The sequence below is a fragment of the Streptomyces sp. NPDC093261 genome, assembly GCF_044753645.1.
GTDB lineage: Bacteria > Actinomycetota > Actinomycetes > Streptomycetales > Streptomycetaceae > Streptomyces.
This window is the reverse complement of sequence record NZ_JBIVNO010000001.1, coordinates 1-111,296: the sequence shown is the minus strand read 5'-3', so window position 1 is coordinate 111,296 and position 111,296 is coordinate 1. Positions and strand designations below refer to the sequence as shown.

The following is a 111,296-nucleotide window of genomic DNA, read 5'->3' as shown; positions in this document are numbered from 1 at the left end:
GACGGAGCGCACGGCGAGCGAGACGGCATCGGCGAAGATCCGGCGGGTGCTGCCCAAGCGCATCGCCCGTCGCCTCGACACACTCCTGGAAGCTCTCGCCTTCACGGATCCGCTCGATGATTTCGACACCCCGGACGCCGAGGTCCTGCTCACCATCGCCGATGCTGTGCGCCACCGCCGACCGGTCTCGATCCGCTACACCGACCGCGACGGACGGCGCAGCGAACGCACGCTGCACGCGTACGGGATCGTCGCCCATGCGGGCCGGTGGTACGTCACGGGCAAGGACGCCCGGATCGGCGCGGACCGAATCCTCCGGCTCGATCGCATCGCAGACGCGCGGACCCTGCCCGGCTCATTCGAAGCGCCTGTGGATTCCGATCCGGCACATCGCCTGCTGTCAGCCTTCGCCACGGCCGAGTACCGGCACGAGGTGACCTTGCGGATCCACGGGACGGTCGAGCAGATCCGCGCCCGCCTTCCCGCCAGCGTGGCGAACCTGGAGGAGTACGCGCCCGTGGCAGGCGAGGACCGGGCGACCGAGCGCTGGCTGCGCGTCGAGCTGCGGGCGGAGCGGCTCGATTGGTTGCCTCCGGTACTCGCCTCACTCGACCGGCCGTTCGTCATCGAGCGTCCTGATGAACTGCGCGACCTCGTCATCGCGCTCGCCGATCGCCTCGCGTCCCACGCCCGCCAAGCCTGACCGCGAGCAACCAATGTCATGAGATGGCACTAGGACACCGACGCCCCCAGGCCACCGGCCGCCGTACCCGCGGGTCCCGCCGAGGGCCCGCGGGTGGCGCACGAGCGTCTACAGGGCCAGCGCCGCCGGCTTCACCATGTTCCGCACCGTGCGCGCCTTGACGAAGTCGCCCATGGCGGTCATGTCCCACTCCCCGGAGAACTGGCGGATCAGCTTGGCCATCAACACGCCCGTCTCCGGCTCGGCGTTCGTGAGGTCGAAGCGGACCAGTTCCTCGTCGGTCGCGGCGTCCACGAGACGGCAGTAGGCCTTGGCGACCTCCGTGAACCTCTGCCCGGAGAAGGAGTTCACGGTGAAGACCAGGCCCGTCACCTCCTGGGGAAGACGCCCGAGGTCGACCGTGATGACCTCGTCGTCGCCTCCGCCCTCTCCGGTGAGGTTGTCGCCGGAGTGCTGGACCGCGCCGTTCAGAATCGTCAGCTTGCCGAAGTAGCAGCTGTCGATGTGGTCGCGCTGCGGACCGTACGCGATGACCGACGCGTCCAGGTCGATGTTCTTGCCCCGGAACGCGGGCTCCCAGCCGAGGCCCATCCTGACCCGGGACAGCAGTGGACGGCCGCCCTTGACCAGGGACACGGTCTGGTTCTTCTGCAGGCTGACCCGGCCCTTGTCGAGGTTGATCTTGCCGGCGCCGGGAGCCGGGGCGGGCGGAGCCGGGGCGGGGGCGGGCGCCGGGGGCGCGGCGACGGCCGGGGCCGGCGGGGCGGCCGGGGGCTGTGTCGCGGGCACGGGCGGGGCCACGGGCTGCGGGGGCGCGGCCGGCTCCTCCACCGTGACGCCGAAGTCGGTGGCGATGCCCGCCAGCCCGTTCGCATACCCCTGCCCGACGGCGCGGGCCTTCCACGTGCCGCCCCTCGCATAGACCTCCACGACCACCAGGGCCGTCTCGGTGCCGAGTTGGGGCGGTGTGAACGTGGCCAGGACGGTGTGGTCGTCCGCGTTGCGGATCGTGGCCGTCGGCTCGATGCCCTGGAAGGTCTGGCCGGTGGCGTCGGGGCTCGCCGTGACGACGATCTTCTCGATGCCCGCGGGGAGGGTGGCCGTGTCGACCGTGATCGAGTCGGGGCTCGTGCCCCCGCCGGCGCGGTAGGTGACGCCCGGGCCCGAGGGCTGGTTGTAGAAGATGAAGTCGTCGTCGGAGCGCACCTTGCCGTCGGCGGTGAGCAGCAGGGCCGAGACATCGAGCCGCACCGGGGCGGCGACGTCGACCGTCACGCGGGTGGCTCCGAGCGGGATGTTCGAGCCGGGGGTCATAGCTGTCATACCCCGTGAACGAACGAGGGCGCTTTACCGTTCCCTTACCGACGACCGTATGGCTGACACGGCCGACCCCCGGCCCGCGGCGCTACGGCACGACCACGATCTTGCGCCCCACGCCCGCCGCGAACTGCCCCAGCGCCTCCGGGTAGCGCTCCAGCGGGATGCGGTCGCTGATGAACACGTCGGGGTCGAGCACTCCGCCCGCGAACAGCTCGGCCGCCCGCTCGAAGCTGTGCAGCACCGCCATCGACCCGGTGATGGTGATCTCCTGGTTGTAGATGCGGTACGGGTCGATCGTGACCCGGGTCGCGTAGTCCGCCACGCCGAACTGGAGGAACGTGCCGGCCTTCGCCACCCGTCCGAGGCCGTCCTGGATCGCCGCCGCGTTGCCGGTGGCGTCCACCACCAGGTCCCAGCCCTGCGGGCGGTCCAACTCGTCGGCGCTCGCCGCGGCCGCCGTGACACCTAGCCGGCGCGCGGTCTCCAGGCGCGCCGGGTTGACGTCCAGCACGTCCACGCTCGCCGCGCCGGTGCGCTTGGCCAGCTCCAGCATCATCAGGCCCATCGTCCCGGAGCCGTAGATCAGCACATGCGCGCCCAGCTGCGACTTCAGGACGTCATAGCCGCGCACCGCGCAGGACAGCGGTTCGATGAGCGCGGCGTCCTCGGTGCGGACGTGCTCCGGAAGCTTCACACAGTTGGCCACGGGCGCGAGCGCGTACTGTGCCGCCCCTCCGCCCGTCGTCACCCCGATCGCCGCCCAGCGCTCACAGAGGTTGTTGTGTCCCGTACGGCAGTACCGGCACTCGTGGCAGTACAGGGACGGGTCCACGGCGACCCGGTCGCCGACCGACACCTCGGTGACCTGCGTGCCCACGCCGACCACCACGCCCGCGAACTCGTGCCCGGGCACGATCGGCAGCTTGGGCGCGAACTCGCCCTGGAGGATGTGCAGATCGGTGCCGCACAGCCCGCAGGCCGCGACCTCGACGACGACCTCGCGGGGGCCGGGCGTCGGGTCCGGAACCTCGGTGACGACGGCACGGCCCACGGACTCGATGACGGCGGCCTTCATTTCACGGCTCCCAACGACAGGCCCTGGACCAGCTTGTCCTGGGCGGCGAACCCCGCGGCGAGCACCGGCAGGGAGACGACGAGCGACGCGGCGCACACCTTCGCCAGGAACAGCCCCTGGCTGGTGATGAAGCCGGTCAGAAAGACGGGGGCGGTCTCGGCGACCACACCCGTGAGCACCCGGGCGAAGAGCAGTTCGTTCCAGCTGAAGATGAAGCAGATCAGGGCGGTCGCGGCGATGCCGGGCAGGGCGATGGGGGCCACCACGCGCGCGAGGACCGTGGGCAGCCGGGCGCCGTCGATCTGCGCCGCCTCGATCACCGCCACCGGAACCTCGGCGAGGAACGACTGCATCATCCACACCGCGATCGGCAGGTTCATGGAGGTGTAGAGGATGACCAGGAGCCAGATGTTGTCGAGCATGCCGGTGTTCTTCGCGAACAGATAGATGGGCAGCAGTCCCGCCACCACCGGCAGCATCTTGGTGGAGAGGAAGAAGAACAGGACGTCCGTCCACTTCCTCACCCGGCGGATGGACAACGCGTACGCCGCCGGGAGGGCCAGCAGCAGGACGCACAGCGTCGACACCACCGACGCCGTCGCCGAGTTGATCAGCGCGGGCCAGGGGCTCGCGCCGCCGCCCACGCCGAAGAAGTCGCGGTAACCGTCCAGGGTCAGGGCGGCCCCGAAGGACGGGGGGTTGGTCGCGGCGTCGGCCTCCGAGTGGAACGACGTCAGGGCCATCCAGGCGAGGGGCAGGAAGAACAGCACTCCGACCAGCCAGGCCACCAGGCCGAGCCCCGCTCCCCGGCGGCTGCGGACGCGCACGGGGGCGGTGCGTGTGGTGGCCGTTCGTTCGGCGACGGCGCTCATGCGCGGGACACCTCCTCACGGAACAGGGACGACACCACGCGCAGGGCGAAGGTCGCGATGACGATGGAGCCGATGACGACCAGGACGCCGGCGGCCGAGGCCAGACCGTTCTCATGGGCCTGGTAGAAGCTCTGGTAGACGGTGTAGGGGAGGTTCGCGGTGCCCAGCCCGCCGGAGGTGATCGTGAACACCGCGTCGAAGTTCTGGACGATGTAGATCGAACCCAGCAGGGCGCCGAGTTCGAGGTAGCGGCGCAGATGCGGAAGGGTGAGATAGCGGAAGATCTGCCAGTCGCTCGCGCCGTCCACCCGCGCGGCCTCGATCTGCTGGGAGTCCCGGCTCTGCAGGCCGGCCAGCAGGATCAGCATCATGAACGGCGTCCACTGCCAGATCAGCGAGGCCTCCACCGCGAGCAGCGGGGTGTTCGAGATCCAGTCGGGCTGGGGGCCGCCCACATAGTGCAACAACCCATTGAGCAGACCATATTCGGGGTTGTAGAGCACATGCTTCCACAGCAGGGCCGCGGCGATCGGGACCACCAGGAAGGGGGCGATCAGCATCGTGCGGACCACGCCGCGGCCCCGGAACCGCCGGTTGAGCAGCAGCGCCGTTCCGAGCCCCAGCACCAGGCTGACCAGCACCACCGCGACCGTCAGCAGGACCGTCGTCCACACGGACTGGCGTAGGTCCGGGTCGGTGAGGACCTGGCGGTAGTTGTCGACACCGGCGAAGTGACGGTCCTTCGGGTAGAGGGCGTTCCAGTCGAAGAACGAGATCACCAGGGTCGCCACGAACGGCAGCTGGGTCACCACGATCATGAAGACCAGCGCGGGCAGCAGAGGGGCTCGGGTGGCCCATGCGCGCATGCGGTTCGGCGGCCGGGTCGCCGGCCGCACGGTGGCGGCGGCGACCCGGGCGGAGGTGGTGACGGTCATGATCCCTCGTACTTCTTGGCGACGGCCTCGGCGAGCGCCTGCGACTTCTTCAGCGCGCTGTCCACGGACTCCCGGCCGGCGATGGCGGAGCTGATCTCCTGGGAGACCTTGGTGCCCAGGTCGGTGAACTCGGGGATGCCGACGAACTGGATGCCGGGGGCGGGGCGGGGCTGCACCCCCGGGTCGTCCGGCCTGGCATTGGCGATGGCGTTCCGGGTGACAGCGCCGAAGGCGGATGCCTCCTTGCGGTACTCCGGTATGTCATAGGTCGACGAGCGCTTGCCGGCCGGCACATTGGACCAGCCCGCCGTCTTGCCCACGAGGTTCTCGTAGCCCTTGCCGGACGCCCAGGAGATGAACTTCCAGGCGTCGTCGGGGTGCTGGGACGCCTTCTGGATGCCCCAGGCCCAGGTGTAGAGCCAGCCGGAGCTGTCCGTCTTCTCGACGGGGGCCGGGACGTAGCCGATCCTGCCCTTGACCGGGGAGCCGGCGGCCTCCAGCGAACCCGCGCCCGACGTGGCGTCGTACCACATCGCCGTCTTGCCCTGCGTCATGTCGTTCAGGCACTCGGCGAAGCCGGACTGCGCGGCCCCGGACTCCCCGTGCTTCCGGACCAGATCGACATAGAACTGCGTGGCCTTCCTGAACTCCGGGGAGTCCACCTGTGCCTTCCAGCCCTTGTCGAACCAGGTGCCGCCGAAGGTGTTGACGACCGTGGTCAGCGGCGCCATGACCTCGCCCCAGCCGGGCAGTCCGCGCAGGCAGATGCCCTTCATCCCGGCCTCGGCGCCGTCCGCCTTGGCGGCCAGGTCGGCGACCTGCTGCCAGGTGGGCTTGGCCGGCATGGTCAGGCCCTTCTTCCTGAAGACGTCCTTGCGGTACATCAGGAAGGAGGACTCGCCGTAGAAGGGCTCACCGTAGAGCTTGCCGTCCGCGGCGGTGAGGGCCTGCCGCATCGGGGCGAGGATGTCCTGCTGGTCGAAGGCGGTGTCGCTCTTGACGTACGAGTCGATCGGGCGGAGCCAGCCGTTCTTGGCGTAGATCGGGATCTCGTAGTTGCTGAGCGTGGCGACGTCGTACTGGCCCGCCTGGTTGGCGAAGTCCTGGCTGATCTTGTCCCTGACGTCGTTCTCCGGGAGGACGGTGAAGTTCACCTTGATCCCGGTGTCCTTGGTGAAGTGGTCGGCGGTGAGTTTCTGCAGCTCCACCATCTGCGGGTTGTTCACCATCAGGACGTTCACGGCATGGGCGGAGGAGCCTCCGCCGGCGCCGCCGGCGCCCGAGCAGGCGGTGAGCAGAGGAGTGATCAGCGTCCCTACGGCGGCCACGGCACACAGGGTTCGGGGCGTTCGTCGGCTCTGGGTTCGCATGGGGTGCTCCTGGACATATCGGGAAATAAGGGGTGACGCGGGCGCGGGTGTGCCCTCCGGGGGACGGTGTCGGGTCGTTCGCCGGGGTGTCTCAGACGCGGATGACCTGCGGGCCCTGCAGCGAGTAACGGTGGGCCTCGGATGCCGGCAGCAGGGTGCTCGTGACGATCGCCTCCAGGGCGCCGACCTCCGCGAACCGGCAGAAGCTCACCGCCCCGAACTTGGTGTGCACGCCCGCGAAGACCGTGCGGCGCGAGGCACGGATCGCCTGGGCCTTCACCTCGCTGACCGCCGGGTCGGGCGTGGTGAGCCCGTGTTCGCGGGAGATGCCGTTGGCGCCGATGTACGCCAGGTCGATGACGAATCCGGCCAGCATCTTGGTCGTCCAGTGGTCGACGGTGGCGAGTGTGCCGGGCCGTACCCGGCCGCCCAGCAGCAGGACCGTGGTGTTCTCGGCCTCCGCGAGCGCGCCCGCGGTGGACAGGGACGCGGTGACCACCGTCAGCGGACGGTCCCGGGGCAGTGCCTCGGCGATCAGCTGCGGGGTGAACCCCTCGTCCACGAAGACGGTCTCGGCGTCCCCGAGCAACCCGGCCGCGGCGGACGCGATCCTGCGCTTCTCGGGCACATGGCTGGTGGCGCGGAAGGCGAGGGTCGTCTCGAAGCCGGCGCTCTCCACGGGATACGCGCCGCCGTGTGTGCGGCGGACCAGCCCGTGGTCCTCCAGGGCGCGCAGGTCGCGTCGTACGGTCTCCTTGGCGACGCCCAGCTCGGCGGCGAGCGCGGTGACATCGACCGAGCCCGCGCGGCGGGCGGCCTGGACGATCTCGCGCTGGCGTTCTTCCGCACTCCTCGCCGTCATCGCCGACACCCTCCTGCTGCGTCCTGCGCCTTGTGCTCGGGCACCTTCGCGGCGCCCGAAGCGGTGGTGCCCGTTCGGGCCCGTTCGGGCCCGGTGGGGCCCATGGGGGAAGTTCTACAGCGGTCGTGCGGCGCTGACCAGGCCTGTTGCTTGCCCGAGTGTGCCCGATGCGGCCCGTATGGCTGAATGTGTGCCCGTCTCAGACCTGCGGCGGAGCGGGGAGGCCGGTGAGACCGGGCACATCGCGTGCCCGAATGCGAGGCGGGCGGGCCCGTTCGGTGCCCGCCCGCCCCGATGTGTCCCGTCAGTACGGCCAGATCGGCGGGTCCGTGACGAAGTGGCCGCCGAGGCGCGCATGGGCCGGGTTGTCCACGTCGAGCTCGCCCTGCTCGGCGATGAGCTTCGCGGCGTAGGGCTCGGAGTCGTCCTGCGGGGTGTAGCCGAGCGCCCGGGCGGTGGCCAGGTCCCACCACAGGCGGGTGTTGGCGGAGGAGCCGTAGACGACGGTGTGTCCGACGTTCTCGGCGGTCAGGGCGGCATGGAAGAGACGGGCGCCGTCCTCGGGGCTCATCCAGATGGAGAGCATGCGCACGCTGGTCGGCTCGGGGAAGCAGGAGCCGATGCGCACGGACACCGTCTCCAGGCCGTGCCTGTCCCAGTAGAGCTGGGCGAGGTCCTCGCCGAAGGACTTCGACAGCCCGTAGAAGGTGTCGGGGCGGCGCGGGGTGTCGACCGGGATCAGCGGGTCGTCGCCCTGGGGGCGCGGGGTGTAGCCGACCGCGTGGTTGGAGGAGGCGAACACAATCCGGCGCACGCCCTCCTCTCGCGCCGCCTCGTACAGGTGGTACGTGCCCTCGATGTTCGCCTTCAGGACCTTCTCGAACGTGGACTCCACGGAGATGCCCGCGAGATGGAGGATCGCGTCGACGCCCCGCACGGCCTCCCGCAGGGCCTCCCGGTCCGCGAGGTCCGCGGTGATCGCGTCCGGCTCTTCCTCGATGGGCCGGAGGTCCAGGAGCCGCAGCCGGTAGCCGTACCCGGGCAGCAGCTCCCGCATCAGGGTGCCGAGGCCGCCGGCGGCGCCGGTGAGCAGAACGGTGCGGGGAGCGGGCATCCTCGGGTCTCCTCTTTTTCCGGCTTGTTCGCCTTCGGGGCGCTGAGAGCCGGCGTGCCTATGGCTCACTCGCACGGCTCACTCGCGAGACGGCCGGCTGCGTACATGTATGACATTCACATTCGTGGACACGCTAGGGATCCCTGGTCCGACCCGTCAAGTGTCGCGCGCCCACGCATTATCCGCCTGCGGGTTGCCGGTTTGCGCGCTTGACCTGCCCCGAGGTGGCACCTTAGCGTGAGTGCGTTCATGAATATGGACGTGGATCAGAAACATGCACTGGTGCGGGACTGGTCCGCGTGTCAGCGCCTGTTCAAGGGAGAGCCCGTGACGTCAGCCCCTCTCGCCGCTCGACTCAGCATCCCCAGCGGGCCGCTGTTCTTCCCCGTGACCGCGTACGGGCCTGACGGCTCCCTCGCCCTCGACGCCTACCGCGCGCATGTGCGCAAGGGGGTGGAGGCGGGCGCCGCCGCCGTGTTCGCCTGCTGCGGCACCGGCGAGTTCCACGCGCTCACCCCCGAGGAGTTCGAGGACTGCGTACGGGCGGCCGTCGAGGCGGCCGACGGGCGGGTGCCGGTCGTCGCGGGCGCCGGATACGGGACCGCGCTCGCCGTGCGCTACGCGCGCCTCGCCGAGCGGGCCGGGGCCGACGGACTGCTCGCCATGCCGCCCTATCTGGTGGTCGCCGGCCAGGAGGGCCTGCTGCGGCACTACCGGGAGCTGGCCGCGGCGACCTCGCTGCCGGTCGTCGTCTACCAGCGCGACAACGCGGTCTTCACCCCGCAGACCGTGGTCGAACTGGCCCGCACGGACGGCGTCATCGGCTTCAAGGACGGACTCGGCGACCTGGACCTGATGCAGCGCATCGTCAGCGCCGTACGGACCGAGGTCCCCGGTGACTTCCTCTACTTCAACGGCCTGCCGACCGCCGAGCAGACCCAGCTCGCCTATCGCGGTATCGGCATCACGCTGTACTCGTCCGCCGTGTTCTGCTTCGTCCCGGAGATCGCCCTCGCCTTCCACAAGGCGCTGAACGCCGGCGACGACGCCACCGTCCACCGCCTCCTCGACGGCTTCTACCGCCCGTTCGTCGACCTGCGCGCCCAGGGCCGTGGCTACGCCGTCTCGCTCGTCAAGGCGGGTGTCCGGCTGGGCGGCCTCGACGTCGGCGAGGTACGGCCGCCGCTGCACGAGCCGGCCGCGGAACACGTCGAACGGCTCGCGCGCCTCATCGACCGCGGCCACGCCCTGCTGCGGGAGGGCATGTGAGGGCCTCGGCGTTCCTCTATCCCTGGGACGTCGAAGGGGACCCGGAGGCGGCCGGCCGCGTCGCCGTGCTCGGCGTACGCCAGGCGACCCTCGCGTCCGCGTACCACTCCACACGCGCGCTCACGCCCCGCCATCCGCGCCACCGGGTCGTGACGGCCCGCCACGCCTCCGTGCTCTACCCGTTGGACGGTCGCTGGAACGGCCGTGACCTGCGGCCGTATCCGGCCGGGGACTGGGCTCCGGGTGATGCGTTCGGCGAGGCGGCGAGGGCGCTCACCGACGCCGGCCTGGAGGTGCACTCCTGGGTGGTCCTCGCCCACAACTCCCGCCTCGGCGAGGAGCATCCGGACACCTCGGTCGTCAACGCCTACGGCGATCGCTACCCCTGGGCACCCTGTATCGCGCAGCCCGCCACGCGCGCGTACCTCGTGGACCTCGCCGCCGAGGCGGCCGTGCGGCCGAACGCCCACGGCACCGAGCTGGAGTCCCTCGGCTGGTACGGCCTCGCGCATCTGCACGCCCACGACAAGATCGGCGGGGTGGGGCTCGGGGACGCCGGGCAGTACCTGATGTCGCTGTGCTTCTGCGCCGTGTGCCGCGAGGGCTACGGAGCGCGGGGCCTGGACGCCGACGAGCTGGCGGCGGCGGTACGGGCCGCACTGGAGCCCCGGTGGCGCGGCGCGGCCGCCGGTGGTGAGGGCGGGGCCGGGGGAGCCTGGGCGGAGATCGAGAGGCTCCTGGGCGAGGACCGGGCGTCCGCCACGCGCGCGTGGCGTGACGACACCGCCCGCACCCTCCAGGAGGCGGCGGTGACCGCGGTCCGCGCGGCCGCACCGGAGGGCTTCCAGGTGCTGCTGCACGCGGACCCGGTGTCGTACCACTGCGGGGCGAACGCCGGCGTCGACCCCGCGCACATCCTGTCCGTCGCGGACGGGGTGGTGGTGCCCTGCACCGGTGGCACGGGCCCGCTGACGCCGTTCGCGGAGCAGCGGGCGGACGCCGTCCTCGCGGCCAACTTCACCGTGGTCTCCGGCATGGGCGGCAGTCCGGCGACCCTGGAGCGGGACGCGCGGGCGGCGGCGGAGCGGGGAGCCACGCACCTGCGGCTCTATCACGCAGGCCTGGCGTCCGACGGTGACCTGGAGGCCGTACGCAAGGCGCTCGCCGCACTCTGATCCGGTCGGCGGGCCGTCACCGGAACCGTCGGGGCCTCCCGTCCGCCGGACGGGAACCCGTTGGAACCTGTCAGTAATGCCCCTGGGGCGTGCGGGCGCCCCGGTCCTACCGTGGGCCCGTCCCCGCGCGAGCCGGCCGCGCAGCCCGTACGACTCCAGGAAGAGGCACCCCCATGCAGTACGTCATGCCGGTCGTCATCGGCGTTCTCTACGCGTTCCTGAACTCCCTGATCCGCGCACCGCACCGCAGGCGTGTCAACGCTCTGATGATCGCCGGGGCGGGCGCCGTCTACATCAGCGGCGGTGGGCTCGGGGGCTGGGAGTTCGCGTTCGCCGCACTCCTCACCTACGTCGCCTACCGGGGCCTTGAGTCATGGACCTTCATCGGCATCGGCTGGCTGCTCCACACCGCGTGGGACATCGTGCACCACTTCAAGGGCAGCCCCATCATCCCCTTCGCCCACGGCTCGTCACTGGGCTGCGCGATCTGCGACCCGGTGATCGCCCTGTGGTGCCTGCGCGGCGGGCCCTCGGTGCGCGACCTCGTGCGCGGGAGGCGGCCCACCGCCGTCCCGGACCGGACGGCGGCCGCCTGAGCGGCTTTCTCCCGCCGGGGGCATTGACGAGGCATCAGCACGCGCCTACCGTCGTCGCGTCGTATGTCATACGTCATATATGAGACGCGCTACGCGACCTCCGGGAGGCGCGCATGACCTCTGTGCCCCCACCGATCCCCTCCCGCACCCAGTTCGTGCTGGAGGGGATCAAGCGCCGCATCCTGACCGGCGAGCTGACACCGGGTCAGGCGCTGGTGGAGACCGAACTCGCCGCCCACTACGGCGTGTCCAAGACCCCCGTGCGCGAGGCCCTCAAGACCCTGGCCGGGACCGGGCTCGTCGTGATGAGCCAGTACAGGGGCGTCACGGTGCGCACGGTGGACGCCGACATGGCCCGCGAGGTCTACGACGTCCGGCTGCTTCTGGAGCCGGAGGCGCTGCGCCGCTCGGTCGTCCGGGGCGCCCCGCTGGACGCCGCCCGGGACGCGCTGCAGCGGGCGGACGCGGCCACCGACACCGCCGAACGCTCCCTGGCGAACCGGGAGTTCCACCGCGCCCTGTATCTGCCGTGCGGCAATCCGCTGCTCGGCCGGATGCTCGACGAGGTCCGCGACCAGGCCGCCCTCGTGTCCGCCGTGGCCTGGGCCACCGACCCCTCCTGGGAGCGGGAGGCCGCCGAGCACCGGCAGATCCTGCGGCTGGCCCTGGAGGGCGACGCCGAGGGCGCGGCCACCGCCCTGCACGCCCATGTCGCGTCGTTCGTCCGCCGGGCCTTCCCCGAGGCCGGGCCCCAGGGAGAGGACGGTCAGGGATGACGGCGACGTCTCAGACCCAGCGCGCGGCCCTGGCGGGCGTGGTGGCGATCCCGGTGACCCCGTTCGCCGAGGACGGCTCCGTCGACCGGGATGCCCATCGGACGCTGCTGCGCCGGCTGCTCGACGGCGGGATCACCACCGTGACGCCGGGCGGCAACACCGGCGAGTTCTACGCCCTCACCCCCGAGGAGCGGCGCCTTGTCACGGATCTGACCGTGGCGGAGGCGGGGGAGCGGGCCGCGGTCCTCGTCGGGGTGGGGCACGACGTGCCCACCGCGGTCGCCTCGGCCAGGCACGCCCGCGAGTTGGGCGCCCCGATGGTGATGGTCCACCAGCCCGTCCATCCCTACCTCTCGGCCGGCGGCTGGGTCGACTACCACCGGGCTGTCGCCGAGGCTGTGCCCGAACTGGGCGTGGTCCCCTACATCCGCACCGCGTGGCTGCCCGGCGCCCGGCTCGCGGAGCTGGCCGACCACTGCCCGAACGTCATCGGTGTGAAGTACGCCGTCCCCGACGCCGCCCGCTTCGCCGCCTTCGCCCGGGACGCCGGGCTGGAGCGCTTCACCTGGGTGGCGGGCCTCGCCGAGCCGTACGCCCCCTCGTACTTCTCGGCCGGTGCCACCGGGTTCACCTCCGGACTCGTGAACGTCGCCCCGGCCCTCTCCCTCGCCATGCTCGAAGCACTGCGGTCCGGGGACTACCCGGGGGCCATGAAGGTCTGGGAGCGGATCCGCCGCTTCGAGGAACTGCGCGCCGCGAACGGCTCCGCCGACAACGTCACCGTCGTCAAGGAGGCCCTCGCCTCGCTCGGCCTGTGCCGCCGGGAGGTGCGCCCGCCGAGCACGCCGCTGCACGACGAGGAGCGCGCCGAGGTCGCCGCCATCGTCGCCGGGTGGTCGACATGACCCTCCCGAGGAGGCGTCCGGAGGACCTCAGAAGCCACCAGTGGTACGGCACCGACGGGCTGCGCTCCTTCAGCCACCGGGCCCGCACCCGGCAGCTGGGCTATCTGCCCGAGGAGCACCTGGGCAAGCCCGTCATCGCGATCCTCAACACCTGGTCGGACATCAACCCCTGTCACGTGCACCTCCGCGACCGCGCCCAGGCCGTGAAGCGGGGTGTGTGGCAGGCCGGCGGCTTCCCGCTGGAGTTCCCGGTGGCCACCCTCAGCGAGACCTTCCAGAAGCCGACCCCGATGCTGTACCGCAATCTGCTCGCGTTGGAGACCGAGGAGTTGCTGCGGTCCTACCCGGTCGACGGGGCCGTGCTGATGGGCGGCTGCGACAAGTCCACGCCCGCGCTCCTGATGGGCGCCGCCTCCGCCGACCTGCCCACCGTCTTCGTGCCGGCCGGTCCCATGCTGCCCGGCCACTGGCGGGGCGAGGTCCTCGGCTCCGGCACCGACATGTGGAAGTACTGGGACGACAGGCGCGCCGGGCTGCTCGGCGACTGCGAGATGGGAGAGCTGGAGAGCGGACTCGCGCGGTCGCCGGGGCACTGCATGACCATGGGGACGGCCTCGACGCTGACGGCCGCCGCCGAGGCGCTCGGCGTCACCGTGCCCGGCGCCTCCAGCATCCCGGCCGTCGACTCCGGCCACGACCGGATGGCCGCCAGGGCCGGGATGACGAGCGTGGAACTGGTCCACGGGGACCGGAGGCTGAGCGGCATCCTCACCCGCGAGGCCTTCGAGGACGCGGTCACCACCGTCCTGGGACTGGGCGGGTCCACCAACGCCGTGATCCATCTGATCGCCATGGCGGGCCGCGCCGGGGTCCGGCTCACCCTCGACGACTTCGACCGCATCGCCCGCACGGTCCCGGTGCTCGCCAACGTCCGCCCGGGCGGCCGGACCCACCTGATGGAGGACTTCCACTTCGCCGGCGGACTGCCCGGGTTCCTGTCCCGCATCCCGGACCTGCTGCACCTGGACCGCCCGACCGTCTCGCATGACACCCTGCGCGAGCAGATCGCCGGTGCACGGGTGCACGACGACGACGTCATCCGGCCCCGGGACAACCCGGTGGCGAGCGAGGGCGGGGTGGCCGTGCTGCGCGGCAACCTCTGCCCGGACGGGGCCGTCATCAAGCACATCGCCGCCGAGCCGCGTCTGCTCAGGCACACCGGTCCCGCGGTCGTCTTCGACGACTACCGGACCATGCAGCGGACCATCGACGACCCGTCCCTCGGCATCACCGCCGACAGCGTGCTGGTGCTGCGCAACGCCGGCCCCAAGGGCGGCCCCGGGATGCCCGAGTACGGCATGCTGCCCATCCCCCGCCATCTGCTCAGGCAGGGGGTACGGGACATGGTGCGGATCTCGGATGCCCGTATGAGCGGCACCAGTTACGGGGCGTGCGTGCTGCACGTGGCGCCCGAGTCGTATGTCGGGGGACCCCTGGCGCTGGTGCGCACGGGTGACTCGATCACTCTGGACGTGCAGGCGCGGAGCCTGCGGCTGGACGTGGAGGACACGGAGCTGGAGCGCCGCCGGGCGCGATGGACACCGCCGCCCGTGCGGTACGAGCGGGGCTACGGCGCCCTCTACGCCGACCAGATCACCCAGGCGGACACCGGCTGCGACTTCGCGTTCCTGGCGCGGCCCGGCGAGGTGCCGGACCCCTATGCGGGGTGATCGTCCGTCACCGAAGGTCTCGATCACGCAACGGGCCTCGCGCTCGGAGGGGTGACGCGCGTAGAAAACTTGTCATGCATAAGCCACTTCGCATCGCGGCCCTCGTCGCCGCCTGTGCCGTCGCCGGCGGGGCCCTCTACGGCGCCGGCGCGGCCACCGCCGGTCAGTCGACGGCGAACTCCACCCACGAGCCCTACAACATCGGGCTCCTGGTCAAGGACATCGACACCTACTACGGGGCCACGCTCGACAGCAACGGCGTCTACCAGGCGTCCCCTGACAGCCCTTACGCCAGGGACCTGGCGCACATCGAGTCGGCCGCCGAGCGTTACATCGACAAGGCGGCCCGCAAGGCGCACCGCCACGGCGAGAAGCCCGCGGTCGTCTTCGACATCGACGACACGCTGCTGCTGAGCCTCGACTACGAGAAGAAGACCAACTACACGTACAACTCGGCCACGTGGGCCGACTACGTGGCCAAGGCCGACCGCCCGGCCGTCCCCGGCACCCCGGCGCTGGTCCGGTACGCCGAGTCCAAGGGCGTCGAGGTCTTCTACAACTCGGGCCTGACGGAGGCCCAGCGCTCCGCCGCGGTCGCGAACCTGAAGAAGGTCGGCGCCGACATCGACCTCGACGCCGGCCACATGTTCCTCAAGGACGCGGCCAACCCGCCGTCCTACCTGAAGGACTGCGCCGCCCCGGGCAGCTGGAAGTGCACGACCGTCCAGTACAAGTCCGGCACCCGTCGGCACATCGAGGACCTCGGGTACGACATCCTCGCCGACTTCGGCGACCAGTACTCGGACCTCGACGGCGGCTACGCCGATCGGACGTACAAGCTGCCGAACCCGACGTACTTCGTCGGTTAGTCCTCCGGCCCGCCCGGGCGAACGCCCCCGCCGGTGACCACCGGCGGGGGCGTCCGTTGTCCGGTCGAGGGGATTGGGGCCGGCAGCTCCGTGCGGTGGGACGGCGACGGCGCGGCCGGGGTCGCCCGCGCGTCCCGCGTCGATTCCGTAACACGGAGAAAACCTGAAACCGAGGCGCCGAGGGAACAATCCAGCCAGCATCCCGCACCGGTTCACCAGGCAACGAGGAGTGTCGCCATGCCCGACAGACAGCAGGTGGCCGACCAGTCGAACACCGCGCCCCCCGAGGCGAACGGTGTCGACCGGTTCTTCAGAATCTCAGAACGGGGCTCCACCTTCGGCCGAGAGATACGCGGCGGCTTCGCCACGTTCTTCACCATGGCCTACATCCTTGTCCTGAACCCGATCATCCTGGGCAGCGGCAAGGACAAGTTCGGCCACCACCTGGACGCGGGCCAACTGGTCACCGCGACCGCCCTGGTCGCCTGTGTGATGACCGTCGTCATGGGCGTCGGCGGCAATCTGCCGCTCGCCATCGCCGCGGGCCTCGGTCTCAACGCCGTCGTCGCCTTCCAGCTCGCTCCGCTGATGAGCTGGGCCGACGCCATGGGCCTGGTGGTCATCGAGGGTGTGCTGATCTGTGTGCTGGTCGTCACCGGACTCCGGGAAGCGATCATGAACGCGATCCCCCAGCAGCTCAAACAGGCCATCGGCGTCGGCATCGGCCTCTTCATCGCCTTCATCGGTTTCGTCGACGCCGGGTTCGTCAGCCGCATCCCGGACGCCGCCGGCACCACGGTGCCGGTGCAGCTCGGGGCCGTCGGACGGCTCACCGGCTGGCCCGTGCTGGTGTTCTGCCTCGGCGTGCTGCTGACCATCGCCCTGCTCGCGCGCAAGGTCAAGGGCGCGATCCTGATCAGCATCGTGACCATGACGATCGTCGCCATCGTCGTCAACTCCGTGGCCGACATCAAGAGCTGGGGCCTGACCACCCCGAAGGTGCCCGACACGGTCGTGGCCACCCCCGACTTCGGACTCCTCGGTCACTTCAGCCTGTTCGGCGCCTTCGGCAAGACCGGCGCGCTCACCGTCGTCCTGCTGGTCTTCACGCTGATCCTGTCGGACTTCTTCGACGCGATGGGCACCATCGTCGGCATCAGCGCGGAGGCGGGGCTGCTCGACGAAAGAGGCCAGGTGCCGGGCATCGGCCGGGTCCTGTTCATCGACGGCGCCGCCGCGGTGGCCGGCGGTGTCGCCTCCGGCTCGTCCAACACCGCCTACATCGAGTCCGCGGCCGGTGTCGGCGAGGGCGCCCGCACCGGCTTCGCCAACCTGATCACCGGCGGCCTCTTCGGCCTCGCGCTCTTCCTCACCCCGCTGCTGACGATCGTGCCGCTCCAGGCGGCGGCCCCCGCCCTGATCGCCGTCGGCTTCCTGATGATGACGCACGTCAAGCACATCGACTGGGACCGCTATGAGATCGCCATCCCGGCCTTTGTGACCATCGCCGCCATGCCGTTCACGTACTCCATCACCGACGGCATCGGTGCCGGGTTCCTGTCGTACGTCGTCATCAAGGCGGTCCTCGGCAAGGCCAGGGAGGTCAACTGGCTGCTGTGGGGGGTGTCGGCGCTGTTCCTCGTGTACTTCGCGATCGATCCGGTGGAGCAGATGCTCGGCGTCAGGTGAGGCGGGGGGACGGCCCCGGACCGGGCCGTCCCCACCGGAGCGCCGGCCCTACTTCTTCAGCGCCGCCTGCATCATGGCCCTGGCGACCGGGGCAGCCAGCCCGTTGCCGCTGACCTCCGAGCGAGCCGCGTCCGACTGCTCGACCATCACCGCGACGGCGACCTCCTTGCCGCTCGTGCCGGACTTCGCATACGACGTGAACCAGGCGTACGGCGTCTTGCTGTTGTTCTCGCCGTGCTGGGCCGTACCCGTCTTGCCGCCCACCGTCGCGCCCGGGATCCGGGCGTTGGTGCCGGTGCCCTCCTCGACGACCGTCCGCATGGCGGACCGGAGCTGCTCGGCGGTCGACGGACTGATGATCCGCCGGCTGCTCGGGCTGTCGTCGTAGTTCTTCAGCACGTCGCCGCCGCTGTCGGTGATCTGCGCGACCATGTGCGGCGAGAGAAGCTTTCCGTCGTTGGCTATCGCCGCCGACACCATGGCCATCTGCAACGGGGTCGCCGTCACGTCGAACTGCCCGATGCCCGACAGGGCCGTCTGCGCCTGGTCCATGCCCTTCGGATACACGCTCGCGTACGCGCGCACCGGCACGTCCTGCCGGTCGTCGTCGAAGCCGAACCTGTCGGCCATCGCCCTGACCTTGTCCTGGCCGAGGTCGACGGCCATCTTGCCGAAGACGTTGTTGCACGAGTAGCGCAGGGCCACCCGGATCGGGGCGTCGGCGCAGGGGGCACCCGGGTCCTCGTTCGCCAGGGGGTGGGTCGAGCCCGGCAGCCGGTAGGGGTTCGGGCTGTCCGTCTTCTGGTCCACCGAGGAGTACAGCCCGTCCTCCAGCGCTGCCGCCGCGACGACCAGTTTGAACGTCGAGCCCGGCGGCAGCGGCTGGCGCAGCGCACGGTTGACGAGCGGCTTGCCCGGGTCGCTGCCCAGCCTCTTCCAGGCCGCCCCGGCGGTGTCGGCGTCGGTCAGCGACGACGGGTCGTAGGACGGGGTCGCGACGACCGCGAGGATCCGGCCTGTGGCGGGGTCGATCGCGACGGCCGCGCCCTTCTTGTCGCCCAGGGCCCGGTAGGCCGCCTTCTGGACGTCCGGGTCGATGGTCGTCACCACGTTGCCCGGGTCCGCCCGCTTGTTGGTGATCGTGTCCATGGCGGTCTTCAGATGGGAGTCCGTGCCGTTGAGGACGTCCTGGTAGATGCCCTCCAGTTGGGTCGGCGCGTAGCTCTGCGAGGCATAGCCCGTCACCGCCGCGTACAGCTTGCCGTCCGTGTACGTGCGTTTGTACGCGAGGTCACTGCCGCCGGTTCGTGCCGAGCCGGTGATCGACCGGCCGCCCACGATGATGTTTCCGAGCGGCGCCCCGTACGTGTCGATCGCGTTCCGCCGGTTGTCCTTGTCGTCTGCAAGCGCCTTGCCGTCGTAGAACTGCACCCAGGTCGCCCTGACCAGCAGAGAGACCACGAGGAGCAGCGCGAAGACCGATGCGCGTCTGATCGTCTTGTTCATCCCGCCCGGAAGACGAACGGGATCGCCTGGAACGTTCCCTTCCGCCCCGTTTTCTCATCGGGACTTCATGAAGGGGCCGGTGGACGGACCGGCCCGTGCTCCCGATCAAGCCCCCTGTCCTCAGGCCTTCAGGATGAGGACGATCTCCTCGATCTCCTCGCCGCGGGCGTGGGCGTACCCCCTGGCCCGGGCCGTCTCCTCGAAGCCGCACTTGCCGAGGACCCGGCCGGAGGCCACGTTGTCGGCGGCGGTCCGGGCGTACAGCGGGCGCTCCGGGACCTCCTCCAGCAGCATCCGCAGGGCGGCCGTCGCGATGCCCCGCCCCCAGTGGGCACGGTCGATCCAGTACGTCACCTCGCGTTCGCCCGGCTCGCCGTACACCCCCGCGGTGCCCACCACGTCACCGTCCGCCAGGACCGTGCGCACATCGACGTCACGGGAGTCCCGCAGCCGGCCCCAGTGGGCGTCGAAGCCGGCCCGGTCGGCCGGGTCCTCGGGAGTGAACGCGGCCATCCGGAGCGCCACGGGGTCGTTCATCTGCCGGTAGAGGACCGGCAGGTCGCTGTCCTGGACCTCACGCAGCACGACCTCCATGTCACAGCCTTTGCGCATGTCACAGCCTCCGCGTCGCCAGCGTCAGCCGGTCCCGGGCGTCGAACAGCGCATCCTTGATCATCTGCTCATGGGCGGGGGTCAGCCGGGCCACCGGGACCGAGCAGCTGATCGCGTCGCGGGCCGGGGTGCGGTAGGGGATGGCGACCCCGAAGCAGCGCAGTCCGAGTGTGTTCTCCTCGCGGTCGACGGCGTAGCCCTGCTCGCGGACCTGGTGCAGCTCCTCGATCAGCTTCTCCCGGTCCGTGATGGTGTGCTCGGTCAGCGCCGGGAGCGTCTCGGGGAGCATCTTGCGCACCTGCTCGTCCGGGTAGGTGCTCAGCAGCGCCTTGCCCAGCGAGGTCGAGTGGGCGGGCAGCCGGCGGCCGACCCGGGTGAACGGGCGCAGATAGTGCTGGGACTGGCGGGTCGCGAGGTACACCACGTTCATGCCGTCCAGCCGCGCCAGGTGGATCGTCTCCGTGGTGTCGTCCGACAGCCGGTCCAGGGTGGGGCGGGCCGCCGCCACCACCTCGTCGCCGTCTATGTAGGACGTGCCCACCAGCAGTGCCCGCACGCCGATGCCGTAGCGCGTGCCGGTCGCGTCCGTCTCCACCCAGCCCAGCTCCACGAGCGTGCGCAGCAGCATGTACAGGCTGGACTTCGGATAGCCCACCGCCTCCTGCACCGCGGCCAGGGAGTGCATGCCGGGGCGGCCGGCGAAGTACTCGAGCAACTCCACTGTCCGCACCGCGGACTTGACCTGTGCCCCGCCGCCTGTCTCGCCTGCCGACATCGCCCTTGACCCCTTCGTTCGACGGGAAGCTGAAGATATAGTCTCCGAGCAGCATATTCATCATCAGAGACGGCGTTCAGTATATCGAACGCAGCTGATGGCTGACGGACGAACTGCGGCATGACATCTGGAGGGACCCGCGGTGGCAGCAGCACCAGTCTGGAGTGTCGACCCCCGAACCGGGAAGCAGCGGGGAGAGGTTGCCGTCGAGGCCACGGCCGAGGCGGTGGACGCCGCCGTCCGCGCGGCCCACGCCGGGCGGGGAGCGCTCGCCGACCGCACGGTCCGCGCCGCCTTCCTGCGTACCGCGGCCGACCGGCTCCAGGCCGCGGCGGACCGGCTCGTCGAGACCGCCGACGCCGAGACCGCGCTGGGCCCGGCCCGCCTCACCGGCGAACTCGCGCGGACCTGCTACCAGTTGCGGGCGTTCGCGGACATCGTCGACGAGGGCGCCTTCCTCGACGTGATCATCAACCACCCCGACGACACGGCGACCCCGCCGATCCCGGACCTGCGGCGCTACAAGGTCCCCCTCGGCGTCGTCGCCGTCTACTCCGCCTCCAACTTCCCCTTCGCCTTCTCGGTCGCCGGCGGGGACACCGCGAGCGCGCTGGCCGCCGGCTGCCCGGTGGTCGTCAAGGCACACCCGGACCACCCCGCCCTGTCCGGGCAGGTCGCGGCCACCCTGCGCGAGGCCGCCGCCGAGCACGGGATCCCGGAGGGCGCCATCGGGCTCGTCCACGGCTTCGAGGCGGGCGTCGAGCTGGTCCGGCACCCGCTGGTGGCGGCGGCCGGGTTCACCGGGTCCGTGCGCGGCGGCCGTGCGCTCTTCGACGCGGCGGCGGCGCGCCCCGTGCCGATCCCGTTCCACGGCGAACTGGGCTCGCTCAACCCGGTCCTGGTCACCGAGGCCGCGGCCGCCGAGCGCGCCGAGGCGATCGGGGCGGGGCTCGCGGGCTCCATGACGCTGGGCGTCGGCCAGTTCTGTGTGAAGCCCGGACTGGTCCTCGCCCCCATGGGCGCGTCGGGCGACCGGCTTGTGAAGTCCCTGACGGAGGCCGTCGGCGCAGCCGGGGAGGGGGTCCTGCTGGACCACCGCATGCGGGACACCTTCCTCGCCGGGGTCGCCGAGCGCGCCGGACTCCCGGACGTGGAGTCCCCGGTCACGCCGGGCGCGGGCGGCGAGCACACGGTGAACCCGGGTTTCCTCACCGTCCCGGCCGAGAAGCTGACCGGCGAGGGTGCCTACGACCTGCTCCTGGAGGAGTGCTTCGGCCCCGTCACCGTGGTGGCCCGGTACGAGGACGAGGCCCAGGCACGCACCGTACTGTCCCGCCTTCCCGGCAACCTCACGGCGACCGTGCACCTGTCCGCGCAGGAGGCCGCCGGCGAGGGCCGCGGCCCGGAGATCCTCGCGGAGCTGACCCCGCTCGCGGGCCGTGTCCTGGTGAACGGCTGGCCCACCGGGGTCGCGGTGGCCCCCGCCCAGCACCACGGCGGTCCCTACCCGGCGACGACCTCCACGTCCACCTCGGTGGGCGGCACGGCGATCGAGCGGTGGATGCGGCCCGTGGTGTACCAGGGCGCCCCCGAGGCGCTGCTTCCTCCGGAGCTGCGGGACGACAACCCACTGGGGCTGCCGCGGCGGTTCAACGGGCGGCTGGAGCGCTGACGGGCCCGGGAGGGGCCGGGCGTGCGGGGTGGGCGCGGTCCTCCGCGCGCCCCGTTCCCGAAGGCGCGAGTCCCCACGTCAGGACCTGGGACACTCTGCCCATGGACCTCGAACTTCCCGAACTCCCCTTTCTGCTGCGCACCTACGGACCCGACGGCAACTGGTCCTACGAGGACGGGGTCCTCACCGGCTGGGCGGGGGCCCGGCAGGATCTTTTCGTTCCGCCCACCGGTGAGGGGCTGGACCCGGCCTCGGACGCGCCCCGGCTGCTCGGCGCGCCCGAGGGCGACTTCCAGCTCATCGCCCGGGTCACCGTCGGCTTCAACGCGTCCTTCGACGCGGGCGTCCTGTACGTGCACGTGGGGGAGCGGGCGTGGGCCAAGCTGTGCCTGGAGTACTCACCGGACGTGCCCACGGTCTGCACGGTGGTCACGCGCGGGCACTCCGACGACGCGAACTCCTTCACCGTGGAGGGAAGTTCGGTGTGGCTCCGGGTCAGCCGCACGGGCCGGGCGTTCGCCTTCCACGCCTCCCGGGACGGGAAGCGGTGGACGTTCGTCCGGCTGTTCACCCTGGCGGGCGAGGAGGAGACGGGTGCGGCTCTGGTGGGCTTCATGACACAGTCCCCGGTGGGGGAGGGGTGCGTGGTCACCTTCGACCACATGGAGTACCGGGACTGCTGGCCGGAGAGCCTGCGGGACGGCTCCTGACGCGCCGCCCGTCCCGCCGGCCGGCCCGCCGGGAACCGTCCCCGCCGTGGTCACGTCCTCCGTTGCATGATCGAAGACCGTGTGACCGGACGCCGGGTGATCCGTACCGCGGTGCCCGCCGACACACAGGCGGTCGCCGCCCTGCACGCACGGGCCCGGGCGACCTACTACCCGGACGGGCTGCCGCAGGACGGCATCGACTGGCCCGCCGCCTGGCTGAGCGCCATCCAGCGGACGGACGGCCGGGTGCTGGTGGCCGTCGAACAGGGCCGTATGGTCGCCATCGCCTCCTTCCGCGTCCCGGAGGGCTCCCCCGCCGACACCGTCAAGCTCTTCCAGTTCCATGTCGACCCCGGCCACTGGCGCCGGGGCATCGGCAGTGAGCTGCACGCGGGCTGCCTCGAGGAGTGGCGGGCCGACGGCAGGCGTACGGCCGTCCTCGACGTGCATGTGGACAACCGGCGCGCCCAGGCCTTCTACGCCCGCCACGGCTGGCTCCCCGACCCGGAGCACCCGGCCGGCGAGGGCGACCACCACCTCTTCCTCCGGTACGCCGTGCCGGGGGAATGAAAACGGGCGCTTGAACGTTCACCTACCCCCGCGGGGGAGGTCTCCGCGGCCGTACGACCCGGAGAGAAGCCGAAGACATGCGCGTGGAGATCTGGTCCGACATCGCTTGCCCCTGGTGTTATGTCGGAAAAGCCCGCTTCGAAAAGGCGCTCGAGGCCTTCCCGCACCGGGACGAGGTCGAGGTGGTGCACCGCTCCTTCGAACTGGACCCGCACCGCGCCAAGGGCGACGTCCAGCCGGTTCTCACGATGCTGTGCGGGAAGTACGGGATGAGCGAGGCGCAGGCGCAGGCCGGCGAGGACAACCTGGGCGCGCAGGCCTCCGCCGAGGGCCTGGAGTACCGCACCACCGGTCGTGACCACGGCAACACCTTCGACATGCACCGGCTGCTGCACCTCGCCAAGGAGCAGGGCCGGCAGGACGAGCTGATCCGGATCCTGTACCGGGCGAACTTCGCCGAGGAGCGCTCCGTCTTCTCCGAGGGCGACGAGCGGCTGGTGGAGCTGGCAGTGGAGGCCGGGCTCGACGCCGAGGACGCCCGCCGGGTGCTCACCGACCCCACCGCGTACGCGGACGCCGTGCGCGCCGACGAGCGCGAGGCCGCCGAGCTGGGCGCGAACGGGGTGCCGTTCTTCGTCCTGGACCGCCGCTACGGCGTCTCCGGTGCCCAGCCCGCCGAGGTCTTCACCCAGGCGCTGACCCGGGCATGGGGCGAGCGCTCCCCGCTGCGGCTGATCGAGGACGGCGGAGCGCAGGCCTGCGGTCCGGACGGCTGCGCGGTTCCGCAGAGCTGAGCGAACCCCAGGTCACGGCGGTCGTATAAGCGTTCCTTCGCGGAACCCCGCAGGAATTCGCGATGGACTGTGGGTTCCCGGGGCCGCAGAGTGGTCCCATGGAGACCTTCGAGACCCTCGTCCGCACCGAGTTCGCCCCGAAGAACACCTATCTGAACACCGCGAGCACCGGGCTGCTGCCCGCCCGCACGGTGGAGGCCCTGCGGATCGCCGTCGAGTCGGCGGCCGCCGGGCAGCCGACCGACATGTTCGCGGACGTCGAGGCCGCCCGCGCCTCCTTCGCCCGGCTGGCCGGGGTCCCCGTCCACAGGGTGGCGGCCGGGGCCTCGGTCGCCGTCTACACCGGGCTGATCGCCGCCTCGCTGCCCGAGGGGGCCGAGGTGCTCACCGCCGAGGGCGACTTCAGCTCCGTGGTGAACCCCTTCCACGTCCGGCGCGGTCTGAAGGTGCGCAGTGTGCCCCTGGAGCAGATCGCCGAGGCGGTGCGGCCCGGCACCGCCCTGATCGCCGTGAGCGCCGCGCAGTCGGCGGACGGCCGGATCGCCGACCTGTCCGCGATCCGCGCCGCGGCCCGGGCGCACGGGGCGCGTACCTATGTCGACGCGTCCCAGGCCGCCGGCTGGCTCGACCTCGACACGGGCGCGTACGACTACGTCGCCGCCGTCGCCTTCAAATGGCTGCTGTGCCCGCGGGGCGTGGCCTTCCTGGTGGTCCCGGAGGACCTCGGCGGCCTCAGCCCGCTGTTCGCCGGCTGGGTCGCGGGGGAGCGGCCCTGGGACAGCTGCTACGGCCCGGTCGACGAACTCGCCCACTCCGCCCGGCGCTTCGACGAGAGCCCGGCGCTCTTCTCCTACGCCGGCGCCCGCCGCTCCCTCGAACTCCTCGAGGAACTCGGCGTGGACACCGTACGGGCCCATGACCTCGCCCTCGCCGGGCGCTTCCGCACCGGACTGCGCTCGCTCGGCCACGAGCCGCTCCCCGCGCCGGACTCCCCGATCGTCTCCGTGCCCGGACTCGGCCACCGGCAGGGCGAGTTGAGCGGGAGGGGCATCGAGGTCTCCGACCGCGCGGGCAATCTGCGTGCCGCCTTCCATCTGTACAACACGCCCGAGGACGTCGACAGGCTGCTGGCGGCGCTGGGGGGGTGAGAACCGGGCCGGGGCCTCCCGTCCCACACGAGGAGGCCCCGGCCCGGCGGTCAGTGCGGGGCGGACACCGGATCAGCGCACCGGAGTGAAGTCCCGCGCGCCGATGAACTCGGGGCGGCGCACCGGTGCCGCGAACGGCTCCACCGCCGCGTTCTCCACACTGTTGAACACGATGAAGACGTTGCTGCGCGGGAACGGGGTGATGTTGTCCCCCGAGCCGTGCATACAGTTGCAGTCGAACCAGGTCGCCGAACCCGGCTTCCCGGTGAACAGCCTGATGCCGTACCGGCTCGCCATGTCGGTGAGCGCCTCATCGGACGGCGTGCCCGCGTCCTGCATCTGGAGCGACTTCTTGTAGTTGTCCTTCGGCGTGGCCCCGGCGCACCCCAGGAACGTCCTGTGCGAGCCGGGCATGATCATGAGTCCGCCGTTGGTGTCGTGGTTCTCGGTCAGCGCGATCGAGACGGACACCGTCCGCATGTTCGGCAGACCGTCCTCGGCGTGCCAGGTCTCGAAGTCGGAGTGCCAGTAGAAGCCGCTGGCCCCGAAGCCCGGCTTGACGTTGATCCGCGACTGGTGGACATACACGTCCGAGCCGAGGATCTGCCGCGCCCGCCCGACCACGCGCTCGTCGCGGACCAGCCCCGCGAACACCTCGCTGATTCTGTGGACCTCGAAGACGGACCGGATCTCCTTCGACTTCGGCTCCACGATCGACCGTTCGTCGGTGCGGATCCCCGGGTCGGTGACGAGCCGGTCCAGCTCACGGCGGTAGACCTCGACCTCGTCCGGGGTGATGAGCTGGTCGACGGCGAGGAAGCCGTCACGCTCGTACGCCTGGAGGTCGGCGGTCGACACCGGGCCGGGCGTGTCGGGGGAGCCCCAGACGACCGGGTCCTGACGGGGGACGGACACCTCGGTGGTGCCGCGGCTGGGGTACAGGTCGGTGGTGGTCACGGTCACTTCACACCTCCTCGGTCAGCAGCGGATAGACGCCGTTCTCGTCGTGGTCCTCCCGTCCGGTCACGGGCGGGTTGAACACGCAGATGCAGCGGAAGTCCTCCTTGACGCGCAGCGTGTGGCGCTCGTGCCCGTCGAGGAGGTACAGGGTGCCGGGGGTGATCGAGTACGTCTTCCCGGTCTCGTGGTCGGTGAGTTCGGCCTCGCCCTCGACGCAGACCACGGCCTCGATGTGGTTGGCGTACCACATCGACGTCTCCGTGCCCGCGTACAGGACCGTCTCGTGGAGGGAGAAGCCGACCCGCTCCCTGGCGAGGACGATGCGCTTGCTCTCCCAGGTCCCGGATGCCGCCTTCACATGCCGGTCGGTGCCTTCGATGTCCTTGAACGAGCGGACGATCACGGTGCTCTTCTTCCTCCTTGCTAGACGGTTTCCCGGACGGCGCGGGCGAGAGTGCTCAGGCCCTCGTCCAGCTCGTCCGGGGTGATGGTGAGGGCGGGCAGCAGCTTGACGACCTCGCTCTCGGGGCCCGAGGTCTCCACGAGCAGCCCGAGTTCGAAGGCCCGGCTCGCGACCCGCCCGGCGCGCTGCTTGTCGTGGAACTCCAGGCCCCACACCAGCCCGCGCCCGCGGTACTCCCTGACATCGGCGAGGTTCTCCTCGGTGATCGAGATCAGCCACTGCTCGATCTGCTCGCCGCGTGCCCGGGTCTGCTTCTCCATGGCGGACCCGTCGGCCCAGTACGTCTCCAGCGCGGCGGTGGCCGTGACGAACGCGGGGTTGTTCCCGCGGAAGGTGCCGTTGTGCTCGCCCGGTTCCCAGACGTCCAGTTCGGGCTTGAACAGGCACAGCGACATGGGCAATCCGTAGCCGCTGATGGACTTGGACACGGTGACGATGTCCGGCGTGATCCCGGCCTCCTCGAAGGAGAAGAAGGCACCGGTACGGCCGCAGCCCATCTGGATGTCGTCGACGATCAGCAGCATGTCACGGCGTGCGCACAGATCGGCGAGCCCTCGCAGCCACTCGGGCCGGGCCACGTTGATGCCGCCCTCGCCCTGCACGGTCTCGACGATCACTGCGGCGGGGCGGTTGAGACCCGAACCCTGGTCCTCCAGCAGCCGCTCGAACCACAGGAAGTCGGGGACCCTGCCGTCCAGGTAGTGGTCGAAGGGCATGGGCGTCCCGTGCACGAGCGGTATCCCGGCCCCGGCGCGCTTGAAGGCGTTGCCGGTGACGGCGAGGGAGCCCAGGGACATCCCGTGGAAGGCGTTGGTGAAGGACACGATGGCCTCGCGCCCCTTCACCTTGCGGGCCAGCTTGAGGGCGGACTCGACCGCGTTGGTGCCCGTGGGCCCCGGGAACATGACCTTGTACGGCAGGTCGCGGGGGCGCAGCACGAGGTCCTGGAAGGTCTGGAGGAACGACCGCTTGGCGACGGTGGACATGTCCAGGCCGTGGGTGACGCCGTCCCGTTCCAGATAGTCGATCAACGCCCGTTTGAGTACGGGGTTGTTGTGGCCGTAGTTGAGGGAGCCCGCGCCGGCGAAGAAGTCCAGGTACTCGTGGCCGTCCTCGTCGTACATACGGCTGCCCTGCGCGCGGTCGAAGACGGTGGGCCAGCCGCGGCAGTAGCTGCGCACCTCCGACTCGAGGGTCTGGAAGACGCTGAGGTCCGGCTGGGTGATGGTCACGGCGAAATCGCTCCTCGTGCGTGGGGGGAGGGAGTGTGTCCGGGGAGTGCGGGGTCCGAAGTCCCGGGGTGCGGGTGGGCGGACCGGGATCGTGGGGGGAGTGGGAGTCAGACGGGATCGCGAGGGGAGTGGGAGTCAGACGGAGAGGGGACCGATGCGGTAGAGCACCTCGGGGTCGTGGGGCCCGTCGGGGAACTGGCCCGTCTCGAAGAGGACCTCCCTCTCGAGGGCCGCGCCGTGGCGCTCGGCGTACGAGGTGAACAGGCGCTCGGAGGCCGTGTTGCCCGGGGTGATCGTCGTCTCGATCTCGGTGACCCCGTGCTCGGCCGCGACCCGTGCCGTCAGCTCGTCCAGAAGCCGCGCCGCGAGTCCCCGCCCGCGCTGGTCGGCGTCCACAGCCACCTGCCACACCAGGAGCGTGTGCGGGCGGTCGGGCCGGAGGTAGGCGGTGACGAAGCCGACGGGCCGGCCGTCGGGGCCGCTGCGCGCCACGGCCGAGGTGCCGGCGAAATCACGGCACCACAGCAGATAGCTGTAGGAGGAGTTCAGGTCGAGTTGTCCGGAGTCCCTGGCGATGCGCCAGAGCGTGGCACCGTCCGCCACCTCCGGACGGTCGATCCGGAGCTCCTCCGGCATTTCCAGGAATTCCGCGTGCAGGTCTGCTTGTGCGGCGGTCATGCCGTTGGAACTTACCCAGCTGAATGGAAAATTGCATCGCCGAATGAGGTTACGGACGGGCGAGGCGTGTGTTATCGCGCGGGCGCGTACGGGTGGGCGAGATCAAGGTGATTACGCCGGATATGTCCCCAGAATAACGGGGCAAATGGGATGGACTGTGGAGTCGGTCACACGCATGTAATCATCACGGGATCTACTCGAAATGCGCCGCTCTGCGTTCGCAGAATCTTTGCGTTTAGGTTCCGGGAGAGCGGGCAGAAGAATATGGGTTCCTATCCGCGTGCGAATTCGATAATTGCGCGTAAAGGTCCCGGGCGCAATGCCTATTCGGTTCGCGGGCCCGGGAAGGCGGCATACTCGGGGAAGCGTGTCCCGGTTTCCGCCCCCCGGCTCGGGGAGGGGGCGGAAACCGGGGTGGACGCGGGGGCGGTGCCGCCCGCCGTCAGTCCCGCGGCCGGGCGCCCCGCCGCCTGCCGGGCCGCCGCCGGGTCCACCGTGATCCCGGACGCGCGCGGCGCGGCCCCCGGTGCGGCCAGGCTCGCCCGCACGGCCTCCCGCGTCGCGTCGGCCCCGTAGTGGTTGACCCGGATCATCTTCCGGTCCCGCAGCCAGTTGCCGAGGGTCTGGCCGCAGGGGCCGGTGATCACGTTCAGTGCCGTCGTGCCGGGACCGGCGCACCCGCGGGTCTCGCCCTCCAGTGGCAGCAGTGCCTCGCCCTGCGTGATCACGACGTTCCGCTCGGTGGACGGGAGCCGTGCCGCACGGTCCTCGATCGAGGCGAAGCGGGCGGCGCTCAGCGGCGGGAGGTCCGGGAAGGGGTACGTCGCGGCGCTGCCCTCTTCGGTCACGGGTGGGTCGCGGGGCGGATCGCAAGGCGGATCCCGGGGTAGATCGCGAAGTGGACGGAGTCGAGCGTAATCGGCGGGTGTTTCACCCTTTCGGCTGGTCGGTTCTTAGGTCGCAGGGCCCTGGAACCATCGGAATGGTTTGAGAGACCCAAACTTCTCCTTATAATCGGAACCCGCACATCACCGCACACCCCCACAGAGAGGTCCCCCGTGAAGACGCTCCTCGGGCGCCGGGCCCGCATCCTGGCCGCCATCACCGCGACGGCCGGCGCCGTGCTCGTGGCCGGCTGCACCTCGAGCGGCAGCGGCGGCAGCGCAGGCAAGTCGGCCGCCGGCGGGGTCGACCTCGTCAAGGCGGGTCAGCTCACCACCTGCACGCACCTGCCCTACCCGCCCTTCCAGTCGGAGATCAACGGCAAGGTGCAGGGCTTCGACGTCTCGCTGATCGACCTGGTCGCCAAGGACCTCGGGGTGAAGCAGCAGATCCTCGACACGCCCTTCGAGAACTTCAAGACCGGCGCGTTCCTCAATTCCGGCGAGTGCGACCTGGCCGCGGCCGGCATGACCATCACCCCCGAGCGCAAGAAGAACGTCGACTTCTCCGACCCGTACTTCGACGCCACCCAGGCCGTCCTGGTCGACGGGAAGAGCGGTGTCACCTCGCTCGCCGACCTGAAGGCCAAGGGTAAGAAGCTCGGCGCCCAGGCCCAGACCACCGGTGAGGACTACGCCAGGAAGCAGGGCTTCGACCCCATCTCCTTCGAGTCCTCCGACGCCGTCCTCAACGGCCTGCGCACCGGCCAGGTGCAGGCCGTCATCATCGACTACCCGGTCGTCCAGGGCTGGCTCAAGGACAAGGCCAACGCGAGCGCCTTCAAGGTGGTCGGCAACCTCAACACCGGCGAGCAGTACGGCTTCACGGTGAAGAAGGGCAACAAGAAGCTCCTCGCCGCCGTGAACAAGGCGATCGCCGGCGCCAAGGCCGACGGCACGTACAAGAAGCTGTACGAGCAGTGGATCGGCCCGTACAACGCCTCCGTCGCCTCCCCCTCGGCCTCATGAGCAACCCCACGGACACGGCCGTCCCCCCTGTCGCGCCGCGTAGGAAGGGGCTGACCCGGCGCCGGAGGCGCAGGCTCTCGCGCGGCCTTCAGTACACCGTCTTCGTCGCCGCCGTGATCGCTCTGGCGGTCTCGGCGGACTGGGGGCGGCTGCAGAACCAGTTCGCACAGGCGGACATCGCGAAGCAGATGTTCCCCGACGTCATCACGCTGGCGTTGAAGAACACCGTGCTCTACACCCTGTCCGGTTTTGTCGTCGGCCTGGTGCTCGGCATGGTCATCGCCCTGATGCGGCTGTCGTCCGTGGGTCCCTACCGGTGGGTCGCCGGTGTCTACATCGAGATCTTCCGCGGTCTGCCCGCGCTGTTGATCTTCATCTTCGTCGGGGTCGCCGTGCCGCTGGCCTTCCCCGGGATGGAGATCATCGGCGGCACCTACGGCAAGGTGGCCCTCGCGCTCGGTCTGGTGTCCGCCGCCTACATGGCGGAGACCATCCGCGCGGGCATCCAGGCCGTACCCAAAGGGCAGCTGGAGGCGGCCCGATCGCTCGGCTTCTCGCCCGCCCGGGCCATGGTCTCGATCGTCATCCCGCAGGCGTTCCGGATCATCCTCCCGCCGCTGACCAACGAACTGGTCCTGCTCTTCAAGGACTCCTCGCTGGTGCTGTTCCTCGGCGTCACCCTGGAGGAGCGCGAACTGTCCAAGTTCGGCCGCGACCTGGCCAGCCAGACCGCCAACTCCACCCCGATCCTGGTGGCCGGCCTGTGCTACCTGCTGGTCACGATCCCGCTCGGCTTCGTCGTACGCCGTATGGAGGCCAAGGCCCAGGAGGCCGTCAAGTGAGCCGTACCCCAGAGATCCGTATCCAGGATCTGCACAAGTCCTTCGGCGAGAACGAGGTGCTGCGCGGCATCGACCTGGAGATCGGCCAGGGCGAGGTGGTCTGCGTCATCGGCCCGTCCGGCTCCGGCAAGTCCACCCTGCTGCGCTGTGTGAACCTCCTGGAGGAGCCCACCCGGGGGCAGGTCTTCGTCGGCGGCACCGAGCTGACCGACCCCGACGTGGACATCGACGCCGCACGCCGCCGCATCGGCATGGTGTTCCAGCAGTTCAACCTGTTCCCGCACCTCACAGTGACCGAGAACCTCACCCTGCCGCAGCGCCGCGTCCTCAAGCGGGACAAGGCGCAGGCCGCGCGGATCGCCGCCGAGAACCTGGGCCGCGTGGGCCTCGCCGAGAAGGCGGACGCCTACCCCTCCTCCCTCTCCGGCGGCCAGCAGCAGCGGGTGGCGATCGCCCGCGCGCTCGCCATGGGCCCCGAGGTGATGCTCTTCGACGAGCCGACCTCCGCGCTCGACCCCGAGCTGGTGGGCGATGTCCTCGCCGTGATGCGAATGCTCGCCGACGAGGGCATGACGATGATGGTCGTCACCCACGAGATGTCCTTCGCCCGGGAGGTCGCCGACCGGGTCGTCTTCATGGACGGCGGGGTGGTCGTCGAGGACGGCACCCCCGACGAGGTCATCGGCGCCCCCCGGCACGAGCGCACCCGCCACTTCCTCGCCCGGCTGCTCGACCCCGCGATGGTCGAGGTGCAGGAGGGGACCTCCGCCCGGGCGGGTGGGAAGGCCTAGCGGGCGGACCAGGGAGCGGGACTAGGGTGCGGTACATGAGCGATCACGCGGTACTGCACGTGAAGGGGCGGGTGCTCGTCGGACCGGAGGAGGCCCGGGACGAGCTGTGGGTGGTCGACGGCCGGATCTCCTACGACCGGCCGTCCGGGGCCCGGGACGTCCGTACCGTCGAGGGCTGGGCGCTGCCCGGTCTCGTCGACGCGCACTGCCATGTCGGCCTCGACACCCATGGACCGGTCTCCGAGGACGTCGCCGAGAAGCAGGCGCTGACCGACCGGGACGCCGGCACCCTGCTGATCCGTGACGCGGGCTCCCCGTCGGACACCCGCTGGATCGACGACCGTGACGACCTGCCGAAGATCATCCGGGCCGGCCGGCACATCGCGCGCACCCGCCGCTACATCCGCAACTACGCCTGGGAGATCGAACCCGAGGACCTGGTCGCCTATGTCGCCCAGGAGGCCCGGCGCGGCGACGGCTGGGTCAAGCTCGTCGGCGACTGGATCGACCGGGACGCCGGGGACCTGACCGCCTGCTGGCCGCGCGAGGCGGTCCAGGCGGCGATCGAGGAGGCGCACCGGCTGGGGGCGCGGGTCACCGCGCACTGTTTCGCGGAGGATTCGCTGCGCGATCTGGTGGAGGCGGGCATCGACTGCATCGAGCACGCCACGGGCCTCACGGAGGAGACGATCCCGCTGTTCGCGGAGCGGGGCGTCGCCATCGTCCCGACCCTGGTGAACATCGCGACCTTCCCGCGGCTCGCCCGGGGCGGGGAGACGAAGTTCCCGCGCTGGTCGGCCCATATGCGGCGGCTGCACGAGCGGCGCTACGACACCGTGCGCGCCGCGTACGACGCCGGGATCCCGGTGTACGTCGGCACCGACGCGGGCGGTTCGCTGGCGCATGGTCTGGTGGCCGGCGAGGTGGCCGAGCTGGTGACCGCGGGCATCCCGCCGGTGGCGGCCCTGTCCGCTACCACCTGGGGCGCCCGGAGCTGGCTGGGCCGGCCCGGCCTTCAGGAGGGGGCGGCGGCGGACCTCGTGGTGTACGAGGCGGATCCCCGCGCCGATGTCCGGGTGCTGGCGTCGCCGCGGCGTGTGGTGCTGAACGGGCGCATCGTCGGCTAGGCGCCTCGGCGCAGCGAGGACGCGCGCCTCCCTCGCGCCCCCGGTGTGGGGGATGTCCGGGGGGCGCGGGGGAACAGGCGTGCCGCCAGTTTCGAAAGAATGAGCGAAACGTCCCCGATGGGGTGAAGTGGTGCCGTATCGCTGACGGTGTGCTCCCGAGGCCGCGATTCTTTCCGGGTCCCAAGCCTGACTCTCCTGGGGGTCCCACCCGTGAACGGCACCACTTCCCGCCGGCCCGGCCGCCGACTGGCCACCGTCGCACTGGCCACCGCCCTGGCCGCCGGTCCCACCGTGCTCGCCGGCGCCGGTTCCGCCGGCGCCACCGAGAACCATGGGCGGGCGAGCGCCGCCGTCCTGCGCACCGGCCTCGAGGTGTCCCTGCTCAAGAAGACCGTGCACGTGCCGCTCACCGTCTCCCTCAACGCCGTCGAGGCGCCGGCCGGCGCGCACCGGACCGCGCTGTCGGCCCGTCTCGACGGCGTCGACGGCGGACGGCCGTTCCAGGTGCTCACCGCCGATGTCGCCACGGCGAGCGCCTCGGTGTCCGCGACCAAGGCGGAGGGCTCCGCCCGCCTGGCCCACGCACGGGTCCATGTGCCCGGGCTGCCCCTGCTGTCCCTGATCGAGGTCGACGGCGTCACCTCCAAGGCCGTGTGCGAGGCCGGGAGGAAGCCGGTCGCCTCGGCGAACCTGCTCGGCGCGGTGACCGTGCTCGGCCGGAAGGTGAGGGTGACCGCGGGCGGCCCCTCGGACGTCAAGGTGCCGGGCGTCGGCGAGGTACGGCTGGAGGTGTCGCCGACCGGCACGACCGCGCGCACGGCGGCCGCCGCCGCGCTGCGGCTGACGGTGACCGTGAACCCGCTGAAGCTCAACGTGGCTCAGGTACAGGGGACGCTGACGCTGGCAGGCGCCTCCTGCGCGGCGCCGGGGGCCCCTGCCACGGCGGGCGGCGCACCCACACCCGCGGCACCCACCGAGGACGGCGGCGCACCGGCGGCCCCCACCGCCACCGGCACCCATCCCGCCGAGGATCTGAGGCCGCAGGCGGCGCCCGTGAAGAAGTCCGGGCTCGCGGAGACCGGGGCGAGCGCGGTGACCCCGTACGTCCTGGGCGGGGCGGTCGTACTGCTTGTGGCGGGCGGGGGAGCGGTGGGACTGGCGCGCCGCCGCCGCGGCTGAGCTCAGGCCGGCGCCGGCCCGTCCGGCGCCGGCCTCACCGCCCCGCCAGCGTCACCGCACGGTCCAGGGCCTGCACGAAGCGGTTCACCGTCGCCCGGTCCCGTACCGCGAGCCGCAGCCACTCCTCGTTCAGGCCCGGGAACGTGTCCCCGCGCCGCACCGCGAAGCCGAGGTCCCGCAGATGGCGGCGCACCGTCGCCGCCCGCGCCAGACGGACCAGCACGAACGGGCCCTCGGCCGGCTCGACCACCTGCAGTCCGTCGGGCCCGAACTCCCGCAGCCCCGCGACCAGATGGGCCCGGTCCGCCGCCACCCGGTGCGCCGCGTGAGCCGCCTCCGCCAGCGCCCGGGGCGACACACAGGCCTCGGCCGCCACGAGCGCGGGCGTGGACACCGGCCACAGCGGCTGCGCCCGTTCCAGTTCGGCGATCGTCTCCGGCTCGGCCAGGACATAGCCGACGCGCAGTCCCGCCAGGCCCCAGGTCTTGGTCAGGCTGCGCAGGACCACCAGACCGGGCACGTCCGTGCGGCCCGCCAGCGCCTCCCGCTCGCCGGGCACCGCGTCCATGAACGCCTCGTCGACCACCAACGTGCGCCCCGGGCGGGCCAGTTCGATGATCGAGGCCGCCGGGTGCAGCACCGACGTCGGGTTCGTCGGATTGCCGATCAGCACCAGGTCCGCGTCCTCCGGCACCAGCGACACATCCAGCCGGAAGCCGTCCAGCTGCCGCAGCAGGACCCGGCCCACCGCATACCCCGCGTCCCGCAGGGCCGCCTCCGGCTCGGTGAACTGCGGGTGCACCACCACCGGTTGACGCACCTTCAGAGCCCGTGCGAGCAGGACGAACGCCTCGGCCGCGCCCGCCGTGAGCAGCACCCGCCCGGTGGGCAGGCCGTGCCGCGCCGCGACCGCCGCGCGGGCGGCCCGGCCGTCGGGGTACGCCGCGAGCCCGTCCAGCGACCCGGCGATCACCTCGCGCAGCCATCCCGGGGGCGTGTCCGCGCGCACGTTCACCGCGAGGTCGGTCAGCGCCGCCCCGTCGTCACGCACCTCGGCATCCCCGTGGTGCCGCAGATCGTGCGGGCCGCCGTCGTGGTCAGTGTGCATGGGAGTGGGTGTGCCCACCGTGGTGGTGGTGATGCCCATGACCATGGTGGTCGCCGTCGTCGTCGGGGTGGAAGTGCGGCTGCTGTGGCAGCCCCACCTTGTCCTCGAAGCCCGGCAGCGCGATCCGGTACACACACGAGTCGCAGTTCATGCGCAGATCCCCCCGCACCGCCTCCTGGTACCGCTCCATCACCAGGTCGAGCAGCTCCGGCTCCGGCCCTATGACATCCGCCGAGCGCACCTCGACGTCCGGATGCGCCGCCGCCCAGCCCTCGGCCTGCTGCCGCACCCGGTCCGGCAGGATGCCCGTGAACAGGAAGTACGGCAGGACGACGATCCGCCTGGCGCCCAGCCTCGCGCACCGGTCGAGGCCGCTCGGCACATCCGGCGCCGCCAGTGACACGAACGCCGTCTCCACGCCCGCGTAACCCCGCCCCTCCCACAGCAGCCGCGCCGCCTTGTACACCTCGGCGTTGGCGTCGGGGTCGGTGGAGCCGCGGCCCACCAGCAGCACGGTCACCTCGGCCCGGTCCTCGGGCGCGCGGGCGGAGCCGCCCAGGGCCTCGTCGAGCCGCCGCTCCAGGACCGACAGCAGCGCGGGGTGCGGGCCGAGCGGGCGGCCGTAGGTGTACGAGATCCCCGGGTGCCGCTCCCTCTCGCGGGCCAGTGCCGCCGGGATGTCACCCTTGGCGTGCCCGGCGGACACCAGCATCAGCGGTACGGCGGCGAACCGGCGCACCCCCCGCTCCACCAGCTCGGCCACCGCCTCGCCCAGCGGCGGCGGCGACAGCTCGATGAAGCCGCCCGCGACGGGCAGTTCGGGGTGGCGGCGCCCCAGCTCCCGCACGAAGGCGCGGAACGCCTCGGCTCCGGCCTCGTCCCGGGTGCCATGGCCGGCGATGAGCAGGGCGGGCGGCGGGATGGTCACAGGGTCTCCTTCGACGTGGGGTGGTACAGCAGGGCGTTGAGCGCGGCGGCGGCGACCGCCGAACCGCCCTTCTCGGACACGTTGCTCACGGCGGGCAGCCCGCTCTCGCGCAGCGCGGCCTTTGACTCGGCCGCGCCGACGAAGCCGACGGGCAGACCGATGACGAGCGCGGGGGAGGCGTCCAGGGTCAGCAGCTCCTCCAGGGCGGTCGGCGCACAGCCGATCACCCAGAGCGCTCCGGGACCCACCTCCTCGTAGGCCAGCCGGACCGCATGCGCCGAACGCGTCATCCCGGGGCCGGACCTGGCGTCCTTCAGCCGGCAGACGGTCTCGCGCCGGGTGATCCCGGCGGCCACCATCTCCACGTCCACGACCACCGGCGCCCCGTCGTGCAGTGCGGCGTGCGCCCTGACCAGCTCGGCCTCGTCCATCACGAGATCGCTCGCGTACTCCGGATCGGCGGCCGAGTGGATGACCCGCTCCACCACCGCCCGCGTCAGCGGAGGAAAGTGCGAGGTGTCCAGGCGGGCGCGCAGCCGCCGGAACGACTCCTGCTCGATCGGGTGGACCACACGGTTCACCGGGACTCCTCCTGCCAGCGGTAGCCGCGCGGCGTCACCATGCGCCCCGCGATCTCACGGGTCGCCGTGTTGCCCACGGTCACGACCGTCATCATGTCGACCGTCGCCGGGTCGAGACCGGCCAGGGTCGTCACCAGGCTCGACTCGTCCGGGCGGGACGCGTTCCGTACGACACCGACCGGCGTCGTCGGCGCCCTGTGCACGGCGAGGAGCGCGAGCGCCTTGGGCAGCTGCCAGTCCCGGCCCCGGCTGCGCGGGTTGTAGAAGGTCACGACGAGATCCGCCTCGGCCGCGGCCCGCACTCGCCGCTCGATGACCTCCCAGGGGGTGTGCAGATCGGAGAGGCTGATCGACACATGGTCGTGGCCCAGGGGCGCGCCGAGGATCGCCCCGGCCGCGAGCGCCGCCGTGACCCCGGGCACCCCGATCACGTCGATGTCGTCGGACGCCTCGGCCAGCGCGGGCGACGCCATCGCGTACACCCCGGCGTCACCGCTGCCGATCAGCGCCACCGCGTGGCCCTTGCGGGCCTGAGCGACCGCCGTGCGCGCCCGCTCCTCCTCGGCGCCGAGCCCCGACTCCAGGACCCGGGTCCCGGGACGCAGCAGATCGCGGATCTGGTCGACGTACTGGTCGAGTCCGACCAGTACCGACGCGCGCCGCAACTCCGCCTTCGCGCGCGGCGTCAGCAGGTCCCGGGCACCGGGGCCGAGGCCCACGACGGCGAGCCGCCCGCGTCCCGGCCTGCGGACGACGGCACAGGTCGCCCTCGCCGGACTCCCGGCCGACCGGCGCTTGGGGACCAGGAGTTCACCGCCCTGCGCCAGTGCGGCGGCCTCCGCGACGGACGGCGTGCCGACCGCGGCGAGCGGGGCGTCGGAGGGGTTGGGCACCTCGACCTTCGCCAACTCCTCGGCGGGATACGTCACCACGGGCACGCCGAGCCGCTCGGCCGCCGCCAGGATGCCGGGCTCGCCGGCCTTGGCGTCGACGGTGACGAGCGCGGCGAGTGACGCGGCGCTCAGCCCGGCCTCCCGCAGCGTGCCCTCGACGAGTTCCAGGACCTCGTCGGCGGGAGCGCCCCGGGAGGCGCCGACGCCGGCGACCAGGGACGGCGGCCGCAGCACCACCTCACGCTCGGCGGGCGCGACGGCCCGGTCCGTGACCCGGATCGTGTACGACCCCTCCGAGGCCAGGGGCAGCGGTGGCAGCGGCCAGCTCACGTCCGCAGCCAGGGCCACCGGTTCCCCGTCGAGCAGCGCCCGCGAGACCCCGGCGACATCGCCCTCGGCCGGCCACCCGAGCGTGTCGAGGCCGGGCACTCCCACCGCGTCCGTCGCGGTCGTCACCACGGGCCCGGCCCCCAGCACCTCGCCCACGGCACAGGCGAGTTCATTGGCCCCGCCCGCGTGCCCACCGACCAGGGAGACCGCGAACCGCCCGCCCTCGTCGACGCACACCACTCCCGGGTCGGACACCTTGTCCCCCAGCAGCGGGGCGATCAGCCGGACCACCGCCCCGGTCGCCAGGAAGCACACAAGCTGCTCGCACTCCGCGAACGCGGCTCGTACGGCATCCCCGACCGGGCCGTCGTACACCCGCGTCCGGCCGGGCCAGGCAGCCGCCAGGCGGTCCCGCGCAGCCGCCCCCGCCGCGGTGGCGGAAATGAGGCCGATCACTGAGCAACTCCTTCGGTACGCGCCGGAGGCCGCGTGCCCCACAGCAGAAAAACAGGGTTGGTCGCCGAGAGCCGGGTCACGTCCCCCGGCAGCGGTGCGAGCCGTGACGACTGCAACAGCACGCCGTCGCAGCCGAACCCGGCCGCGACGAGCGCCTCGCGCGCCGCCGGGACGCGGTCGAGTGCGGCCATGGCGATCACCACCGCCCGCCGGGCCCGCCGCGCGCACGCGGTCACGATGGCGGGCAGCTCGCGTCCGCCGCCCCCGATGAACACGGCGTCGGGCTCGTCCAGACCGGCCAGCGCGTCCGGCGCGGCGCCGTGCACCACCTGGACGTCGACGCCGTGCGCCTCGGCGTTGGCGCGGATCCGGGCGACCCCGTCCGCCGTCTTCTCGACCGCGGTGACGGCCGCACCGAGCCGTGCGCACTCCACGGCCACCGACCCGGAGCCCGCGCCGACGTCCCAGACCAGATCGCCGAGGCGCGGCCCCAGCCGGGCCAGCGCCAGCGCACGGACCTCGAACTTGGTGATCATCGAGTCGCGGTGGGCGAACGCGCGCTCCTCCAGGGCCCAGGCGACCGGGCCGGGTGGCGGCCCCGCCAGCGTGCGGACCGGCCCGAGTGCCGCCGCCGGATCCAGGCAGAGCACCACGCTGACCGCCGCGCCCCAGTCACGCCCCGCGGCCTCGGCGGGCGTCACCCGCTCCACGCGCTCGTGCTCCGGATCGCCGAGCGCGCTCGCCACGACGAGGACCCGCTCGGCGGGTCCGCCGGCGAGCGCCGTCCCCAGCTCGGCGGGACCGGCCCCCGGACCGGTCAGCACGGCGACCTTCGGCCGCGCCCGGCACACCTGCACCGCCGTCCGCAGCGCGCGGCCGTGCGCGCTCACCACCACCGCGTCGTCCCACGGCAGCCCGAGCCGCGCGAAGGCGGCGGCCACGGAGGAGACACCCGGCCGCACCTCCAGCCGCTCGGGCCCGAACCGTTCGGCCAGCGCGCGGACGATCCCGAAGAAGGCGGGGTCCCCGGAGGCGAGCACCGCGACCCGCCGCCCCTTGTCGAGACAGCGCTCGATCGCGTCGAGGGCGGGCCCCAGCGGCCCGAGGACGATCCGCTCCGCCTCCTTCGGCAGCCGGGCGGCCGCCAGATGCCGCCGGGCGCCCACCACCAGGTCCGCCCCGGCGACCGCCTCGGCGGGGAGGGGCGCTCCCGTGCCCGTACCGACGACCGTGATCATGTGCTCGCACCCTGGGAGCGCAGCGCCTTGCGGGCCTCGGGGTCGGCCTTGCGGTAGCCGTGGAAGTGACCGGGGTGGTACAGATGCGAGCGGGTGCCGTGCGCGTCGAGCGCCGGGCCGACCAGGAACAGCGTGTGCTTCCACAGCTTGTGCTCCTTGACGGTCTCCTCCAGCGTGCCGAGGGTGCACTTCACCATCAGCTCCTCCGGCCAGGTCGCCTGGTACGCGACCACGACCGGGGTGCTCGTCGGATAGCCGCCCTCCAGCAGCTCCCGCACCAGCTGGCCGCTGCGGGCCGCCGACAGGAAGATCGCCATCGTGGTGCCGTGCCGGGCGAACTCGCGCACCTCCTCCCCGGGCGGCATCGGCGTCTTGCCGCCGCCGAGCCGGGTCAGCACCACGGACTGGGCGACCTCGGGGATCGTCAGCTCCCGCCGCGCGAGCGCGGCGACGGCGGAGAAGGCGGAGACACCCGGGACGACCTCGGTCTCGATGCCGATCCCGGCACACCGGTCGAGCTGCTCCTGCGTGCCGCCCCACAGGGCCGGATCGCCGGAGTGGATGCGGGCCACCCGCAGGCCCCGCGCGTGGGCCCGCTCGTACACGGCGACGACGCCCTCCAGGGACATGGCCGCCGAGTCCAGGATCTCGGCGCCCTCGCGCGCGTGCTCGAGGACCTCCGCCTGCACCAGGCTGGCCGCCCAGATCACGATGTCGGCCTCGGCGATGGCGCGCGCGGCACGGAACGTCAGCAGATCGGCGGCGCCGGGGCCGGCGCCGACGAAGGTCACCTTGCCGGTGGGGACATCGGCCATGGGAATCGGTCCTCTCCTACGGAAACTCGGGCGGTGTGGAACACGGGTGCGCACGCGGCCGCTCCTCCGGCGCGCACCGGGGGCGACCGGACGGCGAAGGATCCGGGCTGTGCCCCGCGGTCAACGACCCCGCTGCCGCCGTGCACGGTCGCGGGCGGGGCGGCCGGCCCGCGGCCGGTGTACCGTCCGGGCCGGTCCGCCGCCGATCAAAGCTTCCCGCCGCGGGTGCCGTCGCGCGGGGCCGGCGAGATGAGGGTGGACAGATAGGGCAGCGGACCCTGCTCGAGGTCCGTGGCCGGCCGGACGGTCTCCTCCGGCAGCCCCAGCGACGCCCCCCACACGGCGTCGTCGATGCGCCCGGTCTCACGCAGCGCCTCGGCCACCTCGTGCGCCTGCCGCCCGAACTTGTAGGCCACGACCGTCCCCGGACCGCCGAGGGCGTCCTTGAGCAGCGCGGAACCCGCCGTGACGGGCACGAGCGTGAGCGGCTCGGTGCCCTCGGTCAGCACCGCCCCCGACCGCGCGGCGAGGTCCTGCATGGCGGTGATGCCGGGCACGGTGTCGATGCGGGTGCCCGGCAGCGACTCCTGCACGGTGTGCGCGAGGTAGGTGAACGTGGAGTACACGTTGGGGTCGCCGATGGTGGCGAAGGCGACGGCGGAATGCCGCCGGAGCAGCCCGGCCACGCGCTCCCCGGCCGCGTCCCAGGCCGCCTCGCGCCGCGCCCGGTCACTGCGCTCGTTGAGCGCGAACACCACGCGGACGACCTTCTCCTCGGGCACGTAGTGCAGCACGGTCGCCTCGGCGCGCCCGCGCTCCCCGCCGTCCTTCCCGTCGGCGTCGCCCATCACGGGTACGACGACGACGTCGGCCTCCCGCAGCGCGTTGACGCCCTTGACGGTCACCAGCTCGGGGTCGCCGGGGCCCACCCCGACTCCGATCAGCCTGCTGCTCATGACGTCCGGCACCTCTCCACGAACCGACGGGCCGCCCCGGGCGCGGCGGCCCAGTGCGTGTGCAGATAACTGGCGTGCACACCCTGCTGTACGAAACCTTCGACGCGCCGCCCGGGAGCGCGTACGCCCCAGGCGGGAGCCGCCCCCGCCGCGGGGTCCACCACGGTCCGGTGGAACTCATGGCCCCGCATCCGTGTCCCGGCCGCGGCGAGGACACTGTCGCTCACGGCCACCGCGTCCCGGTAGCCGAGGGTCAGCCGTTCGCTCATCCGGGCGCTCGCGTCGAGCACCCCGCACATGGGCCGGCCGTCCAACTCCCGGCACAGGTACAGCAGTCCGGCGCACTCGGCCGCGACCGGACCGCCGCCGAGGGCCAGCTCGGCGACCGCCTTGCGCAGGGGCTCGTTCGCGGACAGCTCGGCGGCGTACACCTCCGGGAAGCCGCCGCCGACGACCAGCCCCGCCGTGCCGTCCGGCAGCCGCTCGTCCCGCAGGGGGTCGAAGACGACGACGTCGGCCCCCGCGGCGGTGAGCAGTTCGGTGTGCTCGGCGTAGGAGAACGTGAAGGCGGGGCCGCCGGCCACGGCGACCACCCGCCGCGCGCCGGTGGCGCACACCGGCGGTTCCCAGGGTTCATCCGGCAGCGCACCGGCGCTCCGCGCCAGCGCCCACAGCGCGTCCAGGTCACAGCCCCGGCGCACCTGCGCGGCCATGGCGGCGACCGCCTCGGCCGCCTCCGCCCGCCGCTCGGCCACCGGTATCAGCCCCAGGTGCCGCGACGGCGTGTCCACCCGGGCAACCCTGCGCAGCACCCCCAGCACGGGCACCCCGGACGCGTCCAGGGCGTCCCGCAGCAGTTCCTCGTGCCGGTCGGAGGCGACCTTGTTCAGGATCACGCCCCCGATCCGCACCCGCGGGTCCCAGGACGCGAACCCGTGCACCAGCGCCGCCACCGACCGCGACTGCGAGGACGCGTCGACGACCAGGACCACCGGGGCCCTCAGTGCCTGCGCCACCTGCGCCGTCGACGCCAGCTCCCCTTCTCCGGCGGCCCCGTCGTACAGCCCCATCACACCCTCGACCACGGCCAGGTCGCAGCCGCGCGCGCCGTGCAGGAACAACGGAGCGATCAACTCCGGCCCGCACAGATACGCGTCGAGGTTCCGTCCCGCGCGCCCGGCCGCGAGCGCGTGATAGCCGGGGTCGATGTAGTCGGGCCCCACCTTGTGCGGGGACACGGCGAGCCCCCGCTCGGCGAACGCCGCCATCAGGCCTGTGGCCACGGTGGTCTTGCCGCTGCCCGAGGAGGGCGCGGCGACGACCAGCCGGGGGACGGAGGGGGAGGACATCACCACTCGATGCCCTTCTGGCCCTTCTGGCCCACGTCCATCGGGTGCTTCACCTTGGACATGTCGGTCACCAGGTCGGCGAACTCCACCAGCTTCTCGGGCGCGTTCCGCCCGGTGATCACCACATGCTGGGTGCCGGGGCGGTTCCGCAGCACCTCGACGACCTCGTCGGTGTCGACCCAGCCCCAGTGCATCGGGTACGCGAACTCGTCCAGCACATACAGCCGGTACGTCTCGGCCGCCAGGTCACGCTTGACCTGCTCCCAGCCCTCCCGGGCCTTCTCCTCGTTGTCCATCTGATCGTCGCGCTGCACCCACGACCAGCCCTCGCCCATCTTGTGCCAGTCGACGGTCCCGCCCTGCCCGGACGCCCCCAGCACCCGCAGCGCGTTCTCCTCGCCGACCTTCCACTTGGCCGACTTGACGAACTGGAACACCCCGATCGGCCAGCCCTGGTTCCAGGCGCGCAGCGCGAGCCCGAAGGCGGCGGTCGACTTCCCCTTGCCGACGCCCGTGTGCACGACGACGAGCGGGCGGTTGCGGCGCTGACGGGTCGTCAGTCCGTCGTCCGGTACGACACTCGGCTGCCCCTGCGGCATTACGCGGCCCTCCTTACGGTCCCCTGCGTCCCCTGCACATTCCGTACGAGCCCGGCGATGCTGTCCGCGCGCAGCTCGTCCAGCGTCACCGCCGTACCACCCAGCTCCTCGGCGAGCCGCCCGGCGAGACCCAGCCGCACCGGCCCCGACTCGCAGTCGACGACCACGGACGCGATGCCCTCGGCGGACAGCAAGGAGGCCGCCCGCCCCGCGAGCGCCACCGGTTCGGCGCCCCCGGTGGCCCGCCCGTCGGTCACCACCACGACCAGGGCGCGCCGCGCGGGATCCCGCAGCCGCTCGACCCGCAGCACGTCATGGGCCTTGAGCAGCCCGGCGGCCAGCGGCGTCCGGCCGCCCGTCGGCAGCGACTGAAGCCGCGCCGCCGCCGCGTCCACCGACGACGTCGGCGGCAGCGCCACCTCGGCCGCCGTGCCCCGGAAGGTCACGAGCCCCACCTTGTCCCGCCGCTGGTAGGCGTCGAGCAGCAGCGACAGCACGGCGCCCTTGACGGCGCCCATCCGCTGCCGGGCCGCCATCGACCCGGAGGCGTCGACCACGAACAGCACGAGATTGCCCTCCCGCCCCTCCCGCGCCGCCTGCCGCAGATCGTCCCGGCGCACCACGAGCCCGGGCCCCGAGCGCCCCCGCGCCCGCTGGTGCGGCGCCGCGGCCCGCACGGTGGCCGCGAGGTGCAGCCTGGTCAGCGCGCCCTGAGGCCGCCGGGCCCCGGTGGTGCGCCCGTGCTCGGTGCGCGCCCGCGAGCGCCGTCCCGCGGCGCCGTCGCCGAGCCCCGGCACGGTCAGCACCTTGGCGCGGAAGGGCTCACCCGCCCGCACGGCCTGCTGTTCCCCGGCCCCCGAGGACTGCGGCTGTCCGCTCTCCCCGGCCTCGGGACGCGCGGCGGTGTCACCGCCGCCCTGGGGACCGTCGTCCGGAGCGGGCTGCCCTCCCCCGCCGCCGGGGCCGTCCGGACCCGGGTCGTCGTCCTCGTTCCCGCCCCCGAACTGCTCCAGCGTCTCGTCGAGCTTGTCCTCGTCGAGCCCCGGCGCGTCGAAGGGGTTGCGGCGCCTGCGATGCGGCAGCGCCAGCAGGGCGGCCTGCCGCACGTCCTCCGCGAGCACTTCGGTCCGCCCGGCCCACGCGGCCAGCGCGGTGGCCGTGCGCGCCATCACGATGTCGGCCCGCATGCCGTCCACCTCGAACGCGGCGCAGGTCGCCGCGATCTGCCGCAGCGCCCCGTCCCCGAGCCGCACGGACGGCAGCAGCTCCCTGGCCGCCACGATCCGCGCCCGTACGGCGGCCTCCTCCTCGGCCCAGCGCGCCGCGAAACCCTGGGGGTCGTCGTCGTAGGCGAGCCGCCGCCGTACGACCTCCACGCGCTGGTCGGGCTCCCGCGAGGCGGACACCTCGACCGTCAGCCCGAACCGGTCGAGCAACTGCGGCCGCAGCTCGCCCTCCTCCGGGTTCATGGTGCCGACGAGCAGGAAACGGGCGGCGTGCCGTACGGAGACGCCCTCGCGCTCGACGTACGAGGCGCCCATGGCGGCCGCGTCGAGCAGCAGGTCGACCAGGTGGTCGTGGAGGAGGTTGACCTCGTCGACGTAGAGGATCCCGCGGTGCGCCCGCGCCAGGAGCCCCGGCTCGAAACTCTTCACGCCCTCGGCCAGCGCGCGTTCGATGTCGAGGGCTCCGACGAGCCGGTCCTCGGAGGCGCCGACGGGGAGTTCGACCATGCGGGAGGGCCGGCGGGCGCCTGGCGCCGCCTCGTGCGGCCCGTCGGGACAGGCCGGGTCGGGTGCGGCGGGGTCACAGGAGAACCGGCATCCGACGACGACGTCCACCTGCGGCAGCAGCGCCGACAGCGCCCTGACCGCCGTGGACTTGGCGGTGCCCTTCTCGCCGCGTACCAGCACTCCGCCGACCGCCGGCGACACGGCGTTCAGCAGCAGCGCGAGCCGCAGATCGTCCTGGCCGACGACGGCCGTGAACGGAAACGGGGTACTCACTTCTCGTCGCCCTCCAAGTCGCCCTCCAGCTCCAGATAGGTCGCGCGCAGCCGCTCCAGCGTGTCCGCGTCCGGCTCGGCCCACAGGCCGCGGTCGGCGGCCTCCAGCAGGCGCTCGGTGATGCCGCGCAGCGCCCACGGGTTGGACTTCTTCATGAAGTCGCGGTTCTCGGCGTCGAAGACGTACTCCGCGCTGAGCTTCTCGTACATCCAGTCGTCGACGACTCCGGCCGTGGCGTCGTAGCCGAACAGGTAGTCGACGGTCGCCGCCATCTCGAAGGCGCCCTTGTAGCCGTGGCGCCGCATGGCCGCCATCCAGCGCGGGTTGACCACGCGGGCGCGGAAGACGCGATGGGTCTCCTCGCCCAGGGTGCGGGTCTTCACCTGGTCGGGCACGGCCGAGTCTCCGACGTACGCCTCGGGGGACGCACCGGTCAGATGCCTCACCATCGCGACCATGCCGCCGTGGTACTGGAAGTAGTCGTCCGCGTCGACGAGGTCGTGCTCACGGGTGTCCACGTTCTTCGCCGCCACGGCGATCCGCCGGAACGCGGTCTCCATGTCCCCGCGCGCCGCCCGCCCGTCGAGCCCGCGCCCGTAGGCGTAGCCGCCCCACACCGCGTACACCTCGGCGAGGTCGGCGTCGGAGCGCCAGTTGCGGGCGTCGATCAGCGGCAGCAGACCGGCGCCGTACGCGCCCGGCTTGGAGCCGAAGACACGGGCCGTCGCGCGCCGCCGGTCGCCGTGCTCGGCGGTGTCCTCGTCGGCGTGGGCGCGGACGAAGTTCTGCTCGACGGGCTCGTCCAGCTCGGCGACGGCGCGTACGGCGTCGTCGATGAGGCCGACCACATGGGGGAAGGCGTCCCGGAAGAAGCCGGAGATGCGCACCGTGACATCGATCCGGGGACGGCCCAGCTCCGCCAGGGGCATCACCTGGAAACCGGTCACCCGGCGCGAGGCGTCGTCCCAGACCGGGCGGCAGCCGAGCAGTGCGAGGATCTCGGCGATGTCGTCGCCCTGGGTGCGCATGGCCGACGTGCCCCAGACGGTGAGACCGACGGACCGGGGGTACTCGCCGGTGTCCTGGAGGTACCGCGCGACCAGCGAGTCGGCCAGCGACTGCCCGACCTCCCAGCTCAGCCTCGACGGAATGGCCTTGGGGTCGACGGAGTAGAAGTTCCGGCCGGTCGGCAGCACGTTGACGAGACCGCGGGTCGGGGAGCCGGAGGGACCGGCCGGGACGTAACCGCCGTCGAGCGCCTTGAGGATGTGGCCGATCTCGTCGGTGGTGCGGGCGAGCCGGGGCACGACCTCGGTGCAGGCGAACTCCAGGACGGCCACGGCGTCCGGCAGTTCGGTGCCCAGGACCTCACGCACCAGCGCGGGCGCGGCGGGCGCGTCCCAGGCACGCTCCTCCATGCCCTCCGCGATCCGCCGGCACAGCTGCTCCAGCAGGTCGATGGCGTCGGCGGCACTCCGGGAGGGACCGTCCACCAGATCCGTCAGCTCCGCCGGCACCTTCACCGGCGCGCCCGGCTCGGCGAGCAGCTCCTTCTCCACCAGCCCGAAGTGCTCGGCGAGCGAGGCCCGCAGCCCCGGCAGGGCGTTCGCCTGCCCGCCCCACACCTGCGAGGCGCGCAGCACGGCGAGCACGAGGTTCACCCGCGGCTCGCCGACCGGACCGCCGCCCAGGATGTGCAGGCCGTCGCGGATCTGCACATCCTTGATCTCGCACAGATAGCCGTCGATGTGCATGACGAACTCGTCGAAGTCGTCGCCCTCCGGCTGCTCGTCCACATGCAGGTCGTGGTGCAGCTCCGCGGCCTTCACCAGGGTCCAGATCTGAGCCCGTACGGCGGGCGCCTTGGCCGGGTCCAGATCGGAGACGAGCGCGTACTCGTCGAGGAGCTGCTCCAGCTTGGCCAGGTCGCCGTAGGTGTCGGCGCGCGCCATCGGCGGCACGAGGTGGTCGACGACCGTGGCGTGCCCGCGCCGCTTGGCCTGGGTGCCCTCGCCGGGGTCGTTGACGATGAACGGGTAGATCAGGGGCAGCTCGCCGAGGACGGCGTCCGGGGCGCACCCGCGCGACAGCCCGAGGCCCTTGCCCGGCAGCCACTCCATGGTGCCGTGCTTGCCCATGTGCACGATCGCGTCGGCGCCGAACGAGTTCTCCAGCCACCTGTACGCCGCCATGTAGTGGTGCGACGGCGGCATGTCGGGGGCGTGGTAGATCGCGATCGGGTTCTCGCCGAAGCCGCGCGGCGGCTGGATCATCACGACGACGTTCCCGAACCGCAAAGAGGCGAGGACGATGTCGTCGCCGTCGACGTACAGCGAGCCCGGCGGCTCGCCCCACGCCCGAACCATCGCGTCCCGCAGCTCGGGGTCGAGCGTGTCGAACCACGCCCGGTAGTCGGCCAGTGGCACCCGCGCGGGCGCGGCGGCGAGCTGGTCCTCCGTCAGCCACTCCACATCGTGGCCGCCGGCCTCGATGAGCCGGTGGATCAGCTCGTCGCCGCCCGCCGGGTACTCGGTGAGGCCGTACCCGGCGTCCCGGAGCGCGTCCAGCACGCGGACCGCCGACGCGGGCGTGTCCAGGCCGACCGCGTTGCCGACCCGTGAGTGCTTGGTCGGGTAGGCGGTGAAGACGAGCGCGAGCTTCTTCTCGGCGTTCGGCGTGTGCTTCAGCCGGGCATGCCGTACGGCGATTCCGGCGACGCGCCCGGCCCGCTCCGGGTCGGCCACATACACCGGCACCTCGTCCGGGCCCTGCTCCTTGAAGGAGAAGGGGACCGTGACGAGGCGGCCGTCGAACTCCGGGATCGCCACCTGCATCGCCGCGTCCATGGGCGAGAGGGCGGCGTCCGACTCGTCCCACGCGGCGCGCGAGGAGGTCAGGCACAGACCCTGCAGCACGGGCACGTCCAGGTCGGCCAGCGCCCCGATGTCCCAGGCCTCCTCGTCGCCGCCCGCCGACGCCTGCGAGGCGTGCGTGCCACCCGCGGCGAGGACGGTGGCCACGAGCGCGTCGGCCTTCGACAGCAGCTCGTACAGCCCCGGGTCGGCGCCGCGCAGCGAACCGCAGTACACCGCAAGGGCGTTGGCGCCCCGCTCCTCGATCGCGTCGCACAGCGTGTCCACGAAGGCGGTGTTCCCGCTGAGTTCATGGGCGCGGTAGAAGAGGACGCCCACGGTGGGACGGCCCTCGGCGTACACGCGCTCCCCGTGGACGCCGTACTCGGGCATCTTCTGCGGCTCGACGAAGCCCTCGCCGGTCAGCAGCACGGTGTCGGACAGGAAGCGGGCCAGTTCGGTGAGGTTGGCCGGGCCGCCCTCGACCAGGTACCGCAGAGCCTCCGCCACCACGCCCGCCGGCACGGACGACTCGGCCATCAACTCGGCGTCGGGCACGGTCTCCCCGCCGAGCAGGACGGTCGGGACGCCCGAGGCCCTGAGCGTGGCGAGCCCGTCCTCCCAGGCGCGTTTGCCGCCCAGCAGCCGTACCACGGCGATGTCCGCGCCCTCGACCAGCCCCGGCAGCTCCTCGGCGACGTCCACGCGGGCCGGGTTGCCGATCCGGTAGGGCGCGCCGGAGGCACGGGCCGCCAGCAGATCGGTGTCGGCGGTCGACAACAACAACACTGTGCTCATGCGGGCGCTCCCGGTGGGATGAAAGGCAGTCCTTGCGGCGCGCCCGACTCGATGAGCCGCCACAGCGCGTCCGTGTCCGCGTGCTGTTCGATCAGGTCGCCGAGCCGGTCGAGCTGCTCCTCGCGCAGCGCGGCGAACGACGTGCCGGCGGCCGGCACGAACCGGCGGCCCGCGGCGGCCGCCACCTCGCGCAGGAACGCCCGACGGAAACCGTCCGACTCCAGGGAGCCGTGCCAGTGCGTGCCCCAGCTCTGGCCGACCCGGCAGCCGTCGAGGAAGGGCTCACCACCCGTCACATCGGCGACACCGTGGTGGATCTCGTAGCCCTCGACGCGCTCGCCGAGCGCCTCGCCGACCGGCCGGGTCAGGGTCTTCTCGCGGGCGAACCGCACCCGTACGGGAAGCACCCCGAGCCCGTCCACGTGACCTCTGCGGCTCTCCACCTCGTCCTCGATGTGTTCGCCGAGGATCTGGAAACCGCCGCAGATGCCGAGGATCGGGCGCCCCTCGGCGGCCCTGCGGGCCAGGGCCTCCGCGAGACCGCGCTCGCGCAGCCACTCCAGGGCCCGGACCGTGCCCCGGGTGCCCGGGACGACGACGAGATCGGCGTCGGCCAGCTCCTCGGGCCGGTCCACGAACCGCACGACCACACCCGGCTCGGCGGCGAGGGCGTCGACATCGGTGAAGTTGGACATGAGCGGCACGGCGCACACGGCCACCCTCAGCACGTCCTCGCCGACGGGCGCGGCCACCGCCGACTCGCGCACAGCGCCCCGCAGGGACACCCTCAGCCCGTCCTCCTCGTCGATCCCGAGGCCGTGCCGGAACGGCAGCACCCCGTACGTCCGCCGCCCGGTGAGCCCGTGCAGCATGTCGAGCCCCGGCTCCAGCAGGGAGACGTCCCCGCGGAACTTGTTCACCACGAACCCCGCGACCAGGTCCTGGTCCTCGCGGGAGAGCAGGGCGACGGTCCCGAAGAAGGAGGCGAACACACCGCCGCGGTCGATGTCGCCGACGACCAGCACGGGCAGCCGCGCGGCGCGGGCGATGCCCATGTTCACGATGTCCGTCCGCCGCAGATTGATCTCGGCGGGACTGCCGGCCCCTTCACAGATCACCGCGTCATACGTGCCCCGCAACTCGGCGAGGCAGTCGAGGACCGTGCCGAGGAGCCGCTGCTGCCGCCCGCCGTGGTAGCCGCGCGCACTCAGCTCGCCGACCGGCTTGCCGAGCAGCACGACCTGGCTGCTCCGCTCACCGCCCGGCTTGAGCAGCACGGGGTTCATGAGCGCGGTCGGCTCGATACGGCAGGCCTGCGCCTGCATGGCCTGGGCCCGCCCGATCTCGGCGCCCTCGCGCGTCACAAACGAGTTGAGGGACATGTTCTGCGCCTTGAAGGGCGCGACCTTGACGCCCTGCCGCACCAGCCACCGGCAGATCCCGGCGGTGACGACGCTCTTGCCCGCGTCGGAGGTGGTGCCGGCGACGAGGAGACCGCCGCTCATGACGTACGTCCCTTCGCGAGAAACCCTGGGGTGAACCTTGGGGTGAACCTTCGGGCGGCGAGGCGGCCGGCGACGGCGGCACCCAGCGCGAGCGCGGTCACACGGCGGGAGAGCCGCACCGCACGTTCGATGTCGTCGGTGCGCACGGCGCGCCCAGGCGCGTTGAGCAGCGGCCGGTGCTCGACGCGCCCCCCGTAGGACAGCGTGCCGCCCAGCCGTACCCCGAGCGCCCCCGCGAACGAGGCCTCCACGGGACCGGCGTTGGGGCTCGGATGCCGTCCGGCGTCCGCTCGCCAGGCCCGCACGGCCCCCCGCCGGTCCGGGCCCGTCGCCGCCGCGAGAAGCGCGGTCAGCCGGGCCCCGGGCCAGCCCGCGAGGTCGTCCAGGCGCGCCGAGGCCCACCCGTAGCGCCGGTAACGCGGCGACTTGTGCCCGACCATGGCGTCGAGGGTGTTGACGGCCCGGAAGCCGACGAGCCCGGGCACCCCGCCCACGGCTCCCCACACCAGCGCGCCCACCACGGCGTCCGAGGTGTTCTCGGCGACGGACTCGACCACGGCGCGGGCGATCCCGTCGGCGTCCAGCGCCTGCGGATCCCGCCCGCACAGATGCGGCAGCCGCGCACGGGCGCCCTCGACGTCCCCGGACGCGAGGGCGTGCCCGATCATCCGGGCCTCACGCGCGAGCGAAGTCCCCCCGACGACGGCCCAGGTGGCGGCGGCGGTCAGTGCGACGGACGCGGTAAGGGAGGGACGGACGGCCGCCGCGGCGAGCGCCGCGCACGACACCGCACCCCCCACGCACACGGTGGTGTGCAGCGCGCCCCACCCCCGGTGGTCCCGCCACAGCACTCGCTCCACGGCACCGGCGGCCCGCCCGAACGCGGCGACCGGATGCCCGCGGCGCGGATCGCCGAGCAGCAGGTCGCCGAGGAGGCCGGCGGCGGCGCCGTACGCGAAGACGCGATCGGCACCCATCGGCTCAGCCCAGCGTGGGGGACAGCGGGATCCGGGTATGGGACCTCAAACGGCAGCCGCGCATGGCGATATGTCCTCACTCAGGGTGTCCACGCCCTGGCTCGACGAGACCGGCGGTGAGAGTTCCTGGCTCCCGGGGCGTGTGATGCCCCGGTGACAGTGGCGGGACCGCGCCGGAATCGCACCGGCTTCCTCTCCTGCCGCCGTATTGGCCCCGGCAGTCCACCACGCTCCCCGAACACCCGTCAACTTGCTCTTGACCTGCGATGCAGCGGTGTGCCGAGCCCCACATCGCTGAAATGTCGTCAGTCGCACGAATCGGCGCGCTCTGTTCTCTTTCCGGGCGGGGAAGCTGGGAAGACTCCACGCGACGGCAGTACGAACGCGGAGAGCGCCGACGAGCGCGGCATTGGGTGATTCGTTGCGGGGAGACGACCCTGGTGTGGCCGGCCTCTGCTGCCCCGGCAGCGGTGGGACACGGCGCTCGGGGGCGTCGCTGTGAGGACGCCGGGTCGGTGCGCTGACTGGTGAGACGGAGGTCGGTGTGGTCGACAGGGTGACGTCGGGGCGTGTGTGGTGGAAGAGCAGTCATTCGGGGGGCGACAACACCGACTGTGTCGAAGTGGCCGTCGAGGGGGCGCACATACTGGTGCGTGACTCGAAATGGCACACCGGCCCGGTGCTCGTCTTTCGCCGTACCGCGTGGTGTGGTTTGCTGGCTGGACTCGAGGACCCCGCGGTGGACGCTTTCTGAAGGTCAGTCCAGAGCACGGGAGGAGCCCGTATGGGGGACGGTGCCAGGGAAGTCCCGGCGCGTGCGGGAGGCTTCCGCACCCCGCGATCCGCACTGTCGGCGGCGGCCCCGCTGGCACTCTTCTCCCTGACCACGGGGGTGTTCGCGGTGGGCGCCGGCGCGCTCGCCGCACTTCTTGTGCCGGGATCCACGGCACGGGCGCTCGTCTGGCTGGTGGTGACGATCGTCGCGGCGGCCTGCGCCGGTCTGTGGTGGGGACTCACCCCGGTCACGGAACGTCTCCATGTTCTCGGCCGGGCTGCGGCGACGGTTCGTCCGAGGGGCTCGGGGACCCGCTGACCTCCGGGACGCGCGCCGCCGCCGAGCGGCCGCGCAGCGCCCGGCCGACCCGCGCGGCGAGGGCGGTGACGACGGCCGCGCCGAGCGCTCCCAGCACCGTCTCGGTCAGGGGCGTCAGGGTGTCCGGGACGAGCCGGGGCGCCACCCGGGCCGACAGGGCGATGCTCAGCAGCAGCGCGCTGCCGCACGCCGTGCCCAGCAGCAGACGGGTCGCGGGCGGGCGTATGCCGCCCTCGCCGGGGGAGTCCCCGTCGTCCGGGAGGGGCACCGCCTCGGCCGGGACGGCGGACCCCATGGGGGAGCCGGGCGGGTCCCCCGCCGCCGGGAAGCGGAACGCGCGCAGCCTCCTGTACCAGTCAAGGAACCCGAGGACCGCCATGGGCCTTCCTCCCCGTTGTCCGCCCGGGCCGTCCCTCCCGGGCTTCAGCCGTTGCCGAGACTCTCCTGGACCGTGTCGATCAGCTCGATCATCCGGTCGCCCTCGTACGCCTTGGTGCTGATGTCCTCGAAGCACTCCTGGTAGCGGGCCGTGAGGCCGAGGTCGTCACGGTTGGCCACGCTGCCGGTGGCGCCTTCGAGATAGAGCAGGTCGTCGCCGTCCGTGAAGCCGAGCAGGGTGAAGGACGCGCCCATGCTGAAGTGCGCGCCGGCCGTGAACGGCAGCAGACGCAGGCTGACCCGCGGATGCCGGGACATCGTCTTGAGATGTTCCAGCTGCCGGCGCATCACCCCCGGCCCGCCGATGACCCGCCGGACGACCGCCTCGTCCAGGACGATGTGCACGTCCGGGCCGTTGTCCCCGTCGAAGATCCGTTCCTGCCGTGTCGTGCGCAGCTCAGCCGAGCGACGGGCCAGCTCCCCGTTCTCGCGGGGCGCGAGCTGGGCCAGGGTGTAGTCCTCGATCTGGAGCAGCGAGCAGATGACGGAGGGGTGGTAGAAGCGGATCGAGGTCGCGGCGCTCTCGTACCCCAGGTACTGGGCGAACTGCGGCCGCACCATGTCGTTGTACGGCGCCCACCAGGACGGTCCCTTCGACCCGCGGGCGGCCTCCTCGAGTTCGGCCACCAGTTCGGCGTCGGTCACGTGGTACAGCTGGAGCAGCGCGCGCAGATCGGTGACGCTCAGGCTCACCGTCCCGGCCTCCAGCCGGATCAGCTTGGACAGGGACCACTCCAGTGCGTCGGCCGCCTCCCGCTGGGTGAGACCGGCTCCCTCACGCGCCTTGCGCAGTTCGATGCGGAGCCTGCGTCGGTTCAGGCTCGGATCGATGTCCCTGGCCATGTCGCTCCCTGCTACACGTCGTCTTCGACTGGTCGGGCGGCCGACGTCGAGCAGCAACTCGCCCCCTAGAGTAGGTGAGTTGGGCGTGGGCGGCCAGACACCTGCGTGCTGCCACCTGTCTTTTCGACGTGGTCGTGATGCGGTGTAGAACGTAGCAAACCGGTATATCGCCCACCAAAGACCAAGCCCCGCAGTGAGATCACTGCGGGGCTTGACGTGAGGGGGCCCGGCGGGCCGGGCGCGTGGTACGGGGGTCAGGCGACGATCAGATAGATCCCGTACGCCACCGCCGCCGCGCACGCCGCGAAGCAGGCGTACGCGCCGGTGGCCGCGAGGGCGCCGCCCCGGGGGGACTCCTTCTTCGTGAGGCCCGCGACGCCCAGGGTGAACAGGCTCACCAGGGCCACGGTGACCACGAGGCTGACGCCGAAGACGGAGCCGAGTGCTGCCCAGTCGATCTTCATGAGGGGTGTGCTTCCTTAAACCGTCGCGGGGCGGGTCGGCTCCGCCTCCGTGGCAGGGCCGGTGGACTGGGCCGGGATGGTGATCTTCGGGCTGGTCGGGTCGGCGGCCGGGACCGCCGCGGTGTCCTCCGTCGTGAGCTGGCCGGCCGGCGGCGGGGCCACCGCGGCGATGGCCGTCGTGACGACGTCCGCGGGCTCCGTCTCGACGTCGTTGACGTTGTCGACCGTGACCCGCGTGCGGCGGGACAGGGACCAGATGACCCCGGCGCCGGCGAGCAGCAGCACACCGGTGGCGACCGTGCCCCAGGTGCCCTGCTTGGTGAGCATTTCGGCGCCCGCGCCGACCAGGCCGGCGGCCGGCAGCGTCATGACCCAGGCGACCAGCATCCGGGTCGCGGTGGACCAGCGCACCACACCGCCCTTGCGGCCGAGGCCGGAGCCCATGACGGCGCCCGAGCAGACCTGGGTGGTGGAGAGCGAGAAGCCGATGTGCGAGGAGGCGAGGATCGCGGTCGCCGCGCTGGTCTGGGCGGCGAAGCCCTGCTGCGGCGCCAGGTCGGTCAGGCCCTTGCCGAGGGTGCGGACGATGCGCCAGCCGCCCAGGTAGGTGCCGAGCGCGATGGCGAGGCCGGCGGAGACGATGACCCAGGTGGGAGGGTTCGAGCCGGGGGCGATGACACCGCCGGTGACGAGCGCGAGGGTGATGACACCCATCGTCTTCTGGGCGTCGTTGGTGCCGTGCGCCAGGGAGACCAGACCGGCCGAGGCGATCGAGCCGGCGCGGTAGCCCTTCGCGGTCGCCTTCTGGTCGGCGCGGCTGCCGATGACGTACGACAGGCGCGTCGCCAGCATCGAGGCGAGGCCCGCCACGATGGGTGCGGCGACCGCGGGGAGCAGGACCTTGGTGACGATGGTCGAGCCGTTGACCGCGGACCAGCCCGCCGAGGAGACGGCCGCGCCGATCAGACCTCCGAAGAGAGCGTGGGAGGAGCTGGAGGGCAGACCGAGAAGCCAGGTCAGCAGGTTCCAGAGGATGGCGCCCACCAGGGCCGCGAAGATGACTTCGACGCGTATGCCCTGTTCGTTGATGATGCCGCCGGAGATCGTCTTGGCGACCTCGACGGAGAGGAAGGCGCCGACGAGGTTCAGCGCGGCGGACATCGCCACCGCCGCCTTGGGCCTCAGGGCGCCGGTCGAGATGGTGGTCGCCATCGCGTTGGCAGTGTCGTGGAAACCGTTCGTGAAATCGAACGCGAGAGCGGTGACGATCACGATTCCGAGGAGGAGCGTGATGTGTTCCATTTACCCAGGCTTCTGTGGGAGGTCAGTGGCTGGTTAACCCTAGGCAATCTGAGTGAACAGAAGATGAACTAGAGGATGCCTGAGGGTGTATCAACCGGCGTGTCGACCCTTCGTTTGGATGGGGTGATGCCGGTCACGTTCTCGAACAAAGCCGGAATTTCCGCTTCCGGAAGCCTTGGTGGCCATCCGGTGGCTCTCGGGTGGGCATCCTCGGGTGAATTCGGGGGCTGCCGAAGAGATTTCGGTCACTTCGCGGGTTGTTGCGGCCGAGAGAGAGGTTACGTAGGCATTTGGGTGGCTTATTGAGTTTCAGATCCTTTTGGGCGATTTGCCCAGAGTGTCGTACTGTCTTCCGCCCGTGGTCCGCCCGGTCACCGGCGCGCCCGACGCCCTCCTGGAAGGATCGCGGCATGGCAGAGCAGCGACGCGACGCGCGGGACGCGCGGGAGGACGGACGCGGGGGAGCGGGGGCGGTGGTGCCGGAGCCGGGGGACGAGGTGGCGCGCGCCTGGGAGGAGCTGATGGCGACGGCCCGCCGGACCGTGGCCGACGGACTGGTCGTCGGCACCTCCGGCAACGTCTCCGTACGCGTCGGCGACACCGTGCTGGTCACACCCACCGGAGTGCCGTACGAGCGCCTGGCGCCCGGCGATGTCGTCGGGGTCGGTCTCGACGGCCGGCAGGTGCTCGGCTCCCTGCGGCCGACGAGCGAGCTGCCGATGCACCTCGCCGTCTACCGCGCCACCGCCGCGCGGGCCGTCGTCCACACGCACGCCGTGCACGCGACGGCCGTCTCCACGCTGGTAGCGGAGCTGCCGCTGATCCACTACATGGCGGGAGCGCTCGGCGGCGCGGTCCGGGTCGCCCCCTACGCGACCTACGGCACCGAGGAACTGGCCGCGAACATGCTCGGCGCCCTGGCGGACCGCACCGCGTGCCTCCTGCGCAACCACGGCACGATCGCCTACGGGTCCTCGCTCGCCCAGGCGTACGACCGCACGGCACAGCTGGAGTGGATGTGCCGGGTGTGGCTGACGGCGTCGTCGGTGCCGGGACTCACCCCGGCCCTCCTCACCCGCGCACAGCTCGCGGAGGCTGAGGAGCGATTGCGGGGGTACGGGCAGCAGTAAGCAGGTAGGGCGGCGACCGGGAGGGCCGCTACCGCGCCGCGGGGCGGCACACCCCGCACGGCGCCCGTGCGGTCCTCCGGCTGGCCGGGGGCGACCTCCGACGGGAGACTGGACCAGTGCGCACTGTGAAAGCGGCGGCCGCAGCCGTCACCGTAGCCATCGCCGCGGGTGCTGCCGGCGTAGCCGCCGGCCGCTTCGCCAGCAACGCCGCGCTCAAGGCGCCACCGGGCCGCCCGCTGCCCACCGAACCCCGGCTCACCGTGCACTCCACAGCGGCCGGCCGGATCACGCTCACCCGCGACCTGGCCTCCCAGCGCCCCGGCGTCTACGGCCTGTCCGGTGACGGCTCCCACGCCGTCGTCGGGCCGGTGCTGAACACCGCCGCCCACTCCGCCGACACCGTCGTACGCCGTCTCGAACGTGTGATCAAGGGCACGCTGGAGCCCGGCGACCGGGCGTGGCTCACCCCGAACCTGTACATCGGCGACCCGGGCGCCGCCCTCGGTCTCGACCACGCCGACGTCGAGGTGCCCGGCGAACTCGGGGCACTGCCCGCCTGGTTCGTGCCCGGCGTCCGCGACACCTGGGTGATCACCGTGCACGGGCTCGGCACCACCCGGGAACACCCGATGAACGTCATGGAGTTCCTCCACCGGCTCCAGTTCCCGGTGCTCGACCTCGCCTACCGCGGCGACCCCGGGGCACCGCGCCCCCTGGACGGCCTGAACCACCTCGGCGAGACCGAGTGGCGGGACGTGGAGGCCGCCATCCGCCATGCCGTGGGCCACGGCGCCGAGCGGGTCGTGCTGCACGGCTGGTCCACCGGCGCCACCATGGCCCTGCGTGCCGCCGCGTACTCCGGGCTGCGCGAGCGGATCTCCGGGCTGGTTCTGGACTCGCCGGTGCTCAACTGGGAGGCCACGCTGCGTGCCCTCGCCGTGGCCCGCCGCACCCCGGGCGCCCTGCTGCCGCTGGCCGTCCGCGCCGCCCAGGGCCGCACCGGTCTGCCCGGCGACCACGTTCACGGGCCCGTGGGCCCGCCCCAGCTCACGGTGCCGACCCTCGTCTTCCACGGTCCCGACGACGCCGTCGCGCCCTGGGCGCCCTCCCGCCGTCTCGCGGAACGCCGCTCGGACCTCGTGACCCTGCACACCGTGCGGGACGCCCCGCACGGCGCGATGTGGAACGCGAACCCCAAGGCCTACGAAGAGGCCCTGCGGCGCTTCCTGACCCCGCTGATGTGAGCCCGCGACCATCGCCGTGCAGGCCCGCCCCCACCGCCGCCGCGCACGGCCCACGCGTGCTCCCCGGCCCCGCCCCGCGGCGGCACCGCGCCCTGCCCCGCCGGGGCCCTTCCGCTTAGCTCTGCCCTAGGGGCCCCAGCCCCGTCACACCCGCTTTCGGACCCAACGCGTTGGCCAGCCCTGTCGCCCCCTGTGACATTCCGTTTGGGTTTTCGGACCGTCAACCGGAAGACTGCCCCTGTGACGTCCCGTACCCCGCGCGACTCCAGGCTCCGACTCGTCCGCCCGCGGCCTCTGGCCGCCGCTCCCCGAGCGGTGGCCCAGGGCCGCTCGCGCCGCCCCGCCCCCCGGCCCCCCGAGGGCACGCCCCCGCCCGCGGAGCTGGCCGGAATGGCCCGTGCCGGCCTGGCCGGCGCGGCCCGTGTCGCCCGCTGGGCCGACCGCTCGCTCGGGCCGGGCCGTGACGTCGCGACCTCCGACGGCAAGGGCACCCTCTCCGACACGACCGCCGAACGGGCCGCCGCCGACCTCGGCCTGAGCGTCGCTCAGGTGCGTGCCGACTGGGACACCGCGCGCCTGGCCGGCCTGGTCGAGGTGCACGGCGACATCGCCCGCCCCGGCTGGCGGCTGCGCGCCTGGAACCGTGACGACTCGGCGGTCCTGCGCGGCTGGGTCGCCCTTTTCGACGCCTGGTCGCTCGCCTACCCCGAGCCCGCGGACCGCGAGCACGCCGCCGTCGCCGAGGTCGTCTCGGCCATGCCGCAGGTGCTCTCCTTCCTCCAGCTGTCCGCCGGGCCCGTCCCCGTCGAGCAGCTCCTCGACCTCCTCGAACAGCGGGTCACCGAGCTGCGCACCGAACGGTGCGAGATCCACTACGTCCCGCCCGTCGCCCCGCACCCCTACGAGGCACAGCTCCGCGCCACCCCCGCGGGCCCCCGGACGGCACCGGGCCAGTACCCCGGCGAGGAGCCGGTCGAGGACACCCCCCTCGCCCCTCTGCTCGACTGGGCCCTCGACGCGCTCGCCTCCGTCGGTGCCCTCACCTGTGCCGACGGGCAGGCCACCCTGACACCGCTCGGCAGCTGGGCGGTCTGGGTCAAGCTGGAGCAGATCTGCGTCGCCGCGCAGAGCCCCGCCGGGAACATCGAGCAGAACGCGGAGGACATGCTGCGCGGCTGCGCCGGGCTCCGGCCGAACGCGGCCCGCGCCGAGTACCGCGCCTGGCTTGCCGCCCGCCCCGTCGGCAGCGCCGTCACCGAGCTCCTGGACGCCGCCCGCGGCGAGGACGCCCTCCTGCGCGGCCTGGCCTTCGAGGCGCTGCGCGTGGTCGGGGCGCCCGCCGAACCCGATGTGCGCGCCGCCGCCGAGGAGACCGCGCTGCGCCCCTACGCCCTGATCTGGCTCGCCGAGCAGGAGGGCACCGACCCGGAGGACGCCCATGAGGTGCTCACCCGGGAGGAGGCCACCTGGCTGTGGGTCGACACCGCCGCGGCCGTCGCCGACCACGGCGAGGCGCCGCTCCTGGTGCGCCACCTGGAATCCGCGGTGCAGCCCACCGTGCCCGCGCTCCTCGACGAGGTCCGCGCGGTCGGGCACCCCCGCACCGTGCAGGTCCTGGTCGCGCTCGCCGCCGCGCACCCGGACCCGGCGCTCGCCAAGGCCGTGCGCCGCGCCGCGTTCCAGGTGCACACCGGAGGCAGCTGACCGCCGCTCAGACGGTCGTCTCGGGGACGTAGGTGCCGAAACTCCAGATGTTGCCCTCGGCGTCACGGGCCATGTACTCCCGTGCGCCGTACTCCTGGTCCGTCGGGGGCATCAGGATCTCCGCGCCGTGCTCCGCGGCCCGCTGGTGGTGGGCGTCGACGTCGTCCACGACGACGTACACCGCGCACGGGCCCGCGCCCTGCATGGCCTCGTCGAAGGGGCCGCCGCGGCCCTTCGAGCCGAGCATCACCGCGCCGTTGCCCTGCACCAGCTCGGCGTGCAGCACCGAGCCGCCCTCTTCGTCGCTCTCGTAGACCGACAGCTCCGTGAAGCCGAACGCCTCCGTGAGCTGTCTGATCGCCGCCTTGGCGTCCGCGTACAGCAGCGTCGGGTAGATGCTCGGACGCCTGCCGTCCATGCCCGCCATCCCGCTCACCCCTCCCGCAGTCCCGGCCGGAGACCCGGCCCGTCACCCAGTCTGGCATCGGCCGCCGACAGCGCCCCGCGGGCCGGCGCTCCGGTCCCGGACAGCAATGAGCATCACAGTGCCGAACGACCGCGTACCGAAAAAGCCCTTGCACGCCACCGTTAGACTGGGGCCCATGGCCATTCTCCTCGCGCATTAGACGGCGGGAACGTCCTCAGCCGTCCGTCCCGCCACCCGCCCCCGCGCTGCGAGCAGGGGGATTCCCAGCCCTGGAGTCTGTCCGTGATCTCCGCCTCCGGTATCGAGCTGCGCGCCGGTGCCCGCATCCTCATCGAGAACGCCAGCTTCCGCGTCGCCAAGGGCGACCGCATCGGCCTGGTCGGCCGCAACGGCGCGGGCAAGACCACCCTCACCAAGGTCCTCGCCGGCGAGGGCATCCCCGCCGCGGGCACCGTCACCCGCTCCGGCGAGGTCGGCTATCTGCCGCAGGACCCGCGCACCGGCGACCTCGACGTCCTCGCCCGTGACCGCATCCTCTCCGCACGCGGTCTCGACGTGCTGATCCGCAAGATGCGCGAGAACGAGCAGCGCATCGCCACCGGCAAGGGCTCCACGCGCGACAAGGCGATGAAGCAGTACGAGCGCCAGGAGACCGAGTTCCTCACCAAGGGCGGGTACGCCGCCGAGGCCGAGGCCGCCACCATCGCCGCCGCGCTCAATCTGCCCGACCGTGTGCTCGGCCAGCCCCTGCACACGCTCTCCGGCGGCCAGCGCCGCCGTATCGAGCTTGCCCGCATCCTGTTCTCCGACGCGGACACCCTGCTGCTCGACGAGCCGACCAACCACCTCGACGCCGACTCGATCGTCTGGCTGCGCGACTACCTGAAGACCTACCGCGGCGGCTTCATCGTGATCTCGCACGACGTGGACCTGGTCGACACGGTCGTCAACAAGGTGTTCTACCTGGACGCCAACCGCTCCGCGATCGACGTCTACAACATGGGCTGGAGGCTCTACCAGCAGCAGCGCGAGGCCGACGAGAAGCGCCGCAGGCGCGAGCGGCAGAACGCCGAGAAGAAGGCGGCCGCGCTGAACGCACAGGCGGACAAGATGCGCGCCAAGGCCACCAAGACGGTCGCCGCGCAGAACATGGCCCGCCGCGCGGACAAGCTGCTGGCCGGCCTGGAGGCCGTCCGCCAGTCCGACAAGGTCGCCAAGCTCCGCTTCCCGGAGCCCGCGCCCTGCGGCAAGACCCCGCTGATGGCCGAGGGCCTGTCGAAGTCGTACGGCTCACTGGAGATCTTCACCGACGTCGACCTGGCCATCGACAAGGGCTCCCGGGTCGTCATCCTCGGCCTCAACGGCGCCGGCAAGACCACCCTGCTGCGCCTGCTCGCGGGGGTGGAGCAGCCGGACACCGGTGCCGTCGTCCCCGGTCACGGGCTCAAGCTCGGCTACTACGCCCAGGAGCACGAGACCCTGGACGCGGACCGCACGGTTCTGGAGAACATGCGCTCCGCCGCCCCCGACATGGATCTCGTCGAGGTCCGCAAGGTGCTCGGTTCCTTCCTGTTCTCCGGCGACGACGTCGACAAGCCGGCCGGTGTGCTCTCCGGCGGCGAGAAGACCCGCCTCGCCCTCGCCACCCTCGTGGTGTCGTCGGCGAACGTGCTGCTGCTCGACGAGCCCACCAACAACCTCGACCCGGCCAGCCGCGAGGAGATCCTCGGCGCGCTGCGCACCTACAAGGGCGCCGTGGTCCTGGTCACCCACGACGAGGGCGCGGTCGAGGCGCTCCAGCCGGAGCGGATCATCCTGCTGCCCGACGGCGTCGAGGACCTGTGGGGCGCCGGCTACGCCGACCTCGTCACCCTCGCCTGACGCCCCGCGCCCGTGGGGTCGGCACCGGTTGACCGCACGGGTGATCCACTGCGTATGGATCATTCGGCCCATCCGTGATCCATCATCTGTGTGAGATCTCCTCGTACCGGGGTGTGTCCTACACGCAATTGACGGCCGAGTCCTTTCGTTCCAAGGACTCGGCCGTGGCGTGTCGCTGACCTGGTGGTTCCCGGATGAACCCGTTCGGGCGTACGGACACGACAGGGCGGAACACCTGATTCCACTCGTGGGGATGCGCTCCTGTCGTCACAACCTTGTGGCACAGACCTTGCCGAATGGGTGGCCATCACGCCCCCGAGGGGTGATCATGAGGAGACCAGAGCGCACTTCCCATGAGGAGGCACGGGTGGCCGAGACTCTGAAGAAGGGCAGCCGGGTGACCGGCGCCGCGCGCGACAAGCTCGCGGCAGACCTGAAGAAGAAGTACGACTCCGGTGCGAGCATCCGGGCGCTGGCCGAGGAGACCGGCCGCTCGTATGGCTTCGTTCACCGGATGCTCAGCGAGTCGGGCGTCACGCTGCGAGGGCGTGGCGGGGCGACACGGGGCAAGAAGGCCACGACGGCCTGACGCCGGGCGGCTCATCGGCTTCGACGGTGGCCACCCGGTCGGTCGGGTGACCGGCCGGGTGGTTACTGTGCAGTCACTTACGGGTGTGATGTCCTCGTACGGCATCCGCTCCTGACCGCACCCATCGGAGGCGCCGCATGGTTTCGCTCGACCCGGAATTCGACAAGGACGGGCCGGTACTCGACAAGGACGGCGTACGGCTCACCGTCGACGGCACCATCGCCACGGTGACGCTGACCAACCCCGACAAGCGCAACGTGCAGAGCCCCGCTCTGTGGCGGGCGCTGGCGGAAGCCGGACGCGTGCTGCCCGGCTCTGTCCGCGTGGTGGTGCTGCGCGGCGAGGGCAAGTCGTTCTCGGCGGGGCTGGACCGCCAGATGTTCACGCCCGAGGGGATCGCCGGCGAACCGACCTTCATCGACCTGGCGCGCAGCAGCGACGCCGAGCTGGACGCGGCCATCGCCGGATTCCAGGAGGCGTTCACCTGGTGGCGGCGCAATGACCTCGTGTCCATCGCCGCCGTGCAGGGACACGCCATCGGCGCGGGGTTCCAGCTCGCGCTCGCCTGTGACCTGCGTGTCGTCGCGGACGATGTGCAGTTCGCCATGCGCGAGACCAGCCTGGGCCTCGTCCCGGACCTCACCGGCACGCATCCGCTGGTGAGCCTGGTCGGGTACGCCCGCGCGCTGGAGATCTGCGTGACGGGCCGCTTCGTCCTGGCCGATGAGGCCGTGGCCAGCGGGCTCGCGAACATCTCCGTGCCGCGGGAGGAACTCGACGGCACCGTACGGGACCTGGCGTCCGCCCTGCTCGCGCCGGACCGGAACGCGGTCATCGAGACCAAGGCCCTGCTGCGCGGGGCGCAGGAGCGGTCCTACGAGGAGCAGCGCGCCGCCGAGCGCGCCGCGCAGGCTCGACGCCTGCGGGACCTGGCCGGCAGCGGCGACTGAGGCACGGCAGCCGCTGCGCCTGCCCGCCCGCCGACCGGACCGGTCGACGCGGCGGGCGGACGCGGGGTGCCGTCCCGAGCGCGCCGGCCGGTCAGGAGCGCCCGGACCGGCGCGGCAGGGCGGCGCGTGGCGATGTCCGGCGGCAGCGGTCCGCGGGCCCGTCGGCGGGCCGGTGCCCGGTGGCAGCACTCCGCATACCCGCCGACGGTCGCGGCGCCCGGCGGCGGGTCGCGCTGCTGAGGCGGATCGTGTTGTTCAGAGGCGGTGCGCGTGCCCGGCGTGGCGGGTCGCGCTGTTCAGGGGTGCTTCGCGTCCTCGGCGCGGTGGGTCGCGCTCAGCCTCAGAAGCCGTGCCGGAAGCCGCCGTCCACCGGAAGCATGATGCCCGTCAGATACGACGCCGCCGGTGACAGCAGGAACGCGGCGGCACGGCCGAACTCCTGCGGGGAGCCGTAGCGGCGCAGCGGGATCCGGGCCTCGTTGGCCGCACGCGTTGCCTCCGGGTCCGCGGAGAGCGAGTCCAGCTCACGCACCCGGTCGGTGTCGATCCGGGCCGGGAGCAGGGCGACGGCACGGATGCCCCGCGGGCCCAGCTCGTCCGCGATCGACTTGGCGAAGCCCGCGAGCCCGGGGCGCAGACCGTTGGAGATGGTCAGGCCCGGGATCGGCTCGTGCACGGAACCGGAGAGCACGAATCCGATGACACCGCCCTCGGCCAGCTCCTCCGCGGCCGCGCGGGCCAGCCGTACCGCGCCCAGGAACACCGACTCGAAGGCGGCGGTCCACTGCTCGTCCGTGTTGTCGGCGAGATAGCCGGGCGGCGGCCCGCCGACGCTGATGAGGATGCCGTCGAAGCCGCCGAAGTGCTCGCGCGCGGCGGAGATCAGCCGGGCGGGCGCCGCAGGGTCGGCGTTGTCGACGGCCACCCCCACCGCGTTCGCACCCAGCTCGGCCGCCGCCTCGGCGGCCCGCTGCTCGTCACGGCCCGTGACGACCACCTTCGCCCCGTCGGCGACGAGTTCCCGTGCCGCAGCGTTGCCCAGTCCGCGGGTGCCACCGGTGACGACGTACACCCGGTCCTTCAGTCCAAGATCCATGGCCCCTATCCTGCCGTCCGGTCCCCGTAGAGGGCGAGGGCGGTCCCCACCAGACCGAGGTGGCTGAAAGCCTGCGGGAAGTTCCCGAGCTGCCGGCCGGCCACCGGGTCGTACTCCTCGGCGAGCAGACCGACGTCGTTGCAGAGTCCCACCAGCCGGTCGAACAGCTCGCGGGCCTCGGCGGTGCGGCCCGCCTGGTGCAGGGCCTGCGCCAGCCAGAACGAGCAGACGATGAAGGCGCCCTCGCCGCCGGGCAACGGGTCCACATCGGAGTCGTCCGTGCTGTACCGGCGCAGGAAGCCGTCGGCCGCCAGCTCCGAGCGCACCGCGTCGATGGTGCCGATGATCCGGGGGTCGTCGGGGGGCAGGAAGCCCACGCGCGGGAGCAGCAGCAGCGAGGCGTCGAGCGCGCGTGAGCCGTAGTACTGCGTGAACGTGTTGCGCTCGGGGTCGTAACCGCGCGCGCACACGTCCTCGTGCACCTCGTCCCGCATGGCCCGCCAGCCGTCCAGATCGCCGTCGAGCCCGGGATCGGACTCCAGCGCGCGAACGGCCCGGTCGGCGGCCACCCAGGCCATCACCTTCGAGTACACGAAGTGGCGGCGCTTGCCGCGCACCTCCCACAGCCCCGCGTCCGGCTCACGCCAGGTCGTGCGCAGAAAGTCCATCAGCGCGCACTGCACCCGCCACATGTGCGGCCTGACCGGCAGGCCCGCTCTCCGCGCCAGCGAGAGGGAGTCGATGACCTCGCCGTAGACATCCAGCTGGAGCTGCTTCACCGCGTCATTGCCGACCCGGACCGGCGCCGAACCCTGGAAGCCCGTCAGCCACGGCAGCTCGTACTCGGGCATCCGCCGCTCGCCCGACAGCCCGTACATGATCTGGAGATCCGCCGGATCGCCGGCCACCGCGCGCAGCAGCCAGTCACGCCACGCCTCGGCCTCCTCGTGGTAGCCGGCCGCCAGCAGTGCCTCCAGGGTGAGCGTCGAGTCACGCAGCCAGCTGTAGCGGTAGTCCCAGTTGCGGACGCCGCCCGGCGACTCCGGCAGCGAGGTGGTGGGGGCGGCCACGATACCGCCGGTCGGTGCGTGGGTGAGGGCCTTGAGGGTGATCAGGGAGCGGACCACGGTGTCCCGGTGGGGGCCCCGGTAACGGCAGCGGGCCGACCAGGCGCGCCAGTCGTCGACGCTGCTCTCCAGCGCCTCGTACGGGTCGATGAGCGGGGGGCGGGGGTGGTGCGAGGGGTGCCAGGTGAGGACGAAGGCGACCTTCTCGCCCTTGGCGACGGTGAACTCGGAGTGGGTGGCGAAGTCCTGGCCCCAGGTGCGCACCGCCGGGTGGCTGCGCAGCCACACCGCGTCGGGTCCCGCGATGGCCAGGCGGTCGCCGTCGGTGCGGCGCATCCATGGCACGATCGATCCGTAGTCGAAGCGCAGCCGGAGCCGGCCGCGCAGGGTGACGCGGCCCTCGAGGCCCTCGATCACTCGGACGAGGTCGGGGGCGCGGTCGCGTGCGGGCATGAAGTCGGTGAGGCGGACCGTGCCGTCGGGGGTGTCCCACTCCGAGTCGAGGACGAGGGTGTCGTGGCGATAGGAGCGGCGGGTACAGGGGCCGCCGCCCTCGGGGGCGATGGTCCAGTGGCCGTTCTCCTCGTCGCCGAGCAGTCTGGCGAAACAGGCGGGCGAGTCGAAGCGCGGCAGACACAGCCAGTCGACGGAGCCGTCGCGGCCGACCAGGGCGGCGGTCTGCTCGTCGCCGATGAGCGCGTAGTCCTCGATCCGGGGGTGCACGGGGTGCGGGTTCCCGGCACACCACGCGTCAAATCAGCCTGGCCGCGCCGGTGGTCCGGTCGGCCTATCACCTCCGGGCCGACATCGGACACATACGCCGCATATCATCCATCGGCCGGCGGGAGTCGGAGCGTCGGCCGGTATGAGCCGAGCCATCGGCCGGCGGGAGTCGGACCACCGGCCGGTATGAGCCGAACCGTTCGGCCGGTATGAGCCGAGCCATCGGCCGGCCCGGCCGGTGGCTCGTCGTGTCGTGGCCGGTGCGGCGGTCAGGCCGTGGCCGGTGCCGGTTCCTCCGTCGGTTCCTTCACCGCCTCGGCGCGTTCGCGGGCCTCCCGGCGGGCGAGGACGAACCAGCCGAAGGGGACGCCCGCCGAGAACAGCCACCACTGGATGGCGTAGGCCATGTGCGGGCCGATGTCGCTGTGCTCGGGGTCGGGCAGCAGCTCGGGGCTGCCGCCCTGCGGAGCGGGTGAGGTCAGCTCTATGTAGCCGCCGAGGACCTGCTTGCCCAGACGCTGTGCCTGCTGCCCGCTGCTGATCAGCATGACCTGGCGGTCCGGCAGCCCCTGTACGTTCTTGATGCCGCTCTCCGCCGTCGTCTCGTCCGGCATCAGCCGGCCGGTGACGGTGATCTCGCCCTGCGCGGGCGCGGGGATCCTGGGGAAGGCGGTCTGCGCGCCGTTCGCCGGGATCCAGCCCCGGTTGACCATAAGGACCTTCCCGTCGTCCAGGACGAAGGGGGTCAGGACGTGGTAGCCGACCTCGCCGTCGGAGTTGGTGCGGCGGCGCACCACCACCTCGTGGGCGGGGTCGAAGGCTCCCTTGGCCGTCACCCGCCGGTACAGGTCGTCGTGCGCGATCTTCGCCCCGGGCGAGGTCAGCGATTCGGCGGGGACCGGCGTCGCCGCCAGCGAGTCGGCGATCACCTTGTTCAGCGCGACCTTGTGCTCATGGCGGTGCAGCTGCCAGAAGCCCAGGTCGATCATCGTCGGGATGAGCGCGATGGCGACAAGGGTGAGGATCACCCATTGCCGGGACAACAGGAAGCGGTACACCCCACGACCGTACATCTCGGGACGTGGGGTGCCGTCACGGGGGTGTCTCAGACCCGGGGTCACCCTCACGATCGTCACGGACACCCCGGAGTCTGAGGCCTCTCCGACTGACCACATGTCGACGGTCGGTGAGGCGACTGGTCGGGCCGTCGGCGGCTCTCCCATAGGGAGAAAGACAGAGAGCAAGAAAGACACCACCCCACCCCAGGGGGCCTGCCGAGGAGGAGGCTCAGGAGCCGCCCGAGGACTCCGAGAAGGAAGGGGGAAGCCCTCGAAGCCACCTTCCAGCACAAGACCGGCCGCGAGATGGCCCGTGAGGCCCGCCGAATCCCGGAGCGGCTGAGCCTCCACAAGAGCCTGCCCCTCTCAGACCAGGAGATAGCCCGCCTGGCCCCGAAGGCGGTGCCGTGGCTGCGTGAGGCGTACAGCAGTGACGAGCTCCTTCAGTGCCTCACTGCTGCCCTTCCCGAGCAGATCAACTCTGCCCCCGGCCTGATCTCTCACCGGCTGAGCCACTTCACCCCGGTACGTCTGCCGAGTGCTGCGGTTCCGGCTCCTCGTCCTGCGGCCCCTGTGCTGGTCGAGTGCAACGCGTGCCAGCGGCCGATCAGAAACGGCACCACTGGCGACATCTGCTCTGACTGCCGGGCCGAGATGACCCGTGCCGCCGCCTTCCACGGCGTCGAGCTTCAGCCCTCTCTCTGAGCTGCCAACCCCTTTCCCTACTCCCGGCACCATCGCTGGCGGGTCTGACTCTCCGACAGGCCCGCCCCTGTGGGGCGGGCCTGTCACACCTTGGTGAGAGAGGGGCAGGGTGGAGTGGGACGGACCGGAAGACCAGCGCATCCGGTCCGTGGTGTCCTACAGCGCGAGTGCTGCCGAGGACCGCAAGACGGTCCTAGAGGACGAGGGACACACGGACGTCACGGTGGTTGCCGTGCCGATCTTCGGGGGGAAGAACCGATGGACGCGAAGGCCGGCCCCGGTCGCCATTAGGCAGCGGGGAGCTTTTCTTTTTCCCGGATCAGTATTTGTGCTCTGCGTTCGGGTCTCCAAGGTGGCCGGGATACTCGACCGTGATCCTTACGGCGCCTTCGGACTCCCAGGCTTGCATGGGCCGGCTCTCCGCCGAGAAGGAGCTATACAGGAAGGTCATGAGCAGGCGGGCTATCTCCCACTTCTTCTCGGAAGGGATGGAGAGCGTCGCGTCGTAGTTGCCGTTTCCCTTCCGCTCGTCGGCCTCGATCTCAAAGTCTCTATGATCCAAGCCGGCGAACGCGGTCTGGAACATCACCCAGTTATCCAGGTTGGTCCTGCCCTCTTTCACGTCAGCCCTCCCAACTCTGCTGAGGCACCTTGTAGTCGGTCAGGTTGCGGAGGGCGTCCAGGCAGCCATGCGCCCATTCCCTGCGCTGGTGGTCGCTGTACGTGTCCCAGTGAGGGAAAAAGTAGCCAGCCATGACATCATCAGGATTAGTCACATTCTTGTACTTGATGGGCAGAAGACAATCGTTTATGGCCATGCTCAGGTCGTACTTCTCGTACACCTTGGAGCTGACCGACTGGTCCCAGCCGTCCTGGTACTCAGCCGACGTGTTGTCCAAGCCACCACTGCTGCCGCTGTCGCTCGTCGCAGCGTGAACGCCGAGGATGCCCGCACTGATGATGACCGCCCCGCCGAAGATCGCTACCGGCGTCCAACCGCCGATGCGTTCGATGAAGTCATGCATGTAGATGTATCCCCCACATTGTTCGTGATGATCGATGATCATAAGTGGTTGACTGATGAACGAGAAGAGGGGGCGATCGCTCTTCGGTCAAAGACCGCGGCAGCCTGGGACACCTTCACTGGCCGGGGCCGTTTTCCTTACTTGCTTGGCTCGCTCCAACTCTGGGAGTTGTCAAGCCCGTTCCCCTTGCTGGTGACTCTGCCGCCTGCTCCGCACCGGCACGGCGGCCTTGGACACTCGCAGGAACGGGAGCAGGTCACGGGAGGACGCCTTGCCTCCCAGGCTGGCTATGCGCTCCCGAACCTTCTCCTCAAGCGTCCTCACGGGGGCCCTGGCGGCAGTCGCCTGCCCACGGGTGAGCACCAGGACGTACGCACGGAACGGCGCCCCAGAGAAAACGCAGCCAAGAGGATGTCTTCCGTAATCACCTCGGTCATGTCGGCCGCTGCGAGGCAGGCCGCAACCCTGAGCGCCTGCTCTGCCGTGCGCTGGATCATCGCAGCTTCGACCTCGGGCAGGGACTCAGACAGGATGGAACCGTAACGGCGGATCACGTAGAAGAGGTCTTCTGCCCACGCGTCCATGCTGAGTCCCTGGTGGTCGTTACGGGTGCATTTCCCTGTGGTCGATTACTGCCCCTCGCTCGGCGGCTCGCTATTGCGTCGATCACTGGCTGGAGCTGTACGGGCGCCCCTCCTCGCGTGGATGTACGGCCTGAAACAAATCCCGTCTCAAATAATTAATGAATAGTAAGTCCGCTGTGGGGGGTGTGTGACAAAAGAAGAGTTGCTTGCGAGATGGTTGCCTGATGCTCCGGTCCTCGGTGAGGACCAGGCGGACGAGATCCTTGGACTGATGGACTTGAAATGACCCCTACGCCGACCAGGCGTCATACCTGACTAGTGCGGCGCTGTCAGCTTGCGAGCACCTTCCTGGTGACTGACCATGCCGCTTATGACACGTTGCGAAGTGTGCGGGAATGACTACGAGCTAGCATTCACCGTGGAGACCCAGGACGGTGCTCGTCACGTCTTCGATTCGTTCGCCTGCGCCATCCACCGCATGGCACCCATCTGCGAGCACTGTCGTGTTCAGATCATCGGTCAGGGTGTCGAGGTCGACGGACACTTCTACTGCGGAGCCCACTGCTCCCGTGCGGAGGGAAAGGTGGGGATCGTCGACAAGGTCGGATCGCCAGCATAGAAAGTGGCCCTCCCCTCGCGGGAGGGGTCGCTTTCTCGTTTCAGGCGGTGTGGAACACCGGCTCGACCCGCGCGGGATCGAACCTGCCTCCCCGGCTCTCGGCCGGGTGAATGAGCGCCGCCCGGAGCACCTTGCGGACGATGATCCGTTGCCGCTCAATCGACAGATTTTGCCAGCCGCGCGACAGCAGCTCTTGAGTGATCGAACGAGTGCCAGCCGGGACGGCGTGGTACGCGCGGTCTGCCGGCAGCTCGTTCTTGCGAGCGTTCAGGTCGTCCAGGGGCATGACGTACGAGGCGGCCCGGACCTTCTTGGCCTTCCAGAGCGCCTGAAGCTCGGTGATCTCGCCCTCGACCTCTGCAAGCTCCACTTCACCCGACCACGGCTCGGCGACCTCCGGGACCTGCTTCCGCTTGCCGGCCCTGAGCACCTGATGCCAGACGAGATCCTGGATCAGCTCGTCAAGCTGTGGGCCGTCGATGGACAGGCCGCCGCAGTGCTCGGGACGCTGCTTGTTGTAGTTGTAGTTGTAGTTGCAGTTGTAGCCCGGCGTACGCTCACCCTTTTTCCACTTGGGGTTCCCCTCGAGGGTGGCGCCGCACCGGCCGCACCGTGCAATGGCGGTCAGCAGGTAGCTGACGTTCGCCTCGCCAGGGTTCTTGGCATCCCGGCCTTGAGCCCCCGTCCGTCCGTCAGCGGCCGCCGGTACCGCGTCCCGCGGCCGAGGCCGCTCGGTCCGCGGCGGGCCCCGTCCGGTCCGCCGCCGGCTCGACGTCCCGCAGCAGCTGGCCGAACGCCGCCTCGTCCACCATCGGCGTGCCGTACTGCCGCGCCTTGACCACCTTGGACGTGCCCGAGTCCGGATCGTTGGTCACCAGCAGGCTGGTCAGCCGGGACAGGCTCGTCGCGACATGCAGGCCGGCCTCGGTCGCGCGGTCCTCCAGCAGTTCCCGGTCGACCGATGTGTCCCCGGAGAAGGCGACCCGCATGCCCTGCCGGAGTCGTCTCCCCTCTTCATACCGACCCGGGTTGGGATAGGGGCACGCGGGCCTTCTGCGGGAGGGGCGCCAGCTCCCGGGCCGATAGCCGCCGTAGCCGCCCGGCTGCTGTCCGATGCGCGGCGCGGGCCGGTCCGTCCATTCGGTCAGCGGCCGGCACTCGTGCAACGGCAGCCGCAGACCGCCCACTGCCGCGGCCCGCAGGCTGGGCCGGAACGCCTCCGCCAGCACCCGCGCGTCGTCGAGCGCGTGGTGTGCGCGCTGCTGGACGACGCCGAAGTGCGCCGCCAGCGACTCCAGCTTGTGGTTGGGCAGCGGAAGGCCCAGTTCCTTGGAGAGCGCGATGGTGCACAGCCGCTGACGCACCGGTGCCTCGCACCGCGCACGCGCGTACTCCCGCGCGATCATCTGCCAGTCGAAGACGGCGTTGTGCGCGACGAGCACCCGGTCCGCCAGCCGGGAGGCGAACTCCCCGGCGATGTCCGCGAAGAGCGGGGCGCCTTCGAGCATCCGGCTCGTCAGACCGTGAATCCACACCGGGCCCGGGTCGCGCTCCGGGTTGACCATCGTGTACCAGTGGTCCTCGACCTCGCCGCGCGCGTCCAGCCGGTAGACGGCCGCGGAGATGATCCGGTCGTCGCGGGCCAGGCCGGTGGTCTCCACGTCAACGACCGCGTACCCCTTCGGATACGCGGCCGGCCACGGTGTGGGGGAGGACGCTGCGGTCGTACGGTCTTCGAGCATGGTCACTGAGGATACGGGCCGCGACTGACAGTGGTGTGCGCGCCCGGGCCGGCGGGGCCGGTCGCGCGCCCTTCACGCGGGGGTGCGCACAACCCCGCGTCTTCATCTCGGAGTTCACCCCCGGCCGACCGGCACCTGTCACCCGCTGTCCGTGTTGCCCTTCCGTGAGGCTTTCATGACGGTCGCTCGGGGTCTCGTCGAGGCCTCCGTCCGGGGGCGCGCGCTGGGCCGCACAACGTCCTTACGGAGGCGGCGAACAGGGCGTCGCGTGGAGTGGGCGGGGAGCCTCACACGCATCTCCTGAACTCCTGCGCGCCGCCACCCGCTTCGCCGTGCCCGCGGGCCGGTGTGGACGACGGCACCGGAATGCTCCCTGCGGCCCGTCGGCGTGGCCCGCTGTCCCTTCCCTCTCGGAATGAGACCCTCCCGGCGTGAACGATGCGGCACCCGGTGGAGCGCCCGTGGGCGGCCCGGCACACGACGAGGCCCATGTCGGCGCGCTCGGCTCGCGGCTCAACTGGCTGCGGGCCGCGGTCCTCGGTGCCAACGACGGCATCGTCTCCACCGCGGGACTCGTCGTCGGCGTCGCGGGCGTCACGACCGACCGCGGGGCGCTGCTGACGGCGGGGCTCGCGGGTCTGCTCGCCGGGTCCATGTCGATGGCGGCGGGCGAGTATGTGTCCGTGTCGACGCAGCGGGACTCGGAGAAGGCGGCGCTGGCCCTGGAGCGCCGGGAGCTGAGGGAGCAGCCGGAGGCGGAGCTGGAGGAGCTGACGGAACTGCTGGAGCGCCGGGGCCTGACGCGGGAGGTGGCCCGTGAGGCCGCCGCCCAGCTGACGGCAAGGGACGCGCTGCGCGCCCACGCGCGCGTGGAACTGGGTATCGACCCCGACGCGCTGGCGAACCCCTGGCATGCGGCCTGGGCCAGCTGCCTCGCCTTCACGGTGGGCGCGCTGCTGCCGCTGCTCGCCATCGTGCTGCCGCCCACGGGCCGGCGGCTCCCGGTGACGGTCCTGTCCGTCCTGGCCGCCCTGGTGGTCACCGGCTGGATCAGCGCCCGCCTGGGCGCGGCGAGACCGGGCCGCGCGGTGGTGCGGAACGTGGCGGGCGGGGCACTGGCGATGGGCGTCACCTATGTGGCGGGGGCACTGCTGGGCGCGGCGGGGGTGTGAGGGTGGGTTCCCGTCCCTCCCCGGGTACGCCCGGCACCGCGCGAGAGCGCTGGTCCGAGACCCCTCGACGCGTGACGCACGACCGTGACGGCGTACCGTGAAGTGTGCTCGACCACCCCTGAGCGCACCCTGAAACGATCGCACGAGAAGGATCCTCGCCATGCGCGCCACCACCATCCACGCCCCCTACGACATGCGGGTGGAGGACGTGCCCGAGCCCGTGGTGCAGCTGCCCACCGACGCGGTCGTCCGTGTGCTGCGGGCCTGTATCTGCGGCAGCGACCTGTGGGCCTACCGCGGTGAGGCGTCCCGGCAGCCGGGACAGCGGATCGGGCACGAGTTCCTCGGTTTCGTGGAGGAGACCGGCTCCGAGGTCACCGGCGTCCGGCGCGGCGACCTGGTCGTCGCGCCCTTCATGTGGTCCGACGGCGTCTGCGACTACTGCCGTGAGGGGCTCACCACCTCCTGCGAGCACGGCGGCTTCTGGGGCTCCGTCGGGTACGACGGCGGCCAGGGCGAGGCCGTGCGCGTGCCCTTCGCCGACGGCACCCTCGTCCGGCTGCCCAAGGAGGCCGCCTCCGACGACCGCCTGCTGTCCGCGCTGCTGACGCTCTCCGACGTCATGGGCACCGGGCACCACGCCGCCCTCGGCGCGGGCGCCCGCCCGGGTGCCACGGTCGCCGTGGTCGGCGACGGGGCCGTCGGACTGTGCGCGGTGCTGGCCGCCAAGCGCCTCGGCGCGGAGCGGATCATCGCACTGGGCCGCCACGAGATCCGTACGGACATCGCCCGCCACTTCGGCGCCACCGATGTCGTCGCCGAACGCGGCGACGAGGCCGTGGAAGCCGTCCGGGAACTGACCCGCGGTCAGGGCGCGCACGCCGTCATCGAGGCCGTCGGCACCGAGCAGTCGATGCGGACCGCCGTGAACATCACCCGTGACGGCGGCGCCATCGGCTTCGTCGGTGTCCCGCACGGCAGCGGCACCGGACTCGACCTGAGCGTCATGTTCGACCGGAACCTCGCCCTGCGCGGCGGAGTCGCCCCGGTGCGCGCCTACATACCCGAGCTGCTGCCCGACGTCCTCGACGGCACCATCGACCCCTCCCCGGTCTTCGACCGGACGGTGGGCCTGGAGGGTGTGCCCGAGGGCTACAAGGCGATGGACCAGCGCACGGCCCTCAAGGTGCTCGTCACGGCCGGCTGATCAGGACCAGCGGATCGGCGGCGGCAGCGCCGTCAGCAGTCCGGGGGACCGCGACGACCGGGCCCAGCGCCACCACCTCCGCGCGTGCCGGGTCGGTGGCGGCGAGCGGGTCGGGTGCGCGCGCCGCAGCCGCGCGCTCAGGGCGAGTACGGCGGCCACGGCCACCAGCAGCACCTCGGCGGCATTGCCGGGGTGTACACCGTCGATGTCAGCCGGTCCAGGATCGTGTCCCGCGGTATCCGGCGGTATCCGGCGCAGCGAGCCGCCGACCCCCGTCGCGATGCTCGAGGCGAGCAGGACGGCCACCACGCGCGCGTAGCGGCCCAGCAGCGCGGCGCCCGCCTCCCGGGGCGTGCGCCGCAGCGTCCGCAGCACATGTCCCGGATCCGGTTCAGCCCGCCGACGTCGATCCCGGCCGACCGGTGCGGGAACAGATCGCCCCTGGCCACGATCGCGGCCGGCCCCAGCGCGGCCGCGTGACCCGCGCCGGCCCCGTAAGGCGCCGAGCTGCGCGGAGGGTCGGCTGGAGGCTCGGCTCCGGTTCCGGCTCCGGCCCGTTCAGTCTTCCGACGACACCGTGGCCCACCGAGCCGGATCCTGCCCCCAGCGCCCGGGCGGCCGTGCCCAGTCGGACGGCCCGTCCGTGAAACGCACCGGCGGCAGGGCGTACCGCAGCCGCCCCAGTGCACTGTCGGTCTCCCCGAGCCAGGGCTCCGGACCGTCGTAGGCGGCGATGGCCGCCGGGCCGCCGTACGCGACCCCGGTGCGCTCGGCTCCCCGGTCCGTCCCGTCCGTCAGCCAGGCCGCCGTCCGCGCGAGTGCCAGCCGTACGACCCGGGTGCCGCCCTCCTCCGTCTGCTCGGTGAGGGACCGCAGGACCGCCGCGGCCAGCAGATACCCCGTGCCATGATCCAGTGCCTGGGCGGGCAGGGCCCCCGGCTGCTCCACCGACCCCTCGGTCACCGCGATTCCGGTGGCCACCTGCACCAGGCTGTCGAAGCCCCGCCGCCCACCCCAGGGTCCGTACGCACCCCACGCCGACAACTGCGCCACCACGAGCCCGGGCCGCCGCTCGGCCAGTTGCTCGGGGGTGAGCCCCCAGCGGTCGAGCGCGCCGGGCCGGTAGCCCGTGACGACCACGTCCGCCTCCGCCAGCAGTTCCCCGAAGGCCCCCCGGTCCGCGGGCGCCGCCAGGTCGAGGACCACCGACCGCTTCCCGAAGTCCATGTCGGCATGGTGATCGGGGAGTTCCGGCAGCCGGGGGCTGTCGATCCGCAGCACGTCCGCCCCGAGCAGCGCCAGCGTGCGGGTGGCCACCGGGCCCGCGATGACCCGGGTGAGGTCCAGTACCCGCAGACCCTCGGCGGGCAGCAGCGGCCGGCCGGCGGAGCGTGCGAGCGGGACAAGGGGGCGTACGGGCGCCTTGTCGAGCCGCTCACGGCCCACCAGCGGATGGGCGGCCACCGCACGCCCCTGCTCGTGCGCCGCCCACTCCCCGGGCGTGCGCAATGCCACCGCGAGCCCTCCGGCCGCGTACACGCTGTCCTCCACCTCGACGGCCGGCCGCTCGGCGATCGCGGCGGCCACGGTGTCCACGGACGCGTCCGCCGCCAGGCCCAGGGCGCCGAGCAGCCGTTCGCGGTGATGGGGATAGTTGGCGTGCGTGCGCACCCAGCCGTCCGCGGCGCGCCAGAACCGGGACAGCGGCGCGAAGTTGACGGATGCGCGGCCGTCGACCCGTAGCTGCCGCTCGCTGTGGAAGGCGGTGGCCACGGCCCCGTCGTCCACCCGGACCTCGGGCACGCCCGGCAGCCCGGCCCGCCGTGCGCCCCACTCGGCGGCGGCCAGCGCGCAGACCCCGACACAGGCCCGCGCCACCTCCCGTACCGGCAGCCGGGAGGACAGCGTCCCCTCCCGTATTGCGTTGGAGATCTCCCGCACGCGTGCGGGGTCCCCGCCGAGCGCCGCCCATGCCACGTCCGTATCGGTCATAGGGGGACTATGCCCGGTGTACTGGATCATGGCCAGAGGGCCGGGACAGGCCCCCGGTGCAGCGGCTTCACCGGGGCCTGCCGTCAGCGGCGCGGATGCCCGCGACCTTCGGCGACGCCGGGCGGCCGAGGGGCTACCGGACCGCGCGCAGCGCGTTGACGATGCCGAAGCCGTAGAACCCGTTCACGCGCTTGCCGCCCACGCAGGTGGCGTCCACGACCCCGTCGCCGTCGCCGTCGTAGGGGCCGGCCGGGCAGCCCGGGTTGTCGGCCTGCGCCTTGAGCAGTGCCTGGAGCTGGGCCGGAGTCGCGTGCGGATGCTCCGACTTCAGCAGCGCCGCCACGCCCGCGACGTGCGGTGACGCCATGGAGGTGCCCTGGAGGAAGCCGTACGCGCCGCCCGGCATGGTGGACAGGATGCGGCCGTTCTTCGACGGCGTGTCCGGGATCTGGTACTTGTCACCGCCGGGCGCCGCCACGTCGATCACGCCGTCGCCGTAACTGGAGTAGTACGACTTGGCCTTCGAGACACCCGTCGCGCTGACCGTGACCACACCCGGCAGCTGGGTCGGCACGTCGAAGCACTCGTGCGGGTCGACCGTGCGGGTCGTGGCGGTGGAGTCGTCGGGGCTGGAGGCGTCGACCAGGGAGTGGGAGGCGAGGTCGTCGCCCGAGTTGCCCGCGGAGGCGACATTGAGGGTGCCCTTGCGCTGGGCGTACCGCTGGGCCCGGTTGACCGCGTCGACGATGGCCCGCTGGTCCGGGTCGTCCATGCAGTTGTAGAGCCACGGGTCCACGTAGTAGCTGTTGTTGGTGATCGCCACTCCGTGGTCGGCGGCGAACACGAACGCGCAGACGACGCTCTCGGGGTAGAACAGCTCGCTGACCGGGTCGGCCACCTTGATCGCGGAGACCTTGACGTTCGGCGCGACACCGGCGACGCCGATGCCGTTGCGGGCCGCCGCGATCTCACCCGCGACATGCGTGCCGTGGTAGTGACCGGGGTTCGCGGGCCGCCAGGCCCCGTAGGAGGTGTCCGCCTTGCCGCCGACGCAGTTCGCGGACTGCGACGCCGAGAAGTTCGGGGCGAGGTCCGGGTGGGAGTCGTCGACTCCGGTGTCGATGACGGCGACCGTGACCTTCCGGCTGCCCGGGTCGATCGTCGCGGCCTTGTCGGCGCCGATGGCGCGCAGGTCCCACTGATCGGCCTCCAGGGGCTCGCTCTCGCCCGCGGTCGCCGAGGCGCTCGCGGCCCGCGCGGCCTGCGCCTTCGTCAGGTACTGCACCGCGCCCTCGTCCGTCGTGCCCGTCGCGGTCAGCGGGGCGGTCCGGGTCGCGCCCGCGGACTGCACCCCGCGGACGCCGCGCAGTGCCTTGGCGAAGTCGGGGTTCGCGGAGTGGACGACGAACACACCGATCCTGTCGTACGTCACCACGATGGTGCCGCCGGCCGCGGTGATGGCCCGCTGCACCGAGGTGAGCGTGTGACGGTCCGTCCGGGTGTTGACGACGTAGGCGAGTTCGGGGCCATCGGCGGTCCGTGCCACGGTGCCGGTGCGCGGGGCGGCCGACGCGGCACTCGGCAGGAAGCCCAGGGAGGTGGTGAGCGACAGCACGAGCGGCACGGCGAGCGCGAGCCGGCGTCTGGAACGCAGATGAGCCATGGGATCTCCACATCATCCGGAAACGTGAACGAGCCGGAACGCAGTGGCATCCCGGCAGGTACATGACGGGTGGTGCAGGGCGACGCTATCCGCCGCTCCGGCGCCTCGGCAATGAGATTGCGGAGACCACGTAAAAAAGAAACCAAGAAGGTTGAAGCGGTCCCGAAGTCGCGCCGTGACCTCGGGCAGGGGGACCACGCGATCGCCGCCCCCTGTCGGATCACCCACCCGAGCGGTACCGTCGCGCCGGGTGAGTGACCCACGTCACTATGAGTCCGCACTGCGAGGAGACATCGTGGCCACCGACGCACCTCCCCCCAAGACCGGAGCAGGTCTTCCGTCCACCGGTGAGTTCATCGCGGTTCAGGAGAGCGCTGAATTCGGTGAACTGCGCCGCTCCCACCGCTCGTTCGCCTTCCCGCTGACCGTGGCGTTCATCGCCTGGTACCTCGCCTATGTGCTGCTGTCGAACTACGCGGACGGCTTCATGGGCACCAAGCTCTTCGGCAACGTCAACGTCGCCCTGGTGCTCGGCCTCGCGCAGTTCCTCACCACGTTCCTGATCGCGTGGTGGTACGCGCGCCACGCCGCCGCCCAGCTCGACCCCAAGGCCGAGGCCATCAAGTCCCGGATGGAGGGCGGCCGATGAGCCCGGCAGTCGTCCTGGCCGCCGGTGAGGCGAGCAAGCACCGGCCCCTGATCATCACGCTGTTCGCGGTCATCGTGGTGGCAACCCTCGGCATCACCGTATGGGCGGGCCGCCGGACCCGCAGCGCCGCCGACTTCTACGCGGGCGGCCGCCAGTTCACCGCCTTCCAGAACGGACTCGCGGTCTCCGGCGACTACATGTCCGCCGCGTCCTTCCTCGGCATCGCGGGCGCCATCGCCCTCTTCGGCTACGACGGCTTCCTGTACTCCATCGGCTTCCTGGTCGCCTGGCTGGTGGCGCTGCTGCTGGTCGCCGAACCGCTGCGCAACTCCGGCCGGTACACCATGGGCGACGTCCTCGCGTACCGCATGCGCCAGCGCCCGGTCCGCACCGCGGCCGGCGCGTCCACGATCGTGGTGTCGATCTTCTACCTGCTGGCCCAGATGGCGGGAGCGGGCGTCCTGGTCTCCCTGCTCCTCGGTATCACCAGCGACGCGGGCAAGGTCGGCATCGTCGCCCTCGTCGGCGTCCTGATGATCGTCTACGTCACCGTCGGCGGTATGAAGGGAACCACCTGGGTGCAGATGGTCAAGGCCGTCCTGCTGATCGCGGGCGCCCTGCTGCTCACCTTCCTGGTGCTGCTGAAGTTCCACTTCAATGTCTCGGACCTGCTGGGCAGGGCCGCGAGCAACAGCGGCAGGGGGTCGGCCTTCCTTCAGCCGGGACTGAAGTACGGCGCCACCGGCACCAGCAAACTGGACTTCCTCTCCCTGGGCATCGCCCTGGTCCTCGGCACCGCGGGCCTGCCGCACATCCTGATCCGCTTCTACACGGTGCCCACTGCCAAGGCCGCCCGGAAGTCGGTCAACTGGGCGATCGGCCTCATCGGCGCCTTCTATCTGATGACCCTCGCCCTCGGCTTCGGCGCCGCCGCACTGATCAAGCCCGACGAGATCATCGCCTCCAACAAGGCGGGCAACACGGCGGCACCCCTGCTCGCCCTCCACCTGGGAGGTGCCGACTCCGGCTGGGGTGCGATCCTGCTGGCCTCCATCTCGGCGGTCGCCTTCGCCACGATCCTCGCGGTGGTCGCCGGTCTCACCCTCGCCTCCTCCTCGTCGTTCGCGCACGACATCTACGCGAACGTCATCAAGAAGGGGCAGGCGAGCGAGAAGCAGGAGGTGAACGCGGCCCGATGGGCGACGGTCGGCATCGGCGCCGTCTCCATCGCCCTGGGCGCCCTCGCCCGTGATCTGAACGTGGCGGGCCTGGTCGCCCTCGCCTTCGCGGTCGCCGCCTCCGCCAACCTGCCGACGATCCTCTACAGCCTCTTCTGGAAGCGGTTCACCACCGCCGGCGCCCTGTGGTCGATCTACGGCGGCCTGGTGAGCGCCGTCGGCCTGGTGCTGTTCTCGCCGGTGGTCTCCGGAAAGGAGACGTCGATGTTCCCGCACGCCGACTTCCAGTGGTTCCCGCTGGAGAACCCCGGCATCATCTCCATCCCGGTCGGCTTCCTGCTGGGCTGGCTCGGCACGCTCCTGTCCGGGGAACAGCCGGACCCCGGCAAGTACGCGGAGTTGGAGGTGCGGTCCCTGACCGGCACCGGGGCGCACTGACCGTTCCCGCCGACGGCCGCGTCGCGAGGAGCGCCGTAGGGACCTACGACGCGGCCGTCGCACACCTCGTGGGATCGGCCGCTGCCGTTGTCGGTGCCGTCACGTAGGCTCACAGATGACGGAAGAGTGATCCGCGACGAGGGAGGGGGCCCGCGTGCTCATCGACACCTATGGCCGGGTGGCCACCGATCTGAGAGTCTCCCTGACCGACCGGTGCAATCTGCGGTGCACGTACTGCATGCCCGAGGAGGGCCTGCAGTGGCTCGCCAAGCCCGACCTGCTGTCGGACGACGAGATCGTCCGCCTCATCGACATCGCGGTCACCTCCCTCGGGATCGAGGAGGTCCGCTTCACCGGGGGCGAGCCGCTGCTGCGCCCCGGCCTGGTCGGCATCGTGGAGCGGGCCGCCGCGCTGACCCCGCGCCCCCGGATGTCCCTCACCACCAACGGCATCGGCCTCAAGCGCACGGCCGGGGCCCTGAAGGCGGCGGGGCTGGACCGGGTGAACGTCTCGCTGGACACCCTGCGCCCCGATGTCTTCAAGGCGCTCACCCGGCGGGACCGCCACCGGGACGTCCTCGACGGCCTGCGGGCCGCGCAGGAGGCGGACCTCGCCCCGGTCAAGGTCAACACCGTCCTGATGCCGGGGCTCAACGACGACGAGGCCCCGGACCTCCTGGCCTGGGCGATCCGCCAGGGCTACGAGCTGCGCTTCATCGAACAGATGCCCCTGGACGCCCAGCACGGCTGGAAACGCGAGGGCATGGTCACCGCCGGGGACATCCTCGCCTCCCTGCGCACCCGCTTCGAGCTGACCCCCGAGGGCGCCGAGGAGCGCGGCTCCGCCCCGGCCGAGCGCTGGATCGTCGACGGGGGCCCGCATCGCGTCGGCGTGATCGCCTCGGTCACCCGCCCCTTCTGCGCGGCCTGCGACCGCACCCGGCTGACGGCCGACGGCCAGATACGCACCTGCCTGTTCGCCACCGAGGAGACCGACCTGCGCGGGGCGCTGCGCTCCGGGGCCTCCGACGAGGAGGTCGCCCGCATCTGGCGCCTCGCGATGTGGGGCAAGAAGGCGGGTTCGGGACTGGACGACCCCGCGTTCCTGCAACCGGAGCGGCCGATGTCCGCGATCGGGGGCTGAGTCAGTCCGCCGACGGGCGGCCGGTCTCGGGGGACTCCCACTCCGCGAGCGTCACGACGTCCTTGAGAAACCCTCGGACGCTCAGGAACTTCGACAGATACTCGCGGTGTTCCTCGCACGCCAGCCAGGTCTTGCGGCGCTCCGGGGTGTGCAGCTTCGGGTTGTTCCAGGCGAGCACCCAGACGGCGGCGGCACGGCAGCCCTTGGCGGAGCAGATGGGCGTAGCGGGATCGGGGAGCATCACACGCCCGACCCTAGCGCGCCCCCGCGCCCGCTCCATGACCCGGTCGACACGTGACAGTGCGACGGCACCAAAAGGCGACGCCGAGCAGCCACGGGGGGAGCTGCCCGGCGTCGGTCTTTCGCTCCGACGGGGGATGCGGAGCGCGTACGAAGTATGTCACGGGTAACCCGCTGCCCGGCACCGGAACAACGATGATTGTCCTGAGCTTTTCCTGAGCTTCGCGGGAGGCGGAATTCCGTATCCGGCGGTCCGCCGTGGTCAGGCCCGCTCGCGCGGTTCCTCCCGGACGCCCGCCGAGGGTTCGGCCGGCCCGTCCGCCGGGGCGGAATCCGTGTGCCCGTCCGCTTCGGACGGCGCGATCATGGGGCGCACCGGGACATTGAGGAACGACGACGGCAGCGACGGCGCGTTCTCCCGGCCCGCGTTGGCGATGACCACCGCGACATAGGGCAGGACCGCGCCCAGGACCAGCGCGATGATGGCGACCGGCCGCTCGACGTTCCAGAGGGTGGCGGCGAGGATCACCGCCACCGTGCGAATGCTCATGGAGATGACATAGCGGCGCTGCCGTCCCCGGACGTCCGCCGCGAGTCCCTGCCGGGCGCCCGTGATCCGGAACACCTGGGCCTGCTCGCCGCCGTGCAGCTTCCGCATCACATCCCACCACCCGCCTGCCTCGGACTCTCCCGGCCCGCACCTGGTCCGTACCCGGTCTGGGGGCCGAGCCCGAACACTCACCACGTTACGCCGCGCCTGCGCCGGCTACGAGACCGGGGCCACCCCTGCCTGGGCGTACGCGCCGGGCACTCGCGCGTACGGCTGCACCCGACATGCGCCGTATGGCGGACAGCCCGAGACTGGGCGTACCGCTCGCGTCGAGCCGTAGGAGGAGGCAGCCATGGGCTGGTTGTGGGCGATCATCGTGGGATTCGTGCTGGGTCTGCTGGCCAAGCTCATCCTGCCGGGCAGACAGCACAGCCCGCTCTGGCTGACCACCATCATGGGCATGATCGGCGGCATCATCGGCAACGCCGTCGCCCGCGCCATCGGGATCGCGCAGACCCCGGGCATCGACTGGGGCCGCCACGGTCTCCAGCTCGCCGCCGCGGTCGTGCTCGTCTTCCTGGGCGAGATGGCGTACATGTCGATGAGGGGCAGACGCAGAGAGAGGGTCTGACCGCACGGAAAAGGGGGCGTTCCCCGAAGGGAACGCCCCCTTTTCCGTGGTCGTGGCCACAGGCCCGGTCCGTGTGCGCGGAAGCGTCTCAGGCGCTCGCGACCTCGATCGCGGCCAGGTTCTTCTTGCCGCGGCGCAGCACCAGCCAGCGCCCGTGCAGCAGGTCCTCCCGGACGGGCACCGCGTCCTCGGCGGTGACCTTCACGTTGTTCACATACGCGCCGCCCTCCTTCACCGTGCGGCGCGCGGCCGACTTGCTGGGCACGAGGCCGACCTCCGCGAACAGGTCCACAACCGGCTGAAGCTCGGAGACCTGGGCGTTCGGCACCTCGGAGAGGGCCGCGGCCAGCGTCTTCGCGTCAAGCTCCGCCAGCTCGCCCTGGCCGAAGAGGGCCTTGGACGCGGCGATCACGGCGTCCGTCTGGTCGGCGCCGTGCACCAGCGTCGTCAGCTCCTCGGCGAGCGCGCGCTGCGCCGCGCGGGCCTGCGGACGCTCCTCGGTCTGCTGCTCCAGCTCCTCGATCTCCTCGCGCGAGCGGAAGCTGAAGATGCGCAGGAACTTCGAGATGTCACGGTCGTCCGCGTTCAGCCAGAACTGGTAGAAGGCGTACGGCGTGGTCAGCTCCGGGTCGAGCCAGACCGTGCCGGACTCCGTCTTGCCGAACTTGGTGCCGTCCGCCTTGGTGATCAGCGGCGTGGCCAGCGCGTGCACCGCGACATGCGGCTCCACCTTGTGGATCAGATCCGCGCCCGCCGTGAGGTTGCCCCACTGGTCGCTGCCGCCGGTCTGGAGCGTGCAGCCGTACCTGCGGTACAGCTCCAGGAAGTCCATGCCCTGAAGGATCTGGTAGCTGAACTCGGTGTAGCTGATGCCCGCGTCCGAGTGCAGCCGCCGGGCGACGGCCTCTTTCGAGATCATCCTGTTGACCCGGAAGTGCTTGCCGATGTCCCGCAGGAAGTCGATGGCCGACAGGCCCTGGGTCCAGTCCAGGTTGTTGACCATGGTCGCGGCGTTCGGTCCCTCGAAGTCGAGGAACTTCTCGATCTGGCCGCGCAGCCGCGCCACCCAGCCGGCCACCACCTCGGGGTCGTTCAGCGTGCGCTCCGCCGTCGGCTTGGGGTCGCCGATCAGGCCCGTGGCACCCCCGACCAGGCCCAGCGGGCGGTTGCCCGCCCGCTGGATCCGGCGCATCGTCAGGATCTGCACGAGGTTGCCGAGGTGCAGGCTGGGCGCGGTCGGGTCGAAGCCGCAATAGAACGTGACGGGACCGTCCGCGAACGCCTTGCGCAATGCGTCCTCGTCCGTGGAGAGGGCGATGAGCCCGCGCCACTTCAGCTCGTCGACGATGTCCGTCACGGTTCTCGTATCTCCTTGGATGGCCTTGGATGGCTTCGGCGGCGGTCGAACGTCCACCGGCTACGAGGTTATACGCCCTGGCTGACAGAGCTCATATTGAAGTCCGGCACCCTCAGGGCCGGCATCGCAGCTCTAGTGAACCAGTCGCTCCACTCCCTCGGCAGCGTCTTTTCCGTGCGCCCGGCCTCCGCGGCGCGGCCGAGCACGTCGACCGGGGACTCGTTGAACCGGAAATTGTTGACCTCCCCGGTGACCTCGCCGTTCTCCACGCGATAGACGCCGTCCCGGGTCAGGCCGGTGAGCAGCAGCGTCGCCGGGTCGACCTCGCGGATGTACCAGAGACACGTCAGCAGCAGCCCGCGCCGGGTGTCCGCGACCATCTCCTCCAGGGAGCGGTCCGTGCCGCCGTCCAGGATCAGGTTCCCGATCGACGGAGCGAGCGGCAGGCCGGTGAGGGCCGCGCTGTGCCGGGTGGTCGTCAGATGCCTCAGCTCACCGTCGCCGATCCACTCGGTGGTCTTCAGGGGCAGTCCGTTGTCGAAGACCGACGCGTCGTCGCCGGAGGCGCGCGCGATCACGAAGGGAGCCGTCTCCAGGCCGGGCTCGTCCGGGTCGCTGCGCAGGGTCAGCGGCAGGGGGGAGAGCCGCTCGCCGACGCGCGTGCCGCCGCCGGGCCTGCTGAAGACCGTCCGGCCCTCGGTCGCGTCGCGGGCCGTCGACGACCACATCTGGTAGATCAGCAGGTCCGCGACCGCGGTGGGCGGCAGCAGCGTCTCGTACCGGCCCGCGGGCAGCTCGACCCTGCGCCGCGCCCAGGCCAGCCGCTGTGCCAGCTCGGCGTCCAGGGCCGCCGGGTCCACGTCCTTGAAGTCCCGCGTGGAATGTCCCGCCCATGCCGAGCGCATACGGTCCGGGGACTTGGCGTTGAGCTCCAGGGTGCCGCTCGGCTGGTCGTGGCGCAGCCGCAGCCCGGTCGACGTCCCGACATACGTCGAGACGAGTTCGTGGTTGGCGAAGCCGTACAGCTCGCGGCCGCCCGCACGCGCACGTGCGAAGGACTCGCCGAGCGCCGGGGCGAAGTCCGTGAACACGGCGGAGGTGGTCTCCATGGGCGGTTCCGTGAAGTCCGGGGACTCCGGCACCCCTGTCACCAGCGGCTGAGCGTCCTCGGCGGGGCCCGCGCCGCGCGCGGCGGCCTCCGCGGCCCGCACCAGCGACTCCAGCTCGTCCGCGGTGACGGCGGAGCGGGAGACCACCCCGGACGCCGTGCCCTGCGTGCCGTCGACGGTCGCCACGACGGTGAGGGTGCGCCCGCGCGTGACCCCGTTCGTGGTGAGCGCGTTGCCCGCCCAGCGGAGGTTGGCCGTGGAGTGCTCGTCGGCGATGACGACACACCCGTCCGCGCGGGACATCGCGAGGGCGCGCTCGACAATCTCGTGCGGCTTGTTCGTGCGGGCGCTCATCGACCGGCCTCCTGCGTGGTGTTGAGAATGCTGACTCCCCTGAACAGGGCCGTCGGGCAGCCGTGCGAGACCGCGGCAACCTGGCCCGGCTGGGCCTTGCCGCAGTTGAAGGCGCCGCCCAGGACATAGGTCTGCGGACCGCCGACGGCCGTCATGGAACCCCAGAAGTCCGTGGTCGTCGCCTGGTAGGCGACATCGCGGAGCTGGCCGGTGATCCGCCCGTTCTGGATCCGGAAGAACCGCTGGCCCGTGAACTGGAAGTTGTAGCGCTGCATGTCGATGGACCAGGAGCGGTCCCCGACGACGTAGATGCCGCGGTCCACACTGCCGATCAGGTCCTCGGTCGACAGCCCGGCCGGATCCGGCCGCAGCGACACATTGGCCATGCGCTGCACGGGAACGTGCGCGGGCGAGTCGGCGTAGGCGCACCCGTTGGACCGCTCGAACCCGGTCAGCCGGGCCATGCGCCGGTCGAGCTGGTAGCCGACCAGGGTGCCGTCCTTGACCAGGTCCCAGGACTGGGTCTCGACGCCCTCGTCGTCGTACCCGATCGTCGCGAGGCCGTGCTCGGCGGTGCGGTCGCCGGTGACGTTCATCAGCTCGGAGCCGTACCGCAGCCTGCCCAGCCGGTCGAAGGTGGCGAAGGACGTGCCGGCGTACGCGGCCTCGTAGCCGAGCGCCCGGTCCAGCTCGGTGGCGTGACCGATCGACTCGTGGATGGTCAGCCACAGGTTGGACGGATCGACGACCAGGTCGTACACCCCTGCCTGCACGCTCGGCGCGCGCATCTTCTCGGCGAGCAGCTCCGGCATCTGCGCCAGCTCCGCGTCCCAGTCCCAGCCGGTGCCCGTCAGGTACTCCCAGCCGCGCCCGACCGGTGGCGCGAGCGTGCGCATCGAGTCGAACTCACCGGTGGCCTCGTCGACGGAGACCGCGGTGAGCTGCGGGTGCAGCCGTACGCGCTGCTGGGTCGTCACGGTCCCCGCCGTATCGGCGTAGAACTTGTTCTCATGGACGGTCAGCAGCGAGGCGTCCACATGGTCGACACCGTCGGCCGCGAGCAGCCGCGCGCTCCAGTCGGCCAGCAGCCCGGTCTTGTGCTCGTCGGGCACGGTGAACGGATCGATCTCGTACGAGGACACCCAGGTCCGCTCCGCGTGCACCGGCTCCTGCGCCAGCTCCACGCGCTCCTTCGACCCGGCCGCCTTGATCACCTGCGCCGAGAGTCTGGCCATCGCCACCGCCTGGGACGCGACCTTGGCGGCGGCGTCGGGCGTCAGATCGACACCCGAGGCGAACCCCCAGGCCCCGCCGTGCACGACCCGCACCGCGTACCCCAGATCGGTCGTGTCCGAGGAACCGGAGGGCTTGCCGTCGCGCAGGCGCCACGCGGCGCTGCGGACCCGCTCGAAGCGGAAGTCCGCGTGTTCGGCCCCCAGCGACCGCGCGCGGGCCAGCGCGGCGTCGGCCAGGGCCCGCAGCGGCAACGCCGTGAAGGCTTCGTCGATGGAATGCGGCACGGAGGTCTCCCTGCTGTCGTGGCCTGTCGGATCCGATCATGTCCCGCGAGTGACGGTGGGGACCACACCTGTCCGTCCGGCGACCGGACCTTCGGCTCACCCGACCGTTCCGGCTCACTCCGCGGCGGTCTCTTCTGTAGGGATCCGACAGCGAGTCCTCTACGCCACTGTCGGTGCCCGATTGTCCGTGCGGGCGGCCGGACCGATAGGTTTTCGACGAAGGCGCCTGCCTGTGCAGGGGTGCCAGACCGCTAACGAAAGGGTGATCCGTTGAGCCGCTCGGTTCTCGTCACTGGAGGCAACCGGGGCATCGGCCTCGCCATCGCCCGCGCGTTCGCCGACGCCGGCGACAAGGTCGCGATCACATACCGCTCGGGCGAGCCGCCGGCCGGCTTCCTCGCGGTCAAGTGCGACATCACCGACACCGAGCAGGTGGAGCAGGCCTACAAGGAGATCGAGGCCGAGCACGGCCCGGTCGAGATCCTCGTCGCCAACGCCGGCGTCACCAAGGACCAGCTTCTGATGCGCATGTCCGAGGAGGACTTCACCTCGGTCATCGACACCAACCTCACCGGCACCTTCCGCGTCGTCAAGCGCGCCAACCGCGGCATGCTGCGTGCCAAGAAGGGCCGCGTCGTCCTCGTCTCGTCGGTCGTGGGGCTGCTCGGGTCCGCCGGCCAGGCGAACTACGCCGCCTCCAAGGCCGCCCTGGTCGGCTTCGCGCGCTCCCTCGCACGTGAGCTGGGTTCGCGCAACATCACCTTCAATGTCGTCGCCCCCGGCTTCGTCGACACGGACATGACCCGGGCGCTCTCCGACGAGCAGCGCGAGAACATCATGTCGCAGGTGCCGCTCGGCCGGTACGCGCGGCCGGAGGAGATCGCCGCGACGGTGCGGTTCCTCGCCTCCGACGACGCCTCGTACATCACTGGAGCCGTCATCCCCGTTGACGGCGGACTGGGAATGGGTCACTGATCACCATGAGCGGAATTCTCGAGGGCAAGCGCGTCCTGATCACCGGTGTGCTGATGGAGTCCTCCATCGCGTTCCACGCCGCGAAGCTGGCCCAGGAGCAGGGCGCCGAGATCATCCTGACCGCGTTCCCGCGGCCCACGCTGACCGAGCGCATCGCCAGGAAGCTCCCCAAGCCCACCAAGGTCGTCGAGCTGGACGTCACCAACGACGAGCACCTCGCGCGCCTGGCCGACATCGTCGGCGAGGAGCTGGGCGGCCTCGACGGCGTCGTCCACTCCATCGGCTTCGCCCCGCAGGACGCCCTCGGCGGCAACTTCCTCAACACGCCGTTCGAGTCGGTGGCCACCGCCATGCATGTCTCGGCGTTCTCCCTGAAGTCGCTGACCATGGCCTGCCTGCCGCTGATGCAGAACGGCGGCTCGGTCGTCGGCCTCACCTTCGACGCGCAGTTCGCCTGGCCGCAGTACGACTGGATGGGCCCCGCCAAGGCCGCCCTGGAGGCCACCAACCGCTACATGGCGCGCGACCTGGGCAAGCAGAACATCCGCTGCAACCTCATCTCCGCGGGCCCCATCGGCTCCATGGCCGCCAAGTCCATCCCCGGCTTCGGCGAGCTGGCCTCCGTGTGGGACAGCCGCTCCCCGCTGGAGTGGGACCTGAAGGACCCGGAGCCGGCCGGCCGGGGCATCGTCGCCCTGCTGAGCGACTGGTTCCCGAAGACCACGGGCGAGATCATCCACGTGGACGGCGGTCTGCACGCCATCGGCGCCTGAGCCGTCACGGCCGGGGGGCGTGCGGGCTTGCGCCCCCGTTCATCCATCCCCGGTCGCCTCGTACGAGGCCGATGCCCCGTTTCCCGCGCCGCGCGGGGAGCGGGGCATCGCCCGTTCGGAGCGCGCGGGGAGTACGCCACGCCCCACGGGTGCGTGAACGGCGGGGAGTACGCCACGCCCACGGGTGCGTGAACCGCGGGGAGTACGCCACGCCCCACGCGCGCGTGAAGGACGGGCGGACGTCCGGCGGGGCCCCTTCGGCGCCGAGTGCCCGGTCAGTGCCCCCCGGCCCGTGACCGGCCCGGACGGCACATGAACGGATAGCTCGCCGCCTCCGCGGCCGCCGCGGCCGCGTCGCCCGCGCGGATCGCGTCCACCAGCGCCGTGTGGTCCATGTACGTCTCCGGCGTCAGCTCCCCGCCGACGTCGTCGCGCAGCCAGTCCCGCAGCACCTCGCCCAGATCCGCGTACATCGCCGTCATGACGTCGTTGTGGGACGCCGCCACCACCGCCATGTGGAAGGTGGCGTCGGCGGTCACGAACGCCTCCGCGTTCCCGGACTTCCAGGCCTCCTCACGGCGCAGCAGGAGCGCGTCCAGCTGCTTGAGGTCGCGCTCGGTGCGCCGCTCGGCCGCAAGCTGGGCGGCACCAGACTCCAGGGTGGAGCGCAGCTCGGCGATGTGGGTGGGGTCGGCGTCGGCGAACCGCCGGTGCATCACACCTGCCAGCTCGCTCGTCGCCGCCACATAGGTGCCCGACCCCTGGCGGATGTCCAGCAGACCGTTGTGCGCGAGCGCGCGGACGGCCTCCCGGACCGTGTTGCGCGCGACCCCGAGTTGGTCGACCAGCTCCGACTCGGTCGGGATACGGGAGCCCACCGGCCATTCGCCCGAGGTGATCTGGTTCCGCAGTTCGGCGATGACCTGTTCGGACAACGCGGATCGGCGGGGGTGGCTCAGCGGCATGACGGTCCTTCGTGCGGGCCTGGTTGCGGGGGCCGGGGAATCGGGAGCGTAACGCAAGGAAAGTGACCCCAATTCATCCCATGATTCTATGATGACCCCCATGGCTTTCGACGAGACCGGGACCACGACGTCCGCACCGCTCCCCACGTCCACGCCGGTCCACGGCCCCGCCCCCGGACCCGACGGCAGCGCGCTCGCGCGGGCCGCCGGCGGGGCGGCCGGCACGCGCGCGTGGACGGCGCGTGCGCTGGTCGTCGGCATCGTCCTCACCGCGCTCAACCTGCGGCCCGCCATCACCAGCCTCGGTGCCCTCCTCGAAGAGGTGCGCGACGGGCTCGGCATGAGCGGCAGCCTCGCCGGACTGCTGACCTCCGTACCCCCGCTGTGCTTCGCCGTCTTCGGCGTCATGGCCCCCCGGCTGGCCCGCCGCTTCGGCCCGGGCGCCGTGGTCTGCGCCGGAATGGCCGCGATCACCGCCGGGCTCGTGATCCGCCCCTACGCCGGGAGCACCGGGGGCTTCCTGGCCGCGAGCGCGCTCGCCCTGATGGGCATCGCCGTCAGCAACGTCCTGATGCCGGTGATCGTCAAGCGCTGGTTCCCGGACCGGGTGGGCTCGATGACCGGCCTGTACTCGATGGCGCTCGCCCTCGGCACGTCCGCCGCGGCGGCGGCCACGGTCCCCATGACCGACGCCCTGGGCGGTGACTGGCGGTCGGGTCTCGCGGTCTGGGCGGCCCTGTCGGCGGCGGCCGTTCTGCCATGGATTCCGTTCGTCCGGGCGCGCGGTGCCGACTCCGCGCAGAGCGCCCCCGCCGCCGACGCCGGCCAGGCCGACTCCGATGGGCTGCGGATCACCCGGAGCCGTACCGCGTGGGCGCTGGCCGTCTTCTTCGGGCTCCAGGCCACGGCCGCCTACATCACGATGGGCTGGATGGCGCAGATCTTCCGGGACGCCGGGGTGTCCGCGGGCACGGCCGGAGTGCTGCTGGCCGTCACCATGGTGATGGGCGTGCCCCTGGCCTTCGTCATCCCGCGGCTGGCCACCCGGCTGCCGCACCAGGGGCCGATCGCGGTCGTGCTCGGCATCTGCGGTCTCGCCGGATACGCGGGCCTGTACGCGGCCCCGGCGGCCGGCGCCTGGGCCTGGGCGCTGCTGCTCGGGATCTCCAACTGCTCCTTCCCCCTGGCCCTGACGATGGTGGGCATGCGGGCCCGTACGAGCGCGGGCGTGGCCAAGCTGTCGGCCTTCGCGCAGAGCACCGGCTATCTGCTGTCGATCCCGGGGCCGCTGCTGGTGGGCGTCCTCTATCAGCACAGCGGCGGCTGGGGTCTGCCGCTCGCCCTCATGGCCGGGCTGATGGTCCCGCAGATCGCGGTGGGCGTTCTGGCGGGCCGCGACCGGATCGTGGAGGACGAGGCGGTGCGCTGAGCGGACCGTCCCCCGGCCGACGCACCACCCCCGCCGGGCTGTCCGCCTGGCGGCGGCCCGCCAGAGGCCTGGCGGCGGCGATGTGCCGGAGGCCTGGCGGCGGCGACCCCGGCGGAGGCCTGGCGGGGGAGGGGTGCGAAACTGACCGCATGCCCGTGCTCGACCCGAATCCTCCGAACGGCCAGAAGAAGATGCTGCTCGTCTTCGGCGCGTTCTTCGCCATCTTCGTGATCATCGCCATCATCGCCACGATCGCCTCACCCTGACGGAGGGTGTCCCCAGCTCTCGGGCTGGGGATGTCCCCCGTAACCCCTAGGGGGTGAGTGTCAGGGTCAAGTGGGTGGATCACCGGATGGGTTGCGGGCTGCCGAATCCCTACCTTCGAGATGTGGCCGCCGACGGCGGACCACGGACCGTCCGAAGACCCACGGAGGCAGCGATGTCGGCCCCTGCACACCCCCGGCCCCACCCGGCGACCACGGGCGGAATCGGCATGCGGCTGCCCTGGTGGGCCCTCGCGCTGCCCACACTGGCCTTCGTGGTCCTGCTGGCGCTGATACTCAATCCGGCGGACGCGCGGGCGGGCGGCGATCCCGCCCTCGGCCATTTCGTCCAGCGGATCCAGCAGACGATGGTCCACCACGCGCGATGACACTCCCCACGCGGCGGTGACGGGAGACGTCCGCCGAGGTGGGTGGCGGAAAGGGCCCGGTCCGGGGCCCGCGCGCGGGTGTGCTTCCGACGCGGTCAACTCCCTGCGCTCCCCCGCCTGTTTCATGCAAAGCTGGGACCCATGAGCTCCGCAGAACCCCGCAGGATTGTCCTCTTCCGGCATGCGAAGGCCGACTGGCCGCAGGTAGCCGATCATGAGCGCCCCCTCGCAGACCGGGGCCGTATGGACGCGGCCGTCGCCGGCCGCAAGCTGGCCGACACCGGCATCCCCTTCGACCTGGCCCTCTGCTCCACGGCGACACGTACCCGGGAGACCTGGAAGCTCGCGGTCCAGGAGCTTCCGCACCGGCCGAAAACCATCTACGAGGAGCGGATCTACGACGCCTCGCCCGGGGAGCTGATCGCCCTGCTCAACGAGACCCCGGACGACGTCCAGAGCCTGGTCCTGGTCGGCCACAACCCGGGCATCCACGGTCTTGCCGAGGTCCTCTCGGGGACAGCCGAGGACGAGGCCGCCGAGCGGCTGGGCCGGCGCGGCTTCCCCGCCGCCGCCTTCGCCGTGCTCTCCGTCGACGGCTCCTGGAAGTCACTGGAGCCGGGCACGGCCACCCTGCTCGACTTCTGGGCACCGAGCGAGTAACCCCTCACGGACGACAGCGGGGGCGGCACCGGTGACGGTGCCGGCCCCGGCGGAGGACGGCCGGCACGGCTCGAAGGCCTCAGAGGGTGTCGTCGTGTATGTCCGCCGCCTCGACCTCTTCGCGGGTGACGCCGAGCAGATACAGGACGGTGTCCAGGAAGGGGAAGTTCACCGCGGTGTGCGCGGCCTCGCGTACCACGGGCTTGGCGTTGAAGGCGACGCCCAGACCGGCCGCGTTCAGCATGTCGAGGTCGTTGGCCCCGTCCCCGATCGCCACGGTCTGCGACAGCGGCACGCCCGCCTCGGCGGCGAACCGGCGCAGCAGCCGTGCCTTGCCCGCCCGGTCCACGATCTCGCCGACGACCTTGCCGGTCAGTTTCCCGTCGATGATCTCCAGCGTGTTGGCCTGCGCGAAGTCCAGGCCGAGCCGCTCCTTGAGGTCGTCCGTGACCTGGGTGAAGCCGCCGGAGACGACCCCCACCTGGAAGCCGAGTCGTTTCAGCGTGCGGATCAAGGTGCGCGCGCCCGGGGTGAGCCGCACCTCGGCCCGCACCTTGTCGACCACCGACGCGTCCAGCCCCTTGAGCAGGGCCACGCGCGCGTGCAGCGACTGCTCGAAGTCCAGCTCGCCGCGCATGGCGGCCGCCGTCACCTCGGCGACCTCCGCCTCACAGCCGGCGTGGGCGGCGAACAACTCGATGACCTCGTCCTGGATGAGCGTCGAGTCCACGTCCATGACGACAAGACGCTGGGCCCGCCGGTGCAGACCGGCCGCGACGACGGCGATATCGACACCGAGTGCCGCGGCGTCGGTCACCAGGGCGGTGCGCAGCGGCTCGGTCTCCACACCGGACACGGCGAACTCGACGGCCGTCACGGGATACTTGGCGAGCCGGAAGATACGGTCGATGTTGCCGCCGGCGGCGGCGATACGGGCGGCGATGGCGGCTGTCGACTCGGCGGTGAGCGGATGGCCGAGCACGGTGACCAGAGAACGTCCGAGGCCACGCGGACGGTTGTCACCGATTCCGGAAATGATCTCCGCCTGCATCTTCATGGACTCCGCCCAACTGTGGACGGTCGCCCGCAGATCACCCTCGAGCCCGGACGGGGGCATCGTCACCAGGGCGCACAGCACCATCCGGCCCCGGGTGACGACCTGCTCGATGTCGACGACGTCGACGCCGTAGGCGGCCAGGGTGTCGAACAGGCCGGCCGTCAGGCCGGGCCGGTCCTTGCCGAAGATCTTGACAAGGAGCGTGGGGGCGTCGGTGGTCTGCGAAGCGCTCATGGTGTTTCCACCGTATCCGGCACCCAGTGCCTGCCGCGTGCCCGGTCCGACTAGCGGACACGGAACACTGGGTGGCGGTCGGGTGACGAACGGCTTGACCGGCGACGAAGCCCCAGCACCGGCCGGAGAGCCGAGAGCGCCGATCGGAGGCAGGCGGTCAGCCGTGTCCCCGGGGCCGCTCGGGCGGCGGGGGAGGCGGCGGGGGCGGACCCGGATCCGAGGGCGGCGACGCCCCCCGGGGAGGGCGCCGGGGCGGCGGGGCGGGCCGCTCGATCGGCCCGATCACCGTGGGCGCCCCGGACATGTCGCCGCGGGCGGGCCGTGTGCCACCGTCCGGCCGCTCGGGCCGCGCGTCCTCCGGCTCCCGGAGATGCTCCGGCAGCCGTAGATAGGGATTGGTGTCCGGGTTCGGCGGGCGATAGGGCTTGTTCGGCGCGTAGGGACCGGCCGGCCCTGTCGCGAACGGGGACACGACAGACGCGCTCTGCGCCGTGTCACCCCGTGCCAGGGGCGCCGCCCGGCTCCCCGCCGCACCGGTCGCATACGCGAGCAGAGCCCCGGCCGCCCCGGCACCCGCGCCCCACGCCGCGCCCAGCAGCAGCGCCGCGCCGAGGTGCCCGTGCAGGGTGACTCCGGCGCCGAACGCGTCGAATCCGAATACGGACAGCGAGGCGTCCACGGACACATCCGTCAGCCAGACGAGGAGCGGCAGTACAGAGGCCGTCGCGATCCCGAGCCGAAGCGCGCAGCGCCCTGCGAAGCCGAGGGGGCCCGGGGGCCGTACGCCGGAGGCAGCCGTACCCGGTACGGCTACGGCATCCCCGCCTCTTGCGAGAGGCGTACGCACCGCGGTCAGCACACCGGCGACGAGCATCATCAGCGCCGCCGCGACCGCCAGCATCCACACCCTGCCGTCCAGCCCGGCCAGGCGCCCCACCGTCACCGGCTGGTCCGTCCGCACGCCGAGCAGCCGGTCGAGCGGATGCGGCAGCACGGTCGCCAGCGCGCCCGTAGCCGTGCCGTCCCACGGGACGAACAGGCCGAGCGGGACACCCAGCCACACCCCGTTGGGTGCCCCGAGCAGCGCCGCCCCCGCGATCCGCGCCGGATGGTCGTCGCCGATCGCCGCGTACGCCGCCGCCGCGAGACCGGCGGCCACGGCCACCAGCGTCACCGTCACCAGCGCAGACGCGGCCGGTCGCACCGTCCGGTGCACGGCGTCCCAGCCCCGCGGCAGGGGGGTACGCCGGGACGCGAGCAGTGCGAGCACCAGCACACCGGCCGCCCATGCCGCGCCGCCGAGCAGCGTGGGCACCGTGTCGACGGTGAAGCCGACCGAGGCCTTCGCCCGGACGAGGTCCCCGATCCGGTCCGGCAGCAGCCCGCCGATGTTCCCGAGCCCCGGGACGTCGATGCCGCCGCCCCCGCCCCCGCTCCCGCCCGGCAGTCTGTCGAGGCCGAGCGAGTCCCCGTCGAGGGTGATGACGTCATGGCCGACCCAGGCGAGGCCGCCCAGCATCGCCACGAACAGCACCGTCACCGCGCCCACGCGCGCGAGGAGCTCCGCCGGGGCGAGGACCGCTCCCGCCGCCCGCAGGGAACGCAGGAAGAACCAGGACAGCAGCAGCGCACCCACCAGCCCCACACCCAGTGGCGTGATGTCGACGGAGGTCGTCGCCTCGGCCCCTTTCAGACCGAACGCCGACACATCCCCCGACGGCCGGACCGACCCGTTCGCCGCCAGTGCCATGACAGCCGCCGTCATCGGCCCGAGCGAGCCGGCCGCATCCGCCTGGAGCAGATGCAGCCCGAGCGCCGCCGTCCCCGCCATTGCGATCAACGCCCAGCTCACGGAGGCGATCGCGGACAGCAGCACATCCGCCCAGGGCAGCCTCCTGCCGTCTTCCGCGGCCTTGTCGCCCATCGCCAGCCCCCCGGTCCGCGCCGCGGCGTTCCACCGCGTCCGTCCCCCTCGCGTCGGATCACCACTCTCCGGCCGGGTCTCATCCCCGTCAACGGCGCGCGCCGAAGCTCCCGTTCGCGCTCGTCACAAGGCCCGACTTTCCGTCAGAGCGCTGAGCCTGAAATAGTTCCCCACGATGTTCGACATCCCTACACTCCCCGTGATGGGGGTAACTCGGGGGACAACTCAGTGGGGCATGGAGTGCCTGAACTCGTAGTGGAATTCAACGGACGCACCTGGACGCTGGACCCGTCCAGGCCGTACGCCCTCGGACGTGATCCGCAGGGGGACATCGTGCTCGAGGACGCCAGGGTCTCCTGGCGCCACGCCACGATCGGCTGGAACGGCAGCAGTTGGGTCCTGGAGGACCGGGGGAGCACCAACGGTACGTTCGTCGGGGGCCGGCGCGTCCATCGGTTGGAGATCGGCGCGGGCACGACCGTGCACCTGGGCAATCCGACCGACGGTCCCGCCCTGAGCCTGTCCGGACCCGCGGCTGTGGTGGCCGCCCCGCAGGCCGGGCCCGGTCGGCAGCCGTACGCGGCACAGGGCGCCGGAGCCGGCTGGGCCCAGCAGGCCCCGCACCAGCAGGCTCAGCAACAGGCGCCCGCGCAGAGCCGGCAGACTCCGGAGCAGTCCGCTGCCCGCCTTCCACAGCAGCAGGGCCCGGGCGCCGACGCGGGAGCGCCACCGGTCTACGGCGACCGTAGCCCGACCACGTTCCACCAGCTCGCCCTCGACCGGGTGATGCGCATCGGCCGAGCGCTGGAGAACGACCTGGTGGTCTCCGACCTCCAGGTCTCCCGTCACCACGCCGAGTTCCACGCCATGCCCGACGGCCGTTTCGAGATCCGCGACCTGGGCTCGCACAACGGCACGTTCGTCAACGGCATGCCCATCGGCAAGGGCGGCTCGGCGCTGCTCGGCCCGAACGACATCGTCGGCGTCGGCCACTCGACGTTCCGTCTGGTCGGCGACCGGCTCGAGGAGTTCGTCGACACCGGTGAGGTCACCTTCTCCGCCCGCCATCTGACGGTCACGGTCGACGGCGGCAAGCAGATCCTCAAGGACGTCTCCTTCGGCGTCCCGGAGAAGTCTCTGGTCGCGGTCATCGGCCCGTCCGGCTCCGGCAAGTCGACGCTGCTGAAGGCGCTCACCGGTTACCGCCCCGCGAACCAGGGCGACGTCCTGTACGACAACCGGAACCTGTACAAGCAGTTCGCCGAGCTGCGCCAGCGCATCGGGCTGGTCCCGCAGGACGACATCCTGCACAAGGAGCTGAGCGTCAAGAAGGCCCTGAAGTACGCGGCGAAGCTGCGCTTCCCCGCGGACACCACGGCCGCCGAGCGCGAGGCCCGCATCGACGAGGTGCTGCGCGAGCTGAAGCTGGACGTACACAAGGAGAAGAAGGTCACCTCCCTTTCCGGCGGTCAGCGCAAGCGGGTGTCGGTGGCCCTGGAGCTGCTCACCAAGCCGTCGCTGATCTTCCTGGACGAGCCGACCTCCGGTCTGGACCCGGGCATGGACCGCGACGTCATGCAGTTGCTGCGGGGCCTCGCCGACGACGGCCGAACGGTCCTCGTCGTCACCCACTCCGTTGCCGAGCTGGCACTGTGCGACAAGCTCCTGGTGATGGCGCCGGGCGGGGCCGTCGCCTACTTCGGCCCGCCGGAGGAGGCCCTGAACTTCTTCGGCTACGCATCCTGGGCCGATGTGTTCTCCGCCTTCGAGAACTACCGCGACTACGACTGGGCGGGCCGCTGGAAGGGCTCGCAGCACTACCAGATGTACGCCGCGGACATCGACGCCGTGGCCCCGCAGTCATTCGACATGCCGCCGCCGCAGGCGATCAAGCCGGCCAAGCCGCAGGGCTGGTTCTCCCAGCTCGGCACCCTGATCCGGCGGTATGTCTCGGTCATCGCCTCCGACAAGGGCTTCCTGGCGCTGACGGTGATCCTGCCGGCGGTGCTCGGCGCGGTCAGCCTGCTCATCGACAGCGACAAGGGCCTGCTGGTCAACCCGGTCAGCCCGAAGACCGGCGTACCCGTCCCGAACGGCACCGCCACCACGGTGCTGCTGATCCTCGCGGTCGGCGCGTGCTTCGCGGGCGCCGCCAACTCCGTCCGCGAACTGATCAAGGAACGGGTCATCTACGAGCGGGAGCGCGCCACCGGCCTGTCCCGCTCGGCGTATCTGATGTCCAAGGTGGCCGTCCTCGGCGCGATCACCGTGCTCCAGGGCCTGATGGTCGGCCTGATCGGCTTCTCCAGCCGGGAGATCCCGGACCAGGGCCTGATCCTCGGCCATGCCACGCTGTTCGAGCTGTGCCTGCCGGTCATGGCGCTCGGCTTCACCTCGATGATGGTCGGCCTGGTCATCTCCTCGCTGGTGAGGACCGCCGAGAAGACGATGCCGCTGCTGGTCATGTTCGCGATCATCCAGGTGGTGTTCACCGGCTGCCTTTTCACGCTGAACGGCACGATGGGCGTCAACCAGTTCTCGTATCTGATGCCGTCCCGCTGGGCGGTCGCGGCCGCCGGCACGACGCTGGACTTCAACAACATCGCCCCGAACACGGCCGACCCGACCAACACGGACCCGCTGTGGAACCACACGGCGTCGGCCTGGACCCTGGACATGGTCGCCCTGATCGCCCTCGGCGTTCTCTGCGGCTTCCTCGTGGCCCGCTTCCTGCGCCGCCACGAGCCCGAGGTCATGCGGAAGTGACCGCCCCAGGACGCGCGGAAGGGCGGCACCCTCGGGGGTGCCGCCCTTTTCTTCCGTTCAGCCGAGAAGAGGCCCGCGCCGACCTCAGTACGCGCTGTTGACGTTGTCCATCGAGCCATACCGGTGCGCCGCGTAGTTGCAGGCGGCCGTGATGTTGGCGACCGGGTCGTAGATGTTCCAGGACGTGCCCTCGACGTGGTAGGCGTTGAAGGTCGGCTGGATCACCTGGAGCAGACCCTTGGAGGGGATGCCGTTCTGGGCGTTGACGTCCCAGAGGTTGATGGCCGTCGGGTTGCCGGAGGACTCCCGCATGATGTTGCGGTACAGGCCGCTGTACGAGCCCGGGATGCCCTTCTTCGCCATGATGTCGAGCGACTGGTGGATCCACCCGTCCAGGTTGTTGCCGTAGGCCTTCGGGGCGGGAGCGGCCTGCTGGACCTGCGGGCGCTGCGCCGAGCGGCTCGCGGCCTGCTGGACCGGACGCTGCTGCACCGGCTGCGCGGCGGCCTGCTGTACGGCGGCCTGCTTCACGGCGGCCGGGGCGGCCTTCTGCTTGGCGGTGATGGCCTCGGCCTTCAGGGCCTGGGCAGCCATCTGGTCGGTCACGCGGACCTGGATCTCCTTGGCCGGCTTGTTGCCGAGCGCCACCGGGGCCGACACGGCGGAAGCCGCGGGGGCCGTGTTGCCCTGTGCCTCGCTCGGCGCGGCGGTGACCGCGAGGGCGCAGCAGCCGAGGGCGGCCACACCGGCGATGGACATCTTGTGGGCCTTGGTCAGCTCTCGACTGCGGGCACGGAGGGCGGTGATGTTCTTGGGCATGCTGAGGGACCTCTTTGTGTAGCGCGGAGGCCGCTCTGGTGCCGGCGGAAGACGGATGTTTCCAGCACAAGCGCCGCGGGCAATGCCCACGGCGCCGAGCGACGTGAGCAATTCTTAGCTGCCGCAAAAAGGCCAGGCAAAGGTGTGACGTACGATCCCCGGTAGTGGACATGGGCAGGGAAAAACGGGGCAGAACGGCCTGTCTGCCCCGTTCATCACGGGCTTCTTTGTCTCCTATGTGTCCTCGTACGTGATGTGGGTCCTATGCGCGGGCTCACATCGGGCCCGGGCGCGTCTCACGATGAGTTGCTCGAGCAATGCTCTGCGTGAGGAGCCTCCTCCGGCAGGATGAGGTGCGTGTCACCGAACTCGTGCCACAGGTAGAGACCGGCCAGCGCCTCCTCGTAGCCACGGTGGATCGCGGCCCGCCCGGCGACGGCCTCCAGCATCAGCAGGTGCGACGCCTCCGGCTCGTGCAGCCCGGTCAGCAGCCCGTCGACCACCCGCACCCCGCGCTCGGGCGTCACCACCAGATCCGTCCAGCCCCGCCGCGCCCGTACGACACCGTCGGCGTCCGCCGCCGACTCCACCGCCCGCACGGCCGTCGTACCGACCGCGATCACCCGGCCGCCCGTCCGTCCCCCGCCACGGCCCGTCCCGCGCGGCACCCCGCGTCCCCTATATCCGGCGCGCACCGCGTTGATCACCCGTGCCGACGCCTCCGGCACCGCGAAACGCTCCGGGTACGGCGGCTCCTGCGCCTCCGCCGAGGCCACCCCGGTGTGCAGAGTGATCGGAGCGAACTGCACGCCCCGGCTCACCAGCTCCGCCACCATGCGCAAGCTGAAGGGGCGCGCCGCGCTCGGCATCTCGGCGCTGCCCGCACCGTCGGCGGAGGGCAGCGCGAACACCGTCTGGTACGCCGACAGCGGCTGGTCCCGCTCCGTATAGGAGTAGCGAATGGGACGCCCGTGCCGGCCCAGGAGCCCGGCCACGTCCCGATCCGACGGCCGGGCCCACCACAACCGGTCCCCCCTCGGCGACAGGGGCTCCTCCAGGACGAGCCCCATGCCCTCCGGGAGCCGCAGCTCGGCACCCGCGGGCCCTCCCGCACGCGCGCGCGTCGTACCCCGCCCGTCCGGGTCCCGCAGCTCGACCACCCAGCGCCCGTCGTCCCCACACGCCGAGAAGTGCACCACCACGCGCGCGTGCCCCGCCATGGCGTCCACCGCGGCCGCCAGCGTCGGCGAGGTGTTGACGACCAGCACATCCCCCGCCCGCAGCAGCCGCGGCAGCTCCACGAAGGTGTGGTGCGACACCTCGGCGCCGCGTGAGACCAGCAGCCGCACGGAGTCCCGGGCCAGCCCCGGCCCGCGCTGCTCGACCGGGACCCGCGCCGACCGCTCCACGGGAACCCTCGGCCACGCCCGTCCCTGTTCCAGCGGCGGTACCCCCATCGCCGCGGTCATCGCTCCTCCAGCAGCGACGGCGCACCGTAGCGGCCGCTCGCCGGGCGCTCGTCCAGCAGCCTCAGGAACGCGGGCACCACATGTTCCGGTGCCGGCCGCGGACCGTCGTCGTCGGGTACGGCCGCCGCATACAGGTCCGTGGCCATGTCCCCGGGGTCGACCGCCCACACCCGCAGCCCCGGCTCCTCCACCCCGAGCACCGCCGCCAGCTGGTCGAGCGCCGCCTTGGACGCGCCGTACCCGCCCCACGTCCCGTACGCCTCGGCCGCCGCGTCGGAACTGACGGCGATCACCGCACCCGTGTTCGACGCCCGCAGCAGCGGCAGCGCCTCCTGGACGAGCCCCAGTGCCGCGACCACGATCACCTCCAGCGCCCGCCGCAGCCCGTCGAGCCCCAGCTCCGCGAGCCGCACCAGCGGTTCGGCACCCAGCGCGCTCGCGTTGCTCACCAGTAGGTCGAGCCCGCCCAGCTCGCGGGCCGCCCGCACCAGAGCGGCCCGGTGCGCGGCGTCCGTCACATCCCCCGGGAGCGCCACCACCCGCGTCCCGTGCGCCGACAGCGCCCCCGCCGTCTCCCGCAGGACCGTCGCCGTCCTGGCGTCCAGCACCAGGTCCCAGCCGCGCTCCGCCAGGGCCGCGCCCAGCGCCCTCCCCAGCCCCTTGGAAGCCCCCGTGATGATCGCAACCGGCATGCCCACCGTCCCCTCGTCCCTCGGCCGCCGGTGATCGGCGGCGACCTCACCGTAGGGACGGCCCGGTCCCGGCCGCCTCGGCCGGGGGCCGCACGGAAGCGGGGCCCTTGGGCCTAGGCCCACCGGCGGAGAGGCGCCGACCGGCGGTCGGATACGCACGGTCACGGCTCGCCGGTACGGTGAGGTCATGAGCCATGGACCCCGGTCGGGCCTGTACGCGGTGAGTTCCGCGCTGCTGGCCATGAGCAGGCACCTCGAGGTGCGCGACGTCCTCAAGACGATCGTCGCCTCGGCCCGCGAGCTGCTCGACGCGGAGTACGCGGCGCTGGGCGTCCCGGACGACCACGGGGGCTTCGCCCAGTTCGTCGTGGACGGTGTCACCGAGGAGCAGTGGAAGGCCATCGGCCCGCTCCCGCGCCAGCACGGCATCCTGGCCGCGATGCTGCACGACGCGAAGCCGGAGCGGCTCGCCGACGTCCGCCAGGACCCGCGCTTCGAGGGCTGGCCCAGCGCCCACCCGCAGATGTCCGACTTCCTCGGCCTGCCCATCCGCGACGGCGACGAGACCATCGGCGCGCTGTTCCTGGCCAACAAGAGGTGCCCGAAGCGGGACGGCGGCTGCGGTTTCACCGAGGACGACGAGGAACTGCTCTCGATCCTCGCCCAGCACGCCGCGATAGCCCTCACCAACGCCCGTCTCTACGAGCGCAGCCGGGAGTTGACCATCGCCGAGGAGCGCTCCCGGCTGGCCCACGAGCTGCACGACGCGGTCAGCCAGAAGCTCTTCTCCCTGCGGCTCACCGCCCAGGCGGCCGCCGCCCTGATCGACCGCGACCCGGGGCGCGCCAAGGGCGAGCTTCAGCAGGTGGCCGCGCTCGCCGCCGAGGCCGCCGACGAACTGCGCGCCGCCGTCGTCGAGCTGCGCCCCGCCGCGCTCGACGAGGACGGCCTCGTCAACACGCTCCGCACCCAGGTCCAGGTCCTGGACCGCGCCCACACCGCGCGCGTGACCTTCCTCAGCCTGGGGGTCCGCGCCCTGCCCGCCACCCAGGAGGAGGCGCTGCTGCGGGTCGCCCAGGAGGCCCTGCACAACGCCCTGCGGCACTCTGGTGCCGAGCGGGTGGAGGTGACCCTGGAGAAGCGCGGCCCGGGCGCCGTCCTGCGCGTCATGGACGACGGCGGCGGGTTCGAGCCCCAGGCGGTGCGCCGGGCGGGCCGCCACCTCGGCCTGGTCTCCATGCGCGACCGGGCGAGCGGGGTCGGCGGCACGCTGACCGTGGAATCGGCGCCCGGGAAGGGCACCACCATCGAGATGGAGGTCCCCGGTGGCTGACGCAATCAAGGTGCTGCTCGTCGACGACCACCAGGTGGTCCGCCGTGGGCTGCGCACCTTCCTCGAAGTGCAGGACGACATCGAGGTCGTCGGGGAGGCCTCCGACGGCGCCGAGGGGGTCGCCCTCGCTCAGGAGCTGGCCCCCGACGTCATCCTCATGGACGTCAAGATGCCGGGGATGGACGGCATCGACGCGCTCCGCAGGCTGCGCGAGCTCGACCACCCCGCGCGCGTGCTGATCGTCACCAGCTTCACCGAGCAGCGCACGGTGGTGCCGGCCCTGCGCGCGGGCGCCGCCGGCTACGTCTACAAGGACGTGGACCCCGACGCCCTGGCCGGAGCCATCCGGTCCGTGCACGCGGGGCACATCCTTCTCCAGTCGGAGGTGGCCGGCGCGCTGCTGTCCCAGGAGGAGACCAACTCCGGCCAGGGGCGGGGCGGTTCGCTCACGGAGCGGGAGCGGGAGGTGCTGGGCCTGATCGCGGACGGGCGGTCCAACCGGGAGATCGCCCGCGCGCTGGTGCTGTCGGAGAAGACGGTCAAGACCCATGTCTCCAACATCCTGATGAAGCTGGACCTGGCCGACCGCACCCAGGCCGCGCTCTGGGCGGTGCGGCACGGCGTTAACGGCTGAGCCGATCTTCATACCGTCGGGTGTATGTCACCCGGGTGGCGCATCCTCGATCGAGCCCGGCCGTTCTCCAGGGCATGCTGCGGCGCCTGTCGCAGTGATCGCAAGGAGAGGGCTCAGAAGTGAAGAACCTGAAGAAGGCCGCAGCCGTCACCATGGTGGCCGGTGGACTGATCGCCGCCAGCGCCGGCCTCGCCTCCGCCCATGACGGCTCTCACGCCGACGGACGGGCCCTGGGCTCCCCGGGCGTCGTGTCGGGCAATGTCATCCAGGCCCCGGTTCACGTCCCCGTCAACGCGGTCGGCAACACCGTGAACGTGATCGGCCTCCTGAACCCGGCCTTCGGCAACCTGGGCCTCAACCACTGAGGGGACCACGGTCCGCTCTTCCCGACCGGCCTCCCGGGAGTCCCCGGGAGGCCGGTCGGGCGTGGCCACCGATCAGCGCATCTCCCGCTGCTCCACGATGGAGTTGTACGCCGCCACCTGAGCCCGCCGGGCCGTCCGCTCCACGGGGCGCAGCGCCTGGGCCCGGGCGGCCATCTCGGAGGCGCTCACCGCGCCCCCGTGCCCGTCCTCGTAGGCGACCGAGATCAGCAGCCCCACCCGCTGGGCCAGTTCCAGCACCCGCACCGCCCGCGGCGGATACCCCGGTGCCAGGACCTCCCGCCCCCGCTCGGCCCGCGCCCGGTACGCGTCGATCGCCGCCTCCGCCACCGGCCCCGACCCCGCCACATCCAGCCGCGACAGCACCTCCGTCGCCTCGCGCAGCGCCTCCGCCAGCTCTCGCTCGGCCTCCCCGAGCGAGGGCACATCGGCAGCCGGCGCCTCCCGCACCGGCAGACAGTGCCAGACGACCTCGACATGCAGATCGCCGTCCGGCCCCGCCGCAAAGACCTCCGGCACCAGCCCGAAGGCGGCGCCGTGACAGACCACCGCCTCCTCCGCCTCCAACGCCCGCGCGTTGAACTCCGGCGGACCGCTCAGCCCCAGCGGATGCCCCGGCGCGGGCAGGGCCACCCGCAGCCCGGTCGCCCCGAGCGTGCGCAGCCGCCCCAGCGCGAGGGTGAGGCCGACGGGCGCCGACTCACCCGGCAGCCCCTCCACCCGGTGCACCGCGTCCTCTCCGACGATGGCGGACGCGGCGTCGTCCGGCGAGACAAATCCGGCCAACAGGGCATTTCCCCATGCGGCCAGCCGACCTGAGCGTGGTTCCGAGAGCATGTCTCCACCCTACGGACCGGGCCTATGGAATCGGCCCGGCGACCAGTGGCGTAGATTTCATGGGGGCCCCGCCCACCGGCGTGGCGGACCACGCCCACAGGCGTACGCGAGAGCCGACACCGGCCACACTGCAAGGGGAGACAACGCGCTCATGAGCGATGTTCTGGAGCTGGAGGACGTATCCGTGGTCCGCGAGGGCCGGGCTCTCGTGGACCAGGTCTCCTGGTCGGTCAAGGAGGGTGAGCGCTGGGTCATCCTCGGCCCCAACGGTGCCGGGAAGACCACCCTCCTGAACGTCGCGTCCAGCTACCTCTACCCCACCAAGGGCACCGCCACCATCCTCGGCGAGACCCTCGGCAGGCCCGGCACCGACGTCTTCGAGCTGCGCCCGCGCATCGGTGTGGCCGGCATCGCCATGACCGAGAAGCTCCCCAAGCGCCAGACCGTCCTGCAGACCGTGCTGACCGCCGCGTACGGCATGACGGCCGGCTGGCAGGAGGAGTACGAGGACGTCGACGAGCAGCGCGCCCGCGCCTTCCTCGACCGCCTGGGCATGAGCGAGTACCTGGACCGCAGGTTCGGCACCCTCTCCGAGGGCGAGCGCAAGCGCACCCTCATCGCCCGCGCCCTGATGTCCGACCCCGAACTGCTGCTCCTCGACGAGCCCGCCGCCGGCCTCGACCTCGGCGGCCGCGAGGACCTCGTACGCCGTCTCGGCCGCCTTGCCCAGGACCCGATCGCCCCCTCCATGATCATGGTCACCCACCATGTCGAGGAGATCGCCCCCGGCTTCACCCACGTCCTGATGATCCGCCAGGGCAAGGTGCTCGCCGCGGGTCCGCTGGAGCTGGAGCTGACCTCGCGCAACCTCTCCCTGTGCTTCGGCCTGCCGCTGGTGGTGGAACAGGTCGGCGAGCGCTGGACCGCCCACGGTCTGCCCCTGTCCTGACCCCGAAAGCCCCTCACGTAAGCCCCCGCGACCCCCACGGCGCCCTGTCCGCGACCGGACCCCGGCCCTACCATGACCATGTGAACATCGACGCGTGGGTGTGGTGGCTGATCGGCGCGGCGGGGCTCGGCATCGGGCTCGTGATCACCGCGATGCCGGAGCTCGGGATGCTCGCGGTGGGCGCCGTCGCCGCCGCCGTGGTCGGTGCTCTGGGCGGCGATGCCGTCTTCCAGGTGGTGGTCTTCGCCGTCGTCTCCGTGGCACTCATCGCCGTGGTCCGGCCCATTGCCGCACGGCACCGTACGCAGCGGCCCCAACTCGCCACCGGCATCGATGCGTTGAAGGGCAGGCAGGCCCTCGTCCTGGAACGCGTCGACGGCAAGGGCGGCCGGATCAAGCTCGCCGGAGAGGTCTGGTCGGCACGCTCCCTCAACGGCGAACTCAGCTATGAGGTCGGCCAGGAAGTGGATGTTGTGGACATCGACGGAGCCACGGCGATCGTGATGTGACCTCGTAGGACGTAACTCAACCGAACAGGCCACGAGGCACGCGACGGTCTGTCACACTCGACCAGCAAGATCTTCAACAACCATAAGATCTTCCACAGGCGCCGAGGCGGAGAAGGGTACGGGGAATCACGATGGAACCCATCATCATCGTCCTGATCATTCTGGTGGTGTTGGTCTTCATCGCCCTGATCAAGACGATCCAGGTCATCCCACAGGCGAGCGCGGCCATCGTGGAACGCTTCGGCCGTTACACGCGCACCCTGAACGCGGGCCTGAACATCGTGGTCCCGTTCATAGACTCGATCCGCAACCGCATCGACCTGCGCGAGCAGGTGGTGCCGTTCCCGCCGCAGCCGGTGATCACCCAGGACAACCTGGTCGTCAACATCGACACCGTCATCTACTACCAGGTGACCGACGCCCGGGCCGCGACCTACGAGGTCGCCAGCTACATCCAGGCCATCGAGCAGCTCACCGTCACCACGCTCCGCAACATCATCGGCGGCATGGACCTGGAGCGCACCCTGACCTCCCGCGAGGAGATCAACGCGGCGCTGCGCGGCGTACTCGACGAGGCCACCGGCAAGTGGGGCATCCGCGTCAACCGCGTCGAGCTGAAGGCGATCGAGCCCCCGACCTCCATCCAGGACTCGATGGAGAAGCAGATGCGCGCCGACCGCGACAAGCGCGCCGCCATCCTCACCGCGGAAGGTACGCGCCAGGCCGCCATCCTCACCGCCGAGGGCGAGAAGCAGTCCCAGATCCTGCGCGCCGAAGGTGAGGCCAAGGCCGCCGCCCTGCGCGCCGAGGGCGAGGCGCAGGCCGTCCGTACGGTCTTCGAGGCCATCCACGCCGGCGACCCGGACCAGAAGCTGCTCTCCTACCAGTACCTCCAGATGCTCCCGAAGATCGCCGAAGGCGACGCCAACAAGCTCTGGATCGTCCCCAGCGAGATCGGCGACGCCCTGAAGGGACTCTCCGGCGCGATGGGCAACTTCGGCCCCCTGGGCGGCGGTTCGGGCAGCGGCGGCTCCTCCGGGACCTCCGGCGGCAGTGGTTCGAGCACCGCGGCCGAGCGCCGCGAGCGGCCCTCCATCGACTGACGGAACAGCGGTCGTACGACACCGGGGCCCGCCTCCCGAAGGAGACGGGCCCCGGTTCACATACCCGGCCCTACGGCCCCGCGAGCGGTCACCGCGGGCCCCCTAGGCCGCAGGCTGTCCCAGCCACTCCGGCAGCGCCTCGAACTCGTCCTGCCCGAGCGCCAGCAGCATCGCGTCCGCGGGAGTCGGCTCGAACGGCTGCCGCAGCAGCGGCATCCCCGCCTGCTCCGGGGTGCGGTTCGCTTTGCGGTGGTTGTCCTCGGCACAGGAGGCCACCGTGTTCAGCCAGGTGTCGCCGCCACCGTGCGACCGCGGCACCACATGGTCCACGGTCGTCGCCCGCCGCCCGCAGTACGCGCACTTGTGCCGGTCCCGCACCAGGACACCCCGCCTCGACCACGGAGCCTGTCTTCGGAAGGGCACCCGTACATATCTGCAGAGCCTGATGACGCGGGGCGCTGGTATGTCCACATCGGCGCCGCGCATACGGAGTTCGGGGTGGGCCTGCTCGACGACGGCCTTGTCCTGCAGCACCAGAACGACGGCTCGGTTCAGCGTCACCGTCGACAGCGGCTCGAAGCTCGCGTTCAGCACCAGCGTGTCACGCATCCAGCCCACCTCCCGTGTGCACCTGCCCACCCCCTGGCGGGCTTGGATCAACTCTGGACGGGCGCGCCGAGATGGACAACGCAATAAAAAATGCCCGCCTCCGATCACTTCCAAGACCGGAGGCGGGCAAACGTTCAATGAACGTCAGTCTTCGGCGTGTGTCTCAGCCCTTGGCCGGGTTCTCGTACTCACCGATGAGCTGGGCGCGCGCCAGTGTGTGGAACCGCAGATTGAAACCGACCACCGCGGGAGAGGCGTCCGAGTCCGGACCGAGCTTCTCCTGGTCGACCGCGTACACCGTGAAGACATACCGGTGCGGCCCGTCCCCGGGCGGCGGCGCGGCACCGCCGAAGTCCTTCGTCCCGTAGTCGTTGCGCGCGTGGACCACACCCTCGGGCAGCCCCTCGAACTTCCCGCTGCCCGCACCCGCCGGCAGCTCGGTGACCGACGCCGGGATGTCGAACAGGACCCAGTGCCAGAACCCGCTGCCGGTCGGCGCGTCCGGGTCGTAGCAGGTCACGGCGAAGCTTTTGGTCTCCGGCGGGAAGCCCTCCCAGCGCAGCTGCGGCGAGGTGTTCCCGGCCGCGTGGACCTGAGCGTCCTTGAGCGTGGCCCCCGGCTCGATGTCCTCACTCGTCACCGTGAACGACGGCACGGGCGGGTGGAAGTCGTGGGGCAGGGGCCGCCTCTTCAGCTCGGTCACCTCGGCACCTCCAAGCAATCAGTGGATCAACCGGTTCCAGTACAGAGCCTAGAACCAGCTCCGCTTGCTGCCGACCTCCGACAGCCACTGGTGGAGGTAGCCGGCCCAGTCCGTGCCGTGGAAGTCGTGCAGACCGACCGTGAAGGCGCGATAGGAGTCGCTGCCCTCGCTGAACAGGCCCGGCTTCTTGTCCATCTCCAGGACGACGTCCATCTCCCGCCCGTCCGCGACGAAGCTCAGCTCGACCTGGTTCAGCCCGCGGTACTGCGACGGCGGGAAGAACTCTATCTCCTGGTAGAACGGAAGCCGCTGCCGTGTACCCCGGATGACACCGCGCTCCATGTCCGCGCTCTTGAAGCGGAAACCGAGCTGGATGAACGCGTCCAGGATCGCCTTCTGCGCCGGCAGCGGATGCACATTGATCGGGTCCAGATCCCCGGAGTCCACGGCACGCGCGATCTCCAGTTCCGTGGTCACCCCGATGTGCATCCCGCGCAGCGCCTGCCCGTCGATCATGGTGATCGGCGTCTCCCAGGGGATCTCCAGCCCGAACGGCACGACGTGCACGGCGCCCGCCTGGAGCTCGAAGGCACCGCCCAGCCGCACCTTGGTGAACTCGATGTCCTGCTTGTACTCCGTGTCGTCGTGTCCCTCGACCTCGACCTTTGCCTGCAGCCCGACGTTCAGGCCCTCGATCGACTGGTTCACGGACCCGCCCTGGATCCGCACCTCGCCCTGGACCACACCGCCCGGTACGACGTTGACCTCGGTCACCACCGTCTCGACCGACGCCCCGCCGGCACCCAGGCTCGCGAGCAGCCGCTTGAACCCCATGAATCCTCCCTCCCGGACGACGCCTGATCCGCCGCCCCGCCTCGTGCACGCGTACGTGGATCCCTGACCCCTACGAACGCGATCCGGCCCGGGCCGGTTCCGCGCCCTCACCCTTCCAAGGGCACGGACCCTTGACCACCCTTTGGCACACACCCGTCTGGACTACCCTCGTACGGCGTGATCGCGACCCCCGACCGTACGCCCCTGCCCAGAGACTTCTTCGACCGGCCTGTCCTCCAGGTCGCCCCCGACCTGCTGGGCCGCATCCTCGTCCGCACCACCCCGGACGGTCCGATCGAACTGCGGCTGACGGAGGTCGAGGCCTACGACGGCCCGAACGACCCCGGCTCCCACGCGTATCGCGGCCGCACCGCCCGCAACGACGTGATGTTCGGTCCGCCCGGCCATGTGTACGTCTACTTCACCTACGGGATGTGGCACTGCATGAACCTGGTGTGCGGCCCGGAGGGCAGGGCCAGCGCCGTCCTGCTCCGTGCCGGGGAGATCACCGAGGGTGCCGAGCTGGCGCGGAGGCGTCGGCTCTCGGCCCGCAATGACAAGGAACTGGCCAAAGGGCCCGCGCGCCTGGCGACGGCCCTGGACGTGGACCGCGCCCTCGACGGCACGGACGCGTGCGCGGCCGGCGAGACCCCGTTGCGGATCCTGACCGGCACGCAGGTGCCCTCCGACCAGGTACGCAGCGGTCCGCGCACGGGCGTCGCCGGGGACGGGGCGGTCCACCCCTGGCGCTTCTGGATCGCCAACGACCCGACGGTAAGCCCCTATCGGGCCCACACGCCCCGGCGGCGCCGAAGTTGACGTGCCCCCGGAAGTTGCGTAATGTAGCCCGAGCCGCTTGAACCGGGTACGGCGTTCAGCCAGCAGCCGGAAGCGGCCAACCCACTACTCACGTCATCCCTCGCAGAGGGTCAATTCGGTGTGCCTGCACGTGCGAATTGAAACTCGCGGAACTCGATTATGAGTCGCGAAGGGAATCGGCTAACGTAGCGAATGTCGAAAGGCCCGGCCGAAAGCCCGGACCCAAGGCGAATCCCGCCGACCGGGAATCGGATCCGAAAAGATCTGATAGAGTCGGGAAAGCCGGAAAGGGAAACGCGGGAGCGGGAACCTGGAAAGCGCCGAGGAAATCGGGTCGAGAAAAGATCTGATAGAGTCGGAAACACCGAAGGGAAGCGCCCGGAGGAAAGCCTGAGAGAGTCTCGGGTGAGTACGAAGGAAGCGTCCGTTCCTTGAGAACTCAACAGCGTGCCAAAAGTCAACGCCAGATATGTTGATACCCCGTCTCCGGCCGGTTCGGTCGGGGCGAGGTTCCTTTGAAATACACACAGCGAGGACGCTGTGAACCGAGGGGATTATTCCTCCTCTTGGTTCCGCTCTCGTGGTGTTCGCCCCGATCACGGGGAAAGCATTCACGGAGAGTTTGATCCTGGCTCAGGACGAACGCTGGCGGCGTGCTTA

At 71.6% G+C, this 111,296-nt stretch carries 105 protein-coding genes, 3 pseudogenes and 1 riboswitch (1 of these 109 running past the window's edge); of the genes and pseudogenes, 48 read left to right on the top strand and 60 right to left on the bottom strand.

Annotation, left to right across the window (positions count from 1 at the left end; translation table 11 throughout):
* On the top strand, positions 1-703 hold the 3' portion of the coding sequence (locus ACIP94_RS00540; RefSeq protein WP_402417673.1) for a helix-turn-helix transcriptional regulator. It extends 287 nt beyond the left edge of the window; 703 of the gene's 990 nt are visible here — the last part of the coding sequence; its start codon lies off the left edge, out of view; the stop codon is at positions 701-703.
* A 108-nt stretch (positions 704-811) separates the two neighbouring features.
* Here the strand turns inward: ACIP94_RS00540 and ACIP94_RS00535 are convergent, their stop codons facing one another.
* From ACIP94_RS00535 to ACIP94_RS00505, 7 genes are all read right to left on the bottom strand, one after another.
* Positions 812-2,017 (bottom strand): TerD family protein, encoded by a 1,206-nt coding sequence (locus tag ACIP94_RS00535; RefSeq protein WP_402420266.1) that lies wholly within the window; start codon positions 2,015-2,017, stop codon positions 812-814.
* A gap of 91 nt (positions 2,018-2,108) precedes the next feature.
* Positions 2,109-3,098 carry a zinc-dependent alcohol dehydrogenase family protein gene (locus ACIP94_RS00530; protein ID WP_402417671.1) on the bottom strand — a complete coding sequence of 330 codons (990 nt, stop codon included), beginning with the start codon at positions 3,096-3,098 and terminating at the stop codon, positions 2,109-2,111.
* Positions 3,095-3,970: a carbohydrate ABC transporter permease gene (locus tag ACIP94_RS00525; RefSeq protein WP_402417669.1), complete on the bottom strand. Its 876-nt coding sequence runs from the start codon at positions 3,968-3,970 to the stop codon at positions 3,095-3,097. The genes ACIP94_RS00530 and ACIP94_RS00525 overlap by 4 nt, the downstream gene beginning before the upstream one ends.
* Complete coding sequence (locus tag ACIP94_RS00520) at positions 3,967-4,905, bottom strand: carbohydrate ABC transporter permease (protein ID WP_402417668.1); 939 nt, start codon at positions 4,903-4,905, stop codon at positions 3,967-3,969. The genes ACIP94_RS00525 and ACIP94_RS00520 overlap by 4 nt, the downstream gene beginning before the upstream one ends.
* A complete protein-coding gene (locus ACIP94_RS00515; protein WP_402417667.1) occupies positions 4,902-6,275 on the bottom strand; it encodes an ABC transporter substrate-binding protein in 1,374 nt (457 codons plus the stop codon). Before ACIP94_RS00515 ends, ACIP94_RS00520 begins: the two co-directional genes overlap by 4 nt.
* A 91-nt stretch (positions 6,276-6,366) precedes the next feature.
* The gene (locus ACIP94_RS00510) at positions 6,367-7,137 is read right to left on the bottom strand and encodes a DeoR/GlpR family DNA-binding transcription regulator (RefSeq protein WP_402417665.1); all 771 of its coding nucleotides are present in this window, start codon (positions 7,135-7,137) and stop codon (positions 6,367-6,369) included.
* Between the two features lie 304 nt (positions 7,138-7,441).
* Positions 7,442-8,251: an NAD-dependent epimerase/dehydratase family protein gene (locus tag ACIP94_RS00505; protein ID WP_402417664.1), complete on the bottom strand. Its 810-nt coding sequence runs from the start codon at positions 8,249-8,251 to the stop codon at positions 7,442-7,444.
* A 327-nt stretch (positions 8,252-8,578) separates the two neighbouring features.
* Between ACIP94_RS00505 and ACIP94_RS00500 the strand changes: the two genes are divergently transcribed.
* The 8 genes from ACIP94_RS00500 to ACIP94_RS00465 all read left to right on the top strand — a co-directional run bounded on the left by ACIP94_RS00500 (position 8,579) and on the right by ACIP94_RS00465 (position 17,260).
* Positions 8,579-9,520, top strand: coding sequence for a 5-dehydro-4-deoxyglucarate dehydratase (locus ACIP94_RS00500; protein WP_402417663.1), 942 nt, complete (start codon positions 8,579-8,581; stop codon positions 9,518-9,520).
* The gene (locus ACIP94_RS00495) at positions 9,517-10,695 is read left to right on the top strand and encodes a hypothetical protein (protein ID WP_402417661.1); all 1,179 of its coding nucleotides are present in this window, start codon (positions 9,517-9,519) and stop codon (positions 10,693-10,695) included. Before ACIP94_RS00500 ends, ACIP94_RS00495 begins: the two co-directional genes overlap by 4 nt.
* 173 nt (positions 10,696-10,868) lie before the next feature.
* On the top strand, positions 10,869-11,291 hold the full coding sequence (locus ACIP94_RS00490; RefSeq protein ID WP_402417659.1) for a DUF6010 family protein: 423 nt from the start codon (positions 10,869-10,871) through the stop codon (positions 11,289-11,291).
* Positions 11,292-11,404: 113 nt separating this feature from the next.
* Positions 11,405-12,067, top strand: a complete 663-nt coding sequence (locus ACIP94_RS00485) for a GntR family transcriptional regulator (RefSeq protein ID WP_402417657.1) — start codon at positions 11,405-11,407, stop codon at positions 12,065-12,067.
* A complete protein-coding gene (locus tag ACIP94_RS00480) occupies positions 12,064-12,972 on the top strand; it encodes a dihydrodipicolinate synthase family protein (protein ID WP_402417655.1) in 909 nt (302 codons plus the stop codon). Before ACIP94_RS00485 ends, ACIP94_RS00480 begins: the two co-directional genes overlap by 4 nt.
* Positions 12,969-14,702 carry an L-arabinonate dehydratase gene (gene araD, locus ACIP94_RS00475; protein ID WP_402417653.1) on the top strand — a complete coding sequence of 578 codons (1,734 nt, stop codon included), beginning with the start codon at positions 12,969-12,971 and terminating at the stop codon, positions 14,700-14,702. Before ACIP94_RS00480 ends, araD begins: the two co-directional genes overlap by 4 nt.
* Positions 14,703-14,776: 74 nt before the next feature.
* Positions 14,777-15,571: an HAD family acid phosphatase gene (locus ACIP94_RS00470; protein WP_402417652.1), complete on the top strand. Its 795-nt coding sequence runs from the start codon at positions 14,777-14,779 to the stop codon at positions 15,569-15,571.
* Positions 15,572-15,808: 237 nt separating this feature from the next.
* Positions 15,809-17,260 carry an NCS2 family permease gene (locus ACIP94_RS00465; RefSeq protein ID WP_402417650.1) on the top strand — a complete coding sequence of 484 codons (1,452 nt, stop codon included), beginning with the start codon at positions 15,809-15,811 and terminating at the stop codon, positions 17,258-17,260.
* 48 nt (positions 17,261-17,308) lie between these two features.
* On the opposite strand, the gene ACIP94_RS00460 is transcribed toward ACIP94_RS00465, so the two are convergent.
* From ACIP94_RS00460 to ACIP94_RS00450, 3 genes are all read right to left on the bottom strand, one after another.
* Positions 17,309-18,766 carry a peptidoglycan D,D-transpeptidase FtsI family protein gene (locus ACIP94_RS00460; protein WP_402417648.1) on the bottom strand — a complete coding sequence of 486 codons (1,458 nt, stop codon included), beginning with the start codon at positions 18,764-18,766 and terminating at the stop codon, positions 17,309-17,311.
* A 120-nt stretch (positions 18,767-18,886) separates the two neighbouring features.
* A complete protein-coding gene (locus tag ACIP94_RS00455; RefSeq protein ID WP_402420263.1) occupies positions 18,887-19,360 on the bottom strand; it encodes a GNAT family N-acetyltransferase in 474 nt (157 codons plus the stop codon).
* A gap of 19 nt (positions 19,361-19,379) precedes the next feature.
* Positions 19,380-20,153 carry an IclR family transcriptional regulator gene (locus ACIP94_RS00450; RefSeq protein ID WP_402417646.1) on the bottom strand — a complete coding sequence of 258 codons (774 nt, stop codon included), beginning with the start codon at positions 20,151-20,153 and terminating at the stop codon, positions 19,380-19,382.
* Positions 20,154-20,295: 142 nt separating this feature from the next.
* On the opposite strand from ACIP94_RS00450, the gene ACIP94_RS00445 reads away from it, so the two are divergent.
* The 5 genes from ACIP94_RS00445 to ACIP94_RS00425 all read left to right on the top strand — a co-directional run bounded on the left by ACIP94_RS00445 (position 20,296) and on the right by ACIP94_RS00425 (position 25,047).
* The gene (locus ACIP94_RS00445; RefSeq protein WP_402417644.1) at positions 20,296-21,825 is read left to right on the top strand and encodes an aldehyde dehydrogenase (NADP(+)); all 1,530 of its coding nucleotides are present in this window, start codon (positions 20,296-20,298) and stop codon (positions 21,823-21,825) included.
* Between the two features lie 101 nt (positions 21,826-21,926).
* A complete protein-coding gene (locus ACIP94_RS00440) occupies positions 21,927-22,535 on the top strand; it encodes a DUF1349 domain-containing protein (protein WP_402417643.1) in 609 nt (202 codons plus the stop codon).
* Between the two features lie 66 nt (positions 22,536-22,601).
* Positions 22,602-23,105, top strand: coding sequence for a GNAT family N-acetyltransferase (locus ACIP94_RS00435; RefSeq protein ID WP_402417642.1), 504 nt, complete (start codon positions 22,602-22,604; stop codon positions 23,103-23,105).
* Between the two features lie 77 nt (positions 23,106-23,182).
* Positions 23,183-23,899 carry a DsbA family oxidoreductase gene (locus ACIP94_RS00430; RefSeq protein ID WP_402417640.1) on the top strand — a complete coding sequence of 239 codons (717 nt, stop codon included), beginning with the start codon at positions 23,183-23,185 and terminating at the stop codon, positions 23,897-23,899.
* A 98-nt stretch (positions 23,900-23,997) separates the two neighbouring features.
* On the top strand, positions 23,998-25,047 hold the full coding sequence (locus ACIP94_RS00425) for an aminotransferase class V-fold PLP-dependent enzyme (protein ID WP_402417637.1): 1,050 nt from the start codon (positions 23,998-24,000) through the stop codon (positions 25,045-25,047).
* 72 nt (positions 25,048-25,119) lie between these two features.
* Here ACIP94_RS00425 and thpD read toward each other — a convergent pair whose 3' ends face one another.
* The 5 genes and pseudogenes from thpD to ACIP94_RS00400 all read right to left on the bottom strand — a co-directional run.
* On the bottom strand, positions 25,120-26,010 hold the full coding sequence (gene thpD, locus ACIP94_RS00420; RefSeq protein ID WP_402417635.1) for an ectoine hydroxylase: 891 nt from the start codon (positions 26,008-26,010) through the stop codon (positions 25,120-25,122).
* Between the two features lies 1 nt (position 26,011).
* Positions 26,012-26,410, bottom strand: a complete 399-nt coding sequence (locus ACIP94_RS00415) for an ectoine synthase (RefSeq protein WP_402417633.1) — start codon at positions 26,408-26,410, stop codon at positions 26,012-26,014.
* 20 nt (positions 26,411-26,430) lie between these two features.
* Positions 26,431-27,702, bottom strand: coding sequence for a diaminobutyrate--2-oxoglutarate transaminase (gene ectB, locus ACIP94_RS00410; protein ID WP_402417632.1), 1,272 nt, complete (start codon positions 27,700-27,702; stop codon positions 26,431-26,433).
* Positions 27,703-27,837: 135 nt separating this feature from the next.
* Entirely contained in the window at positions 27,838-28,380 is a 543-nt protein-coding gene (gene ectA / locus ACIP94_RS00405; protein WP_402417630.1) for a diaminobutyrate acetyltransferase, read from the bottom strand.
* 599 nt (positions 28,381-28,979) lie between these two features.
* Positions 28,980-29,228, bottom strand: a pseudogene (locus ACIP94_RS00400) (alanine--glyoxylate aminotransferase family protein); the annotation flags it as partial.
* 210 nt (positions 29,229-29,438) lie between these two features.
* Between ACIP94_RS00400 and ACIP94_RS00395 the strand changes: the two are divergent.
* From ACIP94_RS00395 to ACIP94_RS00375, 5 genes are all read left to right on the top strand, one after another.
* Complete coding sequence (locus ACIP94_RS00395) at positions 29,439-30,290, top strand: transporter substrate-binding domain-containing protein (RefSeq protein WP_402417629.1); 852 nt, start codon at positions 29,439-29,441, stop codon at positions 30,288-30,290.
* Positions 30,287-31,132 carry an amino acid ABC transporter permease gene (locus tag ACIP94_RS00390; protein ID WP_402417627.1) on the top strand — a complete coding sequence of 282 codons (846 nt, stop codon included), beginning with the start codon at positions 30,287-30,289 and terminating at the stop codon, positions 31,130-31,132. The genes ACIP94_RS00395 and ACIP94_RS00390 overlap by 4 nt, the downstream gene beginning before the upstream one ends.
* A complete protein-coding gene (locus ACIP94_RS00385) occupies positions 31,129-31,923 on the top strand; it encodes an amino acid ABC transporter ATP-binding protein (protein WP_402417626.1) in 795 nt (264 codons plus the stop codon). Before ACIP94_RS00390 ends, ACIP94_RS00385 begins: the two co-directional genes overlap by 4 nt.
* Before the next feature lie 35 nt (positions 31,924-31,958).
* Positions 31,959-33,050: an amidohydrolase family protein gene (locus ACIP94_RS00380; protein WP_402417624.1), complete on the top strand. Its 1,092-nt coding sequence runs from the start codon at positions 31,959-31,961 to the stop codon at positions 33,048-33,050.
* A 210-nt stretch (positions 33,051-33,260) separates the two neighbouring features.
* On the top strand, positions 33,261-34,229 hold the full coding sequence (locus tag ACIP94_RS00375) for an SCO1860 family LAETG-anchored protein (protein ID WP_402417622.1): 969 nt from the start codon (positions 33,261-33,263) through the stop codon (positions 34,227-34,229).
* Between the two features lie 34 nt (positions 34,230-34,263).
* Here ACIP94_RS00375 and cobC read toward each other — a convergent pair whose 3' ends face one another.
* The 13 genes from cobC to ACIP94_RS00310 form a co-directional block, all read right to left on the bottom strand.
* On the bottom strand, positions 34,264-35,337 hold the full coding sequence (gene cobC, locus ACIP94_RS00370) for an Rv2231c family pyridoxal phosphate-dependent protein CobC (RefSeq protein WP_402417620.1): 1,074 nt from the start codon (positions 35,335-35,337) through the stop codon (positions 34,264-34,266).
* Entirely contained in the window at positions 35,327-36,265 is a 939-nt protein-coding gene (locus ACIP94_RS00365; protein ID WP_402417618.1) for a sirohydrochlorin chelatase, read from the bottom strand. The genes cobC and ACIP94_RS00365 overlap by 11 nt, the downstream gene beginning before the upstream one ends.
* A complete protein-coding gene (locus tag ACIP94_RS00360; RefSeq protein WP_402417617.1) occupies positions 36,262-36,846 on the bottom strand; it encodes a precorrin-8X methylmutase in 585 nt (194 codons plus the stop codon). Before ACIP94_RS00360 ends, ACIP94_RS00365 begins: the two co-directional genes overlap by 4 nt.
* Positions 36,843-38,525, bottom strand: coding sequence for a precorrin-3B C(17)-methyltransferase (gene cobJ, locus ACIP94_RS00355; protein WP_402417615.1), 1,683 nt, complete (start codon positions 38,523-38,525; stop codon positions 36,843-36,845). Before cobJ ends, ACIP94_RS00360 begins: the two co-directional genes overlap by 4 nt.
* On the bottom strand, positions 38,522-39,763 hold the full coding sequence (gene cbiE, locus ACIP94_RS00350; protein ID WP_402417613.1) for a precorrin-6y C5,15-methyltransferase (decarboxylating) subunit CbiE: 1,242 nt from the start codon (positions 39,761-39,763) through the stop codon (positions 38,522-38,524). Before cbiE ends, cobJ begins: the two co-directional genes overlap by 4 nt.
* Positions 39,760-40,578 carry a precorrin-4 C(11)-methyltransferase gene (gene cobM / locus ACIP94_RS00345; RefSeq protein ID WP_402417611.1) on the bottom strand — a complete coding sequence of 273 codons (819 nt, stop codon included), beginning with the start codon at positions 40,576-40,578 and terminating at the stop codon, positions 39,760-39,762. Before cobM ends, cbiE begins: the two co-directional genes overlap by 4 nt.
* Positions 40,579-40,784: 206 nt before the next feature.
* A complete protein-coding gene (cobI, locus tag ACIP94_RS00340; protein WP_402417609.1) occupies positions 40,785-41,534 on the bottom strand; it encodes a precorrin-2 C(20)-methyltransferase in 750 nt (249 codons plus the stop codon).
* Positions 41,531-42,883: a cobyrinate a,c-diamide synthase gene (locus tag ACIP94_RS00335; protein ID WP_402417607.1), complete on the bottom strand. Its 1,353-nt coding sequence runs from the start codon at positions 42,881-42,883 to the stop codon at positions 41,531-41,533. The genes cobI and ACIP94_RS00335 overlap by 4 nt, the downstream gene beginning before the upstream one ends.
* On the bottom strand, positions 42,883-43,482 hold the full coding sequence (gene cobO / locus ACIP94_RS00330) for a cob(I)yrinic acid a,c-diamide adenosyltransferase (RefSeq protein WP_402417605.1): 600 nt from the start codon (positions 43,480-43,482) through the stop codon (positions 42,883-42,885). The genes ACIP94_RS00335 and cobO overlap by 1 nt, the downstream gene beginning before the upstream one ends.
* Positions 43,482-45,488 carry a putative cobaltochelatase gene (locus ACIP94_RS00325; protein WP_402417603.1) on the bottom strand — a complete coding sequence of 669 codons (2,007 nt, stop codon included), beginning with the start codon at positions 45,486-45,488 and terminating at the stop codon, positions 43,482-43,484. Before ACIP94_RS00325 ends, cobO begins: the two co-directional genes overlap by 1 nt.
* Positions 45,485-49,138 carry a cobaltochelatase subunit CobN gene (gene cobN, locus ACIP94_RS00320; protein WP_402417601.1) on the bottom strand — a complete coding sequence of 1,218 codons (3,654 nt, stop codon included), beginning with the start codon at positions 49,136-49,138 and terminating at the stop codon, positions 45,485-45,487. Before cobN ends, ACIP94_RS00325 begins: the two co-directional genes overlap by 4 nt.
* Positions 49,135-50,643 carry a cobyric acid synthase gene (locus ACIP94_RS00315; protein WP_402417599.1) on the bottom strand — a complete coding sequence of 503 codons (1,509 nt, stop codon included), beginning with the start codon at positions 50,641-50,643 and terminating at the stop codon, positions 49,135-49,137. The genes cobN and ACIP94_RS00315 overlap by 4 nt, the downstream gene beginning before the upstream one ends.
* Entirely contained in the window at positions 50,640-51,620 is a 981-nt protein-coding gene (locus tag ACIP94_RS00310) for a cobalamin biosynthesis protein (RefSeq protein WP_402417597.1), read from the bottom strand. The genes ACIP94_RS00315 and ACIP94_RS00310 overlap by 4 nt, the downstream gene beginning before the upstream one ends.
* A gap of 120 nt (positions 51,621-51,740) precedes the next feature.
* Positions 51,741-51,816, bottom strand: a riboswitch (cobalamin riboswitch).
* A 348-nt stretch (positions 51,817-52,164) separates the two neighbouring features.
* Here ACIP94_RS00310 and ACIP94_RS00305 point away from each other — a divergent pair.
* Complete coding sequence (locus tag ACIP94_RS00305) at positions 52,165-52,374, top strand: DUF397 domain-containing protein (RefSeq protein ID WP_402417595.1); 210 nt, start codon at positions 52,165-52,167, stop codon at positions 52,372-52,374.
* A gap of 268 nt (positions 52,375-52,642) precedes the next feature.
* Here ACIP94_RS00305 and ACIP94_RS00300 read toward each other — a convergent pair whose 3' ends face one another.
* The 4 genes from ACIP94_RS00300 to ACIP94_RS00285 form a co-directional block, all read right to left on the bottom strand.
* Positions 52,643-53,092, bottom strand: coding sequence for a hypothetical protein (locus ACIP94_RS00300; protein WP_402417593.1), 450 nt, complete (start codon positions 53,090-53,092; stop codon positions 52,643-52,645).
* A 44-nt stretch (positions 53,093-53,136) separates the two neighbouring features.
* Positions 53,137-53,994: a helix-turn-helix domain-containing protein gene (locus ACIP94_RS00295; RefSeq protein WP_402417591.1), complete on the bottom strand. Its 858-nt coding sequence runs from the start codon at positions 53,992-53,994 to the stop codon at positions 53,137-53,139.
* Between the two features lie 254 nt (positions 53,995-54,248).
* Positions 54,249-54,458, bottom strand: a complete 210-nt coding sequence (locus ACIP94_RS00290) for a hypothetical protein (RefSeq protein WP_402417590.1) — start codon at positions 54,456-54,458, stop codon at positions 54,249-54,251.
* 15 nt (positions 54,459-54,473) lie between these two features.
* Entirely contained in the window at positions 54,474-55,760 is a 1,287-nt protein-coding gene (locus tag ACIP94_RS00285) for an anion permease (RefSeq protein WP_402417588.1), read from the bottom strand.
* Between the two features lie 410 nt (positions 55,761-56,170).
* Here ACIP94_RS00285 and ACIP94_RS00280 point away from each other — a divergent pair, with 410 nt between their 5' ends.
* The 3 genes from ACIP94_RS00280 (at position 56,171) to ACIP94_RS00270 (ending at position 59,838) form a co-directional block, all read left to right on the top strand.
* Positions 56,171-56,890, top strand: a complete 720-nt coding sequence (locus ACIP94_RS00280; RefSeq protein ID WP_402417586.1) for a class II aldolase/adducin family protein — start codon at positions 56,171-56,173, stop codon at positions 56,888-56,890.
* Positions 56,891-57,006: 116 nt separating this feature from the next.
* Positions 57,007-58,134, top strand: coding sequence for an alpha/beta hydrolase family protein (locus ACIP94_RS00275; protein WP_402417585.1), 1,128 nt, complete (start codon positions 57,007-57,009; stop codon positions 58,132-58,134).
* Positions 58,135-58,374: 240 nt separating this feature from the next.
* Entirely contained in the window at positions 58,375-59,838 is a 1,464-nt protein-coding gene (locus ACIP94_RS00270) for a hypothetical protein (RefSeq protein WP_402417583.1), read from the top strand.
* A 7-nt stretch (positions 59,839-59,845) separates the two neighbouring features.
* On the opposite strand, the gene ACIP94_RS00265 is transcribed toward ACIP94_RS00270, so the two are convergent.
* Positions 59,846-60,265, bottom strand: coding sequence for a VOC family protein (locus ACIP94_RS00265; RefSeq protein WP_402417581.1), 420 nt, complete (start codon positions 60,263-60,265; stop codon positions 59,846-59,848).
* 282 nt (positions 60,266-60,547) lie between these two features.
* Between ACIP94_RS00265 and ACIP94_RS00260 the strand changes: the two genes are divergently transcribed.
* The 3 genes from ACIP94_RS00260 (at position 60,548) to ACIP94_RS00250 (ending at position 63,685) form a co-directional block, all read left to right on the top strand.
* Positions 60,548-62,146, top strand: a complete 1,599-nt coding sequence (locus ACIP94_RS00260) for an ABC-F family ATP-binding cassette domain-containing protein (RefSeq protein WP_402417579.1) — start codon at positions 60,548-60,550, stop codon at positions 62,144-62,146.
* Between the two features lie 367 nt (positions 62,147-62,513).
* Positions 62,514-62,735, top strand: a complete 222-nt coding sequence (locus ACIP94_RS00255) for a helix-turn-helix domain-containing protein (RefSeq protein ID WP_010987827.1) — start codon at positions 62,514-62,516, stop codon at positions 62,733-62,735.
* 137 nt (positions 62,736-62,872) lie between these two features.
* Positions 62,873-63,685 (top strand): enoyl-CoA hydratase/isomerase family protein, encoded by an 813-nt coding sequence (locus ACIP94_RS00250; RefSeq protein WP_402417577.1) that lies wholly within the window; start codon positions 62,873-62,875, stop codon positions 63,683-63,685.
* Positions 63,686-64,025: 340 nt separating this feature from the next.
* Here the strand turns inward: ACIP94_RS00250 and ACIP94_RS00245 are convergent, their stop codons facing one another.
* The 3 genes from ACIP94_RS00245 to ACIP94_RS00235 all read right to left on the bottom strand — a co-directional run bounded on the left by ACIP94_RS00245 (position 64,026) and on the right by ACIP94_RS00235 (position 67,629).
* Positions 64,026-64,781, bottom strand: a complete 756-nt coding sequence (locus ACIP94_RS00245) for an SDR family oxidoreductase (RefSeq protein WP_402417575.1) — start codon at positions 64,779-64,781, stop codon at positions 64,026-64,028.
* A gap of 5 nt (positions 64,782-64,786) precedes the next feature.
* The gene (locus tag ACIP94_RS00240) at positions 64,787-66,571 is read right to left on the bottom strand and encodes a glycoside hydrolase family 15 protein (RefSeq protein ID WP_402417573.1); all 1,785 of its coding nucleotides are present in this window, start codon (positions 66,569-66,571) and stop codon (positions 64,787-64,789) included.
* Positions 66,572-66,840: 269 nt separating this feature from the next.
* Positions 66,841-67,629 (bottom strand): SURF1 family protein, encoded by a 789-nt coding sequence (locus ACIP94_RS00235; protein ID WP_402417571.1) that lies wholly within the window; start codon positions 67,627-67,629, stop codon positions 66,841-66,843.
* Positions 67,630-67,935: 306 nt separating this feature from the next.
* Here ACIP94_RS00235 and ACIP94_RS00230 point away from each other — a divergent pair, with 306 nt between their 5' ends.
* The gene (locus ACIP94_RS00230) at positions 67,936-68,334 is read left to right on the top strand and encodes a hypothetical protein (RefSeq protein ID WP_402417569.1); all 399 of its coding nucleotides are present in this window, start codon (positions 67,936-67,938) and stop codon (positions 68,332-68,334) included.
* A gap of 319 nt (positions 68,335-68,653) precedes the next feature.
* Here the strand turns inward: ACIP94_RS00230 and ACIP94_RS00225 are convergent, their stop codons facing one another.
* From ACIP94_RS00225 to ACIP94_RS00215, 3 genes are all read right to left on the bottom strand, one after another.
* Positions 68,654-68,956 carry a hypothetical protein gene (locus ACIP94_RS00225; RefSeq protein ID WP_402417567.1) on the bottom strand — a complete coding sequence of 101 codons (303 nt, stop codon included), beginning with the start codon at positions 68,954-68,956 and terminating at the stop codon, positions 68,654-68,656.
* Position 68,957: 1 nt separating this feature from the next.
* Positions 68,958-69,401 (bottom strand): hypothetical protein, encoded by a 444-nt coding sequence (locus tag ACIP94_RS00220; RefSeq protein ID WP_402417566.1) that lies wholly within the window; start codon positions 69,399-69,401, stop codon positions 68,958-68,960.
* 278 nt (positions 69,402-69,679) lie between these two features.
* Positions 69,680-69,943, bottom strand: coding sequence for a hypothetical protein (locus tag ACIP94_RS00215; protein WP_402417564.1), 264 nt, complete (start codon positions 69,941-69,943; stop codon positions 69,680-69,682).
* Positions 69,944-70,313: 370 nt separating this feature from the next.
* Here ACIP94_RS00215 and ACIP94_RS00210 point away from each other — a divergent pair, with 370 nt between their 5' ends.
* Positions 70,314-70,562 carry a hypothetical protein gene (locus ACIP94_RS00210; RefSeq protein WP_361658075.1) on the top strand — a complete coding sequence of 83 codons (249 nt, stop codon included), beginning with the start codon at positions 70,314-70,316 and terminating at the stop codon, positions 70,560-70,562.
* 40 nt (positions 70,563-70,602) lie between these two features.
* Here ACIP94_RS00210 and ACIP94_RS00205 read toward each other — a convergent pair whose 3' ends face one another.
* From ACIP94_RS00205 to ACIP94_RS00195, 3 genes and pseudogenes are all read right to left on the bottom strand, one after another.
* Entirely contained in the window at positions 70,603-70,992 is a 390-nt protein-coding gene (locus ACIP94_RS00205; protein WP_402417562.1) for a hypothetical protein, read from the bottom strand.
* Between the two features lie 27 nt (positions 70,993-71,019).
* Positions 71,020-71,181, bottom strand: a pseudogene (locus ACIP94_RS00200) (recombinase zinc beta ribbon domain-containing protein); the annotation flags it as partial.
* A 73-nt stretch (positions 71,182-71,254) separates the two neighbouring features.
* Positions 71,255-72,304 (bottom strand): DEDDh family exonuclease, encoded by a 1,050-nt coding sequence (locus ACIP94_RS00195; protein ID WP_402417560.1) that lies wholly within the window; start codon positions 72,302-72,304, stop codon positions 71,255-71,257.
* Between the two features lie 461 nt (positions 72,305-72,765).
* On the opposite strand from ACIP94_RS00195, the gene ACIP94_RS00190 reads away from it, so the two are divergent.
* Positions 72,766-73,476, top strand: coding sequence for a VIT family protein (locus tag ACIP94_RS00190; protein WP_402420260.1), 711 nt, complete (start codon positions 72,766-72,768; stop codon positions 73,474-73,476).
* 160 nt (positions 73,477-73,636) lie between these two features.
* Positions 73,637-74,683, top strand: a complete 1,047-nt coding sequence (locus tag ACIP94_RS00185) for a zinc-dependent alcohol dehydrogenase family protein (protein ID WP_402417559.1) — start codon at positions 73,637-73,639, stop codon at positions 74,681-74,683.
* On the opposite strand, the pseudogene ACIP94_RS00180 reads toward ACIP94_RS00185, so the two are convergent.
* The 3 genes and pseudogenes from ACIP94_RS00180 to ACIP94_RS00170 form a co-directional block, all read right to left on the bottom strand.
* Positions 74,684-75,210: pseudogene (locus ACIP94_RS00180) on the bottom strand (hypothetical protein); the annotation flags it as partial.
* 31 nt (positions 75,211-75,241) lie between these two features.
* Positions 75,242-76,675 (bottom strand): CoA transferase, encoded by a 1,434-nt coding sequence (locus tag ACIP94_RS00175; protein ID WP_402417557.1) that lies wholly within the window; start codon positions 76,673-76,675, stop codon positions 75,242-75,244.
* Between the two features lie 133 nt (positions 76,676-76,808).
* Positions 76,809-78,338: a S8 family serine peptidase gene (locus ACIP94_RS00170; protein WP_402417555.1), complete on the bottom strand. Its 1,530-nt coding sequence runs from the start codon at positions 78,336-78,338 to the stop codon at positions 76,809-76,811.
* A gap of 295 nt (positions 78,339-78,633) precedes the next feature.
* On the opposite strand from ACIP94_RS00170, the gene ACIP94_RS00165 reads away from it, so the two are divergent.
* The 3 genes from ACIP94_RS00165 to moaA all read left to right on the top strand — a co-directional run bounded on the left by ACIP94_RS00165 (position 78,634) and on the right by moaA (position 81,747).
* Positions 78,634-78,987, top strand: a complete 354-nt coding sequence (locus ACIP94_RS00165) for a DUF485 domain-containing protein (RefSeq protein WP_402417553.1) — start codon at positions 78,634-78,636, stop codon at positions 78,985-78,987.
* Positions 78,984-80,603: a cation acetate symporter gene (locus ACIP94_RS00160; protein ID WP_402417551.1), complete on the top strand. Its 1,620-nt coding sequence runs from the start codon at positions 78,984-78,986 to the stop codon at positions 80,601-80,603. Before ACIP94_RS00165 ends, ACIP94_RS00160 begins: the two co-directional genes overlap by 4 nt.
* A gap of 154 nt (positions 80,604-80,757) precedes the next feature.
* A complete protein-coding gene (gene moaA, locus ACIP94_RS00155; RefSeq protein ID WP_402417549.1) occupies positions 80,758-81,747 on the top strand; it encodes a GTP 3',8-cyclase MoaA in 990 nt (329 codons plus the stop codon).
* Between the two features lies 1 nt (position 81,748).
* Here the strand turns inward: moaA and ACIP94_RS00150 are convergent, their stop codons facing one another.
* Entirely contained in the window at positions 81,749-81,988 is a 240-nt protein-coding gene (locus ACIP94_RS00150; RefSeq protein ID WP_402420258.1) for a hypothetical protein, read from the bottom strand.
* Positions 81,989-82,249: 261 nt separating this feature from the next.
* A complete protein-coding gene (locus tag ACIP94_RS00145; RefSeq protein WP_402417547.1) occupies positions 82,250-82,645 on the bottom strand; it encodes a DUF3099 domain-containing protein in 396 nt (131 codons plus the stop codon).
* A 244-nt stretch (positions 82,646-82,889) separates the two neighbouring features.
* On the opposite strand from ACIP94_RS00145, the gene ACIP94_RS00140 reads away from it, so the two are divergent.
* On the top strand, positions 82,890-83,168 hold the full coding sequence (locus ACIP94_RS00140; protein WP_402417545.1) for a GlsB/YeaQ/YmgE family stress response membrane protein: 279 nt from the start codon (positions 82,890-82,892) through the stop codon (positions 83,166-83,168).
* Positions 83,169-83,256: 88 nt separating this feature from the next.
* Here the strand turns inward: ACIP94_RS00140 and tyrS are convergent, their stop codons facing one another.
* The 3 genes from tyrS to ACIP94_RS00125 all read right to left on the bottom strand — a co-directional run bounded on the left by tyrS (position 83,257) and on the right by ACIP94_RS00125 (position 87,508).
* Positions 83,257-84,525: a tyrosine--tRNA ligase gene (gene tyrS, locus ACIP94_RS00135; RefSeq protein WP_402417543.1), complete on the bottom strand. Its 1,269-nt coding sequence runs from the start codon at positions 84,523-84,525 to the stop codon at positions 83,257-83,259.
* A 68-nt stretch (positions 84,526-84,593) separates the two neighbouring features.
* Complete coding sequence (locus ACIP94_RS00130) at positions 84,594-85,988, bottom strand: metallopeptidase TldD-related protein (RefSeq protein WP_402417541.1); 1,395 nt, start codon at positions 85,986-85,988, stop codon at positions 84,594-84,596.
* On the bottom strand, positions 85,985-87,508 hold the full coding sequence (locus ACIP94_RS00125; protein WP_402417540.1) for a TldD/PmbA family protein: 1,524 nt from the start codon (positions 87,506-87,508) through the stop codon (positions 85,985-85,987). The genes ACIP94_RS00130 and ACIP94_RS00125 overlap by 4 nt, the downstream gene beginning before the upstream one ends.
* Before the next feature lie 270 nt (positions 87,509-87,778).
* Between ACIP94_RS00125 and fabG the strand changes: the two genes are divergently transcribed.
* Together fabG and fabI are read left to right on the top strand one after the other, a co-directional pair.
* Positions 87,779-88,483 carry a 3-oxoacyl-[acyl-carrier-protein] reductase gene (gene fabG / locus ACIP94_RS00120; protein ID WP_402417538.1) on the top strand — a complete coding sequence of 235 codons (705 nt, stop codon included), beginning with the start codon at positions 87,779-87,781 and terminating at the stop codon, positions 88,481-88,483.
* Positions 88,484-88,488: 5 nt separating this feature from the next.
* Complete coding sequence (gene fabI / locus ACIP94_RS00115) at positions 88,489-89,256, top strand: enoyl-ACP reductase FabI (protein WP_402417536.1); 768 nt, start codon at positions 88,489-88,491, stop codon at positions 89,254-89,256.
* A gap of 275 nt (positions 89,257-89,531) precedes the next feature.
* Here fabI and ACIP94_RS00110 read toward each other — a convergent pair whose 3' ends face one another.
* A complete protein-coding gene (locus tag ACIP94_RS00110; protein ID WP_402417535.1) occupies positions 89,532-90,221 on the bottom strand; it encodes a FadR/GntR family transcriptional regulator in 690 nt (229 codons plus the stop codon).
* A gap of 88 nt (positions 90,222-90,309) precedes the next feature.
* Here ACIP94_RS00110 and ACIP94_RS00105 point away from each other — a divergent pair, with 88 nt between their 5' ends.
* The 4 genes from ACIP94_RS00105 (at position 90,310) to ACIP94_RS00090 (ending at position 92,962) form a co-directional block, all read left to right on the top strand.
* The gene (locus ACIP94_RS00105) at positions 90,310-91,650 is read left to right on the top strand and encodes a CynX/NimT family MFS transporter (protein ID WP_402417533.1); all 1,341 of its coding nucleotides are present in this window, start codon (positions 90,310-90,312) and stop codon (positions 91,648-91,650) included.
* Between the two features lie 149 nt (positions 91,651-91,799).
* Complete coding sequence (locus tag ACIP94_RS00100; RefSeq protein WP_365159558.1) at positions 91,800-91,916, top strand: SGM_5486 family transporter-associated protein; 117 nt, start codon at positions 91,800-91,802, stop codon at positions 91,914-91,916.
* A gap of 173 nt (positions 91,917-92,089) precedes the next feature.
* A complete protein-coding gene (locus ACIP94_RS00095) occupies positions 92,090-92,302 on the top strand; it encodes a hypothetical protein (protein WP_402417532.1) in 213 nt (70 codons plus the stop codon).
* A gap of 141 nt (positions 92,303-92,443) precedes the next feature.
* Positions 92,444-92,962: a SixA phosphatase family protein gene (locus ACIP94_RS00090; protein WP_402417530.1), complete on the top strand. Its 519-nt coding sequence runs from the start codon at positions 92,444-92,446 to the stop codon at positions 92,960-92,962.
* Between the two features lie 79 nt (positions 92,963-93,041).
* Here the strand turns inward: ACIP94_RS00090 and serB are convergent, their stop codons facing one another.
* Both serB and ACIP94_RS00080 read right to left on the bottom strand, forming a co-directional pair.
* Positions 93,042-94,253, bottom strand: coding sequence for a phosphoserine phosphatase SerB (gene serB / locus ACIP94_RS00085; protein ID WP_402417529.1), 1,212 nt, complete (start codon positions 94,251-94,253; stop codon positions 93,042-93,044).
* Positions 94,254-94,410: 157 nt separating this feature from the next.
* Positions 94,411-96,177 (bottom strand): streptophobe family protein, encoded by a 1,767-nt coding sequence (locus tag ACIP94_RS00080; RefSeq protein ID WP_402417527.1) that lies wholly within the window; start codon positions 96,175-96,177, stop codon positions 94,411-94,413.
* Positions 96,178-96,417: 240 nt separating this feature from the next.
* Between ACIP94_RS00080 and ACIP94_RS00075 the strand changes: the two genes are divergently transcribed.
* The gene (locus ACIP94_RS00075; protein ID WP_402417525.1) at positions 96,418-98,943 is read left to right on the top strand and encodes an FHA domain-containing protein; all 2,526 of its coding nucleotides are present in this window, start codon (positions 96,418-96,420) and stop codon (positions 98,941-98,943) included.
* An 84-nt stretch (positions 98,944-99,027) separates the two neighbouring features.
* Here ACIP94_RS00075 and ACIP94_RS00070 read toward each other — a convergent pair whose 3' ends face one another.
* The 3 genes from ACIP94_RS00070 to ACIP94_RS00060 all read right to left on the bottom strand — a co-directional run bounded on the left by ACIP94_RS00070 (position 99,028) and on the right by ACIP94_RS00060 (position 101,923).
* The gene (locus ACIP94_RS00070) at positions 99,028-99,762 is read right to left on the bottom strand and encodes a transglycosylase SLT domain-containing protein (protein WP_402417524.1); all 735 of its coding nucleotides are present in this window, start codon (positions 99,760-99,762) and stop codon (positions 99,028-99,030) included.
* 296 nt (positions 99,763-100,058) lie between these two features.
* Positions 100,059-101,231, bottom strand: coding sequence for an S-adenosylmethionine:tRNA ribosyltransferase-isomerase (locus tag ACIP94_RS00065; protein WP_402417522.1), 1,173 nt, complete (start codon positions 101,229-101,231; stop codon positions 100,059-100,061).
* Positions 101,228-101,923 carry an SDR family NAD(P)-dependent oxidoreductase gene (locus tag ACIP94_RS00060; RefSeq protein WP_402417520.1) on the bottom strand — a complete coding sequence of 232 codons (696 nt, stop codon included), beginning with the start codon at positions 101,921-101,923 and terminating at the stop codon, positions 101,228-101,230. The genes ACIP94_RS00065 and ACIP94_RS00060 overlap by 4 nt, the downstream gene beginning before the upstream one ends.
* A 187-nt stretch (positions 101,924-102,110) precedes the next feature.
* Between ACIP94_RS00060 and ACIP94_RS00055 the strand changes: the two genes are divergently transcribed.
* The 3 genes from ACIP94_RS00055 (at position 102,111) to ACIP94_RS00045 (ending at position 104,255) form a co-directional block, all read left to right on the top strand.
* Entirely contained in the window at positions 102,111-103,256 is a 1,146-nt protein-coding gene (locus tag ACIP94_RS00055) for a GAF domain-containing sensor histidine kinase (protein ID WP_402417518.1), read from the top strand.
* A complete protein-coding gene (locus ACIP94_RS00050) occupies positions 103,249-103,890 on the top strand; it encodes a response regulator (protein WP_402417516.1) in 642 nt (213 codons plus the stop codon). Before ACIP94_RS00055 ends, ACIP94_RS00050 begins: the two co-directional genes overlap by 8 nt.
* A 119-nt stretch (positions 103,891-104,009) precedes the next feature.
* Positions 104,010-104,255 carry a chaplin gene (locus ACIP94_RS00045; RefSeq protein ID WP_402417514.1) on the top strand — a complete coding sequence of 82 codons (246 nt, stop codon included), beginning with the start codon at positions 104,010-104,012 and terminating at the stop codon, positions 104,253-104,255.
* Between the two features lie 72 nt (positions 104,256-104,327).
* Here the strand turns inward: ACIP94_RS00045 and ACIP94_RS00040 are convergent, their stop codons facing one another.
* Positions 104,328-105,110 (bottom strand): hypothetical protein, encoded by a 783-nt coding sequence (locus ACIP94_RS00040; RefSeq protein ID WP_402417513.1) that lies wholly within the window; start codon positions 105,108-105,110, stop codon positions 104,328-104,330.
* Positions 105,111-105,261: 151 nt separating this feature from the next.
* Between ACIP94_RS00040 and ACIP94_RS00035 the strand changes: the two genes are divergently transcribed.
* The 3 genes from ACIP94_RS00035 (at position 105,262) to ACIP94_RS00025 (ending at position 107,671) form a co-directional block, all read left to right on the top strand.
* Positions 105,262-106,059, top strand: coding sequence for an ABC transporter ATP-binding protein (locus ACIP94_RS00035; protein WP_402417511.1), 798 nt, complete (start codon positions 105,262-105,264; stop codon positions 106,057-106,059).
* An 80-nt stretch (positions 106,060-106,139) separates the two neighbouring features.
* A complete protein-coding gene (locus ACIP94_RS00030; RefSeq protein WP_402417509.1) occupies positions 106,140-106,568 on the top strand; it encodes an NfeD family protein in 429 nt (142 codons plus the stop codon).
* Positions 106,569-106,699: 131 nt separating this feature from the next.
* Positions 106,700-107,671 carry an SPFH domain-containing protein gene (locus tag ACIP94_RS00025; RefSeq protein WP_402417507.1) on the top strand — a complete coding sequence of 324 codons (972 nt, stop codon included), beginning with the start codon at positions 106,700-106,702 and terminating at the stop codon, positions 107,669-107,671.
* Between the two features lie 102 nt (positions 107,672-107,773).
* On the opposite strand, the gene ACIP94_RS00020 is transcribed toward ACIP94_RS00025, so the two are convergent.
* The 3 genes from ACIP94_RS00020 to ACIP94_RS00010 all read right to left on the bottom strand — a co-directional run bounded on the left by ACIP94_RS00020 (position 107,774) and on the right by ACIP94_RS00010 (position 109,817).
* Positions 107,774-108,280 (bottom strand): HNH endonuclease, encoded by a 507-nt coding sequence (locus tag ACIP94_RS00020; protein WP_402417505.1) that lies wholly within the window; start codon positions 108,278-108,280, stop codon positions 107,774-107,776.
* Positions 108,281-108,443: 163 nt separating this feature from the next.
* Complete coding sequence (locus ACIP94_RS00015) at positions 108,444-108,983, bottom strand: YbhB/YbcL family Raf kinase inhibitor-like protein (RefSeq protein WP_402417504.1); 540 nt, start codon at positions 108,981-108,983, stop codon at positions 108,444-108,446.
* Positions 108,984-109,031: 48 nt separating this feature from the next.
* Positions 109,032-109,817, bottom strand: coding sequence for a sporulation protein (locus ACIP94_RS00010; protein ID WP_402417502.1), 786 nt, complete (start codon positions 109,815-109,817; stop codon positions 109,032-109,034).
* 177 nt (positions 109,818-109,994) lie between these two features.
* Between ACIP94_RS00010 and ACIP94_RS00005 the strand changes: the two genes are divergently transcribed.
* On the top strand, positions 109,995-110,636 hold the full coding sequence (locus ACIP94_RS00005) for a DNA-3-methyladenine glycosylase (RefSeq protein ID WP_402417500.1): 642 nt from the start codon (positions 109,995-109,997) through the stop codon (positions 110,634-110,636).
* The last annotated feature ends 660 nt before the right edge of the window (positions 110,637-111,296 follow it).

Excerpts from the sequence above, each read along its gene's own strand:
- ACIP94_RS00535 (WP_402420266.1), bottom strand. The coding sequence starts at position 2,017 with ATGACCCCCGGCTCGAACATCCCGCTCGGAGCCACCCGCGTGACGGTC.
- ACIP94_RS00530 (WP_402417671.1), bottom strand. The coding sequence starts at position 3,098 with ATGAAGGCCGCCGTCATCGAGTCCGTGGGCCGTGCCGTCGTCACCGAG.
- ACIP94_RS00525 (WP_402417669.1), bottom strand. The coding sequence starts at position 3,970 with ATGAGCGCCGTCGCCGAACGAACGGCCACCACACGCACCGCCCCCGTG.
- ACIP94_RS00520 (WP_402417668.1), bottom strand. The coding sequence starts at position 4,905 with ATGACCGTCACCACCTCCGCCCGGGTCGCCGCCGCCACCGTGCGGCCG.
- ACIP94_RS00515 (WP_402417667.1), bottom strand. The coding sequence starts at position 6,275 with ATGCGAACCCAGAGCCGACGAACGCCCCGAACCCTGTGTGCCGTGGCC.
- ACIP94_RS00510 (WP_402417665.1), bottom strand. The coding sequence starts at position 7,137 with ATGACGGCGAGGAGTGCGGAAGAACGCCAGCGCGAGATCGTCCAGGCC.
- ACIP94_RS00505 (WP_402417664.1), bottom strand. The coding sequence starts at position 8,251 with ATGCCCGCTCCCCGCACCGTTCTGCTCACCGGCGCCGCCGGCGGCCTC.
- ACIP94_RS00490 (WP_402417659.1), top strand. The coding sequence starts at position 10,869 with ATGCAGTACGTCATGCCGGTCGTCATCGGCGTTCTCTACGCGTTCCTG.
- ACIP94_RS00485 (WP_402417657.1), top strand. The coding sequence starts at position 11,405 with ATGACCTCTGTGCCCCCACCGATCCCCTCCCGCACCCAGTTCGTGCTG.
- ACIP94_RS00480 (WP_402417655.1), top strand. The coding sequence starts at position 12,064 with ATGACGGCGACGTCTCAGACCCAGCGCGCGGCCCTGGCGGGCGTGGTG.
- araD (WP_402417653.1), top strand. The coding sequence starts at position 12,969 with ATGACCCTCCCGAGGAGGCGTCCGGAGGACCTCAGAAGCCACCAGTGG.
- ACIP94_RS00470 (WP_402417652.1), top strand. The coding sequence starts at position 14,777 with ATGCATAAGCCACTTCGCATCGCGGCCCTCGTCGCCGCCTGTGCCGTC.
- ACIP94_RS00465 (WP_402417650.1), top strand. The coding sequence starts at position 15,809 with ATGCCCGACAGACAGCAGGTGGCCGACCAGTCGAACACCGCGCCCCCC.
- ACIP94_RS00460 (WP_402417648.1), bottom strand. The coding sequence starts at position 18,766 with ATGAACAAGACGATCAGACGCGCATCGGTCTTCGCGCTGCTCCTCGTG.
- ACIP94_RS00455 (WP_402420263.1), bottom strand. The coding sequence starts at position 19,360 with ATGGAGGTCGTGCTGCGTGAGGTCCAGGACAGCGACCTGCCGGTCCTC.
- ACIP94_RS00450 (WP_402417646.1), bottom strand. The coding sequence starts at position 20,153 with ATGTCGGCAGGCGAGACAGGCGGCGGGGCACAGGTCAAGTCCGCGGTG.
- ACIP94_RS00440 (WP_402417643.1), top strand. The coding sequence starts at position 21,927 with ATGGACCTCGAACTTCCCGAACTCCCCTTTCTGCTGCGCACCTACGGA.
- ACIP94_RS00435 (WP_402417642.1), top strand. The coding sequence starts at position 22,602 with ATGATCGAAGACCGTGTGACCGGACGCCGGGTGATCCGTACCGCGGTG.
- ACIP94_RS00430 (WP_402417640.1), top strand. The coding sequence starts at position 23,183 with ATGCGCGTGGAGATCTGGTCCGACATCGCTTGCCCCTGGTGTTATGTC.
- ACIP94_RS00425 (WP_402417637.1), top strand. The coding sequence starts at position 23,998 with ATGGAGACCTTCGAGACCCTCGTCCGCACCGAGTTCGCCCCGAAGAAC.
- ectA (WP_402417630.1), bottom strand. The coding sequence starts at position 28,380 with ATGACCGCCGCACAAGCAGACCTGCACGCGGAATTCCTGGAAATGCCG.
- ACIP94_RS00390 (WP_402417627.1), top strand. The coding sequence starts at position 30,287 with ATGAGCAACCCCACGGACACGGCCGTCCCCCCTGTCGCGCCGCGTAGG.
- ACIP94_RS00380 (WP_402417624.1), top strand. The coding sequence starts at position 31,959 with ATGAGCGATCACGCGGTACTGCACGTGAAGGGGCGGGTGCTCGTCGGA.
- cobC (WP_402417620.1), bottom strand. The coding sequence starts at position 35,337 with ATGCACACTGACCACGACGGCGGCCCGCACGATCTGCGGCACCACGGG.
- cbiE (WP_402417613.1), bottom strand. The coding sequence starts at position 39,763 with ATGATCACGGTCGTCGGTACGGGCACGGGAGCGCCCCTCCCCGCCGAG.
- cobM (WP_402417611.1), bottom strand. The coding sequence starts at position 40,578 with ATGGCCGATGTCCCCACCGGCAAGGTGACCTTCGTCGGCGCCGGCCCC.
- cobI (WP_402417609.1), bottom strand. The coding sequence starts at position 41,534 with ATGAGCAGCAGGCTGATCGGAGTCGGGGTGGGCCCCGGCGACCCCGAG.
- ACIP94_RS00335 (WP_402417607.1), bottom strand. The coding sequence starts at position 42,883 with ATGTCCTCCCCCTCCGTCCCCCGGCTGGTCGTCGCCGCGCCCTCCTCG.
- cobO (WP_402417605.1), bottom strand. The coding sequence starts at position 43,482 with ATGCCGCAGGGGCAGCCGAGTGTCGTACCGGACGACGGACTGACGACC.
- cobN (WP_402417601.1), bottom strand. The coding sequence starts at position 49,138 with ATGAGCACAGTGTTGTTGTTGTCGACCGCCGACACCGATCTGCTGGCG.
- ACIP94_RS00315 (WP_402417599.1), bottom strand. The coding sequence starts at position 50,643 with ATGAGCGGCGGTCTCCTCGTCGCCGGCACCACCTCCGACGCGGGCAAG.
- ACIP94_RS00310 (WP_402417597.1), bottom strand. The coding sequence starts at position 51,620 with ATGGGTGCCGATCGCGTCTTCGCGTACGGCGCCGCCGCCGGCCTCCTC.
- ACIP94_RS00300 (WP_402417593.1), bottom strand. The coding sequence starts at position 53,092 with ATGGCGGTCCTCGGGTTCCTTGACTGGTACAGGAGGCTGCGCGCGTTC.
- ACIP94_RS00295 (WP_402417591.1), bottom strand. The coding sequence starts at position 53,994 with ATGGCCAGGGACATCGATCCGAGCCTGAACCGACGCAGGCTCCGCATC.
- ACIP94_RS00290 (WP_402417590.1), bottom strand. The coding sequence starts at position 54,458 with ATGAAGATCGACTGGGCAGCACTCGGCTCCGTCTTCGGCGTCAGCCTC.
- ACIP94_RS00285 (WP_402417588.1), bottom strand. The coding sequence starts at position 55,760 with ATGGAACACATCACGCTCCTCCTCGGAATCGTGATCGTCACCGCTCTC.
- ACIP94_RS00280 (WP_402417586.1), top strand. The coding sequence starts at position 56,171 with ATGGCAGAGCAGCGACGCGACGCGCGGGACGCGCGGGAGGACGGACGC.
- ACIP94_RS00265 (WP_402417581.1), bottom strand. The coding sequence starts at position 60,265 with ATGGCGGGCATGGACGGCAGGCGTCCGAGCATCTACCCGACGCTGCTG.
- ACIP94_RS00250 (WP_402417577.1), top strand. The coding sequence starts at position 62,873 with ATGGTTTCGCTCGACCCGGAATTCGACAAGGACGGGCCGGTACTCGAC.
- ACIP94_RS00245 (WP_402417575.1), bottom strand. The coding sequence starts at position 64,781 with ATGGATCTTGGACTGAAGGACCGGGTGTACGTCGTCACCGGTGGCACC.
- ACIP94_RS00230 (WP_402417569.1), top strand. The coding sequence starts at position 67,936 with ATGGCCCGTGAGGCCCGCCGAATCCCGGAGCGGCTGAGCCTCCACAAG.
- ACIP94_RS00220 (WP_402417566.1), bottom strand. The coding sequence starts at position 69,401 with ATGATCATCGATCATCACGAACAATGTGGGGGATACATCTACATGCAT.
- ACIP94_RS00215 (WP_402417564.1), bottom strand. The coding sequence starts at position 69,943 with ATGGACGCGTGGGCAGAAGACCTCTTCTACGTGATCCGCCGTTACGGT.
- ACIP94_RS00210 (WP_361658075.1), top strand. The coding sequence starts at position 70,314 with ATGACACGTTGCGAAGTGTGCGGGAATGACTACGAGCTAGCATTCACC.
- ACIP94_RS00195 (WP_402417560.1), bottom strand. The coding sequence starts at position 72,304 with ATGCTCGAAGACCGTACGACCGCAGCGTCCTCCCCCACACCGTGGCCG.
- ACIP94_RS00185 (WP_402417559.1), top strand. The coding sequence starts at position 73,637 with ATGCGCGCCACCACCATCCACGCCCCCTACGACATGCGGGTGGAGGAC.
- ACIP94_RS00175 (WP_402417557.1), bottom strand. The coding sequence starts at position 76,675 with ATGACCGATACGGACGTGGCATGGGCGGCGCTCGGCGGGGACCCCGCA.
- ACIP94_RS00170 (WP_402417555.1), bottom strand. The coding sequence starts at position 78,338 with ATGGCTCATCTGCGTTCCAGACGCCGGCTCGCGCTCGCCGTGCCGCTC.
- ACIP94_RS00160 (WP_402417551.1), top strand. The coding sequence starts at position 78,984 with ATGAGCCCGGCAGTCGTCCTGGCCGCCGGTGAGGCGAGCAAGCACCGG.
- ACIP94_RS00150 (WP_402420258.1), bottom strand. The coding sequence starts at position 81,988 with ATGCTCCCCGATCCCGCTACGCCCATCTGCTCCGCCAAGGGCTGCCGT.
- ACIP94_RS00145 (WP_402417547.1), bottom strand. The coding sequence starts at position 82,645 with ATGCGGAAGCTGCACGGCGGCGAGCAGGCCCAGGTGTTCCGGATCACG.
- ACIP94_RS00140 (WP_402417545.1), top strand. The coding sequence starts at position 82,890 with ATGGGCTGGTTGTGGGCGATCATCGTGGGATTCGTGCTGGGTCTGCTG.
- ACIP94_RS00130 (WP_402417541.1), bottom strand. The coding sequence starts at position 85,988 with ATGAGCGCCCGCACGAACAAGCCGCACGAGATTGTCGAGCGCGCCCTC.
- fabI (WP_402417536.1), top strand. The coding sequence starts at position 88,489 with ATGAGCGGAATTCTCGAGGGCAAGCGCGTCCTGATCACCGGTGTGCTG.
- ACIP94_RS00110 (WP_402417535.1), bottom strand. The coding sequence starts at position 90,221 with ATGCCGCTGAGCCACCCCCGCCGATCCGCGTTGTCCGAACAGGTCATC.
- ACIP94_RS00105 (WP_402417533.1), top strand. The coding sequence starts at position 90,310 with ATGATGACCCCCATGGCTTTCGACGAGACCGGGACCACGACGTCCGCA.
- ACIP94_RS00100 (WP_365159558.1), top strand. The coding sequence starts at position 91,800 with ATGCCCGTGCTCGACCCGAATCCTCCGAACGGCCAGAAGAAGATGCTG.
- ACIP94_RS00095 (WP_402417532.1), top strand. The coding sequence starts at position 92,090 with ATGTCGGCCCCTGCACACCCCCGGCCCCACCCGGCGACCACGGGCGGA.
- ACIP94_RS00090 (WP_402417530.1), top strand. The coding sequence starts at position 92,444 with ATGAGCTCCGCAGAACCCCGCAGGATTGTCCTCTTCCGGCATGCGAAG.
- serB (WP_402417529.1), bottom strand. The coding sequence starts at position 94,253 with ATGAGCGCTTCGCAGACCACCGACGCCCCCACGCTCCTTGTCAAGATC.
- ACIP94_RS00080 (WP_402417527.1), bottom strand. The coding sequence starts at position 96,177 with ATGGGCGACAAGGCCGCGGAAGACGGCAGGAGGCTGCCCTGGGCGGAT.
- ACIP94_RS00070 (WP_402417524.1), bottom strand. The coding sequence starts at position 99,762 with ATGCCCAAGAACATCACCGCCCTCCGTGCCCGCAGTCGAGAGCTGACC.
- ACIP94_RS00065 (WP_402417522.1), bottom strand. The coding sequence starts at position 101,231 with ATGACCGCGGCGATGGGGGTACCGCCGCTGGAACAGGGACGGGCGTGG.
- ACIP94_RS00060 (WP_402417520.1), bottom strand. The coding sequence starts at position 101,923 with ATGCCGGTTGCGATCATCACGGGGGCTTCCAAGGGGCTGGGGAGGGCG.
- ACIP94_RS00055 (WP_402417518.1), top strand. The coding sequence starts at position 102,111 with ATGAGCCATGGACCCCGGTCGGGCCTGTACGCGGTGAGTTCCGCGCTG.
- ACIP94_RS00040 (WP_402417513.1), bottom strand. The coding sequence starts at position 105,110 with ATGCTCTCGGAACCACGCTCAGGTCGGCTGGCCGCATGGGGAAATGCC.
- ACIP94_RS00035 (WP_402417511.1), top strand. The coding sequence starts at position 105,262 with ATGAGCGATGTTCTGGAGCTGGAGGACGTATCCGTGGTCCGCGAGGGC.
- ACIP94_RS00025 (WP_402417507.1), top strand. The coding sequence starts at position 106,700 with ATGGAACCCATCATCATCGTCCTGATCATTCTGGTGGTGTTGGTCTTC.
- ACIP94_RS00020 (WP_402417505.1), bottom strand. The coding sequence starts at position 108,280 with ATGCGTGACACGCTGGTGCTGAACGCGAGCTTCGAGCCGCTGTCGACG.
- ACIP94_RS00010 (WP_402417502.1), bottom strand. The coding sequence starts at position 109,817 with ATGGGGTTCAAGCGGCTGCTCGCGAGCCTGGGTGCCGGCGGGGCGTCG.